This is a genomic window from Pseudomonas tructae (assembly GCF_004214895.1).
In the GTDB taxonomy this organism is placed as follows: Bacteria; Pseudomonadota; Gammaproteobacteria; order Pseudomonadales; family Pseudomonadaceae; genus Aquipseudomonas; species Aquipseudomonas tructae.
The window spans coordinates 4,960,677-5,073,781 of the sequence record NZ_CP035952.1 but is presented as its reverse complement, the minus strand read 5'-3'; the positions used below and the strand labels follow the sequence as shown (position 1 = coordinate 5,073,781).

The 113,105-nt window shown below is 61.5% G+C and carries 103 protein-coding genes, 1 other RNA gene and 4 pseudogenes (2 of these 108 cut by a window edge); 58 read left to right on the top strand and 50 right to left on the bottom strand.

Translation table 11 applies throughout. The features are described 5' to 3' along the window. From EXN22_RS23180 to EXN22_RS23150, 7 genes are all read left to right on the top strand, one after another. Positions 1 to 1,716: the 3' portion of a ligand-gated channel protein gene (locus tag EXN22_RS23180; protein WP_130266249.1), read on the top strand. 252 nt of this gene lie to the left of the window's left edge; only the last 1,716 of its 1,968 coding nucleotides appear in the window; the start codon falls outside the window, past its left edge; its stop codon occupies positions 1,714 to 1,716. 75 nt (positions 1,717 to 1,791) lie between these two features. Next, complete coding sequence (locus tag EXN22_RS23175; RefSeq protein ID WP_130266248.1) at positions 1,792 to 2,097, top strand: DUF3649 domain-containing protein; 306 nt, start codon at positions 1,792 to 1,794, stop codon at positions 2,095 to 2,097. Further along, positions 2,094 to 3,668 carry a PepSY-associated TM helix domain-containing protein gene (locus tag EXN22_RS23170; RefSeq protein WP_130266247.1) on the top strand — a complete coding sequence of 525 codons (1,575 nt, stop codon included), beginning with the start codon at positions 2,094 to 2,096 and terminating at the stop codon, positions 3,666 to 3,668. Before EXN22_RS23175 ends, EXN22_RS23170 begins: the two co-directional genes overlap by 4 nt. Next, positions 3,668 to 3,994 (top strand): DUF3325 domain-containing protein, encoded by a 327-nt coding sequence (locus tag EXN22_RS23165; protein WP_130266246.1) that lies wholly within the window; start codon positions 3,668 to 3,670, stop codon positions 3,992 to 3,994. The genes EXN22_RS23170 and EXN22_RS23165 overlap by 1 nt, the downstream gene beginning before the upstream one ends. Position 3,995: 1 nt before the next feature. Continuing rightward, positions 3,996 to 4,580, top strand: coding sequence for an RNA polymerase sigma factor (locus EXN22_RS23160; protein WP_177414042.1), 585 nt, complete (start codon positions 3,996 to 3,998; stop codon positions 4,578 to 4,580). Then, on the top strand, positions 4,577 to 5,551 hold the full coding sequence (locus tag EXN22_RS23155; protein ID WP_130266245.1) for a FecR family protein: 975 nt from the start codon (positions 4,577 to 4,579) through the stop codon (positions 5,549 to 5,551). The genes EXN22_RS23160 and EXN22_RS23155 overlap by 4 nt, the downstream gene beginning before the upstream one ends. A 102-nt stretch (positions 5,552 to 5,653) precedes the next feature. Further along, positions 5,654 to 8,056, top strand: coding sequence for a TonB-dependent siderophore receptor (locus tag EXN22_RS23150; RefSeq protein ID WP_130266244.1), 2,403 nt, complete (start codon positions 5,654 to 5,656; stop codon positions 8,054 to 8,056). Here the strand turns inward: EXN22_RS23150 and EXN22_RS23145 are convergent. Next, entirely contained in the window at positions 8,053 to 8,928 is an 876-nt protein-coding gene (locus tag EXN22_RS23145; RefSeq protein ID WP_130266243.1) for an AraC family transcriptional regulator, read from the bottom strand. The genes EXN22_RS23150 and EXN22_RS23145 overlap by 4 nt on opposite strands. A gap of 137 nt (positions 8,929 to 9,065) precedes the next feature. Here EXN22_RS23145 and EXN22_RS23140 point away from each other — a divergent pair, with 137 nt between their 5' ends. Further along, on the top strand, positions 9,066 to 9,968 hold the full coding sequence (locus EXN22_RS23140; protein WP_130266242.1) for a DMT family transporter: 903 nt from the start codon (positions 9,066 to 9,068) through the stop codon (positions 9,966 to 9,968). Between the two features lie 66 nt (positions 9,969 to 10,034). Here the strand turns inward: EXN22_RS23140 and EXN22_RS23135 are convergent, their stop codons facing one another. Then, entirely contained in the window at positions 10,035 to 11,006 is a 972-nt protein-coding gene (locus tag EXN22_RS23135; protein WP_130266241.1) for a 2-hydroxyacid dehydrogenase, read from the bottom strand. 72 nt (positions 11,007 to 11,078) lie between these two features. Continuing rightward, positions 11,079 to 12,026 carry a LysR family transcriptional regulator gene (locus EXN22_RS23130; RefSeq protein WP_130266240.1) on the bottom strand — a complete coding sequence of 316 codons (948 nt, stop codon included), beginning with the start codon at positions 12,024 to 12,026 and terminating at the stop codon, positions 11,079 to 11,081. A gap of 186 nt (positions 12,027 to 12,212) precedes the next feature. Between EXN22_RS23130 and EXN22_RS23125 the strand changes: the two genes are divergently transcribed. Genes EXN22_RS23125 through EXN22_RS23110 form a run of 4 tightly spaced genes read left to right on the top strand, consistent with a single transcriptional unit; the run spans position 12,213 to position 16,990 of the window. Next, on the top strand, positions 12,213 to 13,739 hold the full coding sequence (locus EXN22_RS23125; protein ID WP_130266239.1) for an efflux transporter outer membrane subunit: 1,527 nt from the start codon (positions 12,213 to 12,215) through the stop codon (positions 13,737 to 13,739). Continuing rightward, a complete protein-coding gene (locus EXN22_RS23120; protein ID WP_130266238.1) occupies positions 13,736 to 15,922 on the top strand; it encodes an FUSC family protein in 2,187 nt (728 codons plus the stop codon). Before EXN22_RS23125 ends, EXN22_RS23120 begins: the two co-directional genes overlap by 4 nt. Then, a complete protein-coding gene (locus EXN22_RS23115) occupies positions 15,912 to 16,112 on the top strand; it encodes a DUF1656 domain-containing protein (RefSeq protein WP_130266237.1) in 201 nt (66 codons plus the stop codon). The genes EXN22_RS23120 and EXN22_RS23115 overlap by 11 nt, the downstream gene beginning before the upstream one ends. Positions 16,113 to 16,123: 11 nt before the next feature. Further along, a complete protein-coding gene (locus tag EXN22_RS23110; protein ID WP_130266236.1) occupies positions 16,124 to 16,990 on the top strand; it encodes an efflux RND transporter periplasmic adaptor subunit in 867 nt (288 codons plus the stop codon). A gap of 552 nt (positions 16,991 to 17,542) precedes the next feature. Here EXN22_RS23110 and EXN22_RS23105 read toward each other — a convergent pair. Further along, complete coding sequence (locus EXN22_RS23105) at positions 17,543 to 18,319, bottom strand: enoyl-CoA hydratase (protein WP_130266235.1); 777 nt, start codon at positions 18,317 to 18,319, stop codon at positions 17,543 to 17,545. A 43-nt stretch (positions 18,320 to 18,362) separates the two neighbouring features. Continuing rightward, positions 18,363 to 18,815 (bottom strand): universal stress protein, encoded by a 453-nt coding sequence (locus tag EXN22_RS23100; protein WP_130266234.1) that lies wholly within the window; start codon positions 18,813 to 18,815, stop codon positions 18,363 to 18,365. 171 nt (positions 18,816 to 18,986) lie between these two features. Between EXN22_RS23100 and EXN22_RS23095 the strand changes: the two genes are divergently transcribed. The 5 genes from EXN22_RS23095 to EXN22_RS23075 all read left to right on the top strand — a co-directional run bounded on the left by EXN22_RS23095 (position 18,987) and on the right by EXN22_RS23075 (position 25,126). After that, the gene (locus EXN22_RS23095) at positions 18,987 to 19,892 is read left to right on the top strand and encodes a LysR family transcriptional regulator (protein WP_130266233.1); all 906 of its coding nucleotides are present in this window, start codon (positions 18,987 to 18,989) and stop codon (positions 19,890 to 19,892) included. Positions 19,893 to 20,100: 208 nt separating this feature from the next. Continuing rightward, positions 20,101 to 21,663 (top strand): MFS transporter, encoded by a 1,563-nt coding sequence (locus tag EXN22_RS23090; RefSeq protein WP_130266232.1) that lies wholly within the window; start codon positions 20,101 to 20,103, stop codon positions 21,661 to 21,663. A 26-nt stretch (positions 21,664 to 21,689) separates the two neighbouring features. Continuing rightward, the gene (locus tag EXN22_RS23085) at positions 21,690 to 22,766 is read left to right on the top strand and encodes an HlyD family secretion protein (RefSeq protein ID WP_130266231.1); all 1,077 of its coding nucleotides are present in this window, start codon (positions 21,690 to 21,692) and stop codon (positions 22,764 to 22,766) included. Beyond that, the gene (locus tag EXN22_RS23080; RefSeq protein WP_130266230.1) at positions 22,763 to 24,229 is read left to right on the top strand and encodes an efflux transporter outer membrane subunit; all 1,467 of its coding nucleotides are present in this window, start codon (positions 22,763 to 22,765) and stop codon (positions 24,227 to 24,229) included. The genes EXN22_RS23085 and EXN22_RS23080 overlap by 4 nt, the downstream gene beginning before the upstream one ends. 102 nt (positions 24,230 to 24,331) lie before the next feature. Next, the gene (locus tag EXN22_RS23075) at positions 24,332 to 25,126 is read left to right on the top strand and encodes an SDR family NAD(P)-dependent oxidoreductase (protein WP_130266229.1); all 795 of its coding nucleotides are present in this window, start codon (positions 24,332 to 24,334) and stop codon (positions 25,124 to 25,126) included. Between the two features lie 41 nt (positions 25,127 to 25,167). Here EXN22_RS23075 and EXN22_RS23070 read toward each other — a convergent pair whose 3' ends face one another. From EXN22_RS23070 to EXN22_RS23055, 4 genes are all read right to left on the bottom strand, one after another. Beyond that, the gene (locus EXN22_RS23070; RefSeq protein ID WP_130266228.1) at positions 25,168 to 26,859 is read right to left on the bottom strand and encodes an alpha-keto acid decarboxylase family protein; all 1,692 of its coding nucleotides are present in this window, start codon (positions 26,857 to 26,859) and stop codon (positions 25,168 to 25,170) included. A 44-nt stretch (positions 26,860 to 26,903) separates the two neighbouring features. After that, positions 26,904 to 28,217, bottom strand: a complete 1,314-nt coding sequence (paaK, locus tag EXN22_RS23065) for a phenylacetate--CoA ligase PaaK (RefSeq protein ID WP_130266887.1) — start codon at positions 28,215 to 28,217, stop codon at positions 26,904 to 26,906. A 185-nt stretch (positions 28,218 to 28,402) separates the two neighbouring features. Then, complete coding sequence (locus EXN22_RS23060) at positions 28,403 to 29,545, bottom strand: acyl-CoA dehydrogenase family protein (protein WP_130266227.1); 1,143 nt, start codon at positions 29,543 to 29,545, stop codon at positions 28,403 to 28,405. Positions 29,546 to 29,617: 72 nt separating this feature from the next. Then, complete coding sequence (locus EXN22_RS23055) at positions 29,618 to 30,031, bottom strand: acyl-CoA thioesterase (RefSeq protein WP_130266226.1); 414 nt, start codon at positions 30,029 to 30,031, stop codon at positions 29,618 to 29,620. A 465-nt stretch (positions 30,032 to 30,496) separates the two neighbouring features. Between EXN22_RS23055 and EXN22_RS23050 the strand changes: the two genes are divergently transcribed. After that, entirely contained in the window at positions 30,497 to 31,237 is a 741-nt protein-coding gene (locus EXN22_RS23050) for an SDR family NAD(P)-dependent oxidoreductase (protein ID WP_165392254.1), read from the top strand. 39 nt (positions 31,238 to 31,276) lie between these two features. Beyond that, a complete protein-coding gene (locus EXN22_RS23045; RefSeq protein ID WP_130266224.1) occupies positions 31,277 to 32,191 on the top strand; it encodes an HpcH/HpaI aldolase/citrate lyase family protein in 915 nt (304 codons plus the stop codon). Here EXN22_RS23045 and EXN22_RS23040 read toward each other — a convergent pair. The 23 genes and pseudogenes from EXN22_RS23040 to yaaA all read right to left on the bottom strand — a co-directional run bounded on the left by EXN22_RS23040 (position 32,171) and on the right by yaaA (position 58,176). Further along, entirely contained in the window at positions 32,171 to 32,812 is a 642-nt protein-coding gene (locus tag EXN22_RS23040; protein WP_130266223.1) for a TetR/AcrR family transcriptional regulator, read from the bottom strand. The two genes, EXN22_RS23045 and EXN22_RS23040, sit on opposite strands and share 21 nt — an antisense overlap. A gap of 350 nt (positions 32,813 to 33,162) precedes the next feature. Further along, on the bottom strand, positions 33,163 to 33,987 hold the full coding sequence (locus EXN22_RS23035) for an SDR family oxidoreductase (protein WP_130266222.1): 825 nt from the start codon (positions 33,985 to 33,987) through the stop codon (positions 33,163 to 33,165). A gap of 51 nt (positions 33,988 to 34,038) precedes the next feature. Continuing rightward, positions 34,039 to 34,392: a hypothetical protein gene (locus EXN22_RS23030; protein WP_130266221.1), complete on the bottom strand. Its 354-nt coding sequence runs from the start codon at positions 34,390 to 34,392 to the stop codon at positions 34,039 to 34,041. Positions 34,393 to 34,473: 81 nt separating this feature from the next. Continuing rightward, entirely contained in the window at positions 34,474 to 34,938 is a 465-nt protein-coding gene (locus tag EXN22_RS23025; protein ID WP_130266220.1) for a multidrug transporter, read from the bottom strand. A gap of 93 nt (positions 34,939 to 35,031) precedes the next feature. Next, entirely contained in the window at positions 35,032 to 36,273 is a 1,242-nt protein-coding gene (locus EXN22_RS23020; RefSeq protein ID WP_407691985.1) for an OprO/OprP family phosphate-selective porin, read from the bottom strand. A 250-nt stretch (positions 36,274 to 36,523) separates the two neighbouring features. Further along, on the bottom strand, positions 36,524 to 37,474 hold the full coding sequence (locus tag EXN22_RS23015; RefSeq protein WP_165392253.1) for a LysR family transcriptional regulator: 951 nt from the start codon (positions 37,472 to 37,474) through the stop codon (positions 36,524 to 36,526). Positions 37,475 to 37,657: 183 nt separating this feature from the next. Continuing rightward, positions 37,658 to 39,109, bottom strand: coding sequence for a mannose-1-phosphate guanylyltransferase/mannose-6-phosphate isomerase (locus tag EXN22_RS23010; protein ID WP_130266218.1), 1,452 nt, complete (start codon positions 39,107 to 39,109; stop codon positions 37,658 to 37,660). A 33-nt stretch (positions 39,110 to 39,142) separates the two neighbouring features. Continuing rightward, the gene (locus EXN22_RS23005) at positions 39,143 to 39,790 is read right to left on the bottom strand and encodes an alginate O-acetyltransferase AlgF (protein ID WP_130266217.1); all 648 of its coding nucleotides are present in this window, start codon (positions 39,788 to 39,790) and stop codon (positions 39,143 to 39,145) included. Positions 39,791 to 39,803: 13 nt separating this feature from the next. Next, the gene (locus EXN22_RS23000) at positions 39,804 to 40,961 is read right to left on the bottom strand and encodes an alginate O-acetyltransferase (RefSeq protein ID WP_130266216.1); all 1,158 of its coding nucleotides are present in this window, start codon (positions 40,959 to 40,961) and stop codon (positions 39,804 to 39,806) included. An 11-nt stretch (positions 40,962 to 40,972) separates the two neighbouring features. Next, positions 40,973 to 42,427: an MBOAT family O-acyltransferase gene (locus EXN22_RS22995; RefSeq protein ID WP_130266215.1), complete on the bottom strand. Its 1,455-nt coding sequence runs from the start codon at positions 42,425 to 42,427 to the stop codon at positions 40,973 to 40,975. A 125-nt stretch (positions 42,428 to 42,552) separates the two neighbouring features. Beyond that, positions 42,553 to 43,737 carry a mannuronate-specific alginate lyase gene (locus EXN22_RS22990; protein WP_233281663.1) on the bottom strand — a complete coding sequence of 395 codons (1,185 nt, stop codon included), beginning with the start codon at positions 43,735 to 43,737 and terminating at the stop codon, positions 42,553 to 42,555. A gap of 7 nt (positions 43,738 to 43,744) precedes the next feature. After that, entirely contained in the window at positions 43,745 to 45,145 is a 1,401-nt protein-coding gene (locus EXN22_RS22985; protein WP_130266214.1) for an alginate O-acetyltransferase, read from the bottom strand. Positions 45,146 to 45,156: 11 nt separating this feature from the next. Continuing rightward, positions 45,157 to 46,716 carry a mannuronan 5-epimerase AlgG gene (gene algG / locus EXN22_RS22980; protein WP_130266213.1) on the bottom strand — a complete coding sequence of 520 codons (1,560 nt, stop codon included), beginning with the start codon at positions 46,714 to 46,716 and terminating at the stop codon, positions 45,157 to 45,159. 18 nt (positions 46,717 to 46,734) lie between these two features. Beyond that, positions 46,735 to 48,216, bottom strand: a complete 1,482-nt coding sequence (locus tag EXN22_RS22975) for an alginate export family protein (RefSeq protein WP_130266212.1) — start codon at positions 48,214 to 48,216, stop codon at positions 46,735 to 46,737. After that, positions 48,213 to 49,613 (bottom strand): alginate biosynthesis TPR repeat lipoprotein AlgK, encoded by a 1,401-nt coding sequence (gene algK / locus EXN22_RS22970; RefSeq protein ID WP_130266211.1) that lies wholly within the window; start codon positions 49,611 to 49,613, stop codon positions 48,213 to 48,215. Before algK ends, EXN22_RS22975 begins: the two co-directional genes overlap by 4 nt. A 66-nt stretch (positions 49,614 to 49,679) precedes the next feature. Beyond that, positions 49,680 to 50,846: an alginate biosynthesis protein Alg44 gene (locus tag EXN22_RS22965; RefSeq protein ID WP_130266210.1), complete on the bottom strand. Its 1,167-nt coding sequence runs from the start codon at positions 50,844 to 50,846 to the stop codon at positions 49,680 to 49,682. A gap of 37 nt (positions 50,847 to 50,883) precedes the next feature. Beyond that, positions 50,884 to 52,374 carry a mannuronan synthase gene (alg8, locus tag EXN22_RS22960; protein ID WP_177414040.1) on the bottom strand — a complete coding sequence of 497 codons (1,491 nt, stop codon included), beginning with the start codon at positions 52,372 to 52,374 and terminating at the stop codon, positions 50,884 to 50,886. A 56-nt stretch (positions 52,375 to 52,430) separates the two neighbouring features. Continuing rightward, positions 52,431 to 53,747, bottom strand: coding sequence for a nucleotide sugar dehydrogenase (locus tag EXN22_RS22955; RefSeq protein WP_130266208.1), 1,317 nt, complete (start codon positions 53,745 to 53,747; stop codon positions 52,431 to 52,433). Positions 53,748 to 54,607: 860 nt separating this feature from the next. After that, positions 54,608 to 56,055 (bottom strand): annotated as a pseudogene (gene tnpC / locus EXN22_RS22950) (IS66 family transposase). A gap of 18 nt (positions 56,056 to 56,073) precedes the next feature. After that, on the bottom strand, positions 56,074 to 56,271 hold the full coding sequence (gene tnpB / locus EXN22_RS26515) for an IS66 family insertion sequence element accessory protein TnpB (protein ID WP_267903243.1): 198 nt from the start codon (positions 56,269 to 56,271) through the stop codon (positions 56,074 to 56,076). 4 nt (positions 56,272 to 56,275) lie between these two features. Further along, positions 56,276 to 56,434 carry an IS66 family insertion sequence element accessory protein TnpB gene (gene tnpB / locus EXN22_RS26510; protein ID WP_267903242.1) on the bottom strand — a complete coding sequence of 53 codons (159 nt, stop codon included), beginning with the start codon at positions 56,432 to 56,434 and terminating at the stop codon, positions 56,276 to 56,278. 398 nt (positions 56,435 to 56,832) lie between these two features. Next, entirely contained in the window at positions 56,833 to 57,237 is a 405-nt protein-coding gene (locus tag EXN22_RS22940; protein WP_130266207.1) for an NUDIX hydrolase, read from the bottom strand. A 159-nt stretch (positions 57,238 to 57,396) separates the two neighbouring features. Continuing rightward, on the bottom strand, positions 57,397 to 58,176 hold the full coding sequence (gene yaaA / locus EXN22_RS22935) for a peroxide stress protein YaaA (protein WP_130266206.1): 780 nt from the start codon (positions 58,174 to 58,176) through the stop codon (positions 57,397 to 57,399). Between the two features lie 134 nt (positions 58,177 to 58,310). Here yaaA and EXN22_RS22930 point away from each other — a divergent pair, with 134 nt between their 5' ends. Both EXN22_RS22930 and EXN22_RS22925 read left to right on the top strand, forming a co-directional pair. Next, positions 58,311 to 59,435 (top strand): polysaccharide deacetylase family protein, encoded by a 1,125-nt coding sequence (locus tag EXN22_RS22930; RefSeq protein WP_130266205.1) that lies wholly within the window; start codon positions 58,311 to 58,313, stop codon positions 59,433 to 59,435. Positions 59,436 to 60,167: 732 nt separating this feature from the next. Next, complete coding sequence (locus EXN22_RS22925) at positions 60,168 to 60,506, top strand: hypothetical protein (RefSeq protein WP_130266204.1); 339 nt, start codon at positions 60,168 to 60,170, stop codon at positions 60,504 to 60,506. A 480-nt stretch (positions 60,507 to 60,986) separates the two neighbouring features. Here EXN22_RS22925 and EXN22_RS22920 read toward each other — a convergent pair. Further along, a pseudogene (locus tag EXN22_RS22920) lies at positions 60,987 to 61,091 on the bottom strand (IS5/IS1182 family transposase); the annotation flags it as partial. On the opposite strand from EXN22_RS22920, the pseudogene EXN22_RS26460 reads away from it, so the two are divergent. From EXN22_RS26460 to EXN22_RS22890, 6 genes and pseudogenes are all read left to right on the top strand, one after another. Further along, a pseudogene (locus tag EXN22_RS26460) lies at positions 61,091 to 61,231 on the top strand (polysaccharide deacetylase family protein); the annotation flags it as partial. The pseudogenes EXN22_RS22920 and EXN22_RS26460 overlap by 1 nt on opposite strands. Positions 61,232 to 61,570: 339 nt before the next feature. Beyond that, positions 61,571 to 62,965 (top strand): PhoH family protein, encoded by a 1,395-nt coding sequence (locus tag EXN22_RS22910; protein ID WP_130266203.1) that lies wholly within the window; start codon positions 61,571 to 61,573, stop codon positions 62,963 to 62,965. 96 nt (positions 62,966 to 63,061) lie between these two features. After that, positions 63,062 to 63,538, top strand: coding sequence for a cyclic pyranopterin monophosphate synthase MoaC (moaC, locus tag EXN22_RS22905; RefSeq protein ID WP_130266202.1), 477 nt, complete (start codon positions 63,062 to 63,064; stop codon positions 63,536 to 63,538). Then, positions 63,535 to 63,780 carry a molybdopterin converting factor subunit 1 gene (gene moaD, locus EXN22_RS22900; RefSeq protein WP_130266201.1) on the top strand — a complete coding sequence of 82 codons (246 nt, stop codon included), beginning with the start codon at positions 63,535 to 63,537 and terminating at the stop codon, positions 63,778 to 63,780. The genes moaC and moaD overlap by 4 nt, the downstream gene beginning before the upstream one ends. A 1-nt stretch (position 63,781) precedes the next feature. After that, entirely contained in the window at positions 63,782 to 64,228 is a 447-nt protein-coding gene (gene moaE, locus EXN22_RS22895) for a molybdopterin synthase catalytic subunit MoaE (protein ID WP_130266200.1), read from the top strand. A gap of 199 nt (positions 64,229 to 64,427) precedes the next feature. Further along, the gene (locus tag EXN22_RS22890) at positions 64,428 to 65,204 is read left to right on the top strand and encodes an ABC transporter substrate-binding protein (protein ID WP_130266199.1); all 777 of its coding nucleotides are present in this window, start codon (positions 64,428 to 64,430) and stop codon (positions 65,202 to 65,204) included. A 29-nt stretch (positions 65,205 to 65,233) separates the two neighbouring features. Here the strand turns inward: EXN22_RS22890 and EXN22_RS22885 are convergent, their stop codons facing one another. The 5 genes from EXN22_RS22885 to EXN22_RS22865 form a co-directional block, all read right to left on the bottom strand. Further along, positions 65,234 to 65,860 carry a helix-turn-helix transcriptional regulator gene (locus EXN22_RS22885; RefSeq protein ID WP_130266198.1) on the bottom strand — a complete coding sequence of 209 codons (627 nt, stop codon included), beginning with the start codon at positions 65,858 to 65,860 and terminating at the stop codon, positions 65,234 to 65,236. A 74-nt stretch (positions 65,861 to 65,934) separates the two neighbouring features. Then, positions 65,935 to 67,065: an NAD(P)/FAD-dependent oxidoreductase gene (locus EXN22_RS22880; protein WP_130266197.1), complete on the bottom strand. Its 1,131-nt coding sequence runs from the start codon at positions 67,063 to 67,065 to the stop codon at positions 65,935 to 65,937. A gap of 10 nt (positions 67,066 to 67,075) precedes the next feature. Continuing rightward, positions 67,076 to 68,026 (bottom strand): ornithine cyclodeaminase family protein, encoded by a 951-nt coding sequence (locus EXN22_RS22875; protein ID WP_130266196.1) that lies wholly within the window; start codon positions 68,024 to 68,026, stop codon positions 67,076 to 67,078. A 154-nt stretch (positions 68,027 to 68,180) separates the two neighbouring features. Then, the gene (gene rhlB, locus EXN22_RS22870) at positions 68,181 to 69,614 is read right to left on the bottom strand and encodes an ATP-dependent RNA helicase RhlB (RefSeq protein WP_218567656.1); all 1,434 of its coding nucleotides are present in this window, start codon (positions 69,612 to 69,614) and stop codon (positions 68,181 to 68,183) included. A 102-nt stretch (positions 69,615 to 69,716) separates the two neighbouring features. Then, entirely contained in the window at positions 69,717 to 70,373 is a 657-nt protein-coding gene (locus tag EXN22_RS22865) for an alpha/beta hydrolase (RefSeq protein WP_130266194.1), read from the bottom strand. A 335-nt stretch (positions 70,374 to 70,708) separates the two neighbouring features. On the opposite strand from EXN22_RS22865, the gene EXN22_RS22860 reads away from it, so the two are divergent. The 4 genes from EXN22_RS22860 (at position 70,709) to EXN22_RS22845 (ending at position 74,866) form a co-directional block, all read left to right on the top strand. Continuing rightward, entirely contained in the window at positions 70,709 to 71,737 is a 1,029-nt protein-coding gene (locus EXN22_RS22860; protein ID WP_130266193.1) for an amino acid ABC transporter substrate-binding protein, read from the top strand. A gap of 67 nt (positions 71,738 to 71,804) precedes the next feature. After that, a complete protein-coding gene (locus tag EXN22_RS22855) occupies positions 71,805 to 72,983 on the top strand; it encodes an amino acid ABC transporter permease (protein WP_130266192.1) in 1,179 nt (392 codons plus the stop codon). Positions 72,984 to 72,993: 10 nt separating this feature from the next. Further along, on the top strand, positions 72,994 to 74,091 hold the full coding sequence (locus EXN22_RS22850) for an amino acid ABC transporter permease (RefSeq protein ID WP_130266191.1): 1,098 nt from the start codon (positions 72,994 to 72,996) through the stop codon (positions 74,089 to 74,091). Positions 74,092 to 74,101: 10 nt separating this feature from the next. Then, complete coding sequence (locus EXN22_RS22845) at positions 74,102 to 74,866, top strand: amino acid ABC transporter ATP-binding protein (protein ID WP_130266190.1); 765 nt, start codon at positions 74,102 to 74,104, stop codon at positions 74,864 to 74,866. Positions 74,867 to 74,939: 73 nt separating this feature from the next. Here the strand turns inward: EXN22_RS22845 and EXN22_RS22840 are convergent. Next, positions 74,940 to 76,107: pseudogene (locus EXN22_RS22840) on the bottom strand (trypsin-like peptidase domain-containing protein); the annotation flags it as partial. Positions 76,108 to 76,336: 229 nt separating this feature from the next. Here EXN22_RS22840 and EXN22_RS22835 point away from each other — a divergent pair. The 3 genes from EXN22_RS22835 to cysN all read left to right on the top strand — a co-directional run bounded on the left by EXN22_RS22835 (position 76,337) and on the right by cysN (position 80,065). Beyond that, complete coding sequence (locus EXN22_RS22835; protein ID WP_130266189.1) at positions 76,337 to 77,095, top strand: Nif3-like dinuclear metal center hexameric protein; 759 nt, start codon at positions 76,337 to 76,339, stop codon at positions 77,093 to 77,095. 136 nt (positions 77,096 to 77,231) lie between these two features. Continuing rightward, on the top strand, positions 77,232 to 78,149 hold the full coding sequence (cysD, locus tag EXN22_RS22830; RefSeq protein ID WP_038998836.1) for a sulfate adenylyltransferase subunit CysD: 918 nt from the start codon (positions 77,232 to 77,234) through the stop codon (positions 78,147 to 78,149). A gap of 14 nt (positions 78,150 to 78,163) precedes the next feature. After that, positions 78,164 to 80,065 carry a sulfate adenylyltransferase subunit CysN gene (gene cysN, locus EXN22_RS22825; protein ID WP_130266188.1) on the top strand — a complete coding sequence of 634 codons (1,902 nt, stop codon included), beginning with the start codon at positions 78,164 to 78,166 and terminating at the stop codon, positions 80,063 to 80,065. A gap of 169 nt (positions 80,066 to 80,234) precedes the next feature. Here cysN and EXN22_RS22820 read toward each other — a convergent pair whose 3' ends face one another. From EXN22_RS22820 to EXN22_RS22810, 3 genes are all read right to left on the bottom strand, one after another. Next, positions 80,235 to 80,495, bottom strand: coding sequence for a bacteriocin immunity protein (locus tag EXN22_RS22820; RefSeq protein WP_233281662.1), 261 nt, complete (start codon positions 80,493 to 80,495; stop codon positions 80,235 to 80,237). Beyond that, a complete protein-coding gene (locus EXN22_RS22815) occupies positions 80,492 to 80,725 on the bottom strand; it encodes a hypothetical protein (protein WP_130266187.1) in 234 nt (77 codons plus the stop codon). Before EXN22_RS22815 ends, EXN22_RS22820 begins: the two co-directional genes overlap by 4 nt. Positions 80,726 to 80,946: 221 nt before the next feature. After that, positions 80,947 to 81,426 carry an Lrp/AsnC family transcriptional regulator gene (locus EXN22_RS22810; RefSeq protein WP_038998839.1) on the bottom strand — a complete coding sequence of 160 codons (480 nt, stop codon included), beginning with the start codon at positions 81,424 to 81,426 and terminating at the stop codon, positions 80,947 to 80,949. Positions 81,427 to 81,554: 128 nt separating this feature from the next. On the opposite strand from EXN22_RS22810, the gene EXN22_RS22805 reads away from it, so the two are divergent. Next, positions 81,555 to 82,751: a methionine gamma-lyase gene (locus tag EXN22_RS22805; RefSeq protein WP_130266186.1), complete on the top strand. Its 1,197-nt coding sequence runs from the start codon at positions 81,555 to 81,557 to the stop codon at positions 82,749 to 82,751. 37 nt (positions 82,752 to 82,788) lie between these two features. Beyond that, positions 82,789 to 85,485 carry an alpha-ketoglutarate dehydrogenase gene (mdeB, locus tag EXN22_RS22800; protein WP_233281661.1) on the top strand — a complete coding sequence of 899 codons (2,697 nt, stop codon included), beginning with the start codon at positions 82,789 to 82,791 and terminating at the stop codon, positions 85,483 to 85,485. An 87-nt stretch (positions 85,486 to 85,572) separates the two neighbouring features. Here the strand turns inward: mdeB and EXN22_RS22795 are convergent, their stop codons facing one another. Further along, on the bottom strand, positions 85,573 to 86,007 hold the full coding sequence (locus EXN22_RS22795; protein ID WP_038998843.1) for a YhcB family protein: 435 nt from the start codon (positions 86,005 to 86,007) through the stop codon (positions 85,573 to 85,575). Positions 86,008 to 86,145: 138 nt separating this feature from the next. Here EXN22_RS22795 and EXN22_RS22790 point away from each other — a divergent pair, with 138 nt between their 5' ends. From EXN22_RS22790 to zapE, 3 genes are all read left to right on the top strand, one after another. Further along, the gene (locus tag EXN22_RS22790; protein ID WP_130266184.1) at positions 86,146 to 86,778 is read left to right on the top strand and encodes an alpha/beta hydrolase; all 633 of its coding nucleotides are present in this window, start codon (positions 86,146 to 86,148) and stop codon (positions 86,776 to 86,778) included. A gap of 24 nt (positions 86,779 to 86,802) precedes the next feature. After that, on the top strand, positions 86,803 to 88,152 hold the full coding sequence (locus EXN22_RS22785) for a tryptophan--tRNA ligase (protein WP_130266183.1): 1,350 nt from the start codon (positions 86,803 to 86,805) through the stop codon (positions 88,150 to 88,152). Positions 88,153 to 88,234: 82 nt separating this feature from the next. Further along, positions 88,235 to 89,329: a cell division protein ZapE gene (gene zapE / locus EXN22_RS22780; protein WP_130266182.1), complete on the top strand. Its 1,095-nt coding sequence runs from the start codon at positions 88,235 to 88,237 to the stop codon at positions 89,327 to 89,329. 71 nt (positions 89,330 to 89,400) lie between these two features. Here the strand turns inward: zapE and EXN22_RS22775 are convergent, their stop codons facing one another. Both EXN22_RS22775 and EXN22_RS22770 read right to left on the bottom strand, forming a co-directional pair. After that, positions 89,401 to 90,297 carry a GlxA family transcriptional regulator gene (locus EXN22_RS22775; protein WP_165392291.1) on the bottom strand — a complete coding sequence of 299 codons (897 nt, stop codon included), beginning with the start codon at positions 90,295 to 90,297 and terminating at the stop codon, positions 89,401 to 89,403. 216 nt (positions 90,298 to 90,513) lie between these two features. After that, positions 90,514 to 91,554, bottom strand: coding sequence for an NADP(H)-dependent aldo-keto reductase (locus tag EXN22_RS22770; RefSeq protein ID WP_130266181.1), 1,041 nt, complete (start codon positions 91,552 to 91,554; stop codon positions 90,514 to 90,516). Between the two features lie 251 nt (positions 91,555 to 91,805). On the opposite strand from EXN22_RS22770, the gene rplM reads away from it, so the two are divergent. The 7 genes from rplM to EXN22_RS22735 all read left to right on the top strand — a co-directional run bounded on the left by rplM (position 91,806) and on the right by EXN22_RS22735 (position 96,675). Further along, complete coding sequence (gene rplM, locus EXN22_RS22765) at positions 91,806 to 92,234, top strand: 50S ribosomal protein L13 (protein ID WP_130266180.1); 429 nt, start codon at positions 91,806 to 91,808, stop codon at positions 92,232 to 92,234. A gap of 14 nt (positions 92,235 to 92,248) precedes the next feature. Next, on the top strand, positions 92,249 to 92,641 hold the full coding sequence (rpsI, locus tag EXN22_RS22760) for a 30S ribosomal protein S9 (protein ID WP_036996798.1): 393 nt from the start codon (positions 92,249 to 92,251) through the stop codon (positions 92,639 to 92,641). A 263-nt stretch (positions 92,642 to 92,904) separates the two neighbouring features. Continuing rightward, positions 92,905 to 93,498, top strand: coding sequence for a ubiquinol-cytochrome c reductase iron-sulfur subunit (petA, locus tag EXN22_RS22755; RefSeq protein WP_010220763.1), 594 nt, complete (start codon positions 92,905 to 92,907; stop codon positions 93,496 to 93,498). Continuing rightward, positions 93,498 to 94,709, top strand: a complete 1,212-nt coding sequence (locus tag EXN22_RS22750; protein WP_130266179.1) for a cytochrome b — start codon at positions 93,498 to 93,500, stop codon at positions 94,707 to 94,709. The genes petA and EXN22_RS22750 overlap by 1 nt, the downstream gene beginning before the upstream one ends. After that, entirely contained in the window at positions 94,709 to 95,491 is a 783-nt protein-coding gene (locus EXN22_RS22745) for a cytochrome c1 (protein WP_130266178.1), read from the top strand. The genes EXN22_RS22750 and EXN22_RS22745 overlap by 1 nt, the downstream gene beginning before the upstream one ends. Before the next feature lie 117 nt (positions 95,492 to 95,608). Further along, positions 95,609 to 96,226, top strand: coding sequence for a glutathione S-transferase N-terminal domain-containing protein (locus EXN22_RS22740; protein WP_130266177.1), 618 nt, complete (start codon positions 95,609 to 95,611; stop codon positions 96,224 to 96,226). Positions 96,227 to 96,243: 17 nt separating this feature from the next. Next, on the top strand, positions 96,244 to 96,675 hold the full coding sequence (locus EXN22_RS22735; protein WP_130266176.1) for a ClpXP protease specificity-enhancing factor: 432 nt from the start codon (positions 96,244 to 96,246) through the stop codon (positions 96,673 to 96,675). 50 nt (positions 96,676 to 96,725) lie between these two features. On the opposite strand, the gene EXN22_RS22730 is transcribed toward EXN22_RS22735, so the two are convergent. The 5 genes from EXN22_RS22730 to EXN22_RS22710 form a co-directional block, all read right to left on the bottom strand. Next, positions 96,726 to 96,944 (bottom strand): YgdI/YgdR family lipoprotein, encoded by a 219-nt coding sequence (locus EXN22_RS22730; RefSeq protein WP_130266175.1) that lies wholly within the window; start codon positions 96,942 to 96,944, stop codon positions 96,726 to 96,728. Between the two features lie 91 nt (positions 96,945 to 97,035). Beyond that, the gene (locus tag EXN22_RS22725) at positions 97,036 to 97,614 is read right to left on the bottom strand and encodes a BON domain-containing protein (RefSeq protein ID WP_130266174.1); all 579 of its coding nucleotides are present in this window, start codon (positions 97,612 to 97,614) and stop codon (positions 97,036 to 97,038) included. Beyond that, the gene (locus EXN22_RS22720) at positions 97,611 to 98,204 is read right to left on the bottom strand and encodes a phosphoheptose isomerase (RefSeq protein WP_116550244.1); all 594 of its coding nucleotides are present in this window, start codon (positions 98,202 to 98,204) and stop codon (positions 97,611 to 97,613) included. The genes EXN22_RS22725 and EXN22_RS22720 overlap by 4 nt, the downstream gene beginning before the upstream one ends. A 134-nt stretch (positions 98,205 to 98,338) precedes the next feature. Beyond that, complete coding sequence (locus EXN22_RS22715) at positions 98,339 to 98,710, bottom strand: YraN family protein (RefSeq protein WP_130266173.1); 372 nt, start codon at positions 98,708 to 98,710, stop codon at positions 98,339 to 98,341. Then, positions 98,710 to 100,530, bottom strand: a complete 1,821-nt coding sequence (locus EXN22_RS22710) for a penicillin-binding protein activator (protein ID WP_130266172.1) — start codon at positions 100,528 to 100,530, stop codon at positions 98,710 to 98,712. The genes EXN22_RS22715 and EXN22_RS22710 overlap by 1 nt, the downstream gene beginning before the upstream one ends. Positions 100,531 to 100,797: 267 nt before the next feature. Between EXN22_RS22710 and rsmI the strand changes: the two genes are divergently transcribed. From rsmI to murG, 12 genes are all read left to right on the top strand, one after another. Further along, entirely contained in the window at positions 100,798 to 101,592 is a 795-nt protein-coding gene (gene rsmI / locus EXN22_RS22705; protein ID WP_233281746.1) for a 16S rRNA (cytidine(1402)-2'-O)-methyltransferase, read from the top strand. Between the two features lie 67 nt (positions 101,593 to 101,659). Continuing rightward, positions 101,660 to 102,019: RNase P RNA component class A (rnpB, locus tag EXN22_RS22700), an RNA gene on the top strand. A gap of 311 nt (positions 102,020 to 102,330) precedes the next feature. Further along, positions 102,331 to 102,786, top strand: a complete 456-nt coding sequence (mraZ, locus tag EXN22_RS22695; protein WP_010220775.1) for a division/cell wall cluster transcriptional repressor MraZ — start codon at positions 102,331 to 102,333, stop codon at positions 102,784 to 102,786. Next, complete coding sequence (gene rsmH / locus EXN22_RS22690; RefSeq protein WP_165392252.1) at positions 102,783 to 103,730, top strand: 16S rRNA (cytosine(1402)-N(4))-methyltransferase RsmH; 948 nt, start codon at positions 102,783 to 102,785, stop codon at positions 103,728 to 103,730. Before mraZ ends, rsmH begins: the two co-directional genes overlap by 4 nt. Next, positions 103,727 to 104,020 (top strand): cell division protein FtsL, encoded by a 294-nt coding sequence (gene ftsL / locus EXN22_RS22685; protein WP_130266170.1) that lies wholly within the window; start codon positions 103,727 to 103,729, stop codon positions 104,018 to 104,020. Before rsmH ends, ftsL begins: the two co-directional genes overlap by 4 nt. Continuing rightward, a complete protein-coding gene (locus EXN22_RS22680) occupies positions 104,020 to 105,753 on the top strand; it encodes a peptidoglycan D,D-transpeptidase FtsI family protein (protein ID WP_165392290.1) in 1,734 nt (577 codons plus the stop codon). Before ftsL ends, EXN22_RS22680 begins: the two co-directional genes overlap by 1 nt. Further along, positions 105,753 to 107,216 carry a UDP-N-acetylmuramoyl-L-alanyl-D-glutamate--2,6-diaminopimelate ligase gene (locus tag EXN22_RS22675; protein ID WP_130266168.1) on the top strand — a complete coding sequence of 488 codons (1,464 nt, stop codon included), beginning with the start codon at positions 105,753 to 105,755 and terminating at the stop codon, positions 107,214 to 107,216. Before EXN22_RS22680 ends, EXN22_RS22675 begins: the two co-directional genes overlap by 1 nt. Continuing rightward, positions 107,209 to 108,576 carry a UDP-N-acetylmuramoyl-tripeptide--D-alanyl-D-alanine ligase gene (locus EXN22_RS22670; RefSeq protein ID WP_130266167.1) on the top strand — a complete coding sequence of 456 codons (1,368 nt, stop codon included), beginning with the start codon at positions 107,209 to 107,211 and terminating at the stop codon, positions 108,574 to 108,576. The genes EXN22_RS22675 and EXN22_RS22670 overlap by 8 nt, the downstream gene beginning before the upstream one ends. Then, positions 108,576 to 109,658 carry a phospho-N-acetylmuramoyl-pentapeptide-transferase gene (gene mraY, locus EXN22_RS22665; protein ID WP_130266166.1) on the top strand — a complete coding sequence of 361 codons (1,083 nt, stop codon included), beginning with the start codon at positions 108,576 to 108,578 and terminating at the stop codon, positions 109,656 to 109,658. The genes EXN22_RS22670 and mraY overlap by 1 nt, the downstream gene beginning before the upstream one ends. 6 nt (positions 109,659 to 109,664) lie before the next feature. Further along, on the top strand, positions 109,665 to 111,011 hold the full coding sequence (gene murD / locus EXN22_RS22660; protein WP_130266165.1) for a UDP-N-acetylmuramoyl-L-alanine--D-glutamate ligase: 1,347 nt from the start codon (positions 109,665 to 109,667) through the stop codon (positions 111,009 to 111,011). Further along, positions 111,008 to 112,222, top strand: coding sequence for a putative lipid II flippase FtsW (gene ftsW, locus EXN22_RS22655; RefSeq protein ID WP_130266164.1), 1,215 nt, complete (start codon positions 111,008 to 111,010; stop codon positions 112,220 to 112,222). Before murD ends, ftsW begins: the two co-directional genes overlap by 4 nt. Then, positions 112,212 to 113,105: the 5' portion of an undecaprenyldiphospho-muramoylpentapeptide beta-N-acetylglucosaminyltransferase gene (gene murG / locus EXN22_RS22650; RefSeq protein WP_130266163.1), read on the top strand. It continues 186 nt past the right edge of the window; only the first 894 of its 1,080 coding nucleotides appear in the window; the start codon lies at positions 112,212 to 112,214; the stop codon falls past the right edge of the window. The genes ftsW and murG overlap by 11 nt, the downstream gene beginning before the upstream one ends.

The window sequence follows — 113,105 nt, the reverse complement described above, 5'->3', positions numbered from 1 at the left end:
AGCTCCAGCGACATCAGCATTCGCGGCATGGCCTCCAAGTACACCCTGATGCTGGTCGACGGCAAACGCCAGGACTCGCGCGCCACCCGCCCCAACAGCGATGGCGCCGGTATCGAACAGGGCTGGATGCCGCCACTGGAAGCGATCGAGCGCATCGAAGTGGTGCGCGGGCCGATGTCGTCGCTGTACGGCTCCGACGCCATGGGCGGGGTGATCAACATCATCACCCGCAAGGTCACCCCGCAGTGGTACGGCGGCATCCGCACCGAAACGACTTTCCAGGACCGCTCCGACTCGGGCGACTACAACAGCACCAACGCCTTCATCTCCGGGCCGCTGGTCGACAACCTGGTCGGCCTGCAACTGTACGGCCAACGCTCGCGCCGTGACGAAGACCACATCGTCAATGGCTTCAACGAACAGAGCACCGACAGCGCCACGGCCAAGCTGTCGTTCACTCCGGACGAGCACAACGACATCACCCTGGAAGCGGGCAAGTCCGAGCAGGAACGCAATTCGCACAAAGGCCGTTCGGCGAGCCGATCCGACAGCCGCAACGACTACGACCGCACCAACTTCTCGGTGACCCACTCCGGGCGTTGGGACAGCCTCACCAGCGAGAGCTACCTGCAGCGCGAGAAGATCGAGAACCCGGGCCGGCGCATGGAGCTGGAAAACACCGTGCTCAACTCGCAGGTGTCGTTCTTCAGCGATTCGCACATCACCACTTTCGGTGGCCAGTACAAGTACGAAGACCTCAGCGATGAAGGCAACCAACTGGCCTCGGCGGCCAGCGTCAACCAGCTGACCCGCTGGTCCTGGGCGCTGTTTGCCGAAGACGAATGGCGCCTGACCGAGGCCTTCGCCCTGACCGGCGGCCTGCGCATGGACCGTGACGAAAACTACGGCACCCACTGGTCGCCACGCTTGTATGGGGTTTATCACCCGACCGAGCAGTGGACCATCAAGGGCGGTGTCTCCAGTGGTTATCGCTCGCCGGACATCCGTGCGGCGGTGGATGACTGGGGCCAGATCACTGGTGGCGGCGGCGACCCGGCAATCATCGTGGGTAACTCCAGCCTCAAGCCGGAGAAGAGCCTGAGCCAGGAAATCGGTTTCATCTGGGACAACCTCGAAGGTTTCTCCACTGGCCTGACCCTGTTCAATACCGACTTCAAGGACAAGATCACCGAGACCCGCCGTTGCACCGACAGCACCGGCAATGCTTCGGGCCAGTGCCAGATCGGCGGCACCTCGTACAAGTTCATCAGTGACCGGGTCAATGTTGACGAAGCACAGATGCGCGGCGTTGAAGCGACCCTGGACTGGGACATCACCCAGACTGTGTCGCTGGCCACCAACTACACCTTCACCGCCTCCGAGCAGAAGAGTGGCCCGCAAAAGGGCAAGGCCCTGAACCAGATGCCACGGCACATGTTCAACGCCACCCTGGACTGGCAGGCCACTGATCAGCTGGGCACCTGGGCGCGCCTGAACTACCGCGGCAAGACCTCGGACTACCTGGGCCGTACCACCATGTCCGACGGCACGCCGTCGTACACCTTCGTCGACTTCGGCGGCACCTACCGGGTGACCAAGAACGTCAAGCTGCTGGCCGGTGTGTACAACGTCTTCAACAAGGAAGTGGACTACGACAACTACCAGACCGTACTGGACGGTCGTCGCTACACCCTGGGTGTCGACCTGTCGTTCTGATCCGTCTGGCCTGCGGCTTTGCTTGTGAGAATATAAATCATTACTATTGTGCGCTTCTCGTAATGGACCGATGCCATGAAAAGCAAAGCCGCCAGGCTACCCATCAGCTATCGCCTGGCCGTGACCTCCCGCAGCCTGGCTGCCGTGTTCGGTGGTTACCTGCTGGCGGCCATGGCCAGCGTCTGCATCACCCTGCTGTTGCCGGTGCCCCGTGCCGAGGCGGTGATCAGCGGCATGATGCTGTCGTTCCTGTTCTACCTGGTGGCCTTCCTCTGGTGCTTCGCCTGTCGTAGCGCCTGGCAGGCCTGGCTGGGTGTACTGCTGCCAAGCCTGGTGCTGGGTATGATCAACGGACTGGTCTACTGGATGAAAAACCCATGAAAGAGGGCTTTCGCCAGGCCATGGCCTGGCTGCACACCTGGACCGGGCTGATCTTCGGCTGGTTGCTGTTTGCGATTTTCCTGACCGGGACAATGTCCTATTTCAAGGAAGAAATCAGCCATTGGACCCAACCGGAAGTGCCCAGCCGGGCGCTGGATCCGGCGGCGAGCCTGGACCTGGCCCAGCGTTACCTGCAGGAGCACGCGCCGACGGCGGGAAGCTGGTTCATCCAGTTGCCCAACGCCCGGGAACCGGCGCTGAGCGTGAGCTGGCCCAAGGCGGGTGGTGGGCGCCGTGACTTCACCTCCAAGACCCTCGACCCTGCCACCGGCACCGAATTGCAGGCGCGCGAGACCCGTGGCGGCGAGTTCTTCTACCGCTTCCATTTCCAGCTGGAGATGCCTCACCCCTGGGGCCGCTGGCTGTCGACCTTTGCCGCGTTCATCATGCTCCTGGGCCTGGTGACCGGGATCATTACCCACAAGAAGATCTTCAAGGAGTTCTTCACCTTCCGCCCGGGCAAGGGCCAGCGTTCCTGGCTCGATGGGCATAACGCCATTGGCGTGCTGGTGCTGCCGTTTCATCTGATGATCAGCTACAGCAGTCTGGTGATCTTCATGGCCATGGTCATGCCGGCCAGCATCATCGCCAGCTACGGCGACAACACCCGTGGCTTTTTCAACGACCTGTTCGGCGGCCAGAGCCAGGTACAGGCCGCTGGCACCCCGGCGCCGTTGCTGCCCTTGCCGCAGCTGTACGCCAAGGTCCAGGAGCAGGCACCCGGGGCCAATCTTGCGTGGGTCGAGGTGCAGAACCCAGGTGACCAGAACGCCCGGGTACGTTTCGCCCGCCATGCCGGTGACCGCATCGCTCACCAGCGCGGTGGTGGCTGGCTGTTCGACGGGGTTAATGGCACGCTCGAAGGCGGCAGCCAGATCGAGGCCACGCCGGTGCTGATATCAGGTGGTATGTATGGCCTGCACATGGGGATTTTCGCTGGCCCCTGGCTGCGCTGGCTGTACTTCTTCTTCGGCCTGGCCGGCACGGCGGTGATCGGTACTGGCCTGGTGATGTGGCTGGGCAAGCGTCAGCTCAAGCATGCCAAGAGCGGTGTCCAGCCGTTCGAGTTGCGCCTGGTCGAGGTGCTCAATATCGCCAGCATGAGCGGCCTGCTGATCGGCGTGGCGGCGTTCTTCTGGGCCAACCGCCTACTGCCGATCGGCGTTGAAGACCGCGCCGACTGGGAGATCAACAGCTTCTTCCTGCTCTGGGCGTTGTCGCTATTGCACGCCCTGCTGCGCCCCGGCCGGCGGGCCTGGGCCGAGCAACTGGGCCTGGGCGCGCTGATGTGGGCGGCCTTGCCGCTGCTCAACGGCCTGGCCACCGGCCAGGGCTTGAACCACTCGATTGCCGTGGGTGACTGGGCCATGGCCGGTTTCGACCTGACCGCGCTGGCCAGCGGTCTGTTCCTGGCCTGGGCTGCCAGCAAGATGTGGCGGGCGCCGGTGGTTGCGGCCAAGCGTGCGCCCAAAGCTGCGCCCGGCAAGCTGATCGAAAGCGAGGTGAACTGATGCTGGCCATTGCCCTGTTTGGTTTTGCCGGCTTTGCCGCCCTGTGCCTGGCCATGGAAAAACACTACAAGGACCTGCTTGGGCAAAAGCCCGGCGGTGCGCGGCTCAAGGCTTTGCGGGTGGCCGGTTGGCTGCTGCTGACCCTGGCGCTGCTGCTGGCCGTGCGCCACAGCGGTTGGGCCATGGGCCTGGTCGAGCTGTTCGCGGTGCTGATGGCCGGGGTCACCCTCTGGGTGTTTCTCTTGCCTTACCAGCCACGCCTGTTGCTGGGCTTGGCGGCGGCCAGTGTGGTGCTGGCGCCATTGACTGTCCTGGCCTCATTGTAAATTGGTCAACGAGCCGCTCGATCTGCCCGCCGAAGGTGCTAATGACGCCGACGGGGCAAGTGGGCGTGCGCGTTTCGTGCAGGTGTTCCTCGCGCAGCGGGCGCAGATGGAAGCCCTGGTCAGTCGCCGTATCGGCTGCCGGGCGACGGCCTCGGACCTGGTCCAGGAACTGTTCCTGCGCTTCTGGCGCCGCCCGCAGGTCAAGGTCGAGGCGCTCGATACCTACCTGCTGCGCTGTGCCGGTAACATTGCCATCGATCACCTGCGCAGCGAAGGTGCTCGCGAGCGGGTCAACGATAGCCTTCAGCTGGAGGTGGCCGACGATCATGTCAGCGCACCGCACGTAGCACTGGAAGTGAACAGCGACCTGCAGCGCATCGAAGCGGCGCTGCGTGAACTGCCTGAACGTACCCGGCAGATCTTTCTCCTCAACCGTATCCACGGCCGCAAGTACGCCGAGATCGCCAAGGCCATGGGCTTGTCCCAGAGCGCGGTGGAAAAACATATGATGCGCGCCCTGGAGGCGTGCAAGGCGAGTGTTGCGCCGCCGCCAGCCAGCACGCGCAAGCCAGGGAAAGCACCATGAGCGACATCACTGCCGAGCAGCATCAGGCCGCTTTGGGCTGGCTGAGCCGGATCAACGAGCAACCGCAGCTCGCTGAACGCGCCGAGTTCAAGCGCTGGATGCTGGCGCACCCGGCCCATGCCCGCGCTTTTGCCCAGGCCCAGACGCTGTGGCGCCTGAGTGAAACGCCGGCGCGCCGGTTGGCGGCCGAAGATGACCTGGCCCTGCAAGGCTATTTGCGCGCCATGCAGCAACCGGCAGCGGGGCGTACCTGGCGCCGCATTGCCAGTTTCGCTGCCGCCGCTTGCCTGGTGCTGGCCCTGGGCACTGCCGCGGGCTGGCATCCGGCTTACTGGCTGGATGATTTGCAGGCGGATTACGTTACGGCGCCAGGGCAGGTCGAGGAAGTGGTGTTGGCTGACAACTCGCACATGACCCTCGATGCCGGCAGTGCCGTTTCTGTGGACTTCAGCCACGGTGAGCGCCAGGTGACGATCCGCCGGGGCGCGGCGTTCTTTCATGTCACCCACACGGGCGAGCCGTTCGTGGTCGAAGCGGCAAAAGGCGAAACGCGCGTGCTGGGCACTCGCTTCGAGGTGCGCAAGCTCAATGGCGGTGCGCGGGTCACTGTGCTCGATGGCCGGGTGGCGGTGACCGCTGCGCCTGGGCGTTTACAACAGCAGTTGAACGGCGGCCAGCAGGTTGGTTATCGCGACGGCACCGCCAGCGCTGTCGAAGCGGTGGACAGCGAATCGCGCCTGGCCTGGCGCCAGGGCTGGCTCAATTACTACCAGGTGCCGCTGAGCACGGTGATCGATGACCTGGCCCGCTACTACCCAGGGCGCATCATCGTGCTCGACAGCGAGCTGGGCAAACGCAAGGTCAGTGGCAGCTTCCCGGCCAGCCAGCCGCTGGCGGCGCTGGACTCGCTCGGCGCGGTGCTGGGTTTCAAGCGCAATACCTTGCTGGAACGGGTCACGCTGATTCGCTGAAAATATTTTCAAAAAGTGATGAGGTAAGTTCACGCGACAACCGTGTAGTGAGTGAAAGTGCGATTCATTCGCATAAACGTCACTCCTTCACAGGTTATGGTCATGAAGTTCACACCCTCGGCAGCGCGCGGCTTTTCAATCTGGCTCAGTGTCTCGGCGCTGGCCGCAGGTAGCGCGCTACCTCTGGGGGCGGCCGCCGCGCAGCAGGTTTACCTGTTTGCCCAGCCAAGCAAGCCGCTGGTGCAGGCGCTCAATGACTTCAGCCGCCTCACCGGGCAAAGCGTGATCTACACCACCGACCTGCCAGCCATTGAGGCACCGGCGCTCAATGGCAGCCTCAGTGCCGAGCAGGCCCTGCAACAACTGCTGGGCAATTGCGGCCTGGCCTTTCGCCGCGTCGACGCCCGCACCCTGACCCTCGAAACGCTGGATGCCAGCGGTGCGCTCAAGCTCGATGCAACCACGGTCAACTCGCAAGCCGATGCCGATTACAGCTACCAGCCGCCGCAAGGCAGCTCGGTGATGCGCAGCCAGGCAGCGATCATGGAAACGCCCCAGGCGATCAACGTGGTACCGGCCCAGGTACTCAAGGACCAGGCACCGCGTAACCTCGATGATGCCCTGGCCAATGTCAGCGGCGTGACCCAGGGCAACAACTTTGGCGGCACCCAGGACACGGTGATGAAGCGCGGCTTTGGCGACAACCGCGATGGCTCGATCATGCGCGACGGCATGCCTATCGTGCAGGGGCGCAGCCTCAATGCCACCACCGAGCGGGTCGAAGTGCTCAAGGGCCCGGCCTCTTTGCTGTACGGCATCCAGGACCCGGGCGGGGTGATCAACGTGGTCAGCAAACGGCCGCAACTGCAGCGCTACAACGCCTTGAACCTGCGTGGCTCCACCTACGGCAGTGGCAAGAACGGTAGCGGCGGCGGCCTGGACAGTACCGGTGCACTGGGCCAGAGCAACGTCGCCTACCGGCTGGTGCTCGACCATGAAGACGAAGACTACTGGCGCAACTTCGGTACCCACCGCGAATCGCTGGTGGCACCGTCGCTGGCCTGGTTCGGTGAAGACACCCAGGTACTGCTGGCCTACGAGCACCGTGAGTTTCTCTATCCGTTCGATCGCGGCACGGCCATCGACCCGCGCACCAATCACCCGCTGGACATCCCCAGTACCCGCCGCCTGGACGAGCCGTTCAACGACATGCAAGGGCGCTCGGATCTCTACCGCCTGGAGGTCGACCATCAACTCTCGGATGACTGGAAAGCCCACTTCGGCTTCAGTTACAACCGCGAAACCTACGACGCCAGCCAGGTACGGGTGACTGGCGTCAATGCTGCCCGCGGCACCCTGACCCGGAGCATGGACGGCACCCACGGCGCGCTCAGCAGCGACCGTTTCGCCACGGCAAGTCTTGAGGGCAAGGTGCAACTGGCGGGCATGCAGCATGACCTGCTGTTCGGCCTGGATAACGAGTACCGCAAGGTCTACCGCGCCGACCTGATCCGGCAGGGTAGCCTGAGTACCTTCAGTTACCTGAACCCGGTGTATGGCCGCGAAGTCGAGGGCACCAGTGTGCGCGACAGCGACAGTGCGCAAACCGACAAGCTGCGCAGCGATTCGCTGTTCTTCCAGGATTCGATCCACCTCGACGAGCACTGGATCCTGGTTGCCGGCGCGCGCTACCAGATGTACGACCAGCTCGCCGGACGCGGGCGGCCGTTCAAGGCCAACACCAACAACAATGGCCAGGCCTGGGTGCCGCGCCTGGGGCTGGTGTACAAGGTTGACGAGCAGCTGTCGTTCTATGGCAGCTACACCGAATCGTTCAAGCCCAACTCCAGCATCGCCCCGTTGACCGGTGGCCTGGTGCTGGATTCGGGTGTCGAACCGGAGGAGGGTAAATCCTGGGAGCTGGGTGCCAAGCTCGACATGCCGGGGGCACTGACCGGCACCCTGGCGTTGTTCGATATCCGCAAGCGCAATGTGCTGGTGGCCAACTTCGACTCGGCAACCGGCGACACCCTTTACAGCAACGCCGGTGAGGTGCGCTCGCGGGGCGTAGAGCTCGACCTGAGCGGCCAGTTGAGCGAGCACTGGAGCCTGATCGGCAACTATGCCTTTACTGACGCTGAAGTCACTCAAGACCCTGCGCTCGAGGGCAATCGTCTGCAGAACGTGGCGCGCCACAGCGGCGCGTTGTCAGCGGTGTATGACGTGGGCAGCCTGTTCGGTGGCGACCGCCTGCGCCTGGGCGCCGGTGCGCGCTATGTCGGTGAGCGAGCGGGTAACGCCGAAAATGACTTCGAGTTGCCGGGCTACACCGTCGCCGATGCCTTTGCCAGTTACGAAACCCGCCTGGACGAGCACAAGGTGCGCTTGCAGTTGAACGTCAAGAACCTGTTCGACCGCACCTATTACAGCTCGGCGGTGAACCGCAATTTTGTTTCGGTGGGCGATGCGCGCCAGGTCAGCCTGTCCAGCACCCTGGAGTTCTAAACACTGAAAGCTGCCCGGTAGGCACCGGGGCTCGCCCCCAGGGCCTGACGGAAGCGGTTGCTGAAGTGGCTGGCGCTGGCGAAGCCGCAGAGCAGGGCCACGTCACCCAGGGGCAGTTGACCGTGGCGCAGCAGCTGACGCGCCTTGGCCAGGCGTCGGGCCAGCAGGTACTGGTGTGGCGGCAGGCCGAAACTTGTGCGGAACATTCGGGCGAAGTGGTATTCGGAGAGGTTGCACAGCGCCGCCAGTTCGCCCAGGGTCAGCGGCTGATCCAGATGCGCTTCGACATACTCGCTCAGTTGCCGGCGCTGGTAGGCAGCCAGCCCGCCCTTCAAGCGCAGGCCCTGGCGCACGCCGACCTGGCTGAGCACGGCATGGTCGAGAATCTCGTGGGCCAGGCTGCTGGTCAGCAGGCGTTCGGCGGGCTCGTCCCAGTCCAGGGCAATCAGCTGACGAAAGCGCCGGGCCTGCGCGGGGTCGTCGAGAAAGGTCGCTTCCTGCAATTGCAACTCACGGGGTTCACGGTCCAGCAGGCTGATACAACCGAGGGCAAACTGCTCCTGGCTGATGTACAGGTGTGCGAGGCGGATCGAACCGTTGACTACCCAGTGCGAAGCTGAGCCTGCCGGCATGATGCACAGCTTGTCGGGCGCGCCGGTGTGGCCGGGGCGGTCGCGGCGAAAGGTGCCGGTGCCGTCGGCGATGTAACACGACAGGGTGTGGTGGCTGGGAGCCTCGTAGTCGCGGGCGTCATGGCGGTTGTTCCACAGGGCCGCAGCCAGGCCGTCACCCAGGTGCGCGCTGTGCTCCAGGCGGGCATGGGGTGAGTCGTGCATGGCTTTGAAGACTTGCAGTTGGTCCAACGACGTCATGGTTGCTACCTCTGTTGGCCATCCTACTCCGCCAGGTGCGGGCTGACAGCTGCTGGCCGCGCAAAAGCGCAAGAATGTGCAAGTGCCCGCGCAAGCGACGGTTGCACACTGGTGGCCTGGAATCGAGGAGTACCGCCATGAACCTGTCGTTATATCTGCTCACTGTGCTGATCTGGGGCACCACCTGGATTGCCCTGAAGCTGCAACTGGGCGTGGTCGCCATTCCTGTGTCGATCGTTTACCGCTTTGCCCTGGCGGCGCTGGTGCTGTTCGCAATCTTGTTGCTCAGCCGCCGCCTGCAACCGATGAACCGCCGTGGTCACCTGATTTGCCTGGCCCAGGGGCTATGCCTGTTCTGCGTCAACTTCATGTGCTTTCTGACCGCCAGCCAGTGGATTCCCAGCGGCCTGATCGCTGTGGTGTTTTCTACGGCGACCTTGTGGAATGCGCTGAATGCGCGCTTGTTTCTTGGCCAGAAGATTGCCGCCAATGTGTTGGCCGGTGGGGCACTGGGCCTGGCGGGTTTGGGCCTGTTGTTCTGGCCCGAGCTGGCCGGGCATGCGGCCAGCCGCGAAACCATTATCGGCCTGGGCCTGGCCCTGCTCGGAACCCTGTGTTTTTCGGCCGGCAACATGCTCTCCAGCCTGCAACAGAAAGCCGGCTTGCGGCCGCTGACCACCAATGCCTGGGGCATGCTCTATGGCGCCAGCATGCTGGCACTGTACTGCCTGGTCAGCGGTATCCCGTTTGCCATGGAATGGAACACGCGTTACATCGGTTCGCTGTTGTACCTGGTGATCCCGGGCTCGGTGATCGGCTTTACTGCCTACCTGACCCTGGTCGGGCGTATGGGGCCGGAGCGGGCGGCGTATTGCACGGTGCTGTTCCCGTTGGTGGCGCTGAACGTCTCGGCGTTCTACGAGGGCTATCAGTGGACGGCGCCGGCACTGGCGGGCCTGGTGCTGGTGATGCTGGGTAACGTGCTGGTGTTTCGCAAGCCGCGGCCCAAGGTGGTCGAGCCGGTGGTGGCCTTGAGGTAATCATCGCGGGGCAAGCCCGCTCCTACAGTCAGTGGGAGCGGGCTTGCCCCGCGATGGCTGCACCGCCTACTTCCACACCTGCGGATTGACCAGATCCCGCGGCCGTTCCCCTAGCAAGGCGCTGCGCAGGTTGTCGATGGCACGGTTGGCCATGGCCTCGCGGGTTTGTGCGGTGGCTGAGCCCACATGCGGCAAGGTCAGGGCGTTGGGCAACTGGAACAGCGGCGACTGTGCCAGCGGCTCTTTTTCGTACACATCCAGCCCGGCACCGCGAATGGTGCCGGCCTGCAGTGCCTCGACCAGCGCTGCTTCATCCACCACCGGCCCGCGGGAGACGTTGATCAGAAATGCACTGGGTTTCATCAGCTGCAGTTCACGGCGGCTGATCAGGTGTCGGGTCTGCGCCCCCAATGGCACCACCAGGCAGACGAAATCAGCTTCCGCCAGCAGCTCATCGAGGCTGCGGTATTGCGCACCGAGTTCCTGTTCCAGGGCAGGCTTGCGGCTGTTGCCACTGTAGATGACCGGCATGTTGAAGCCAAAGCGCCCGCGCCGGGCAATCGCCGCGCCGATGTTGCCCAGGCCGACGATGCCCAGGGTCTTGCCGTGCACGTCACTGCCAAACTGCGCAGGGCCGACAGTGGTCTGCCATTGGCCGGCCTTGGTCCAGGCATCCAGTTCCGCGACCCGGCGGGCACTGCCCATGAGCAGGGCAAAGCCAAGGTCGGCGGTGCTTTCGGTGAGGACGTCGGGAGTATTGGTCAGGGCGATGCCGCGCTGATTGAAGTAGGCCAGGTCATAGTTGTCGTAACCCACCGAGACGCTGGCAACCACTTGCAGTTTGGCAGCGTTTTCCAGCTGTGCCTGGCCCAGCTTGCGGCCGACGCCGATCAGGCCGCAAGCCTCGGGCAAGGCCTCGTTGAACTGGGCGCTGATGTCGCCGAGCTTGGGGTTGGGCACGATCACGTTGAAGTCTTGCTGCAGGCGTTCGACCATCGCCGGGGTGATACGGCTGAAGGCAAGGACAGTCTTTTTCATCGGCGAAATCTCTGCGGGCGAGGAGAACGAGTAGCACGCTATCATTCTCCACCGCCGCTGTGCAGCAAGATTTCAGGTGGCGAGGCGCAGTTCGTGGGTTTTCAGGTCCGCTTCATGGGCGGCGAGAATGTCCGGCAGCGAGTTGCGCAGGTACTCGACCCAGGTCTTGATCTTGGCATCCAGGTACTGGCGCGACGGGTAGATCGCGTACAGATTCAGTTCCTGCAGGCGGTACTCGGGCATTACCCGTACCAGCGAGCCGTCACGCAACCCCTCGATCGCCGAGTAGATCGGCAGCACGCCTACGCCCATGCCACTGCGGATTGCGGTTTTCATTGCGTCGGCCGAGTTCACCTGGAACGGTGCCTGAGTGATGTTGACCACTTCCTGGCCTTCAGGGCCGTCGAACAGCCATTTTTCCAGCGGGATCACCGGGCTGACCATGCGCAGGCAGGCATGATTGAGCAGGTCGCTGGGCGTGTGGGCGATGCCGTGGCGCTTCACGTAGTCGGGGGAGGCGCAGACGATGCTGTAGGTAATGCCCAGGCGCTGGGAGACAAAGCCCGAGTCCGGCAGCTCGGTGGCCAGCACGATGGACACGTCGTAGCCTTCGTCGAGCAGGTCCGGCACGCGGTTGGCCATGGTCAGGTCGAAGGTCACGTCCGGGTGGGTTTCGCGGTAACGGGCGATGGCATCGATGACAAAGTGCTGACCGACCCCGGTCATCGAGTGCACCTTGAGCTGCCCGGCCGGGCGCGCATGGGCGTCACTGGCCTCGGCTTCGGCTTCCTCGACATAGGTGAGGATCTGTTCGCAGCGCATCAGGTAGCGTTTGCCGGCTTCGGTCAGGGCGATGCGGCGGGTGGTGCGGTTGAGCAGGCGGGTTTGCAGATGGGCTTCAAGATTGGAGACCGCCCGTGACACGTTGGCGGTCGTCGTATCCAGTTGCACAGCAGCGGCAGTGAAGCTGCCGACTTGCGCCACGCAACTAAAAGCACGCATGTTTTGCAGGGTGTCCATGGGTCGCTCTCAAGGTAGACGACAAATTGTGACATGAAGTAACCGGAGCGGTCTTCAGACTAAAGCCTGATTATCGCTGTTTTCGTAACAAAGATTCGCAGTAATGCACGCTTATCGCCAGTGCGCCGGCCCCCTAGAATTGCCTCTCCAAGCGTCATCCACCTTCTATGTCGGGAATTCGCAGCTGTGCCGCGTCGCATCATCAGAGCGCTGAATGCGCTCAGTGCCTGTGCCTTTAGCTTGACCTTGAGCGGCTGTATCGGAACCTGGGGCATTGCCCCGCAAAGCAAGACGCTGCAAGCCAATACCCTGACCACCGACGCGGCAATCCGTGAAGCCGCTCTCGACGCCCACTGGCCCGACCAGCAATGGTGGCGGGCCTATGGCGACCCGCAACTTGATCGCTGGATCGCCCTGGCCGTGCAGGGCAGCCCGACCCTGGCCATGGCCGCCGCGCGGGTGCGTGAGGCCAAGGCCATGGCCGGGGTGGTCGAGTCGGCGGAAAAACTACAGGTCAACGGCCAGTCGACGCTCAAGCGCCACAACTGGCCGGAAGATCAATTCTATGGCCCCGGCGCGTTGTCTGGTGCCAACACCTGGGACAACAATGCCACGCTTGGTTTGAGCTACGCCCTGGACCTCTGGGGCCGCGAGCGCAATGCCAGCGAGCAGGCCGTGGACATGGCCCACATGAGCGCGGCCCAGGCGCGTCAGGCCCAGCTCGAATTGCAGAACAACATCGTCAAGGCCTACATCCAGCTGTCGTTGCACTTTGCCCAGCGCGATATCGTCAAGGCCGAGCTTGCTCAGCAAGAGCAGATCCTGGCCCTGGCTGAGCGGCGTCTGGCCGGCGGTATCGGTACCCATTTCGAAGTCAGCCAGGCGCAGACACCGCTGCCCGAAACCCACCGCCAGCTCGACGCCATGAATGAAGAAATCGCCCTGGCCCGTAACCAGCTGGCAGCCCTGGCCGGCAAAGGTCCGGGGCAGGGTGCGCAGTTGCAGCGCCCGCAACTGGCCCTCGGTACGGCATTGAAGTTGCCCTCGGCCTTGCCTGCCGAACTGGTCGGCCAACGCCCGGACGTGGTCGCCAGCCGCTGGCAGGTCGCAGCCCAGGCCCGCGGTATCGATGTCGCCCATGCCGGCTTCTTCCCCAACGTCGACCTGGTCGGTGGCCTGGGCTTCATGGCCACCGGCGGCGGGCCGCTGGAGTTTCTGACCGGGCGCAAGTTCAACTACAACGTGGGGCCGGCGATCAGCCTGCCGGTGTTCGATGGCGGGCGCCTGCGCTCGCAGCTGGGGGTTGCCTCGGCCGGATACGACATCGCCGTGGCGCGTTACAACCAGACCGTGGTCGAGGCGCTCAAGGGTATTTCCGATCAGTTGATCCGCCGTGAGTCGATGAACGAGCAACAGCACTTTGCCGCCCAATCCGTGGCCTCGGCGCAGAAGACCTATGACATTGCCATGATCGCCTTCCAGCGCGGCCTGACCGATTACCTCAATGTGCTCAATGCGCAGACGCTGTTGTTCCGCCAGCAGCAGATCCAGCAGCAGGTCCAGGCCGCGCGCCTGAGTGCCCATGCCGAGCTGGTCACGGCCCTGGGCGGCGGCCTGGGTGCAGGCTACGATGTGCCGGCTGAGGATAAGCAACAGGCGCCGAAAACCCCGGCAACCCTGGCGATTTTCGATAAGCCGGTTCATGCCCAATGAACGCATTGACCCTGCCGTTTCGCTGGTTGGCCACGCTGGAGTGGCGTCGCGGGTTCTTTGAATGGGTGCGCACCGACGGGGTGACCTGGGTGTATATCTTCAAGGTCCTCAGCGCCGCTTTCCTGACCCTGTGGTTGGCCATGCGCCTGGAACTGCCGCAGCCGCGCACAGCGATGATTACCGTGTTCATCGTCATGCAGCCGCAGAGCGGCCACGTGTTCGCCAAGAGTTTCTACCGGCTGCTGGGCACGCTGGCAGGATCGTCGATGATGGTCGCGCTGATCGCCCTGTTCCCGCAGAACACCGAGCTGTTCCTGCCGAGCCTGGCGATCTGGGTCGGTCTGTGTTCGGCCGGTGCCATGCGCTACCGCAGCTTTCGTGCCTATGGTTTCGTGCTCGCCGGCTACACCGCAGCGATGGTCGGCCTGCCGGCCCTGCAGCACCCTGATGGTGCGTTCATGGCGGCAGTGTGGCGGGTGCTGGAAATCTCCTTGGGGATTCTGGTCTCGACCCTGGTCAGCGCGGCGATTCTGCCGCAGTCGGCCAGTGCCTCGATGCGCAACGCCCTGTACCAGCGCTTTGGCGTGTTCGCCGGTTTCGTCGCCGAGGGCTTGCGTGGTGACAGCCAGCGCGACCGTTTTGAAAGCAGCAACGTGCGCTTTATCGCTGAAGCGGTGGGCCTGGAGAGCCTGCGCAGTGTCACGGCCTTCGAAGACCCGCACATGCGCCGACGCAGCGGTCGGCTGGGGCGGATGAACAGTGAGTTCATGGCCATCACCACCCGCTTCAACGCCTTGCACCAGTTGCTTGAACGCCTGCGTTTGCGCGGGCCGTTGCAGATCGTCACGGCCATCGAGCCTGGGCTCAGCGCCCTGGCCGAGCTGCTCGACGCCTATGCCGGCCGCGGCCTGACCGAGGCGGATGCGGCGCGCCTGGCCGAACAGCTGGCGGCCTATAAGGAAGGTTTGCCGGAACGGGTGCGCCGCTTGCGTGCCGCGTTCGTCGACAGTGGCCCCAGCGATGCCGACTTGCTGGATTTTCATACCGCCTATGAGCTGCTGTACCGATTCGTCGACGACATGCACAACTACGCCCAGACCCACGCCTCGCTGACCGAGCACAACCATGCCCGCGAGCAGTGGGATGAGCCTTATGTGGCGCAGACCAACTGGATGGCCTCGCTGGCGGCCGGCGTACGCGCCGCGTTCATCCTGCTGGTGCTGGGCAGTTTCTGGATCATGACGGCCTGGCCGAGCGGGGCGATGATGACCCTGATCGCAGCGGCCACCGTCGGCCTCTCGGCAGCTACGCCAAACCCCAAGCGCATGTCGTTCCAGATGGCCTGCGGCACCTTGTTCGGCGCCTTTGTCGGCTTCTTCGAAACCTTCTTCGTGTTCCCCTGGATCGACGGTTTCCCATTGCTGTGCCTGGTCCTGGCGCCGGTGTTCGTGCTCGGCGCGTTTCTCGCCTCGCGGCCGGCCTATGCCGGTTACGGGCTGGGCTTGCTGATCTTCTTTGCCACCGGTTCCGTGCCGGACAACCTGACCATCTACAACCCCTACACCTTCATCAACGACTACATTGCGATGGTCATCGGCATGCTGGTCTGCGCCGCTGCCGGGGCGATCATCCTGCCGCCCAACAGCCGCTGGTTGTGGAACCGCTTGGAGCAGGACCTGCGCGCCCAAGTGCTGTACGCGATCAGTGGCCGCCTGCGTGGGCTGGGTTCGAGCTTCGAAAGCCGCACCCGCGACCTGCTGCACCAGGCCTATGGCTTGGCGGTCGGCCAGCCGTTGGTGCAGAGCACCTTGCTGCGCTGGATGTTCGTGGTACTCGAGGTGGGCCACGCGATCATCGAGTTGCGCAAGGAGCAGGCGATATTGCCGGTGCATCCGTGCTACGCCGAATCGCAACCCTGGCGCCAGGCCATCCGGGTCATGGGCCGGGCCCTGGCGCGCCTGTTCATGCAGCCCAGTGCGAGCAACCATGAGCGCGCCCTGGTGGCGGTGGACCATGCCATCAGCCGCGTGCAAGCCACCGACGAGCCGTTCGCCCGTCACTTCGATACCTCAGCCTTGCGCCGGGTGCAGAGCTATCTGCACTTCATCCGCACCTCGTTGCTCGACCCTCAGTCGCCGCTGGCCGATCTGGCCCCGGCCAAAGGACTGCCCCATGCCTCGTGAAATCGCTTTTCATGGCGTCTACATGCCGACCATGACCTTGATGTTCCTGTTCGCCGCCGGCCTTGCCTGGGGCCTGGACCGCTTCATCGCAAGCCATGACGGCTACCGCTTCTTCTGGCACCCGGCGCTGCTGCGCCTGTGCCTGTTCATCTGTTTGTTCGGCGCCATGGCCCTGACTCTCTACCGTTGAGACCTGTGTTGATGAAAAAGTTTTTTAGCCTGATCGCTACCTTGCTGGTGCTGGCCGCTGCCGTGGTGATCGGTCGCCAGCTCTGGATGCATTACATGAATACGCCCTGGACCCGTGACGGGCGGGTGCGCGCCGACATTATCAACGTCGCCGCCGATGTACCGGGCTATGTGGTCGATGTCCCGGTGCGTGACAACCAGTTGGTGAAAAAGGGCGAGGTGCTGCTGCAAATCGACCCTGAGCACTACGAAGTGGCGGTCAGGCAGGCCGAGGCACTGGTGGCCTCACGCAAGGCCACTTGGGAAATGCGTAAGGTCAACGCCCATCGCCGCGCCGACATGGACAACCTGGTGATCTCGCGGGAAAACCGCGACGACGCCAGCAACATTGCCAATTCGGCGTTGGCCGACTACCAACAGGCCCAGGCGCAACTGGCGGCAGCGCAACTGGACCTCAAGCGCACGAAGATCCTGGCCACGGTCGATGGCTACGTGACCAACCTCAACGTTCACCGCGGTGACTACGCACGCACCGGCGAGGCGAAGATGGCGGTGGTCGACAAGGATTCGTTCTGGGTATATGGCTTTTTTGAAGAGACCAAGCTGCCGCGTGTTCGAGTGGGTGACCAGGCTGAGCTGCAGATGATGAGCGGCGAGCGGCTCAAGGGTCATGTCGAAAGTATCTCGCGTGGCATCTACGACCGTGACAACCCGGAAAGCCGCGAGTTGATCGCGGACGTCAACCCGACCTTCAACTGGGTGCGCCTGGCCCAGCGGGTGCCGGTGCGCATTCACATCGACGAAGTGCCGGAGGGTTTTTTGCTGGCGGCGGGGACCACTTGTACGGTGGTGGTCAAGCCTGGCCAGAAAGAGGGGTGAGATTATCGCGGCATTGGTATCGACACATCTCTAGCGAGTCAGCCTATTGGTTCTTGATAGGCGTGCTTATCCAGTTGATGTGGTGAAGCTACCGGCCCCTTCCGCCCTTACGTGAACTGACCCCCTCCATCGGTGCTCCACTCGGCCTACTGAAGTCGCTGCAGATCAAGATCAAGATCAACAGCGCGGTGTGAACACAAATGTGGTGTGCGACCTCAGCCAGCAAGAGCGAAGCGAATTGTGCTGTTGATCTGGCTTTTGATTTTTTCGCGATTTCAGGAGGCCGAGTGGAGCACTGATGGAGGGGGTGGAGGCCCATGGATGGGCCGCAAAGCGCCGAGGGACATGGATGTCCCTTCGGCGCGGCCCCCGGAGTCGGTGCGTAAGGAGGGAACCCGGAGCGCAGCGCAGGGCCGGATGATTGAGCGAGCGGTTTTGCTCACTTTTTCCAAGAAAAAAGTGAGCCGCCGTAAGGGCGGAAGGGGCCGGCAGCCTCGCCACATCAACTGGATAAGCACGCCTATCAAGAGCCAATAGGCTGATTCGTGCTCTTTAGCGGTGCATGAACTGAGGTGCGCGCTTTTCGGCAAACGCCGCCATGCCTTCCTTCTGGTCCTCGATGGCGAAGGTGGAGTGAAACAGACGCCGTTCCTGACGCACGCCTTCGCTCAAGGTGGTCTCGAAGGCGCGGTTGACCGCTTCCTTGGCCATCATGCTGACTGGTCCCGAGTAGCTGGCAATCCGCGCCGCAGTCTGCAGGGCTTCGTCCAGCAGGGCCTGATCGCTGACCCGGCGGCTGACCAGGCCGCAACGCTCGGCCTCTTCGGCGTCCATGGTGCGCCCGGTGAGCACCAGGTCCATGGTCTTGGCCTTGCCGATCGAGTGCGCCAGGCGCTGGCTGCCACCGGCGCCAGGGATGGTGCCGAGTTTGATTTCCGGTTGGCCGAAGCGGGCGCTGTCGGCGGCGATGATCATGTCGCACATCAACGCCAGTTCGCAGCCGCCGCCCAGCGCATAGCCAGCTACTGCGGCGATGCTCGGCTTGCGAAAGCTGGCCATGCGCTCCCAGTTCACAGTCACGAAATCGCTGGTGTAGACATCCATGTAGCTGCGCTCACGCATGGCCTTGATGTCGGCACCGGCGGCGAAGACTTTGTCGCCGCCGGTCAACACCACGGCGCGCACGCCAGGGTCCTGCTCCAGGCGGTCGAGGACGCCGGCCAGTTCAGCCGCCAGTTCGCAGCACAGCGAGTTGAGCACTTCGGGGCGGTTGAGGCGGATCAAGGCAACGGCGCCGATCTGTTCCAGTTGCAGGTAATCGAATTTCATCGGGGGCATCTCGCTCAAGGAATCGGGGGAACAGCAAAAGCGCTCAGGCGTGGCGGGCGTCGACCAGCACCGGGCAGCCGGCCTTGTCGATGACCTTGCTGCTGATCGAGGGATCGAACATGCGGTCCAGCCGCGACAGGTGGCGGTGGCCCATGACGATCAGGTCGCAGTCCAGGCGCCGGGACTCGGCAACGATGGTCGACACCGGGTCACCGTTGACCAGGTTGCCTTCGGTCTGGAAGCCACGACTGCGCAGGTGCTCCAGCGCCTGCTGCATGGTCATGTCGGCCAGTTGCTGCTCATGGCTGGCGGCCGGGTATTCGCTCTGGTCAAAGGCGCTGATGCGGCCATGGTCCTCGGCCAGGGCATAGGCACTGTCGACCGCCAGCAGCACATGCAACTGATGGCGTGCCGGGTCGCAGAACTGGCCAACGGTTTCGAGGATGCCGTGGCTGCGAGGCGAGCCGTCGATGGCGATCAATACCGAGCTATACATGGTGGCGGGGCCTATCCTTAATACAAAGAGCAGGCATTCTTGAAAAACCGTGCGGCGGGGTAAATGGTGCACGACGCAATGACTAGTTGCGTGGGATGCAAGGACCGGAAAACCCGCAGAAACTGGTAAGATTGCAGCGGATTCACTGAAATACTTGAATGGATGCTTACCATGCACTTTCCAGATATGAACTTGCTGGTCGCCTTGGATGCGCTGCTCGATGAGGGCAGTGTGGTCGGTGCTGCCCGCCGCATGAACCTGAGCCCGGCGGCCATGAGCCGCACCCTGACACGCATTCGCCACGCGGTCGGTGACCCCATTCTGGTCCGCGCCGGTCGTGGCCTGGTACCCACGCCCAAGGCCATGGCCCTGCGCAGTCAGGTGCGCAGTGTGGTCGAGCAGGCGGGCCAGGTGTTCAGCTCCAGCGACGAGGTCGATCTGCTGACCCTGGAGCGCTCGTTCAACCTGCGCGCCAACGACGTATTCATCGCCCCGTTCGCTGCGCCCTTGCTCGAAACCATGCGCCAGCAGGCGCCGCGTACGGTGCTGCGCTTCGTGCCCGAAGGCGAGGGAGGGGATGAGGACGACAGCCTGCGTGACGGACGCCTGGACCTGTACATCAGCGCTACCCGCAATCTCGGCCCGGAGATCAAGGTGCAAAGCCTGTTTGCCACCACCTTCGTCGGCCTGGCCCGGGTCGACCACCCGATCTTCAATGATGAGATCACCCCTGAGCGTTTTGCCGGCTACGAGCAGATCAGCGTGTCGCGTCGCGGTCGCGCCACCGGGCCGATCGACACGGCGCTGGCCGGGATGGGCCTGAGCCGGCGAGTGGCATTGATTACCCCAAGCTTCCACTCGGCGATGTTCTCCCTGCCCGATTCCGATCTGCTGCTGCCATTGCCTCAGCACGTGTTGCTCAGCGTCGCGCGGCTGGGGCTGCCGCTGCGTTCGTTCCGCATCCCCATGGCGCTGGAGTCAGTGACCATCATGCAAGCCTGGCACCCGCGTTATGACAATGATCCCGCGCACCGCTGGTTACGCCAGACGCTCAAGGAGTGTTGCAGCAAAGCCTGAGTGTTATCGTCAAGATTGATGCTTTTGGCCACATATATACCCCTGATTTGATAGTTGCGTGCTGCGCAGCATAAAACTGCGAATATGTCAGTTTTCGTCAGTAATCGGCCTCCATAGACTTGCCGGGTACCTCAACTACCCGGAGTCATGAAGCCATGTGCCTGTCCCTGTTTTATCGAGCCTCAGCGCCTGTTCCAGGGGGCAGGCCATGAGTTCGCTGGAGGCCCTGGCGACGCCGGGCGCGGCGGTGCTGGCCCCTGCGCCGACACCTGCCCCGGCCAAGCCTGCTGCGCCCGCAGCGTTCGGCCCGCGCATCGTCATTGGCCTGCTCGGCGTGCTACTGGCGGTGCTGTGCGCCGGCCTCAACGAAATGGTCACGAAAATGGCCCTGGCCGACATTCGTGGCGGCATGCACATCGGCTCCGACGAAGGTTCGTGGCTGGTCGCCCTGTACTCGGCGACCTCGGTGTCGGCCATGGCCTTTGCCCCCTGGTGCTCGGTAACCTTTTCCCTGCGCCGCTTCACCCTCTGCGCCATTGGCGCTTTCGCCCTGCTCGGATTGCTCTGCCCGTTCGCGCCCAACCAGGAAACCCTGATGGTGTTGCGCACGCTGCAGGGCTTTGCCGGCGGTGCCTTGCCGCCGATGCTGATGAGCGTGGCGCTGCGTTTTCTGCCTCCTGGCATCAAGCTCTATGGCCTGGCCGGCTATGCCCTGACCGCCACTTTCGGGCCGAGCCTGGGCCTGCCGCTGGCCGGTTTGTGGACCGAGTTCTTCGGCTGGCAGTGGGCGTTCTGGCAGATCATCGTGCCTTCGCTGCTGGCCATGGCCTGCGTGGCCTGGGGCTTGCCGCAGGACCCGCTGCGCCTGGAGCGCTTCAAGCAATTTGACTGGCGCGGCCTGTTGCTGGGCTTGCCGGCCATTTGCTCGATCGTCATCGGCCTGAGCCAGGGCGATCGCATGGGCTGGTTCAATTCGCCGCTGATCTGCTGGCTGTTGGGCGGTGGCCTGGCGCTGCTGGTGCTGTTCATGATCAACGAATGGTCGCATCCGCTGCCGTTCTTCAAGCTGCAGATGCTCAGCAACCGCAACCTCACCCACGCCCTGATTACCCTGGGTGGCGTGCTGGTGGTGCTGTCGGCGGTGATCATCATCCCGTCCAGCTTCCTCGCCCAGATCCAGGGCTACCGGCCGGTGCAGACCGGCCCGGTGATGCTGCTGGTGGCCTTGCCGCAATTGCTCGCCCTGCCGCTGACCGCAGCGCTGTGCAACATCCGCGCGGTGGACTGCCGCTGGGTTCTGGCCATTGGCCTGGGGATGCTGGCGGTGTCGTGCTTTGGCGGCACGATGATCACCTCGCAGTGGATTCGCGACAACTTCTACGTGCTGCAGTTGTTCCAGATCTTCGGTCAGCCGATGGCGGTGATCCCGTTGCTGATGCTTGCCACCGGCGGCATGACGCCGCAAGACGGCCCGTTCGCCTCGGCCTGGTTCAACACCGTCAAGGGCCTGGCTTCGGTAGTCGCCGCCGGCGTGATCGAGGCGCTGACCACGGTACGCCGGCATTTTCACTCGAACATGCTGGTGGACAACCTGGGCAACTCGCCCTTGGCCGATGCCAGCGCGCCTGGCCTGGCCAAGCGTATTCATGAGCAGGCAGTGGTGCTGACTTCGGCCGACCTCTACCTGTGCATGGCCATGCTGGCCGTGGCTCTGATTTTCCTGATTCCCTTCGTGCCCACCCGGATCTATCCACCTCGTGCGGTGGCATAGCGATCTTGCCAAGAGAGAAAGACGTAATGACCTTAAGTAAAAACCACAAACTGGGCTTGATTGCAGCGGCGCTGCTGGTCGTTGGCGGCGTCGCCTATGGCGCCCTGTCGTCGGTGTTCGGCGCCGGCGGCGTGCAATCGACCAACGATGCCTATGTCTCGGCCGACTACACCGTGGTCGCGCCCAAAGTTGCAGGCTTCATCACGCAGGTGCTGGTGGAGGATAACCAGCGGGTCAAGGCTGGGCAGACGCTGGCCTTGATCGATGATCGTGATTTCCAGGCGGCGCTGGCAGCGGCCGAAGCGCAGTTGCTGATGTCCCGGGCGCAGGCGCAAAACGCCAAGGCAACCCTTGAGCGCCAGGCCTCGCTGATCTCCCAGGCGCAGGCGACCGTCTCGGCCGATGAGGCCGAACTTGCCTTTGCCAACCATGAACTGACGCGCCACAGCCGCCTCGCCGAACAGGGCGCAGGCACCGTGCAGAACGCCCAGCAGGCGCGTAGCCGGGTCGACCAGGCGCGGGCGCGGCTGGCCAACTCCAGTGCCGCACTGGCGGCGGCGCGCAAGCAGATCGATATCCTCACCGCTCAGGTCGAGGCCGCCCGAGGTGGCCTCAAACATGCGGAGGCTGCGCTCGATCGCGCGCGCCTGGACCTGTCCTACACCACCATCGTCGCCCCCATCGACGGAATGGTCGGCGAACGTGCGGTGCGCGTGGGTGCCTACGTCAATCCGGGGGCGCGAATGCTCTCGGTGGTACCTCTGGACCGCGCCTATGTGATCGGCAATTTCCAGGAAACCCAACTGACCAACGTGCAGCCAGGGCAAGTGGTGGAAGTGAGCGTCGACACCTTTGCCGGTGAGCGCCTGCGTGGCCATGTGCAGAGCGTGGCACCGGCCACGGGCCTGACCTTTGCGGCGGTCAAACCGGACAACGCCACCGGTAACTTCACCAAGGTGGTGCAGCGCATTCCGGTGAAGATCGTCTTCGACGCCGACCAGCCCCTGCTCGAGCGCCTGCGTGTCGGCATGTCGGTGGTGGCCAGGATCGATACCCTGAGCAAGGCCAAGGCCGAGGCGGGTAATGAGGTCAGTGTTCGATGAAACTTGCACACACCGTTACCCCCCTCATGCTCGGCGCTACGCTGGCCTTGAGCGCCTGTACCGTCGGCCCGGATTTCGAGGCGCCGAAAAACACCGCGCCCGAAACTTGGCCGCGCCTGCAGGAGCAGCCGGCGCCCAGCCAGCCACAACAGGCACCGCTGGAGGCGCAGTGGTGGCAAACCTTCAATGACCCGCAATTGTCGGCGCTGATCCAGCGTGCGGTGGAGCGCAACCTCGACCTGCAGATCGCCACATCCAGGCTGATGCAGAGCCGCGCGGTGCGTATGAGTATCGCGTCTGACCAGTATCCGGCGGTTGATCTGGATGCTGGCTACAGCCGCGCCCGCAACAGTGCCGAAGGGCTCAACGACCCGTCCGGCAAACGCGGCAAGTCGGCCTTCAACCTGTGGAACGGCGACTTTACTGCGTCCTGGGAGCTGGACCTGTGGGGGCGCGTGCGCCGTGAAGTGGAAGCGGCCGACGCCAGTGTCGAGGTGGCCGAGAACGACCGGCAGGCCGTGCTGCTGTCCTTGCTCGCCGAAACCGCCCGTGACTACATCCAGTTGCGCGCCGTACAAAGCACCCTCGCCGTGGTCCGGGAAAACCTCGATGTCTCCCGGCACAGCTTGCGTCTGTCGCAGATGCGCCTGAACGACGGCGTGGCGACCAACCTTGATGTCGCCCAGGCCGCGGCCCAGGAAGCGTCGATCCAGGCGCGTCTGCCGGCGCTTGAAGATCGTCAGGCACAGTTGATCAACGCCTTGAGCCTGCTGCTGGCCGAGCCGCCGCGCAGCCTGCAGAACGAGCTGCTCAAACCGGTGGAGCTGCCGCGCACCGTGCAACGCTTTGCCATGGGCTTGCCGTCGGAACTGGCTGAGCGCCGTCCGGACATCCGCCAGGCGCAGGCCCAGTTGCATCTGGCCACTGCCAGCATCGGTGTGGCCAAGGCCAACTTCTACCCGAGCATTCGCCTGTCTGGCAGTGCCGGCTTTCAGTCGTTGCAGCTGTCCGATTTTGGTAACTGGGATTCGCGCCGCTTTGCCATCGGGCCGCAGTTGAGCCTGCCGATTTTCGAAGGCGGGCGCCTCAAGGGCGTGCTCAAGTTGCGCGAGGCCCAACAGCAGGAAGCCGCGCTGCAGTACCAGCAAGTGGTGCTGCGCGCCTGGCATGAAATCGATGATGTGCTGCGCTTGTACAACGCCAGTCAGTTGCGCCGTGACTTGCTCGACGAAGCGGTGCGCCAGAGCCGGGTGGCCCTGGAAACCGCGCAGCGCCAGTACGTGGAAGGTGCGGTCGACTTTCTCAACGTGTTGACCGTGCAGGGCACGCTGCTGGCCAACCAGGAACAATGGGTCGAAAGCTCGGCGGCGACCTCGCTGGCCATGGTCGACCTGTACAAATCCCTGGGCGGTGGTTGGCAGTCCTTTGCACCGTCGCTCCAGGCCACTGCTGAACTCCCGTGAGAGCAGCGGTCGAATAACCATGAGGCCGCCGCCAACAGTGCTCCGCGCAGTTGGCGGCGTGTCGTTTGTGGGTTCACATTTCATCCATATAAGGACGCAGGTATGAATATTTCCTTGCACGGCAAACGTGCGATCGTCAGCGGCTCAACCGCCGGTATCGGCTTTGCCATTGCCTTCGGGCTGGCCGAGGCGGGCGCTGAGGTGGTGATCAACGGGCGCAGCAAGGCACGGGTGACCCGCGCCATCGAACAGATCCAGCGCAAACTGCCGGGCGCCCGGGTAACGGGCGTGACTGCCGATCTGGGCACCGCCGAGGGCGCCGAGGCGCTGTTCGCCAAAGTCCCGGACACCGACATTCTGGTCAATAACCTGGGGATCTTCGAACCCAAGGGCTTTTTTGATATCACTGACGACGACTGGCGGCATTTCTTCGAGGTCAACGTGATGAGCGCGGTGCGCCTGTCACGTCACTATGCGCCGGCCATGGCCGAGCGTGAGTGGGGCCGGGTGTTGTTCCTGTCGAGTGAATCGGCGTTGCAGATCCCCACCGAGATGGTCCACTACGGCACCACCAAAACCGCCTTGCTGGCCGTGTCCCGCGGGCTTGCAGAAACCCTGGCCGGTACCGGCGTCACCGTCAACGCGGTGCTGCCGGGGCCGACCCGTTCCGAGGGGGTGGGTGGATTCTTCAGTCAGATGGCCGAAGAGCAAGGTGTGCCGGCCGAACAGCTGGAAGCCAGCTTTATCGCCGAGCACCGTTCAAGCTCGATCATCAAGCGCCTGGCCACGGTCGAGGAGGTCGCAAGCCTGGTGGTCTATCTGGCGTCTCGCCAGGCCAGCGCCACCACCGGTGCGGCCATGCGGGTCGATGGCGGGGTGGTGCGTTCCATCGCCTGATCACTGCGGCCTGGGCGACGCTGCGCGCCCAGGCCTTGACCTCAGCTGGCGATCGCCGCCTGCTCAAGCGGTTGCAGGCCGTAGTCGAACTCGGCGAACAGCCGGGCAAAGCGCTTGAGTGATTCGGGGGCGTCCATGCGCTCCATCACCACCTCGATGAACACCAGGCTGTCGGCGCTTTCAGCTTCGACCAGCGCAGCTTCCAGTTGATCCTCGGTATGCACGGTGAAGTGCCGGGAGCGATCGCGGGTGTCGAGCACCTGCGGCAACTGGGCGTAGCGCCAGGGGTTGATGTCGTTGTAGCTGGAGTTCTCGCCGAGAATCAGGCGCTCGATGGTGTAGCCATCATTGTTGATCAGGAAGATCACCGGCTTGAGCTCATGGGCGAGGATGGTCGACAACTCCTGCACGGTCATCTGCAACGAACCATCGCCAATGAACAGCATCTGCCGCCGCTCGGGCTGCGCCAACAGGCTGCCGAGCAGGGCCGGCAGGGTGTAGCCGATCGAACCCCAGATCGGCTGGGTGATGTAAGTCACCCCGCTGGGCATGCGCAGGCCATTGAGCCCTGCCGAAGAGGTGCCGCTTTCGGCAATGATCAGCTCGCCACCCTTGATCAGGTGCGCCATGCGCTGCCAGAAACGCAGCTGGCTCAGGGGTTGCTCGGGCAGTGCGCGAACGGCCTGTGGGGCACTGAACGGCGGGATCTGCCGGGGCGTGGCGCACAGGGTCGGCGGTTGCTGGATCAGTTTTTCCAGGACCTGGCCCATGCTGACGGCGTTGTAGTGCACTTTGGCGATGGAGGCGGCGTAAGGCTGCAGCTGGATCAGCGCACCGTCCTTGAATTTTTGCGAGAACAGCGCCGTGCTGGTGTCGGTAAAGCGCGCACCGATGCTGATGACGCAGTCGGACTGCTCGATGGCCTCGCGCACGCTCGGCGCCGAGCCTGCACCGGCGTAGGTACCCAGGCACAAAGGATGCGACTCGGCCAGCATGGCCTTGGCCGGTGGCAGGTTGGCGAACGGCAATTCCAGGCGCTCGATCAGCTCCAGTACCCGGCCTGTCAGGCCGAAGCGCTCGACGTCGATGTCCAGCAGCAGCACCGGATTGCGCGCAGCGGCCAGGCGCTGCTGCAGTTGCGTCACGACCTTGTGCAACTGGCCGGGCTCGCTGCGCGATTCGCTCAGTTGCAACGGCGTGTCGGGCACCTCGATGGTCAGGTAGGCCAGGTCCGAAGGCAGTTGCAGATAGACCGGGCGACGTTCGCGAAAGCAGGTCTGCAGTACCCGGTCGATCTCCTGGGCGGCGTTTTCCACGGTGATGCGTGCCTGGGCCACAGTGAACTGGCGCAGGGTGACCATGATGTTGTCGTAGTTGCCGTCGCACAGGGTGTGGTGCATCAGGGCCCGATCGATGATCGCGTGCAGGGGCGGCATGCCGGAAATCATGATCACCGGCACCCGCTCGGCGTAGGCACCGGCGATGCCGTTGAGGGCACTCAGGTCGCCGACCCCGTAGGTGGTCAGCACCGCGCCAAAGCCCTGGGTGCGGGCATAGCCGTCGGCGGCATAGGCGGCATTGAGTTCGTTGCAGTTACCGATGAAGCGCAAGGAGGGCAGGGCTTCGACTTGCTCGAGCAGCGTCAGGTTGTAGTCACCGGGTACGCCGAACAGATGACGGATACCAAATTCCTGCAGGCGACGCAGGAGAAAATCGCCAATGGTCATATCCATGATGGGGCAACCTCGTTAATCCTTGAAGAGGGGGCGGCAGGCGGTTAGCGAGTGCCGCGCAGATCGATGACTTTTCCGGCCTTGCCTTCGGAGCGCTTGAGGGTGTTGCACGGCTGCAGCACGATGCGTGTACTGATGCCGACATGCACCTTGATCTGGTGGCTCAGTTGCTGGCAGGCGGCAAGCTGTTCATCGCTGCTCAAGCGGCTGTGCTCCGGACGCATCTCGACCTGGACGATCAGGGAGTCGAGGTTGCCTTCGCGGCTGACGTGCAGTTCATGCACGGGGCTGAAGATGAACAGCTTGAGCAACTGCTCTTCGATCTGGCTGGGGAATACGTTGACCCCGCGGATGATCAGCATGTCGTCGCTGCGGCCGGTGATCTTGTCCAGCCGGCGCATCGCCCGGCCATTGCCCGGCAGCAGGCGCGTGAGGTCGCGGGTACGGTAGCGCACCATGGGCAGTGCTTCCTTGCTCAGGGTGGTCAGCACCAGTTCGCCGAACTGGCCCTCAGGCAGCACTTCGCCGGTTTCGGGGTTGATGATTTCCGGGTAGAAGTGATCTTCCCATAGGGTTGGCCCGTCCTTGGTGTCCAGGTGCTCCATGGCCACACCCGGGCCCATGACTTCTGACAGCCCATAGATGTCCAGGGCCTGGATGCCCAGGCGCTGCTCCAGTTCGACACGCATCTGCTGGCCCCAGGGCTCGGCACCGAAGATTCCGACCCGAAGGGCCAAATCGTGCGGGTTGATGCCCTGGCGCTCGATCTCTTCGGCGATGTTGAGCATGTAGGACGGGGTCACCATGATGATGTCCGGCTGGAAGTCCTTGAGCAATTGCACCTGGCGTGCGGTCTGCCCGCCGGACATCGGGATCACCGTGCAACCAAGTTTCTCGGCGCCGTAGTGGGCACCCAGGCCGCCGGTGAACAGGCCGTAGCCATAGGCAATGTGGATACGGTCGCCTTGCTTGCCGCCTGCGGCACGGATCGAGCGGGCGACCAGCGACGACCAGACGTCGATGTCGTTACGGGTATAGCCGACCACGGTCGGTTTGCCGGTGGTGCCACTGGAGGCATGCAGGCGCGAGACCTGGTCCATGGGCACGGCAAACAGGCCAAAGGGGTAGTGGTCGCGCAGGTCGGCCTTACTGGTCAGCGGAAAGCGCGCCAGGTCTTCAAGCTGATTGAGGTCATAGGGGTGCACGTCGAGCGCATGGAACTGCTCACGGTACCAGGGCACGTTGTTGTAGGCATGGGCCAGGCTCTGGCGCAGGCGCTGCAACTGGTGGTGGCGCAGCTCATCGAGGCTGGCCTGTTCAAGACGGTCGTCGACGGGCTGGGCAAAGGCTGCAGGCATCTGGGCGACGGGGGTTCTGTGCAGGGGTATGGACTTGATAGGCATCCGAGCTGCTCTCTTCAAAGATGGGCGGAGTAAAGGCAGGCAGAATCCCGCCGCCGTGCCACACCAGGCCCAAAGGTGTGGCCTGGCGTGGTGGCAGGGGTTGCGAAAAAAAGGGCTTGCGGGCTGCTGGCTCGACCGCTTCAGGCGGCCTGTGTCAGGCGTAGCAGCTGATTGAAGATGTTCTTCTGGTGCATCTCTTCAGTACCGCCGACGCTGGCGAACCCCAGCGCGTCCTTGACCAGGTTGGCAACGTCGCCTTCGTGGTAACCCAGGCTGCCATACAGCTTGAGCAGACTGATGGCGCTGTTGATGAAGTCCTGGGCGGCGCCGAGCTTGGCGATCGAGCAGCTCATCAAAGCCTGGGGATGGTCATTGAGCAGTTGGTCCAGCGCTGCGTAGACCATCCAGCGATTGCGCTCCATGCCCATGACCAGGTCCACCAGGCGCTTCTGCACGTATTGGTGATTGTCGATGGTGCTGTTGAAACTTTGCCGTTGAGCGGCGTACTGCATGGCTTCGTCGAGGAACGGCGTCGGCAGGTTGGCCGCCACCAGGCCGTAGTACAGGCGCCCCAGGGAGATGATCTTGATCAGTTGCTGCAGGCCGCGACCGGGTTGGCCAAGCACTTGCGAGGCGGGGATCGCCAGGTTGTCGAAGTACAGCGGGCCGGTCGGCAGGTGCTTGTTGCCCAGCTTGTCGTCGGGCTCGCCGCGGGTCAGGCCCGGGGTATCCTTGTCGATCATGACCAGGGCGATGTTGGCCTTGGCGTCGGTGTCGAGCTTGGTCACGATCAGCATGAAATCGGCCACTGGCGCGTGGGCGATGTTGAACTTGCTGCCGTTGAGGCGGTAGCCATCGCCAACCGGGGTCAGCAGGCTGTGGATGCTGCGCACATCGGTGCCGGTGCCAGGTTCGGCAATCCCGGTGGCACTCAGGGCACCGTTGAGGATTGCAGTCAGGTAACGGTCTTTCTGTTCATCGCTGCCATACAGCATCAGCGCACGCACCATGCCGGCCTGGGCAATCACCGACAACAGCAGCTCCGGGGTGCGGATCGACGAGGCCAGCCCTTCCAGTGCGGCGGTAAACCCCCACCAGTCCTCGCCCAGGCCACCGTGGCTGGCAGGAATCACTAATTGCCACAGCCCGGCGTCGCACAGGCGTTGCCAGCCGTAATGGTCGAAACCGGGCGTTGCAGTCTTGCGGGCGGTGGCCAGCTCGGCACCGATTTCCCGATATTTCACCAGCAACGCGTGTTGCTGTGGAGTCCAGGAGAGTTTCATCGCTAGATTACCTTTGCAGTCTGTTCGCCGGCCGCACGGCGCCCGGCGAAACCATCATCCTTGAGCGGTTGCTCAGCCTTCCTGGAACGCCAGGACCTGGTCTTTGAACGCTTGCGGTACAGGCACGGTGGACTGTTTGTCGTAGTCGAACATGACGTGATAGGACTTGGCCTTGGCGACCACTTCGCGGCTGTCGTCCTGACGGCGCATGGTGTGTTCGATTTCAAAGCTCTTGGTGCCGAACTTGACGACTTCGCTGGTGACGACCAGGGTTTCGCCGTACATGGCTTGCTTGATGTAGTCGCACTCGCTGCGAACCATGATGTGCGGAAGCTTTTCGCTTTTTGGCAGTTTCAGCAGATCGTGCATGTAGCAGAGGTAGGCGTGCTGCATGTAGTCATAGTAAATCGGGCTGCTGACATGACCCATGGAGTCGGTGTCGCGGTATTTGATTTCAATGACGGTGTCGAAACCCTTGTTGCTCATCGTGAACATCCTTTTATTGATTTGGGAGGAGATCAATTGCAATAAAGTTGAAACATTGTTTGCTGGCGAAGTGCGCCATAAAACAACGTTTCAATTTGTTTCTCATCCTAGGCAAGTTGCTTTGTTATGGCTACTCGCATTCAAATAGCTGAGCGCCGTGCTGCGCTATTTCGCGGTGAAGGCCAGGAAATACGCGGCGTTACGGGGTTTAAAATGAACGTTATGGTTCGTTATGAAGGGCTGCGTCGATTTGCCGCGATGAAAATAATGAGGATTTGCAAGTTACTCGCATTTCGTCGCGCACAACGAGTCATGCGCTCCATTATTTAGCGATTTTTTTAAATGCGAGTTAATGTACTGATGAAATCGGATTTGCCGTTGCGCAGGCACAGTTTAGAAGGCGAGTAGTTGTTGTGCCAACATTCTTTTAGCATGTCATTGTTTGCTAAATGGAGTGTTGTTGATATGTCAGATAAAACCAGGGTCGCCGTGGTGACCGGCGCCGCCAGCGGCATCGGTGCGGCAACGGCGCGACAACTGGCTGGCGAGGGCTACCGGGTTGTCTGCCTGGACCTTGATGGCGCCGGATTGGCCAGGACGTTGGCGGCGATGGGGCCCCAGCATCTGAGTTTTACCCTGGACCTGTGCGACGAGCAGGCGCTGATCACCGCGTTCGCCGAGGTCGAACAGTCTCTGGGGCGTGTCGATGTACTGGCAACCTGTGCCGGCGTTGTCGATACCGCGCCTTTTGATCAGTTGAGCGTTGCGCGCTTGCGTCAACTGCTGGATATCAACCTGATCGGTACCTTCGCGGTGGTGCAGCAGGCGGTTCGTCTCATGCTCTCAGGGGGACGCATCTGCACCGTGGCCAGTGTCGCCGGGATTCGCGGCGGCGGGTTGGCCGGGACCTTGGGCTATGCCACCAGCAAGGGCGCCGTCATCACCATGAGCAAAGGCCTGGCTCGTGAGCTTGGCCCGCGCGGCATCAATGTCAATTGCGTCGCCCCGGCAGTGATCCGCACGCCGATGCTCGATGACACCACGCGCACCAGCGGCAAGCTCGAACAGTTGCACGGCATGACCGCCTTGCGCCGCGAGGGCAGCGCCGAGGAAGCGGCCGAGGTCATCTGCTGGTTGCTTTCAGGCAAGGCTTCGTTCGTCAGTGGCACCACCATCGCTGTCGATGGCGGTCTGGCCATGCTTTAACTGCTTCGCCCTTTTCTCATTTTCATACAGGACGTAATCATGGCTGTTTCCAAGGACAATCCCCTGGCGCTTTGCCGTACCTTCTTCTTCATTCCGGGCGCCGACGAAGCGGCGCTGCTTGATGCGCTCAACGGTGGCGGTGACGTACTGGTCCAGGAACTGGAGGACTTCACGCCGCCTTCACGCCGCGCCGAAGCCCGGGCGCTATCGGTGCGTATCATGCAGCACTGGCGTGAATGCGGGCGCATCAGTTCGGTGCGCATCAACCCGTTCGAAACCTGTGGCCATGAAGACCTCGACGCGGTGATGGCAGCGCGTCCGCAAGTGGTGATGATGTCCAAGGTCGAAGCCTGCGAGCAGATGATCGAACTGGACAGGCAGATCACCCGTCTGGAGGCTCACTACGGCATCGAAGCCGGGTCCACCCTGATCGTGCCGAACATCGAAACCGCGCTGGGCGTGGTGCGGGCCATCGAGATTGCCCATTCCAGCCCGCGCATCAAGGCGATGCTGGTGGCCACTGAAGACATGGTCGCAGACCTTGGGGCCGGTCGCAGTCGCGCCGGTACCGAGTTGTATTACCCACGTTCGCGGTTCCTCCTGGAGTGCGCGGCGGCGGGAGTGCTGGCCATCGACTCGCCTTACACCTTTGCCGATGACGCTGGAGCCGAGGCAGATATGCAGTTTGCCCGTTCCATTGGCTATCAGGCCAAAGGGGTGGTCAACCCGGCCCATGTTGCCGTTGCCAATCGCTACCTGACGCCGACAGCGGCTGAAGCAGAGCTGGCGCGGCGGCAGATCGAGGCGTTCGAGCAGGCGGCCAGTACGGGCAGCGTGCGCGCCGAAGTCGATGGCCTGGTGGTGGAAGTGCCTAGCTACCTGCAATCACGACGCCTGGTGGAGCGCTATCAGCAGTTGCAACAGGTGCAGGCTTCACGCGGCGGGCATGCTTGAACGTGCCAGGGCACTGGTGGCGCTGCCGCGCAGATAGGCATGTTGGTTGAACCCGGTGTCAGGGGTTGAGCACAACAGGCCAATCACCGAACAGGAGATGGCTTGCTCGATCTGCATCTGGCTGATTTGTGGCGCATCGAGAATGTAAGCCTTGACCATCGAGGTGATCATCTGCGCCGTCAGCCAGGCGGCTGCCTGCAGGCTGGAGTGGGCCAATTGGTGACTCCAGCGCTGCAGCAGGCACTCGATGGACTCAGAGATCCGCGCCTTGTACTGGTGTTCGCTCGATTCATTGCTGAGGAAGGCGAAGTCCTTGTCGAGCAGGCGGTGCAACTGCGGTTCCTGCAGATGCAATTGCAGAAGGGCGCGGACCAGCAGTTTGATATGGGCTTGCAGGTCGGCCACTTCATACTGGCCGGCGACATCGAGGATCACCCGGTTCATGGACAGGGCATGACGCTCATAGAGCGCCGCGATCAATGAGTCTTTGTTGGGAAAGTACTGGTACACCGAGCCGACGCTGACGCCGGCGCGTTGTGCCACCAGGTTAGTGTTGGTGCCCGCGTAGCCGTGCTTGACCACGATCTTGGCGGTGGTCTTGAGGATGGTCTCGACCATCATCCTCGAGCGTGCTTGTGTGGGTATCTTGCGAGGAAGTTGAGCTTGTTTCACGAATGACTCCAGAATTTACCTGATTGCATTTGTGAGAAAGACTGCCAGCCAGACCACGGGGCTCCGACCCTGGAGGTTTTTCCCTGATTGCCTTTGAAGCGGCTGTGTTGCGCTGCCCGAAAATGGGCACGCAAGCCCGATCTCAAAGGGCGGGCGCAGGCACAGGTGGCTGGCGCAGCCGTTCAAATGCGATAGGGATTCTTCGCCTTGGCGGCGCTTTGGAAAATGCTCTGGCGTGCACTTTATAGTTAGCGATAGGGTCAGCTATCGCTAAGGCTCGTCCCCTGAAACCGGGAAGATCAGAGTGTGCTGTTGAGGCCGAAACGTTTTTTCAGGACGTTTTCCAGCAAGGTTCTGGGCAGCCATCTAGCCATCCACGGCAACACCCGGCTGCCATTGCCCAGGCGTACCAGAGCAGTGGACGGACGTTGTTGCACGGCATCGAGCACGCCGCGGGCAAACTCGGCCGCCGGGGTTGGCCGTTCCTGGGAGGTGCGGGCACGGGCCCGAATAGATTCGCGCAATGGCCACCAGGGTGAGTGCTCCTCGATCAGCTGTTCGGCTTCGCGGCCGGCGTTGTTGGCGAATTGTGAGGCGATTGCCCCGGGCTGCACTTCCATGACCCGCACACCGAACGGCGCCAACTCCAGGCGCAAGGCATCGCTCAGGGCGTGCACGGCGGCCTTGGAGGCGCAGTAGGCACCGGCGAACGGCGTGACCAGTACCCCGGAGACACTGCCGATGTTCACCACCAGGCCTTTTTTCTGGCGCAGAGCGGGAAACAGCGCACGGGTGACACCGACAATGGCGAACACATTGGTCTCGAACTGCCGGCGCATGGCGTCGGTGCCACCGTCGAGCAGCGGGCCCATGGCGCCGTAACCGGCGTTGTTGATCAGTACATCGAGGCCTTGGCCGTTCTGTTCCAGCTCGCCGGCCAGCTGCGCCAGCGCTGCCTGGTCAGTGACGTCCAGTTGCCTGGCCATAAAGCCGCTGGCCGCCAGGCGCTGGACGTCCTCGGCCTTGCGCGCCGTGGCCCAGACCTCGAAACCCGCGTTTTTGAAAACCTCGGCCAGGGCCAGGCCGATACCGCTGGAGCAACCGGTGATCAAGACATTCGGCATGCTGTACTGTCCTTGAGCTGCTGAGGGGGGGCAGCCTGCGATCATACGCTTTCAATGAGCAGGGAAAATACCTTCCAGCGCTTTTCGCAATTGCTCGACACTGGCACCGGTGGCCAGCAACTGAAGGCTTCCTTGGCAGTCGAATAGCAGTTGAGTGGGGATGACGTTAACCTCGGGGGACAGCGACAGCTCCTGAAAGGTATGGAAAGTCGAGAGGTAGAAGTCGACCTTGTCTCGATAGCCGTTGTCAGCCAGGGCCTTGAGGTTGTCCTTGCCGGCCGTGCAGGCTGGACAGCTGTCCTCATGGACCATGATGACCACAGGTTTGGCTAGCGGCTGCTGGTTTTTCAGGCACCACACCACCTTGGCAAACTCGTCCTGCACTGTATCGGATGTATCGATCATGGCGTGCCTCAATGCTAAGTGTCCGGGGCACTATTCAACGCTTTTGGCCGGGCGGCGTAACCTGACAGAAATACCAGGTGTTCAGTCGGCGAAGCTGCCTTGCAGGTGCTCGGCACGGTAGTCGACGCTTTGTGGCCGATAGCCGGAACGCAGCGGCGGCAACGGCAGGCACTCCTGCCAGCTGGCGCCCGGTTGTAGCTCGCCCGGGCCGCGGTAGCGCGGGGCGGCGTAGGTATTTTCGGCAAGGTTCACGGTGTCGCCGGGAGCATAGGCGGCGACCCGCCAGCGCAGTTCCACCAAGGGCACTGTGTTGCCGTTGTTGATGTGCACCTGCAAGGGACGGTCGGCCGGGCATTGCTCGGGGGCGTAGGTCAGGCGCAGTTCAAGGCGGGCCAGTTGGCTGGCCTCGCGGTTGTCCAGCCAGACCACCCACAACGCCACCAGGCCCAGGCCGAACAGTGCGGCCAGGGAGATCGGCAGGGCCTTGGCCGGGTAGCGCAACAGCAGGACCAGCCAGGTGAGGATCAGGGCAGCGCCGATTATCATGGGAAAATTCCGATAGAGCTTGAACCTTAATCCTAGCGTCAAACAGATCCCCGCCCAAGTGCGTGGCGGGAACCTGCATCAGGTGCTGACGCTTCAGAAGGTGTATTGCAGGCGCATCGCGATGCCAGAGCCGCTGTCGTCGCCAACCTGGTTGGCCAGGTTGTCGGTACGGGCGGACACATAATCGGCCGACACCTTTACCGCCTCATTGGCATACCAGTTGACCCCGAGGGTGTGTGTCTGACCTTTGGCGTTACCTTCCCGGGCCAGGTTGTTGTCTTCGACGGTCAAGCTGTCATAGCGGTAGAACAGCTCCCAGGCGCCTATTGTCTGATTCTCCGGCTTGATTGCATCGAACGCCGCGCCGTCTAGCCTGTATTGGCGGGCTTCGCCAGTCAGGGTATAGGCGACCTGGCCGTAGTAGCCAGAGGCATTGACGTCACTCGCCGCCCTGTCGGCTTTCAGCGTACGCCGCAGGTACTCGGCCTGTAGTGACAACGGACCATGGGCCCAGGCGCCCTCTAGCCCCCAGACGTTGTCATTGCGCCACAACCCGGGCTGGGCACTGGCGCCACCGAACAGCGGGCGATTGCCATTGGTGCCAGCGTCGTTGCCGCCTTCGGTGTCGACGCCACGGATGCCCAGGCGTGAGCGGATACGGGTGTCGACGGCGCTGTCCTGCAGATCGCGGTAGGCAAATTGTGCGCCCAGGTGGAGGACGTTGCCGCTGCTGTTCCAGGGGGCGAATACAGTCCTCAGGTTGTAGCGCTTGACGCTGTCGCCATTGCTGTCGTTGTTGTTTTCGTTGAACAGGCTTGCCGAGACGAACGCCAGGTTGTTCAGCACGCTGCGTGCCTGGATGCCCAGGCCAAGGTTGTCGCCGGTCCAGCTCACGGCGTCATAGCTGAGGTTGCGCTCCATGGCGGTGACCCATTTCGAGCTGGTCGCCTTCTCCAGGCCAAAGTCGGTGTAGAAGCGTCCCAGGCGCAGGTCGAGCAGGTCGAAACCGGTGTAGGTCAGGCTCGCCTGGTCGAAGTAGCCGCTGCTGGCATTGCCGACATTGCGCGAGAGGTCGTAGTTGACCTGGTATTTCCAGTCGCTGTACAGGCGGCCGCCAAACTCGAGGTAGGCACGCCTGAGGTACGCGGCATCGGCGCTGTTGCCATTGTTGGTGTAGATACCGTCGAACTGAGAGTAGTCGGCCTGGACGCGACCGCCGAGTTTGAAACTGAAGGCCTTGTCGACGGTCGCAAGCTCCAGGCCGCCACGGGTCTTGACCATCAAATCGGGGCCATCGGTCGTGACGATTCCTGCCTGCGACAGGGAAGTAAGCATTAGCCCGGTAGAACAGACGGCAGCACGAAACCCCAGTACGAAATACTGTTTTGATACGTTCATGAAAACCTTCTGGCTCAAGTTGTAAGTTGGCGTTATAGGTATTGCGGGTGAACTGAGCCGGCGCCGGTAGAGCAAATGATTTTATAGTTGAGGCAGGTATTCAAGCTTCGAAATCAATATTTCAGAATTGTGACAGCTACACGGCGTTATGTTCGGAGCGTGTGTGGCTGCCCAGAGCGGCAAAAACTCAGGCGAGCCAATCGCGGCGCTCGGCGAAAAGCAGGTTTATATAGCTGGCCAGACAGGTGACATCGGCGTCGGACTGATTGTCAGCATGAATCGACAGCAGGACCTGTTGCTGCATGGTTTCGTTGAACAGGTCAGGTATGGGCAATAGCGTGCGGTCCAGATGGCGGATGTAGTTGGGCAGTAATCCAATGCCTGCGCCACCCTTGATCAGGTGGAAGGCCAGGCCCGGGGCGCGGATGTAAGTAACGCCTGAGCGGCGTCGGTCGATCAGCTGATTCCAGGGCGCAAACGCGGCACTGTCCTGGTACTGCTCCAGCTGGATGAGGCGAAAGTCATCCAGGCGCTCAAGGGACAGTGGGCGAGTCGCCTCACGGGCATAGCGCATGGCGACGAAGGGCTGGTAGCGGATGATCACGGGGGGATTGAGTGGTTGCAGGCAATGCCTGGGCTGGGGGATCTGTGCGCCGGGGCTGGTCGTCCAGAGTGCCAGGTCCAGGTCCTGATGCGGCAAGTATTGGGCTGACTGCAGCGGGATGATGTCCAGGCAGCGTCGGGCATTTTCCCGGGTAAACGTGATCAGGGTGCGGACGAGCATGTCGTGCAGCAGGGTGTCGTCAATACCGATCCGCAGTGGCCGTCGGTTGTCGCCGACGTCGGAGCATTCTTTCGAGCGGGTTCTCAGTTGCTGGTGCAGGTCCCTCCCTGCCTGGGTCAGTACCAACTGGTTATCGCGATACAGCAGCAACGTCACCCCCAGGTTGTCCTCGAGCACTTCCAGTTTGCGGCGTAACAATGCAGGTTGGAGATTAAGAGATCGCGCAGCCTGTTTGAAGGAAGAACAACGTACGGTTGTAAGAAAACAGTCGACCAGTAGACGGTCTTCAAAAATGCAGTAGGGTACGGACGTATCTTGTCTGTAAGTTGACGTGTAGGAAGTTTCTTTATTCACTGGGATACTCCACTTGGTGCCTTTGATTTAGTTGTCGTATTGCGTTCACGATAACCAATCAGGCACAAGCAGAGGGCTACATTTCCAAATTGTAATTTTAACTTTATCTTAGTGTTTTCTATTCATTCAAGTGGGCAGGCCTGCTGCGCAAGCGGGGCGCAGCAAGCCGGTCGTGCTCCGAGGTTACTGGGCGATGGTCTTGATCGAGATCCCGCGCTCGATTGGCGTCGAGCGTCCGTAGACATCTTCAAAGCGCTCGATATCGTCTTCGCCCAGGTAGCTGCCCGATTGCACCTCGATGATCTCCAGCGGGATCTTGCCCGGGTTGCGCAGGCGGTGCACCGAGGCGATCGGAATGTAGGTGGACTGGTTTTCGGTGAGCAGGAAGACGTTCTCGTCGCAGGTCACCTCGGCGGTGCCGGACACCACGATCCAGTGCTCGGCGCGGTGGTGGTGCATCTGCAGCGACAGGCTGGCGCCAGGCTTGACGGTGATGTGCTTGACCTGGAAACGCCCGCCCATGTCCACCGAGTCGTAGGAGCCCCACGGCCGGTACACTTCGCAGTGGTTCTGGGTTTCGCTGCGGCCTTGCTCGTTGAGGGTGTTGACCAGTTGCTTGACGCCCTGAACCTTGTCCTTGTGGGCAATCATCATGGCGTCCTTGGTCTCGACCACCACGATGTTCTCAAGGCCGATCACCGACACCAGTTTGCCGTTGCCGTGGATCATGCAGTTGTGGCTGTCCTGGACCACCACGTCCCCCTTGGTCACGTTGCCGTTGTGGTCCTTTTCATGCACATCCCACAGCGACGACCAGCAACCGACATCGCTCCAGCCCGCCGACAGCGGCACCACGCAGGCACGCTGGGTCTTTTCCATCACCGCGTAGTCAATGGAGTTGTCCGGGCAGCAGGCGAAGGTGGCGTCGTCGATGCTCAGGTTGTCGCCGTCTTCGGCGCTGCGCTCCAGGGTCAGCAGGCAGGTGTCGTAGATGTCGGCATCGTGCTTTTTCAGCTCCTCGAGGAAGCGGCTGGCGCGGAACAGGAACATGCCGCTGTTCCAGAAATAGCCACCGGTGCGGACGAACTCGGCCGCACGTTTTTCGTCCGGCTTCTCGACGAACTGCGCCACCCGGCTGACGCCTTCGGGCAGCAGCACGTCCTGGCTCGACTTGATATAGCCATAACCGGTCTCCGGCTTGGTCGCCGGTACGCCGAACAGCACCATCTCGCCGCGCTCGGCGGCCACCGTAGCCAGGGCCAGGGCCCGTTGCAGGGCTTTCTGGTCGTCGATCACATGGTCGGCCGGGAGCACCAGCATCAGCTCGTCACGGCCTTCGTTGACCAGCTTCATGGCGGTCAGCGCGACCGCCGGTGCGGTATTGCGACCGAAGGGTTCCATGAGGATGCCCTGGGTTTGCAGTTTGAGGCTTTGCAGCTGCTCGTTGACGATGAACTTGTGGTCCTTGTTGCAGACCACGATGGGCGCGTCCATGCCGTCGAACACCAGGCGCTCGATTGTCTGCTGGAACAGGGTGTGTTCACCGGTCAGGGCCAGGAACTGCTTGGGGAATTGCTTGCGCGACAGGGGCCACAGACGCGAACCGCTACCACCGGACAGAATGACTGGAATCATGGGTGTTCTCCAAAAATAGAAATAGGCAGGTGGTTAACGGGTGGATACCGGGCGCTTGACCCAGACCGGCGACAGGCTGCTGCCCGAACCGGTCACGTACAGCACGGCTGCTTCGCCGCGCTCCAGCGCCACAGGCTTGAGATCGCTGACTTTCTTGTCGCCTTGATACAGCGCCAGGCTGACCTTGACCGGGTTGATCTCTCGCTCGCCATGGGTCTTGGCGGCGACTGGCTTGACCACTTCGGTCTTGCCGTCGGCGGTCTTCAGGGTCAGGGCCTGGTCACTGAGGTTCTGTACCCGTACCAGGGATTTCTGCTTGTTCTTGAACGGCGGCTCCTCGACCAGCTGCGCCTGGCCCGCGCTGTTGTTGACCAGGGTGTAGTAGTGATCGGCGGCGAGCTTGACCGGCAGGCTGTGGCTGCCGAGCTTGGCGCTGTAGTCGCCCTGGGGCATGAAGCTGAAGTCACTGCTGCCCAGGGCGGCCACCCCGTCGATCCGGGTGTTGCCGATGCTTGCGCTCACAGGCTGGGCGCTTGCGTTATAGATGCGTACGAAGGTCGAGCCTTTCGGCGCGCTTGGGCCGTACAGTGCGGCATCGGCGCCAGCGAAGGCCTGAAGGGACAGCAGGCTCATGCTGGCGGTCAGGACTAGAGTTTTGGCAATACGGTACTGGGTGGTCATGTGCGTTACCTCTTCAGTTTTCCGTCCGACGGGACGACAGGGCCAGGTCTTGATTGGCATTGCGGGTTTTTTTCAGCTGCGCGATCCACTGCGGATCGAACGCGCTGAGGTCGTTCTTCATTGGCAGATAACGTTCCGGGAACTCCCAGATCAGCAGCTGTGGCGCGCTGTTCTTGAAGGCATCGGTTTGCAGGTACTTGAGCATCGGCAGCAGCGGGCCATGACCGTCTTCGGCGTAATTGACCACGTCGCTGCGCAGCGCTTGCTGCAGGGCACCGAGGAAGTTCCAGTTGGGGTTGGCGCTGTAGCTGGTGCCGATCAGCGCCACGGGGATTTGCGTGTCGGCGAACAGTGCCTCGCCGTTTTCACCTTCAGTCTGGGCCGGGCGGGTGCTGCGTTTTTGCAGGGTGTCCGGCGGCGGCAGCAAGTTGCTGAACAGTGGGTCGAGCGGCAGGAAGTTGGTCAGGTCGCCCTTGTACGGTGCGCTCTGGCGCTGTTCGGTGATGAACTGCTGTGGCGCGCCGTTGAGCAGGGTCTGGCGTGCCACGGCGGCGGCCAGGTGCTGGGCCGCCACTTCGGCGCCCATGGGCGTCCAGTGGCTGTCGGTACGCAAGAACACCTGGCCACGGGCCTTGGCGTCCTGCAGCGGCGCCAGCAGGTCGGGGGCGAACACGCCGACCTGGCGGGCCTGGGCGTGGAACTCGTTGTACAGGTCGGTGTGCAGGCTGGCCGGGGTCTGTGCACCGAGGTACTCCGGGTACAGCCGCGCCTTGGCCGGGACAATCGCCAGTACCAGTTGCACACCACGTTGTTGCAGGGTGTCGCGTACGCCGCGAATCAGCGCCAGGTTTTCCTGTTCGAACTGGTCGCTGTTGGCTACCGGCTTGAATTCCTCGTCACTGAACAGCCAGTGCTCGCGGCCCAGAACCACGCCCGGTCGGCCTTCGTTGAACAGCTTGAAATCCAGCGCCGCCCACAGGTTGGTGCCGATGCGCTTGAGCGGGAACTGCTCGTCGTAGTGGGTCTCGGCGGCCTTGGCCAGCTTGCCGTCGAGGGCGGTCATCTGCGCGCTGCGCTGGAAGCTGCCCAGGCCGCCCAGCGACCACAGGCCCAGGCCCAGCAACAGGGCGAGGAACAGCAGCGAATAGAGTTTGCGTAATGATCGGGTCATGGTCGGCTCGCTCAGAACTGGAAGTAGAGGAACGGCGAGTAGCTTTGCGCCGAGAGCTTGAGGATCGAGGCGACGAACAGCAGCAGCACCAGCGTGCGGGTGACGTACAGGCCCCAGTCCAGGCTCAGGCTGCCGTCGGCATGCACTGCCACCGGGCTGGCTTTTTGTGGTTTGGCATTGCGATAGAAGTCGCGCAGGCCGAAGTACGCCAGGGTCGCGTAGGCCACCAGTAGGGTGGCCACTTGCAGGCCGGTGAGGCTGGCGCGGTTGAGCTCCGACAGCTGCCAGTCACCGAAGCTGAACATGGCGCCGTACATGCGCGCGGCAACGTCGAGGTTTTCGGCGCGGAAGATCACCCAGCCAACCACCACCAGCAGGAAGGTGAAGGCCCATTTCACCGGGTTGAAGCGCTGCGCATTGGTGTCCAGGCCCAGCGCCCGCTCGATGGCCAGCCACATGCCGTGCCAGGCACCCCAGATGATGTAGGTGAAGTTGGCGCCGTGCCACAGGCCGCCCAGCAGCATGGTCAGGAACAGGTTGCGGTAGGTGGCGAAGGTGCCGCCGCGGTTGCCGCCCAGGGTGATGTACAGGTAGTCGCGCAGCCAGGTCGACAGGCTGATGTGCCAGCGTCGCCAGAACTCGGTGATCGACTGGCTGATGTACGGCTGCTTGAAGTTTTCCATGAAGCGAAAACCCATCATCAGGCCCAGGCCGATGGCCATGTCGCTGTAACCGGAAAAGTCGAAGTACAGCTGTGCGGTGTAGGCCAGGGCGCCGAGCCAGGCGTCGCCGGTGCTCGGGTTCTGCAGGGCGAAGCAATGGTCGGCGACTACCGCCAGGGTGTCGGCGATGAACACCTTCTTGATGAAGCCCTGCATGAAGCGGGTGCAGCCTTCGGAGAACTTGTCGAGGGTGTGGGTGCGGTGGTTGAACTGGTCGGCCAGGTCCTTGAAACGCAGCACGGGGCCGGCGATCAGGTGCGGGAAGATCGCCACGAAGGCGGCGAAGTCGATCAGGTTGCGCGTCGCCGGGGTGTCGCCGCGGTACACGTCGATGATGTAGCTGATCGACTCGAAGATGTAGAACGAGATACCGATCGGCAGCAGCACGTGGGTGAGGATGAACGGCTCAAGCCCGAACGAGGTCATGATCGCGTTGAGGCTGTCGACGCCAAAGTTGGCGTACTTGAAGTAGCCGAGAATGCCCAGGTCGACCACGACCCCGAGCAGCAACCAGCGCTGGGCCGGTTTGCTGCGCACGCCGGCGGCGCCGACCTTCAGGCCGATCCAGTAGTTCCACAGGGTGACCCCGGCGAACAGGGCGAGGAAGTCCACTCGCCACCAGGCATAGAACACATAGCTGGCCAGCAGCAACAGGGCGTTGCGATAGCGTTGCCCGCTCAGGTAGTACAAGCCGAGAAAGATCGGCAGGAACAGGAACAGGAACACGTTGGATGAGAACACCATCCCGATCTCTCCTTGTCGTTATCAACCGGGGCAGCAGCCCCCCAAACCCCCCATGCCGGAACGCGGGAGGCAGTGTTTGAAGCATCGCGGGGCAAGCCCGCTCCCACAGGTACGGCGTCAGCCAATCACTTTTTCTGTTCGGCCTGCGGGTCATAGACCCGGGTCAGGTCGCCGCCCAGGCGAAAGCTCTTGAACGGCTGCATGTCGTGTTTGCGCTCGAGCACATCGCTGTTGCAGCGGTAGAGGCTGCACCAGGGTTCGAGCCAGGCGTATTTGCTGTCGATCTTCAGCTCGTCCATATCTTGCTTCTCGCCGTTCCTGGCCTTGAACGGGCTCGGGTCTTTCGAGCCCGACAGCACTCGGTCGCCCAGGCGTTTGAGCGCGCCATTGTTTTCCGGGCGCACATCGACGCCGTTGGCCTGGGCGAAGCTTGCGATCATCGCCAGCGGCGGCAGGGCATAGTTGTGGTAGGCCAGGGCGCGTTGCTTGCGCTTGAGCTCGTTGGGCAAAAAGCCTTGGGCGTCGACCTGGTTGGCGGCCACGCGGTACTCCTTGATCGACCAGTCGAACAGGTCGCGGCGGTCGGTCGCGACAGCGGTGGCCATCACCGACCAGGCCGCCCAGTAGGCGTGGTTGTTGATCTTCTCAAGCGGCAAGCCGCTCCAGTCCTTGACCACCTGGTCGGCCAGGCGCCCGAACCATTTCTCGATCAGTTCGGCCTGTTGTTGATGCGCGGCCAGCGGCTGGGCGTTGGAGAACTTCAGGTGCAGCCAGGCCGAGCTCAGGCTGCCCAGCGCCCATTTGCGCATGGACTTGCCGGTATGGTTGTAGTCGGTGGACATCAGCGCATCGGCGCGGGCCCAACTGCCCAGCCACTGCAAGGTGCAATCGAGCTGCTGCGGGCGGCCGTCGCGCATGTACTGCATGACCTGTTTGCTGACTCCGCGCTCAAGGGCGGTGATGCTCGCGGTTGCATTGCGAAAGGCCTTTTCCGAGTCCTTGTTCAAGGTTGCCCGGGCCTGGTCCGAGCCTTCGTACTTGCTGCGAAACTGCAGCTTGTCGGTGTAGGGCTTGGGGGTGGCTTGGCAGGTGACGTCACTGTCGCCGGTCTTGAGTTTCTCGATCCCGGCGTAATAGCCCTGCGGGGGCACCAGCCCGGCGGCGTGCACGGCCGGGCCGAACAGGGCCAGGGCCAGCGCAAGTAGCGTTAGGCTACCTCTGTGGGAGTGGTGCCCCGCGATAGCAATACCGGCCTCTTCGCGGGGCAAGCCCGCTCCCACGGTAGTGGGGGTTTTGCTGAACTTTTTCATACGCGCCTCAGGTTCGTTTGCAGAGGGTGGCCCGGACTTTCTGGCTGCCGCTTTGCGGCCCCTGGACTTCGACGGCGAGCAGGGTCTGGGCAGCCCAGTCCTCATCCTCGCGCAGCTCGAAGGCAAAGCGGCCGTCGGTGTCGGCGGTTTCCGGCTTCTCGATCTTCAGGTCTTCGTGACGGCCGTTCATGTACCAGAGGGTGGCTTGCAGGGTCTTCACCGAGGTGTCCTCGAACTGAATATCCAGTTGGTGGCGGCCATTGGTCAGGTCCTTGATCACGCCGTTACGGCCGTTGACCATCAGCTCGTTCTTGCCCGGCTTGAGTGCAGTGCTGGCGCTCATCTGTGCCGGCTTGCCCTGGCAGCCGTTGTCGACCAGGGCGAGCATCTGCCGCCAGATGGTTTCCTGGTCCAGGCGGTACAGCGGCGAGAATTCCCAGATGAGGATCTTCGGCGGGTTCTTCTGGAAGTCCTCGCTGCCCAGGTACTGGATCATCGAGCCTTCCAGGCCGCCGCCAGGGAAGGCGACGTTGAGCACGTCGGCGCCGATGTACTGCTCGAGAAAACCCGAGAAGTTGTAGTTCTTGCCGCTGTGGCTAGTGCCGACCAGGGTGATCTGCGGGTTACCGCTATCACCGAACAGGTCATCGCTGCCGCTCTCGCCCTTGGGCTGGGTGACGAACTGGTCCATGTACTGCACCGCGTAGCTGGTGCCGCACAGTTGCCCGGCAACGTTGTGCAGGGTGCCGGTCTTGCCCATGCGCCCGGACTTATGGCTTTCGAACTCGCGCTTGGGTACCTCGGCAAAGGCCGGCATCTTGTGCACGCTGGCAGCGACGATCTTCGCCGCGCGCTCGGCGCCGTACGGGGTCCAGTGCTGATCGCCGCGGAAGTAGAAATCCTTGCCCTGGTCGGCGGCGGCCAGTTGCTCGTTGGTCAGCGGCGACAGGTCGGGCACGGTGTAGCCCATCTTGCCAAAGCGCCCGAGCATGCCCTGGTAGTTCTGCAGCGCCTTGGCGTAGTTGAACGCGGCCTTGTCGGCCGGCTTGAGCATGTTGCGGTTTACCAGGCCACGGGTCGGCTGGTAGACGATCACCAGCTCCACGCCCTTGGCCTTGAAGGCGTCATGCAACTGCTGCAGGCGGCGGTAGCCGGCCGGGGTGGTGTTGAACTCGGTGCGCAGGTCTTCGCGGGTACGGAACAGCCAGTCGCCCTGGGCTTGCACCAGGGTGGTGAAGTTCTGCTGGTAGCGGGTGGTGTAGCGGCTGGCGTCGTGGGCCTCCGGGCAGAGCTGGCAGCACGGTTCGGCGGTGAAGCTCGGTGCCTGCACGGTATCGGCGTTGGCGCCGTTGCTGATGGCCAGCAAGGTGGCGCTTACGCCCAGGAGTTTGATCAGGTGTGGGGTCATGTCGGGCGTCCTCATTCGGCCATTTCGGTCTGGCGTTCGACCGGGTCGATCAATACGGCTTTCTGCTGGCGCACCATCAGGTCGAGAATCTCGTCCTGACGCTCACCCAGTACCCCGGAAAAACTGATGCCGCTGGCTTTGCTCGGGGCCAGCATCGACACCCGGTACAGCTCCACGCTCAGCGGCGAGTCGATCGACAGCGGGCCGCTGCCGTTGGCCGCCAGCTCACCGCCGACGACGATCAGCGAAACCTTGGTGTCGAACGGGTCGAGGGCGATATCGCGATCGGTTTCGGAAAGGTCCTTGATGTGCCCGTAGACGCCGACCAGGCCGTTGGCCATGGCGATGTTCTCGTACAGGCGGATGTTCACGCTGTTGCGCACGCGAATGCCGTGGCGACGGTTGCTGATCAGCTTGTTGCCCCAGATCAGGTTGTCGCCGCTTTCGTACAGGGTGATACCGTCGGTGTGATTGCGGTAGATCTCGTTGTAGGCGATCAGGTTGTTGACGCTGTTACGGTCGATGACCACGCCCGAGAGCTTGTTGTCGTAGCTCTTGTTGTTGATGATCCAGCTGTCGTTGACCTCACGCGAAACGATGATGCCGTGCTTCTTCTTGGTCCCGTAAACGGTGTTGCCGGCGATGATCAAACGGTGCGAACGGTCGTGGGGGTCGATGCCGTAGACAATGTTGTCGCGGTAGGTGCTGTCCTTGATCACGAAGTCGCTGGTTTCATAGCAGTAGAAGCCGTACCACATGTCGCTGAATTCGGAGCCGATGATCCAGCCGGTGGGTTCTGCACGGCCCATCTGCTTGGCCATGTTCGGTGTGTACTGGGAGATGCTCACGCCGTAGGACTTGCTCTTGGCGTAGCCGAAGCTGGCCATTTTGCTGTTGACGATGTAGGTCTGGGTGCCGCCCCAGGACAACAGGAACGGGCGGAACTCCTTGGGCGAACGGAAGGTCGCCGGGCCGTTGTCCTTCTCGCGCCAGCCGGTTACCCGGGTGTCACTGACGAACAGCTTGCCGTCGTTGACGATGAACGCGCCGCCTTCCTGGGACAGGCGCAGTTCCTTGACCTTGGCGTCGATCTCCAGCACGCCCTTTGCCCCGACCACGATCGGCAGGCGCGCCAGGTACACCCCCGGTGCGGTTTCGCTCAGGTACTGTTTGGGCACGTGCTTGGCCAGTTGCGTGAAATCAACATGGCCATCGTCGATGAAAATTGCCTGGGGAATGCCGTGCTGACGGGCTACCCATTCGGCCATCTTGTTGTCGCCGCCGATGAACTCCTTGAGCGCGGTTTCTTGCAGCATACGGCGGACCGAGACCTTGCCTTTGTGCTGGCGGTCGATCTTTTTCTGTACCGCTTGCGCGGTGTAGCCGGACAGGTCCGGCAGGGTTGGCGCCGGGATCTGCAGCGGCTCGATTGGCGCGCTGCTGACGGTGTAAGTCTTGGCCTGCTGCAGCCCTTTGGCCATCGGCGCCTGGCCGTTGGCCAGGGCGATGCTGCTGGCCAGCAGCAAGGTACCGGCCAGCAAGCTGTGCAGAGGGTTCGATTGAAGGCTCATATCACTGCACTCCAGGCATCAGAAACGCCAGACCACGTCGACGAAGGCGCGGTGCATGTAGGAGTCTGCTTCCTTGCCGTAAGCATCGCCTGGTTTGAACACGCCACCGCGAAAGCGCACCAGCGCCGATGGCTCGTCGATCGACTTGCTCAAGGCGGCCGGTAACAGGCCCTGTTTGAAGTATTTGGTAACCACCAGGTCCATCTCCTGGCCGAGGTCTTTCTCGCCCTGGATCAGCGGCCGGTTGATGCCGTTGTCCTCGACCACGGCATTGATGCCGCTGCTGCCGATGTTCTGCTCGCCATCGACGCGCCAGAACTTGTGGTAGATCAGGCTGGCGTCGTAGTCATCGCGCAACTGCCAGGAGGTGAACAGGGTTGCTGCCTGCAGGTTGCCCAGCTCGCCTCGGAAGGCCTCGCCAAAACGGTGGACCCGCGAGCGGGTGCCGGTGAAGTTCGAGCGGTTGCTCTCAAGGCCGGTCTGCTCGTAGTTGCCTGAACCGTCGCTGCCACCGCCGCCACTGCCGCGGGCATAGGCGGCGCCGACCTGCCAGTTGGGGTCCAGGCGCAGGCGGATACCCAGGTCGCTGGCCCAGGCATTGACGTCGCCGCTCTGCTTGCCGCTGGCCACTTGCTCGCCATTGACCGTGGTGGTGTTGAGGCTGTCGCGATCGCCGGTCAGCCAGGTCAGGCTGCCCCAGTAGTTGACTCGGTTCTGGTTGCGCCAGTTGTAGGCGTCGCTGTTGGCTTCCAGGCCCAGCCAGGTCAGGTCGCCGGTGCGGGTCTTGTCCAGGGCATCGACGCTTTCGCCGGGATTCTTCAGCTTGCCGTCGTCATGGGTGTGGTGGGCGCGCAGGCCGACCCAGTGACCGGGCGTCCACTGGGTGGCAACGTCACCGTAGATGTGCAGGCGGTCTTTGTCTTGCGGAGCCAGTTCGGTGAGGTCGGTGCGGTACTCGCTGAAGCGCTCGGCCACGCCGAGGTTGGCGCGCAGCAGGGTGGTGTCGAAGGTCCAGTTCAGCGCTTCGATATTGGTGTCACGCCACATGCCGTCGTCGTTGCGCAGGCGTTGGCGGCCAAAGCGCAGTTGCTCGCCGGGGTAGGCGGTCAGGCCGCTGTAGCCAACCCAGAATTCGCGCATGGCCAGGTAGCTTTTGTCCGCTTCGCGGCCATGGGCACGACCATTGTCGGACTCGGCCTCATCGCCGGACTGGCGCAGGGTGTCGGTCTCGATGATATCGGTGGCCGCTACCGCCTGGCCCATGGCGAAGGCGCTCCAGTTGCCGCGCTCGCCATAGACCCAGGGGCGCAGGTCCAGGCCCAGGCCGTTGACGTCGCCGCCGGAGCGGGTACCCAGGTCACGGTCGTCTTCGGATTGGCCGGTGATCTTCACATCCAGGCCGAAGTTCTTCTCAGCGGTCATCGCCGCCAGGGTCGGGCACGACCAGAGCACGGCAAAGCCCAGGCCTAAACCGGCCTTCATCCACGGATTGAGTGTCATAGGGAGTTCTCGCCTTGTTCGGGTTGCGCTTGAGCCTGCAGGGCCAGGGCGTCACGGGCCTGGCGCTCTTGTTGCAGCAGGCGCTGGCCTTGGGCCTTTTGCGTCGGGTTGAGTTGCTGGTCGAGCTGGGCGGCCAGCTCACGCGATTGATCGCTGGGGTTGGCTTGCGCCAGTTGGCTGAACACCCAGGCATTCACCAGGTCCTGGCGGATGCCGTGGCCTTCGCTGAACAACTGGGCCAGGGCATAGTCGGCGCTGAGCTGGCCACCGCGGGCGGCGTTGAGCAAATGATCGACAGCCTTTTGCGGGTCGACGCTACCCAGGTAGCCGCGCCGGTACAGCTGGCCCAGGTAGTAGTGGGCGCTGACTTCGCCGGCGTTGGCGGCGCTGAGCAGGTGGGTTTGAGCCTTCTGCGCATCGACCGGTACGGTTTTGCCTTCGTAGTACAGGCGGCCCAGCAGCAGCTCGGCGCGCGGTTGTTCGGCGGCGCGGCCCTTGTCGATGTAGGCCATCAGCTGGTCGGTGTCGCCCAGCTCGGGGAAGTCGTAGAGCAACTGCGCCAGGCTGACCCAGGAGCCTGGATTGACCGGCGCCACCTGCTCAAGCATGGCCTGGGCGGTTTTCTCGTCGGTCTGGCCTAGGCTGCGGTCGGCCAGCACGCGCGCGACGCTATCGACCCGGGTGGCGGGGATCGCACCGCGCTGGTAGGCGCTTTTGACTTGCTCGATCAGCGCCGCCTGTTGCTCGGGTTGGGCGCGTTTCTGGTAGACGGTGGCCAGCTCCACGTAGCAGATATCAGTGCTGGTCAGCGCCGCCTTGCAGATGCGCTCGACCTCGTCCAGGTGCTGGTCGTAAGTGTCCTGGGTGCGGTACAGCAGGATCTGCGCCAGGCCGGCTTCCGGGTAGCCAGCGGCGCGCCATGTGTCGATCTGTTGTTGGGCATTGGTGCCGGGGAAGCTCTGCGGGTGTTGCAGGTAGAGCATCGCCAGCGGGATCAGGGTGTTGCCCTCGCCATTGGCGAAGGCTTTGTTCAGCAGGGCTTCGGCTTCCTGGCGCTCAGCTTCGCTGGCGTCCGGCTTGGCCGCCAGCAAGCGACCGAGGCGGGCCTGGGCGCGGGGAGAGATATCGGCGGCGGCGCGGTAGGTGGCTTCGGCTTGCTTGAGCTTGGCCGGATCCCGGGTGTCCACCTGGATATCGGCCAGGCCCACCTGGGCTTCGCTGTAACCGAGGTCGGCGAGCTGGCGGTAATTCTGCTCGGCCAGGGCAGTGTCACCGCGCTTGAGGGCTTCGTTGGCCAGGCGCTGGTCGGGCAGGCCGGCGCAACCGGCCAGGCTGATGGCCAGGACCAGACCCAGAAGGGCGCCGCTGTGGGAGCGGGCTTGCCCCGCGATAGCCATTGCGGCCCCTTCGCGGGGCAAGCCCGCTCCCACAGGGTAATTGACAAGCGTCATTGGCAGATCCTCTTAGAGCCCACGGGCCACGGCTTTGTCGATCAGCCAGTCCAGCGACGGGCCACGATTGCTGTCCACCGCCACCGGGCGGCCGGCCAGTTCGCTGGGCAGCGACTCGTCCGGCTTGATCTGTACGCGGATGTCCGAGGACAGGTCTTCGCTGTTCAGGCTGGTGCTGCTGACGATCTGCCCGGTGCGGGCCTGCTCTTCGCCGGCGACGGTGAAGTGCACGCGTGAGCCGGGTTTGACATCATCGAACTGGCGATAGCTGAAGCGCGCCTCGACGGTAGGGATGGTGGTGCGCGGTACCAGCTGGAAGATCACCTGGCCCTTGCTCGCGTACTGGCCGTCATCCACCAGTTGGCGGGCGACCACGCAATCGCAGGGGCTGGTCAGGGTGCCGCTCATCTGCTTGCCGAACAGCTCCTCGACCTTGGCTGGCTCCAATTGCTGGTCATCCAGATGGCCCTTGAGCATGTCCAGCATGCTGGTGCTGAACGAGGCCAATGGCGCGCCCTTGGCTACCTGGCCGCCGCTTTCCACCAAGCCTTGCACGGTGCCGTCACGCGGCATGCTGACGTTGCTGGTCGGCACGCTGACCACCCCGGCCTGGGCATGGCTGACGAAGTACAGGCCGTACACCGACTTGGCGATAAAACCGAACGCGGCCACGCCGACCACGAACACGCCGAGGCTGAAGGTCACGGCGCGCAGTCGACCGAATGCGCTCATGCCGCCGTTGGCATCTTTGTGCTTGCGCGCCTTGGTGAAGTTGTCGCGCTGCAGGGTGCTGAGCACGTCGCCGATGGTGATCAGCTCGCCGGACAAGTGCGAGGTGATGATGTGGCGCAGGGTGGCGATATCACGTGGTTCAAGGTTCTGGAACTGCACGCCGGTGCGGCCGCTTGCGGGTTCGAAAGAGCGCACCTGGATCTCGATGTCCATGGCCAGGCCGAGCTTGTCGACGGTGAACTGCAGGCGCCCGCGCAGCACTTCGCCGACTTTCAGCGGCTGCTTGGCGTGGAAGCTCAGACCGCCGGCAGAGAGGTCGTCGACCTTCACTTCCAGAGTCTCGCGGTTCTCCCCCAGGTAGCGCAGCTTGGCCGGGATGCGCACCCGGGCGTGCTGGCGCTGGGCTTCGGATTCATGCACGACATTGACGTTCACGGCGGTATTCATGGCGATTTGTTCCTGTTTAATCTGATCGGCTTGCGGCTCACACGACCATGAACAGCACAGCAACGAAGATGCTGGCCGCCGAGAAGGTCATGGTCCGGGAAGACCAGGTGTTGAACCATTGTTGAAAGCTGGCGAGGTCGCGTTTGAGGGCAGTGGGCTGGCGGGTCCAGGACTGCCGGTCGAGGCGGAAGAACACGTAGATCTTCATGATCGCGCCGACGATCTGGTTGTAATAAAGAATCAGCGGGTAGGCCGGGCCGATGGTGTGGCCCGAGCACAGCAGCATCAGGGTCAGGATCAACCGGGTGATACCGATCCACAGCAGGTACACCAGGAGGAACGCCGGGCCGAACTTGATACTGGCGATGACTGCGACCGTCAGCCCAAGCAGGCTGGTCCACATCGACACGCGCTGGTCGAACAGCACCACGCTGGTGAACAGGCCGAGGCGGCGGATGCCCAGGCCCAGGGCCCGTGAGTTCTGCCGCAGGTTGTTGCCGTACCAGCGGTACATCAGTTTGCGGCTGGCCTTGATGAAGCTTTTTTCCGGTGGATGCTCGACCGTGTTGATCGCCGCATCCGGCACGTAGAAGGTGTCGTAACCCAGGCGCATCAGGCTGAACCAGCTCGACTTGTCGTCGCCGGTGAGGAACTTGAAGCGGCCCAGGCGCCAGTGCTGCAGCGAGTCGTTCTCGACGTCTTTGATGAACTCGGGGTTGGTCACCACGGCGGCGCGGAACACCGACATGCGCCCGGTCATGGTCAGCACGCGCTTGGACAGGGCCATCGAGCACATGTTGATGTGGCGCTGGGCGAAGCGCAGCTTGTGCCACTCGCTCATGATGTAGCCGCCACGCACTTCACAGAATTCGTTGGTGGTCAGGCCGCCGACATTGCCGAACAGCTTGAACCAGGGCACGGTCTTGCGGACCACGCCTTCGCCGAGCACGGTGTCGCCATCGATCACCGCGACCACGGCGTTTTCATCCGGCAGGTGGCGGGAGATAGCCCGAAAGCCATAGGCCAGGCCGTCGCGCTTGCCGGTCCCGGCGATGCGTACGAAGTCGAGGGTCACACGCGCCGGCGGGTTGTACTTTTCCCACAGGCTTTTCACTAGCAGTTCGTCGGACATTTCCACCAGCGAACAGACCACAGTGGTCGGGTAGCCGCAGTCGATCGCCTCGCGGATCACCGAGCTGTAGACCTGGGCGGTGGTCAGGGCATCGATGCGAAAACTGGTGACCATCAGGTACACGTGGGAGGGGTCGGCCGCGCTACCGAGCTTGCGCACCTTGCGCCGCAGGTAGGGGTAGACCAGGTAGAGGAACAGCATGCCGCGCACAAAGTGCGTGGCACCCATGGAATAGCGCCAGATACCGACGGCGCCGACCAGGAAAATGAAGTCCTTCGAGTCGGGGTCGAAAATGGAGTTGGGCAAGGCCAGGGCGATCAACATGAGCAGGCTCACGTAGAACAGCCAACCGGCGACCTGTAACAGGCCGTGCTTGAGCCTTTGCATGTTCTGCATCCGTATCCAGTAGGGGGAGGTGGTGCGCGGAGCCCGAAGGCCCCGCGCCTGCCGGCTTACCAGCAGATACCTTCGGTGCGGCTGGCCGGGGAAGTGGCCTTGCTCATGAAACCGACCAGGTCGATAACCTGCTTGCCTTCAGGGGCTTGCTGGGCCAGGGCGCGGAACTTCTCGTCGCGGTTGCCCAGCACGATCACCTCGGCGTGGTTGATGACCTGCTCGAAGTCGGCATTGAGCAGTGACGACACGTGAGGGATCTTCGACTCGATGTAGTCCTTGTTGGCGCCGTTGACCCGCGCATACTCGACGTTGCTGTCGTAGATGTTCAGCTCGTAGCCTTTGCCGATCAGGCGTTCGGCCAGCTCCACCAGCGGGCTTTCGCGCAGGTCGTCGGTGCCGGCCTTGAAGCTCAGGCCGAGCAGAGCGATCTTGCGCTTGTCGTGGCTTTCGATGATGTCGAAGGCGTTCTGCACCTGCGATTCGTTACTGGCCATCAAGGAGTTGAGCAGCGGCGCTTTCACGTCCAGGCTGCCGGCGCGATACGTCAGGGCGCGGACATCCTTGGGCAGGCACGAGCCGCCGAAGGCAAACCCTGGGCGCATGTAGTACTGCGACAGGTTCAGGGCCTTGTCCTGGCAGACCACGTCCATCACCTCGCGGCCATCGACACCGACCGCCTTGGCGATGTTGCCGATCTCGTTGGCGAAGGTGACCTTGGTGGCATGCCAGACGTTGCAGGTGTACTTGATCATCTCGGCCACTTCGATGTCCTTGCGGATGATCGGCGCGTCGAGTTCTTCGTACAGCGATTGCAGAAGGTCGCCACTGGTCTTGTCCAGCTCGCCGATGACGGTCATGGGCGGTTGGTCGTAGTCCTTGATCGCGGTGCTTTCGCGCAGGAACTCCGGGTTGACTGCCACGCCGAAGTCGACGCCGGCCTTTTTCCCCGAGCAGTCTTCGAGGATCGGGATCACCACGTTCTTCACCGTGCCCGGCAATACGGTGCTGCGCACCACGACGGTGTGGCGGCTGGATTTTTCCCGTAGCACGAAGCCGATTTCGCGGCACACCGACTCGATGTACTCAAGGCCCAGGTCGCCGTTCTTCTTGCTCGGCGTGCCGACGCAGATCATCGACAGGTCGCTGTCGCGGATCGCCGCGGCAAAATCGGTGGTGCCACGCAGGCGGCCATTGTCGATACCCTGTTGCAGCAAGGCTTCGAGGCCCGGTTCGACAATTGGCGATTTGCCTTGGTTGATCAGGTCGATCTTGGTGGTGGAGACATCGACGCCAATCACTTCATGGCCACGTGCCGACAGGCAGCCCGCACAGACTGCACCCACATAACCCAAACCAAAGATGCTGATACGCATCGCATTCACCTCATGTGTTTATCTTGCCGGCTCAATAACAAGAGCCAGACCGGGTTGATTAACCAGCAGTTATCGGGCACACGGTGGCCTGGCAAAAAGAGCTCACTTCACCGTGTGCAGGCATATAAATATCAAGTGCAAAAGTATCTGCAATTAAAGTTGGCAGCCAAAGGCCAATAATTATGGGCGTGCCCTGTTATGCAGCCGTCTTTATTGCAGGTCGGTTGTCCGGCACTGCAGTGCTTGTTCTTTCAAGTGAATAAAATCCTTTGAAATCAACCACAAGGACGATTTGTAGGGCGCGTTTCTCCTGGGTTTAACCGAAGGTCGGGCGACCGACGCTCAAGTCAAAGTTATCGGGGTGCACAAACGCTGTACGCTCCAATTCGCGGTGTAGGTCATCTCTCACATAACGTTCAAGAATCGTTACGGGTGGTATGAGCGATGGCTGAGGGGATAAGTTCCGGGGCAGGTTCAGCGCTGGTGAAAGATTTTTTAATATTTTATCTGCTGGCCATACTTTCACTTTGATAGCACTTGGCAGTTTCGTCCCTATTTATAAAGGACGAACTCGGGGAGGGATGTTTTTATGCCAGTACTTGAATATTTTTTTCGAAATTCGTCAAAAAATTTCGAACGGGCTTATGGCGTTTGGCGATAAAGCTGGATTGACGGTTTTTTGGCGTCATAATTATGGTGAATTAATCGCGGGGCAAGCCCGCTCCCACAAGAGGGCAGTCCACTCTGTGGGAGCGGGCTTGCCCCGCGATTGCGGTTACTCGTCAGGATGATCGCGCAGGAACACCAGGTTATCCGTAAGCGATCCATAAACCCCACCTAACCAACGAAGGGCAGCACACTTAGCCGTGTATTTGAGGTATGCAATTCCACTGCAGTAGTGCTTCGTAGTCTTCCACTGAGGACGCCTGCGGCAGGCGTTCCAGTGCGTGGCGCAGCCACGCTTAGGGTTCTTGGCCGTTTCTACCAAGCTGTAAAGTTGTGCGCTGGCAGTGGCACCTTTGGGCGTGTCACTGAACAACCAGTTCTTTCTCCCGATGACAAACGGGCGGATCGCACGCTCGGCTGCGTTGTTTTCGATCGGCAAGTAGCCATGCTCGACGTAGCGTTCCAATTTGCTCCAGTTGCTGGCCAGGTAGCCAATGGCCTTGCCCAAGGCATTCTGCGTCGTAACCTGAGGATGCGTTTTCTCTACCCAGTTTTTCAGCTGAGTCAGCAATGGCAGGCTGCGCTCCATGCGGGCAGCCTTACGATCTTCGTCGTCACTGTCCTTCAAGTCGTGCTCGACGCCATAGAGCTTATTGATCAGGTTCAACGCGATGTCAGCGCGTCCTGTTTTGCCCTTGGGCTGTACTTTCTGCGCTTCGACGAACTTGCGCCGCGCATGCGCCCAGCAGCCCAACCGCTCCACGCCGTTCTGTGCGGCCAGTGCGTTGTAACCGGCGTAGTCGTCGGTCATGACATAACCGCGATAGCCATCCAGCAGGTGCGTCGGCACCTCCTGCGCTCGGCTGGTGGCGTAGTCGAAAAGGATCACCGGGCGATCTGGTGGGCCACCGGTTTGTACCCACATCCAAGATTGGCTGCTGGGCTCACGACCAGGCTCTTTCAACACCTGCACACGTATTTCATCACAGTGGATGATCCGACTGTTCAAAAGGCTTTCACGCATTAGATTCAGCAGTGGCTGAAAGTGCTCGCTGCATTGAATCACCCAGCGTGCCAGGGTTTGGCGCGGGATATCGATACCGTGGCGCCCCGCCACTTTTTCGAAGCGGTGAAGCGGCAAGCCGTCTACGTATTTGGTGGTCAGCAGCATGGCCAGCACACTCGGGCTGGCCATGCTTTTCTCGATCATTTGGGCGGGCTTGTCCGCCGTTACGGGCGCTGACTCGCAGTTCCGGCAGCCGTACACCTTGCGAACATGTTTGATGACGCGAATCTGCATCGGGACGATTTCAAGCTGTTCGCTGACTTCTTCACCGATAGCATGTTTGCGGCAGCCGCAAGCGCAGGTCAGTTCATGCTCGGGCAGCTCGTGGGCAACTTCGAAACGCGGCAAATCAGCCGGCAGCGGTTTGCGCTTGCCACGGCGTTTGGTCGGCGCAACGACTTCTTCGCCGCCAGCCTCATCCAAGGGTTCGGCCAGGCTTTCCGCTTCGTCGAAGAGTGGCAATTGTGGTGTCGCCGCATCGCCTGTCTGCTCGGTCTTGCGCCCGTTGATCATCTGCTCAAGCAGTTGCTTGAGCAGAACAGGATCGTCAGGGAGGTTTTCGGGCATGGAAATCATGCCGCGGAATATACCGAATCAGGCGACGTATCGAGGCGTCAAAACCTGATGCGGACGGTTGCGCCAGAGGTCGAAGCCATCGAGCAGCCAGTTCAGTTCCTGAACGGTCAGGACAATGGCGACGTCAGTCGGATCGGGTGAGGTTTTGAACCGTTCGGAGTCCAGGCGCTTGAGCCACAGGCCGAAACCGTTGCGCTCCCAATACAGGATCTTCACGCGGTTAGTGCGGCTTGATGAGGAAGACGAAAAGCACCGGGTCGAACACCGCGACCTTGATATCGCGTTCGACCAGTGCGGCCAGGCCATCGATGGATTTTCGAAAGTCGACAGGCTTGGGATAGAGGTACACTTTTTCGAATTTGGCGTCGGGTCGCATCATGGTCGGCGAGCTCCAGAAAGAAATCGGGAGCACAGCATCGGGGATCAGGTAAGCGCTTTGAATGTGGGGTTCATGGAGCACTTACTTTCAAGCTCGTTTAGTTTGGTTTTGCTGTTGTAGTGTAGACCCCATGGCGGAGTTGTAGTGCTGATGCCATGTTTGGATATCCAACGCCCGAAACTTACCGCGAAACAACTGCCGAGTAAATAGGCGTAGCTCACCTCCGGGCTTAGTGTGGGAAAGTTTTTACAATTTGAGGTTGGATTATACGTCGCGATTATTTGCAGCGCTGACTAGTGGGCGTTAATCATTGGTTTTTTCTTGCATGGATATCATGCTTTAATGTAGTAAGTGTTAAATCGGTAATGCTATGCCTTAAGTTACCTGAATGTTCTGACTCAAAATTTTCGACTTACAACGCTATTGATATATTTTAAGCAGTCGTTTATTCGGATGGATTGTACAGTGCTCAGATGGTCGATTGAGAAATAGCGCCATTCAGAATGTTCTTCACTTAGTTTAATTTTTTTCGTGTCTACAACGGTGCAGTGAAATATAAAGGCGTGTGAGTTGTAGTGTTTATGAAAGTAAACACCGGTTAGTAACGGGGAGAAGATTTCGATACCAATTTCTTCGAGGCATTCTCTCTTTAAGGCTTCGTGTATGGTTTCTCCAGGCTCCAGCGCACCTCCCGGAAGACCCCAAGAGCAATCTCCGTAAGTCGCTTTGAGCATCAGTACCTCATTGGACTGATTGAAAATTACTGCGTGGGAGCTCAGCCGGAATGTGTCGTTGAAAGCCATCAACTTTACCCTTGGAGATTTGATCCGTACGGCATGGGAAGGCTAGTTTGCCGAGGTTAATCGGCAAGACTGATGTTGTGTGCGTTTGTGTCTCAGGTGTCCGCTACACCAACCTCCAAGTTGGCTAAGGAGGTTAGCCTTCCGTTCAATGGAATTAGCTTACACGTCCGGATGATCGCGCAGGAACACCAGGTTATCCGCCTTCGACAGCTCGGCGCTGTAGTAGTAGCCCTGCACATCGAACTGCTTGAGCTGCTCGGGATCGTTGATGCGTTCCTGGATCACGAAGCGGCTCATCATGCCCCGGGCCTTCTTGGCGTAGAAGCTGATGATCTTGTACTGGCCGTTCTTGAAGTCGCGAAATTCGGTATTGATCACTCGGGCTTTGAGGGCGCTGCGCTTGACCGCGCTGAAGTACTCGTTGCTGGCCAGATTCAGCAGCAGGTCGTCGCCCTGGTCGGCCAGCGCCTGGTTCAGCCACTCGCTGATGCGCGTGCCCCAGAACGCGTACAGGTCCTTTCCACGGGCATTGGCCAGCTTGGTGCCCATCTCCAGGCGGTACGGTTGCATCAGGTCCAACGGGCGCAACAGGCCGTACAGGCCCGAGAGCATGCGCAGGTGCTCCTGGGCATAGCTGAAGTCGTCTTCGCCCAGGGTTTGTGCGTCGAGCCCAGTGTACACATCACCCTTGAACGCCAGCAGCGCCTGCTTGGCGTTGTCCGGGGTGAAGGCCGGGGTCCAGCTGCCGAAACGCGCGGCATTGAGCCCGGCCAGCTTGTCGGACAGGTGCATCAGCTCGCTGATTTGCGCCGGTGATAGCTCACGCAGTTGCACGATCAGTTCCTGGGAGTCGTCCAGGTACTGGGGCTGGGTGTAGCGCTGGGTCACCGGCGGGGTGTCGTAGTCGAGGGTTTTGGCGGGGGAAATCACCGTCAGCATCAGGTCGGCTCCTTGGTTCGTGGCGCCGATTCTACGGGGCGGGGGCGGCGATCTCCAGCTATCAAGGCAATAGCCACAGACCATCCCGATACTTGGCGCTATAGTGCGCGGCGAGGAAAACGGAGAGCCCGAACGTGCGTATTGCCCTTCTCTTACTGGCTGGTTTGTTCAGCCTCACTGCCCAGGCCGCGCCAGCGCCGGCCGCCACTTTGGATCGCAGCCACTGGCCGGAACAGCTCGACAGCCCGGCGCTGTTCGATGTCGCTTCGCGCGCCGAGATCCTTGGCTTTGCCCGGGTCCTGGGTGAAAGCGAAGCGCTCGACCAGGGCGCCCTGGCGGCGCGGCTGAACCTGCGCCAGGTCAATCTGCTGTCGGTCAATTCGCTGCGCCAGCGCCTGTGGCAGCGCTTGTGGCGCAACTATGACCTGGCCCAGAAGAGCTGCGAACAGGATGCGTCGTTCTGTTACGCCATTGACGACCTGGCTGATTTTCGCAAGCAGACGGCAACCTTCGAGGTCACCGCCGATTCGTTTTACGCCGGCTGGGCCGAGCCAGGCCGGACCTTCCATGAGCGTTACCTGGATGAATTGCTGCGCAAGGCCGCGCTGTTCCCGCAGACCTCCAGCGAGATCGAGCGCTTTTCCGACCTGGAACGCAATGGCGACGAGCTCAATGACCGGCTGTTCATGCTGACCTTCGACGGCGGCCCGTCATTGGTGGGCGGCAGTACTGATAGCCTGACCGAGTTCCTGCGTCGGCAAAGACTCGGCGCGACCTTCTTTGTACTTGGTAACAGTTTGCAGAATCGGCGCGACAAGACTTCGCTGGCGGACCTGCGCGAGCTCTACAAAGGCCAGTGCGTGGGCCTGCAGGGTTGGCAGTATCGCTCTCACGGGCAATGGCAAGGCTGGCAGGACTCGGTCGTGCGTAGCCAGGCACGGGTGCAAGGCGACTTGCCGCAGCAGTATGTAGGGTTGTTCAGGCCGCCTTATGGGCAGCGGCGTGCCGACAGTCAGGCGTTCTTTGCCAGCCAGCACCTGCAGGTGGTGTTGTGGGATATCGATGCCCAGGATCAGGGGGCGCTCAGCAGCGAACAGTCGGCGCAGCGGGTGCTGACTCTGATGCTGTTGTGGCGCAAGGGGCTGATCCAGCTGCACGACAGCCAGCCGAAGGCGCAGGCGGTGGTGACCTGGTTGCTGAACAATACGGCGCAGAGTGGGATTGGTTGGGCTAATTGTAGGATGTTAGATACCCAGTGATTCGATATGCACCGATTTACTATTGAGTAAGACAGGGTTCTTATTTTGGTGGTAGTTATAAAAATCCTTGGAATACATGAGGTTAAATGATTCGTCATCTGTTAGGGCTTTCTGTGAAATAATTGATGGTTATGAGTTGGCGGAGATTTCTTTAAATTTCTTGGGAAATTTCTTATATAAGAATAAGCATGAAAAAATATGAAATATATTTTTCGTGGATGTGCGGGAAGTGCTTCGCTAAGTTGTCGATATAAAATTCATGTCGAGCGTCAAATGGTAAAATTAAATCTGGAAGCGCTGAGAACTAGGTCGTATTGATTGAGCAGGCGTTGTTTTCGATATCTTAATTTCCTGCTTGCGTGGTCAGTGCGCAATTTTACGCAGCACGCTGAGCTGTTCTATCGAGTCGTATTGAACCTTCGAACAAGTTATTTTTCAGTGCGCGAAGTCAAATAATCTCTCCAAATGGGGATTGGAGGGGAGGGAAGTTCATGAGGATTCATGATGATGATTGCTTTCGGGTCAGTTAAAGAATTTTTGGCAGTTGGCGCATTGACGATGGTAGTGTATTTTATCGTCTACGCACTGCTTTGGTTGGTTTGCAAATTTCAGAGAAAGAAATTTAGACTTGGGTTCATGGTGTTCGGCTTGATGGTCTCGTTTTCTATTGTGTTGGGGAATTATATACAGCGGTACTTTTTATTTGATTTTTAGCGATGGAAGGAGAAGCAAGTGCGTGAGCTTTCGATAGAGGATATTAAACTTGTTGCAGGTTCAGTTGGGCCAGCCGGCGCAGCTATTGGTGCGGCCAGCGCGGCGACTGGTTATATCGGATATGCGGCAGGCTCTGGCTCAGGCAGTTTGGCTGGCTTGGCGGGAGCCGTTGTCACAGGTGCCGTAGGTGGTTTTATGGCCGGCCCTATGGGCGCAACTGCTATGCAAACTGCAGCCGGAGCCGTTCTCGGTTCTCAGGCGTCATTTTATGGAGGTATGGCAGGTGGACTGATCGAACGAGGGGTTAACGAAGCAGGGACTAATTATAATGATTGTGCCGGGACTGACTATCAATAAGAAATAGAAGTTAAAGTGAGGGTCCTCATGCAGAGGGGGATTTTGCCGGTTTCAAGTTTCGGTGGGGCGTTCAGCGTCATGGGGCGTTAGTGCTTGCAAGAATTTAATGCATGAAGCTGGAGTTAGGGTTTTGCGCGACAATTATATAAGGGGTTGTCAGGCAAGGAAGCCTCTTCTTGTTAAAGGTGGCAGTTGTGGTGGTGTGAATTAACTCTGTTGGCACCCCGATGTTGCGAGTAATGATGTTGAATTGACGTTTAATGGTGTCGCGCCGAAAGAAAAGTATGTTGAGCGCTTTTTGGAACGGGTGCTTGCTGGTCAATGTTGATTAGGTCAGTAGCGTGGGAGTGTTTGAGAAAAGGAAGAGCTCTTGTCTTTAAGGAAACTCCGAGCAAGTTGCTCAGCGAGCAGCACTGAACAGCATCTTGCCCCAGGTCGGCGCACCTCTCCCGCAGCGGTCAATAATTGCCGGCGCGCCATTCACAGATCCGATAGCGCAAATAACATGGTCAGTTGCGCCGTATTCTTGGCCAAGCCACGGAAGCGGGTCTTCACATAGCCAAATTGGCGCTTGATCACCCGAAATGCTGCTCTGGCGACGCGGGGTGATCCAGTTTCATGACGCCCAACCCAAGGCACAGGAGGCAGTGGCCTGGTTGCTCAAGCGCACGTCGCAGACGAGGATAGGGTGGGAAGATTACCGGCGTTTTGCCGGAAAAAGCTGAAGTGCCGACAGGAAAGGCCGCTCAGCAAAAAACAGTTACATGCATTTTACAGGGCCTGATTTATAACTGTAGCGGTGCTTTGCCCCTGCGCCAAGGGCAAATTGTCTTGTCGAAAAATAAACTTCAAAAAAACGTAAAAACGCTTTTTTCGGTCATGGGTTTTGCGGTATTACGAAGACAGACCGCCGAACCCTGCAGCACAGGTGGCGTCCTACGGCCCACTCTTTGTTCGCAGCTCCCTACCCGTAACGACGCGGACCAGGGGAGAACCGGCGGCCACTTCGCGGCGCAGCACCGCCCAGGTATTGCGTCGTCTGGCTCCCACAAAGGTGACCGAGTATGGATGATCAAGGACGCAGCACTTCCTCCAACCAGCCAATCCTTTATGTGCTCGATACCAATGTACTGATTCACGATCCAAACGCGCTGCTGAACTTCGAGGAGCACCATGTCGCCATCCCGATGACGGTGCTGGAGGAGCTCGACAAACTCAAGACCGGCAAGCACACGATTGCCGCCGAATGTCGCCAGGCCATCCGCCTGATTGATCAGACCCTGGGCGACGCTTCACCTGCCGATGTCGAGCAGGGCGTGCCGATCCAGCGTGGCAAGAGCGGCCCCAAGGGCTTGCTGTCGATTCTGATGAGCGCGCGCAACGAGCCTAACCGCCTGCTGCCGGAAAACCTCAACGACAACATCATCATCAACCAGTTGCTGGAGCTGCGCACCCGGCGCAAGGAACTGGACGTGGTGCTGGTGACCAAAGACATCAACATGCGCCTCAAGGCCCGCGCCTGTGGAATCGCGGCCGAGGACTACAGCACCGACCAACTGGTTGATGACGTTTCCCTGCTGTCCAAGGGCTATCACAGCGTCACCGGCTCGTTCTGGGACCGCGTCAGCAAGGTCGAGACCCGTCAGGAACGCGGCCGCACCTGGCATCGTGTGCAGATGACCGACAACCTGCCGGCCGTACACATCAACGAGTTCATCATCGACGAACAGGGCTTCGTCGGCTGGATCAAGGGCATCAAGGATGGCGAACTGGTGCTCCTGGACCTGCACCAGGAGCCGTTGCTGCACCAGGAAGCCTGGGGCCTCAAGCCTCGCGACATCCACCAGAGCCTGGCGCTGTTCGCCTTGCTCGACCCGGACATTCACCTGGTCAACCTGACCGGCGCCGCCGGTTCCGGCAAAACCATCCTGGCCCTGGCTGCCGCCATCGAGCAAACCATGGTCAGCAAGCGCTACCGACGCATCATCGCCACCCGCAGCGTGCAGGGGCTGGACCAGGAGATCGGCTTCCTGCCGGGTACCGAAGCAGAGAAAATGGAGCCTTGGCTGGGGGCGATCACCGACAACCTCGAAGCCTTGCACATGGATGACGAAAACACCCATGGCAGTGTCGAGTACATCCTTGAGCGGGTGCCGCTGCAGTTCAAGTCGCTGAACTACATTCGTGGCCGCAGTTTCCAGCAGAGCCTGATCCTGATCGATGAATGCCAGAACCTCACCCCGCACCAGATGAAAACCATCATCACCCGTGCCGGTGCCGGTTCCAAGGTGATCTGCCTGGGTAACCTGGCGCAGATCGACACCCCTTACCTGTCCGCGACCAGCTCGGGCCTTACCTACCTGACCGAGCGCTTCAAGGACTTCCCCAACGGCGTGCACATTACCTTGCAGGGCGTACCGCGCTCGATTCTGGCCGAGTACGCCGAATCCCATCTGTAACCTCCAGGCACCGGGCGGTTCAGCCGCCCGGTTTTTTTCGCTTCGAAGAGCTGACCCCAGGGTTTACACTCTTTGCTCCTGAACAGGAGGAAAGCTGTGCTGACTCATCTCGATTCCCAAGGTCGTGCCAACATGGTCGACGTCACCGAAAAGGCTGTGACATCGCGTGAGGCCGTTGCCGAAGCACGGGTGCGCATGCTCCCGCAAACCCTGCAGATGATCGTTGAAGGCGAACACCCCAAGGGTGACGTGTTCGCCGTGGCGCGCATCGCCGGCATCCAGGCGGCGAAGAAGACCAGCGACCTGATCCCGTTGTGTCACCCGTTGCTGCTGACCAGCGTCAAGGTCGAGCTCAGCGCCGAAGGCAACGACACCGTCCATATCATCGCCCGCTGCAAGCTGGCCGGGCAGACCGGCGTGGAAATGGAAGCCCTGACCGCTGCCAGCGTCGCGGCCCTGACGATCTATGACATGTGCAAGGCGGTCGATCGCGGCATGATCATCGACGGCGTGCGGGTGCTGGAGAAACTTGGCGGCAAGAGCGGCCACTACCAGGCGGATGAAGTCAAATGAGCATCAAGGTGATGTATTTCGCCCGTTACCGGGAGGTTCTGGGTATCGATGCCGAAAAGCTCGACGGTTCGTTCGCGACCCTGGATGACCTGCGCAAAGCGTTGGTGGCCAAAGGTGGCAAGCATGAGGTGCTCAGCGAGCAGAACCTGATGTGCGCGCGCAACGAAGAGCTGTGCAAGCTCGATGAGCCACTCGCAGACGGTGACGAAGTGGCCTTCTTCCCGCCTGTCACCGGAGGCTGAGATGAGCGTTCGAGTCCAGAGCCAAGCTTTTGATCCGGGTGTCGAAGTCAACGCCATGCACGCGGCCAATGTCGGTGTGGGCGCGGTGGTGGGCTTTGTTGGCTATGTGCGCGACTTCAATGATGGCCAGGACGTGGCGGGGATGTTCCTTGAGCATTACCCGGGCATGACCGAAAAGGCCCTGGCCAAGATCGTGGCCGAAGCCGAGCAGCGCTGGCCGTTGCTCAAGGTCGAAGTGCTGCACCGTATCGGTAGCCTTGAGCCCGGCGAGCCGATCGTCTTCGTCGGTGTCGCCAGTGCCCATCGCCAGGCGGCGTTCGACGCCTGCAATTTCATCATGGATTACCTCAAGACCCGCGCACCGTTCTGGAAGAAGGAACAGACCGGCGATGGCCCGCGCTGGGTCGAGGGCAAGCAGAGTGATGAAGAGGCTGCCGGGCGCTGGTAACCCCTGATCGCGGGGCAAGCCGCTCCCACACACATCCTGTGGGAGCGGGCTTGCCCCGCGAAGCTTTTGCGTGTTGAGTTTTCGTACAGAAAAGTCCAGTATGGAATTATAAGTACTATTTGATTCCAGGCCGACCCTTGCCTGCCCCATCCCCTCTGTCTTGCAACACACCTCCAACAACGAGCGAGAGAGATCCGTCATGAACAAGTTCACCCTGATCAGCGGTCTGGCCATGAGTCTGTTGGCCAGCAGCAGTCTGTTCGCCGCGCAAGAGACCTTGCGCATCGGCATCGAAGCCGCCTACCCACCCTTTGCCTCGAAGAATGACAAAGGCGAAATCGTCGGGTTCGACTACGACATCGGCAATGCCCTGTGCGCGCAGATGCAGGTCAAGTGTGAATGGAAAGAGGTCGAGTTCGACGGGCTGATCCCGTCGCTGAAAGTGAAGAAGATCGACGCTGCACTGTCGTCGATGACCATCAGCGAAGAGCGCAAGAAGTCCGTGGACTTCACCCACAAGTACTATTTCACCTCATCGCGCCTGGTGATGAAAAAGGGTGCGCAGGTCGATGACCAGTACCAGAGCCTCAAGGGCAAGACGGTGGGCGTGCAGCGCGCGACCACCACTGATCGCTATGCCACCGAAGTGTTCGAGCCCAAGGGCATCACGGTCAAGCGCTATAGCAACAACGAAGAGATCTACATGGACCTGGCATCAGGACGTGTTGATGCGATTTTTGCCGACACCATCCCGCTGGAAGACTTTCTGTCCATGCCGCGTGGCGCGGGCTATGCCTTCACCGGTCCTGAGCTGAAAGATCCGAAATACGTCGGTGAAGGTGCCGGGATCGCCGTGCGCAAGGGCAACGGCGAGCTGGTCAGCAAGCTCAACCAGGCCATCGATGACCTGCGCGCCAATGGCGAGTACCAGAAGATCCAGGCCAAGTACTTCAAGTCGGACATCTACGGCGACTGACCGCCACCTCACTCAAGGCCTGAGCGTCATCAGGCCTTGAGTTCCTTCAGGTGCTTGTACACCGTCGCCCGTCCCATCCCCAGCACATTGGCCACATAGTTGGCCGCACTCTTGCCCTTGAACGCGCCCTCGGCGTGCAGGGCCAGTACCAGCTCGCGCTTGTGGTCGCGGCTGAGCAGGTTGAGGCTCAGTTGGCGCTGGCGCAGCCAGCTGTTGAGGAAGGTGTTGATACGTTCCTGCCAGTCATCGCGAAACAGCGCGTCGGGTTGCGGGATCAGCTTGCTCGGCGAGAGGAACAGGTCCAATGCCGCCTTGGCGTTCTCGAACAGGGAAATGTTCAGGTTGATGCACAGCAGCGCCAGCGGCTTGCCGGCCGGGTCGCGCAGTACGGTGCTCAGCGAGCGGATCTTCTGACCGTCCCAGTTGAGCTTTTCGTACGGGCCGATATTGGTCTCGTCGGTGCCTTCCTCGAACATGTCCTCCAGGGCCGCATCGTCGCCAATCTCGCGCTTGGACAGGTTGTTGGCGATGTAGTCGATCTTCTGGCTGCGCAAATCGTGCAGCACCACTTCGGCGTGGGGGAAGAACAAGGTGGCGATGGCGTCGGCGATGGCCCGGTAGTTGTGCAGGGCGGGATCGGCGTGGGGTGTGGGCATTGGGGCAGGCTCCAGGCGGTGTCAGCGCCCTTGGCAAAAGGGCGCTGGGAGTGTGCCGCAATCGCGGCCGGGCGTCATCCTTGCAAGCGGCGCGGCGACAGCATTGCGGCATTCAGGCCAAAGCTCTTGAGCGCTTCGGGCAGGTCCTGGCCACGGACCAGGGCGGCGCTCGCCTGACCCATGGCCGGCGAAGTCTGGATGCCGTAGCCGCCTTGCGCGGCAACCCAGAACAGCCCCGGCACCTGCGGGTCGAAGCCGGCTACCAGGTCGCCATCAGCAACGAAGCTGCGCAACCCGGCCCAGGTGCGGGTCGGTCGGCGAATGCTCAGGGTGGTGGCTTCTTCGATCTGGTAGATGCCCATGGCAATGTCCAGTTCTTCGGCTTGCACGTCATGGGGCTCGACTGGGTCGGCATTGGCCGGTGAGCCGAGCAGCATGCCGGCGTCGGGCTTCATGTAGAACGACTCGTCGAGGCTGACCAGCATGGGCCAGGCATGACTGTCGACGCCTTCTGGGCCGGCGAAGATGAACGCCGCGCGACGTTTTGGCTGCAGGCCCAGCGGCTGAGCACCGGCCAGTACACCGATCTGGTCGGCCCAGGCCCCGGCGGCGTTTATCAGCACCGGGGCTGTGAACGTGCCACAGCTGGTTTGCACCTGCCAGAGGCCGTCGGCGGCGCGGCTTAGTTGCTGTACTTCGCAATTGCTGTGCACTTCACCCTGCTGGCGACGAATGCCACGCAGGTAGCCCTGGTGCAGGGCGTCGGTGTCGATGTCGCTGGCACTGGGGTCGTACAGGGCGCCATGCACCTTGTCGCGGCGCAGCACCGGCAGGCGCGCGCAGGCCTGTTCGGCGCTGAGCAGTTCGACTTCCGGCACACAGGCCTTGGCGCTCTGGTACTGGCGCTGCAGTTCCTCAGGGTCGCCATTGAGGTCGACGGTCATTTCCCCGCGCGGGCTGAGCAGCGGGTGCTCGGCAAAGCCCGCTGGCGGCTGGTCGAAAAACGCGCGGCTGGCCAGGGTCAGCGCGCGTACCTGTGGCGTGCCATAGGCCGCGGTGTACAGCGCGGCCGAGCGGCCAGTGGAGTGGTAACCCGGCTGCGCTTCGCGCTCGAGCAGCAGCACCCGGCCATGGCCGGCCAGCCAGAAACCGGTGGAGGCACCGGCAATGCCGGCGCCGATAATGATGAAGTCAGCGTGATGCATGTGGGGGTCCTCAGTCGGCGCGTTGCAGGCGGTACAGGGCGTTGGCCAGGGCGATGTCTTCCAGCCCCAGACCGATGGAGCGGAAGAAGGCGTGGCGCCGGTAGCTCGGTTCTTGCGCGGCACCGCTGATCAATTGCGCGAGATCGCCGACGATCGCTTCGGGTTGCCAGCCGTGTTGCTCGGCAGCGATGCGCATCTCGCCGGCGCTGCCCGGGGTGGTTACCCGGTAGTCGCAGTAGACGTCCATTTCGCTCAAGGTCGCTGGCGGCACTTCATGGGCGCGCAGCGCATTGGTGCTGATCGAGGTGATCAGCGCAGGTTTGCTCAACTGGCGCGGGTCGAGCACCGGGCTGGCCGAGGAGGTGCACAACAGGATCACGTCAGCATCGAGCACTGCTTGTTCCAGGCTGTCGCTCAGCACCAGGCGCGGATCGAGATCGCTCAGGGCCTGGCGCTGCTCGGCGGATTGCTCGCTCAGGCTTGGCGAGTACAGGCGGATGTCCTGCCAGGGGCGCAGGCTGCGGGCGTAATGCAGGTGCGCACGGGCAATCGGGCCGCTGCCGATCAGGGTCAGGCGGCGGGCGTCAGCGGCTGCCAGGGCATCGACGGCGACGGCGGTTGTGGCGGCGGTGCGTGCGGTGGTCAGCTCACCGGCATCGCACAGGAGCAAGGGCTGGCCGCTGTCCATGGACATCAGCAGGGTCCAGGCGGTGACCAGCGGGCCCTGGGCGCGGACGATGTAGGGCGAGGTCTTGACCCCGTATACACGCTGTTCGGCCAGTACGCCGCCGTAGTTGATGAAGTCGCCCTGGCCCGCAGGGAACTCCACCAGTTGCTGGGGCGGTTGCACCGCTTGCCCGGCTGCCAGGTCACGGAACAGGTTGCGCAGGATCTGCGGGACATCCACCTGGGCGAGCAGTTGACGAGCGTGCTGTTGATCGATGACGAGAGGCGCAGACATGCGAAGCTCCAAATGAACTATTTTGTCTATTATGGACTTTTAGTTTATTTGGGCAATATGGATAAGTGTAAATGCATCGCGGGGCAAGCTCGCTCCCACAGGATTGGTTGATCCTCTGTGGGAGCGGGCTTGCCCCGCGATGGTGTTACAGCGATCAGTGATGCTTGCGCGGTACCGACTTGAGCAACTCGGTCGGCGGCATTTCGCAGCTGATCTTGCGTCCCAGCAGCTCTTCGATGGCTGGCAACTGGTAGGAGTCATCCTCACCGGCAAAGCTGATCGACACGCCGCTGGTACCGGCACGGCCCGTACGGCCAATGCGGTGCACGTAGTCGTCCGGATCTTCAGGCAGGGTGAAGTTGATCACGTGGCTGATGCCGTCGATGTGGATGCCGCGACCCGCCACGTCGGTGGCCACCAGCACGGTGATGCGCCCTTCGCGGAAGTTTTCCAGGGTCTTGATCCGCTTGTGCTGCGGCACGTCGCCCGACAGTTGGGCGGCGTTGACGCCGTCGCGCACCAGCCGTTCCTCGATGCGCCGCACCTCGTCCTTGCGGTTGGCAAAGACCATCACCCGTTCCCACTTGTTCTCGGTCACCAGGTTGTACAGCAGCTTGTATTTGTCGCTGCCGGCCACGGCATAGACGTGCTGTTCGACGGTTTCGCTGGCGACGTTCTCCGGCTCGATCTCGACGATCGCAGGGTCCGTGGTCCACTGCTTGGCCAGGTTCATCACATCTTCAGTGAAGGTTGCCGAGAACAGCAGGGTCTGGCGTTCGCTCTTGGGCGGGGTCTGGCGGATGATCTGCCGCACCTGGGGGATGAAGCCCATGTCGAGCATGCGGTCGGCTTCGTCCAGTACCAATACTTCGACCATGTCCAGGTGTGCTTCACCGCGCTGGTTGAAGTCCAGCAGGCGGCCCGGGGTGGCGACCAGGATGTCGCAATGACGGGCTTCGAGGGCCTTGAGCTGCTTGTCGAAGTCCATGCCGCCGACGAAGGTCATGACGTTGAGGCCGGTGTACTTGGTCAGCGCGGCGGCGTCCTTGGCAATCTGCACTACCAGTTCGCGGGTCGGCGCGATGATCAGTGCCCGTGGCTCGCCCATGTAGCGTTCTTTGGGCGGCGGGGTCTGCTGCAGTTGGGTGATGATCGAAATCAGGAAGGCTGCGGTCTTGCCGGTACCGGTCTGGGCCCGGCCGATGGCGTCTTTACCACGCAGGGTGTAACCCAGGACCTGGCCCTGGATCGGCGTGCAGTAAGGAAAGCCCAGGTCGTGGATCGCATGCATCAGCTCGGGCGAGAGCTTGAAGTCATGGAAACGGGTCTTGCCTTCCTGCGGCTCGACCACGAAGTCTTCCAGCTTCCAGGTGGAGGCGGCGGGTTTTGGCTTGCGCTCACGGCGTGGCTTGGCCTCGGCCGGCTTCTCGGCACGGACCGGGGCAGGGGTTGCGGCCTCAGTCTTGAGCGGTGCCGACGGGGCAGGGGCCTGGGCGGCTACGGGCGGCTGCGTCGCGGCGGCAGCGGTTTCGGTGGCGAGTTGCTCAACCTCGCTCTTGCCGAACATCTTCTTGAGTGCTTTGAGCACGGTCATCTCATCAATTGGTTAAGGAATGTACGCCGGGCAGTGTAATGCAAGATTCGGGCGCGGCGTAGTGGATTGCACTGACAACTACAGGGAACTGTTCTTTTAACGCAGGCGTTTGGCCAGCCACGCGCCGATATCGTTGATTTCCTCAGGTAGCACCGCGTGTTCCATCGGGTATTCCTGCCTCTCGACGCTTACGCCCCAGTGTTTGAGGTGCTCAAAGGCAGTACGGCCCATCGCCGGCAATACCACGGGGTCATAGACGCCATGCAGGCACAGGGCCGGGGTGCGTTGCTGACAGGCGGTCAGTTCAACGCTGTCGCTGAAGGTCGGTGCGTAGGTCGAGAGGGCGATTACCCCACCCAATGCTTCTTGCCACTTTATATAGGCAGTGTGCAGCACCACCGCGCCACCTTGGGAGAAGCCGGCGAGGAAGATGCGTGCCAGATCGATGCCTTTTGCCTGCTCCGCCTTGATCAGCGCGATCACTTGGTCGGCTGAGGCTTCCAGCTGATCCTGGTCGATGGCCCGCGCCGGGGTCATGGCCTTGATGTCGTACCAGCTGGGCATTTCGTAACCACCGTTGATGGTCACCGGCCGGGTTGGCGCCTGGGGCATGACGAAGCGGGTGGTCAGCAATACTTCCTGCAGGGCTTCGGCGACCGGCATGAAGTCGTAACGGTCGGCCCCAAGGCCGTGCAACCAGATCACACAGGCATCAGCGGTTTTTTGTGGTTCAAGAATCAGCGGGTGAGTCATGACTGCTCCGAAAGTGTGCGCGCGCTCTTGTTTGCGTGCATGAAATGAAGGCGCGTCGGGTAAATCCGGGAAAAACCTGTCGCAACGCTGCAAGTTTTCCTATTGACGTGAACTGAAACGCTTTAGCCCTCCAGTGTGGTACGCGCTTTGCTATGTATCTTCTGATGCGAGGTTACACGTTTTGGACGGTAACACCCGTTAGCGGTCCCCAAGGCTGTCACAGAACAGCGCATTGCGCCAATTGACCCAAAAACAAGCCAACACGGGTCGGATGCGCCTCATAAGGGTGCGGTGCAATCCCGGCTCACACAACAAGAGCAAAACTGGAGGTTTGAATGAAGATGTTGAAATCCACACTGGCAGTGGTTACCGCTGCGACCGCGTTGGGTATCAGCGGTTTCGCACAGGCAGGTGCGACCCTGGACGCAGTACAGAAGAAGGGATTCGTTCAATGTGGCGTCAGTGACGGTTTGCCGGGCTTCTCGGTGCCGGATGCCAAGGGCAACATCGTCGGTATCGACGCCGACGTCTGCCGCGCGGTAGCCGCTGCGGTGTTCGGTGACGCCAAGAAGGTCAAGTTCAGCCAGCTCAACGCCAAGGAGCGTTTCACCGCGCTGCAGTCCGGTGAAGTCGACGTGCTGTCGCGCAACACCACCTGGACCAGCTCCCGTGACGCCGGCATGGGCCTGGTGTTCGCCGGTGTTACCTATTACGACGGCATCGGTTTCCTGGTCAACAAGAAGCTGGGCGTTTCCAGTGCCAAGGAACTGGATGGCGCAACCATCTGCATCCAGGCCGGTACCACCACCGAGCTCAACGTTTCCGACTACTTCCGAGCCAATGGCCTGAAGTACACCCCGATCACCTTCGACACCTCCGACGAGAGCGCCAAGTCGCTGGAATCCGGCCGTTGCGACGTGCTGACCTCCGACAAGTCGCAGCTCTACGCACAGCGCTCCAAGCTGGCCGCCCCGACCGACTACGTGGTACTGCCGGAGACTATCTCCAAAGAGCCACTGGGCCCGGTGGTGCGCAAAGGCGATGAAGAGTGGTTCAGCATCGTCAAGTGGACCCTGTTCGCCATGCTCAACGCCGAAGAGATGGGCATCACCTCGAAGAACGTCGAAGCCGAAGCCAAGGCCACCAAGAACCCTGACGTGGGCCGCATGCTCGGCGCCGACGGCGAGTACGGCAAAGACCTGAAGCTGCCGAAGGACTGGGTGGTGCAGATCGTCAAGCAGGTCGGCAACTACGGCGAAGTCTTCGAGAAAAACCTGGGCAAGCAAACCCCACTGCAAATCGACCGCGGTCTGAACGCCCTGTGGAACAACGGCGGCATCCAGTACGCGCCACCGGTGCGCTGACGGTTGCGGCCTGCGGCGGCCATTCGCCGCTGCAGGCTGTTCGGTTCCCTTCCTTGCGGGGCATTACATGCAAAATAATATCGGCGCACCCAAGGGACTATCCCTGAGCGATCCACGTGTGCGTGCGTGGCTGTTCCAGATCCTTACCATCGCTTTCGTGGTCGGGCTAGGCTGGTACCTGTTTCACAACACCCAGACCAACCTGCAGCACCGCGGGATCACCTCGGGCTTCGACTTCCTCGAACGCAGTGCCGGCTTCGGCATCGCCCAGCACCTGATTCCCTATACCGAGCAGGACAGTTATGCGCGGGTGTTCGTCATTGGCCTGCTCAACACCCTGCTGGTGACCTTCATCGGCATCATCCTGGCGACCCTGCTGGGCTTCATCATCGGTGTGGCCCGACTGTCACCGAACTGGATGATCAGCAAGCTGGCCACGGTGTATGTCGAGACTTTCCGTAACATTCCGCCGCTGTTGCAGATCCTGTTCTGGTACTTCGCGGTGTTCCTGACCCTGCCGGGACCGCGGGGCAGCATCAATCTCAACGACACCTTCTTTATCAGCAACCGGGGTCTGAACATGCCCGGTGCGTCCATGGCTGAAGGATTCTGGCCGTTCGTCGTCAGCCTGGTGCTGGCCATCATCGCCATTGTGCTGATGGTGCGCCTGGCCAACCGGCGCTTTGAGGCCACCGGCGAGCCGTTCCACAAATTCTGGGTCGGCCTGTTCCTGTTCTTTGGCATTCCGGCCCTGTGCGTGCTGCTGTTCGGCGCGCCGGTGCAGTGGGAAATGCCGCAGCTCAAGGGCTTCAACTTCGTCGGCGGTTGGGTGCTGATCCCCGAGTTGTTGGCCCTGACCCTGGCGCTGACCATCTACACCGCCGCCTTTATCGCCGAGATCGTGCGTTCGGGCATCCGCTCGGTCAGTTACGGCCAGACCGAAGCAGCCCGCTCCCTGGGCCTGCGCGAAGGGCCGACGCTGCGCAAGGTGATCATTCCCCAGGCGCTGCGGGTGATCATTCCGCCGCTGACCAGCCAGTACCTGAACCTGGCGAAGAACTCTTCGCTGGCAGCCGGTATCGGCTACCCGGAAATGGTCTCGTTGTTCGCCGGTACCGTGCTCAACCAGACCGGCCAGGCCATCGAGGTGATTGCCATCACCATGAGCGTCTATCTGGCCATCAGCATCAGCATTTCGTTGCTGATGAACTGGTACAACAAGCGCATTGCGCTGATCGAGCGGTGAGGACAAGCGCATGAGTACCCATGTTTTCAAACCTGATATGCCGCCACCGGTCAAAGCCGTCGGCGTTGTCGCCTGGATGCGTGCCAACCTGTTCTCCAGCTGGCTCAACACCCTGCTGACGCTGTTTGCCGTGTACCTGGTGTGGCTGATCGTGCCGCCGCTGTTGCAGTGGTCGATCTTCGATGCCAACTGGGTCGGCACCACCCGCGCCGATTGCACCAAGGATGGCGCCTGCTGGGTGTTCATCCAGCAGCGCTTCGGCCAGTTCATGTACGGCTATTACCCAAGCGAACTGCGCTGGCGCGTCGACCTCACCGTGTGGCTCGCGGTGATTGGCGCCGCGCCGCTGTTCATCTCGCGTTTCCCGCGCAAGGCGATCTACGGCCTGGGCTTTCTGGTGCTGTACCCGATCATCGCCTACACCCTGTTGCATGGCGGTTACCTGGGCCTGGCCACGGTACCGACCAACCAGTGGGGCGGGCTGATGCTGACCCTGGTGATCGCCACCGTGGGCATCGTCGGCGCCTTGCCGCTGGGGATTTTGCTGGCGCTGGGGCGGCGTTCGAACATGCCGGCGGTGAAGGTGGTCTGCGTGACCTTCATCGAGTTCTGGCGCGGCGTGCCGCTGATTACCGTGCTGTTCATGTCCTCGGTGATGTTGCCGCTGTTCCTGCCTGAAGGCATGAGCTTCGACAAGCTGCTGCGGGCCATGATCGGGGTGATCCTGTTCCAGTCGGCGTACATCGCCGAGGTGGTGCGCGGTGGCCTGCAGGCCATTCCCAAGGGCCAGTACGAAGCCGCTGCGGCCATGGGCCTGGGCTACTGGCGCTCGATGTGCCTGGTGATTCTGCCGCAAGCGCTGAAGCTGGTGATCCCCGGCATCGTCAACACCTTCATTGCCCTGTTCAAGGACACAAGCCTTGTGATCATCATCGGCCTGTTCGACCTGCTCAACAGCGTCAAGCAGGCCGCTGCCGACCCGACCTGGCTGGGCATGGCGACCGAGGGCTATGTATTCGCCGCCCTGGTTTTCTGGATTTTCTGTTTCGGTATGTCCCGCTACTCCATGCATCTGGAGCGCAAGCTGGACACAGGCCACAAGCGTTAGGAGTGTTCCCATGAGTGAAGCGATCAAACAGTCTGTGAGCCCTGAAGGCATTATTCAGATGCAGGGCGTGAACAAGTGGTACGGCCAGTTCCACGTACTCAAGGACATCAACCTGAACGTGCGCCAGGGCGAGCGCATCGTGCTGTGCGGGCCTTCGGGTTCGGGCAAGTCGACCACCATCCGCTGCCTCAACCGCCTGGAAGAACACCAGCAGGGGCGGATCGTCGTCGATGGTGTGGAGCTGACCAACGACCTCAAGCAGATCGAAGCGATCCGCCGTGAAGTCGGCATGGTGTTCCAGCATTTCAACCTGTTCCCGCACCTGACCATTCTGCAGAACTGCACCCTGGCGCCGATGTGGGTACGCAAAATGCCCAAGCGCAAGGCCGAGGAAATAGCCATGCACTACCTTGAGCGCGTGCGTATTCCGGAGCAGGCCAACAAGTTCCCCGGGCAGCTTTCCGGTGGTCAGCAGCAACGGGTGGCGATTGCCCGGGCGCTGTGCATGAAACCGAAGATCATGTTGTTCGACGAGCCGACTTCAGCACTGGACCCGGAGATGGTCAAGGAAGTGCTCGATACCATGGTTGGCCTGGCGGAAGACGGCATGACCATGCTCTGCGTGACCCACGAGATGGGCTTTGCCCGCACCGTGGCGAACCGGGTGATCTTCATGGACAAAGGCGAGATTGTGGAGCAGGCGGCGCCGGACGACTTCTTCGACCGGCCGCAGAATGATCGGACCAAGCTGTTCTTGAGCCAGATTCTGCACTGATACCATCGCGGGGCAAGCCCGCTCCCACAGGTACAGCAGTTTCCCTGTGGGAGCGGGCTTGCCCCGCGATGTATTTCAGGCCGTCAGTTTTCTTCTTTGGCCGCCGGTGCCGGCGGTGGACGCAAGCCGATCTCGGCAGTCAGCTTGAGCTCCTTGCCATTGCGCATGACCTGGATCGCTACCTTGTCGTTGGGTTTGATCCGCGCCACCTGGTTCATCGAACGGCGGCCATCGCCCGCCGGTTCGCCATTGATGCTCAGGATCACGTCACCCAGTTCCAGGCCGGCTTTCTGCGCCGGGCCATCACGGAAAATCCCCGCCACGACGATACCCGGACGCCCCTGCATGCCGAACGACTCGGCCAGTTCCTGGCTCAGCGGCTGCACCTCGATACCCAACCAGCCACGAATCACCTGCCCGTGCTCGATGATCGACTTCATCACTTCCAGCGCCAGCTTGGTCGGAATGGCAAAGCCGATGCCCTGCGAGCCGCCGGACTTGGAGAAGATCGCGGTGTTGATGCCGGTCAGGTTGCCGTTGGCGTCGACCAGCGCACCACCGGAGTTGCCCGGGTTGATGGCGGCGTCGGTCTGGATGAAGTCTTCGTAGTTGTTCAGGCCCAGCTGGTTACGCCCGGTGGCGCTGATGATGCCCATGGTCACGGTCTGGCCGACGCCGAAGGGGTTGCCGATGGCCAGGGCGACATCGCCGATATGGATGTTGTCCGAGCGGCCGATGGTGATCGAAGGCAGGTTCTTCAGGTCGATCTTGAGTACCGCAAGGTCAGTTTCCGGGTCGCTGCCGATCACCCGTGCCAGGGTTTCGCGGCCGTCCTTGAGCGCCACCACGATCTGGTCGGCGCCGGAGGTCACGTGGTTGTTGGTCAGCAGATAGCCTTCGGGGCTCATGATCACGGCCGAACCCAGGCTCGACTCCCAACGGCGCTGCTTGGGCAGGTTGTCACCGAAGAAACGGCGGAACTGCGGGTCTTCGAACAGCGGGTGAGCGGTCTTGTTGACCACCTTGGTGGTGTACAGGTTTGCCACTGCCGGTGCGGCGATGCTCACGGCGTCGGCATAGGACACCGGCCCCTGCATGATCCGCGTGGTTTGCGGGGCCTGTTGCAGGTTGACGTCCTGGCTGGGCAGGCCGACCCATTGCGGGAAGCGCTGGATGACCAGCAGGGCGATCAGCACGCCGACCAGCAGCGGCCAGCCAAAATAACGCAAAGCCTTGAACATTGAACGAATCCTGGGAGTTGGCAGAGGGCCGCAAACAGCTGGGGGCGTGAACGCGCGCGATCATACTGCGCTCGGGCTTGTGCAGGAACTGTTAAATCGTCACCAAAGCCAACAACCGATACCCCCGGGCAACTGCCGTCGGTTTCCCCAAACCCGGCGACGGCCCATAATGGCGCTCATTATACGGGGCCTTGGGCCGCGCTGAACTGCGAAATTGAGGAGTCTTTCCATGGCTGTTGCCCTGAGTACCCTGGTCGAGGAAGCCGAACGCTACCTCGGCAGCGCCAAAATCCAGGACTACTGCCCCAACGGCCTGCAGGTCGAGGGGCGCCCGCAGGTGACCCGCATCGTTAGCGGCGTCACCGCAAGCCAGGCTTTGCTCGACGCCGCCGTCGAGGCCAACGCCGACCTGGTGCTGGTGCACCATGGCTACTTCTGGAAGGGCGAAAACCCGTGCATCACCGGCATGAAGCAGCGCCGGCTGAAGACTTTGCTGAAAAACGATCTGAGCCTGTTGTCCTATCACCTGCCGCTGGACCTGCACCCGGAAGTGGGCAACAACGTGCAACTGGCACGGCAGCTCGACATCACCGTTGAAGGCCCGCTGGACCCACAGAACCCGCGGGTCGTTGGCCTGGTCGGGTCGTTGGCCGAGCCGATGTCGGCGCGGGATTTTGCCCGCAAGGTGCAGGAGGTGATGGGCCGCGAGCCGCTGCTGATCGAAGGTGAGCAGATCATCCGCCGGGTTGGCTGGTGCACAGGCGGCGGCCAGGGTTACATCGACCAGGCGATTACCGCCGGTGTCGACCTGTACTTGAGTGGCGAGGCCTCCGAGCAGACCTTCCATAGCGCCCGCGAAAACGGCATCAGTTTCATTGCCGCCGGCCACCATGCCACCGAGCGTTACGGGGTGCAGGCGCTGGGTGATTACCTGGCCCGGCGCTTTGCCCTGGAGCACCTGTTCATCGACTGCCCGAACCCGATCTGAAACTAAAACGGCAGGGCATATTCTTATACTGTTTCGTTCTAGTTGGCCGTCTAAATAGAATTGGGCGCTGTGATACAGTGGCTCGCTCGAACACGGCCCGCTGGCCGTCCATAAGATCGTATTTCCGTGAGTAGCCATGGTCGACAAACTGACGCACTTGAAACAGTTGGAGGCGGAAAGCATCCACATCATTCGTGAGGTGGCCGCCGAGTTCGATAACCCGGTGATGCTGTACTCGATTGGCAAGGACTCGGCCGTGATGCTGCACCTGGCGCGCAAAGCCTTCTTCCCGGGCAAGCTGCCGTTCCCGGTGATGCACGTCGACACCCAGTGGAAATTCCAGGAGATGTACAGCTTCCGCGACAAGATGGTCGAGGAAATGGGCCTGGAGCTGATTACTCACGTCAACCCTGATGGCGTCGCCCAGGGCATCAACCCGTTCACCCACGGCAGTGCCAAGCACACCGACATCATGAAGACCGAAGGCCTCAAGCAGGCCCTCGACAAGTACGGCTTCGATGCTGCCTTTGGTGGCGCGCGCCGCGACGAAGAGAAGTCGCGGGCCAAGGAGCGGGTCTATTCGTTCCGCGACAGCAAGCACCGCTGGGACCCGAAGAATCAGCGCCCCGAGTTGTGGAACGTCTACAACGGCAAGGTCAACAAGGGCGAATCGATTCGCGTGTTCCCGCTGTCGAACTGGACCGAGCTGGATATCTGGCAGTACATCTACCTTGAAGGCATCCCGATCGTGCCGCTGTACTTCGCCGCCGAACGCGAAGTCATCGAGAAGAACGGCACCCTGATCATGATCGACGACGCGCGCATCCTCGAGCACCTCTCGGAGGAAGAAAAGGCCCGCATCGTCAAGAAGAAGGTGCGTTTCCGTACCCTTGGCTGCTACCCGTTGACGGGCGCGGTGGAGTCGGAGGCCGAGAGCCTCACCGACATCATTCAGGAAATGCTCCTGACGCGCACTTCCGAGCGCCAGGGCCGGGTCATCGATCATGATGGCGCAGGCTCCATGGAAGACAAAAAACGTCAGGGCTATTTCTAAGTTAGGGTCTCTTCATGTCGCACCAATCTGATCTGATCAGCGAGGATATCCTCGCTTACCTGGCCCAGCACGAACGCAAAGAACTGCTGCGCTTCCTCACCTGCGGTAACGTCGACGACGGCAAGAGCACCCTGATCGGGCGCCTGCTGCACGACTCGAAGATGATCTATGAAGACCATCTGGAAGCCATTACCCGCGACTCGAAGAAAGTCGGCACCACCGGTGACGACATCGACCTGGCGTTGCTGGTAGATGGCCTGCAGGCCGAGCGTGAGCAGGGCATCACCATCGATGTGGCTTACCGCTACTTTTCCACCGCCAAGCGCAAGTTCATCATCGCCGACACTCCGGGCCACGAGCAGTACACCCGCAACATGGCCACCGGTGCTTCGACCTGCGATCTGGCGATCATCCTCGTCGATGCCCGCTACGGCGTGCAGACCCAGACCCGTCGGCACAGCTACATTGCCTCGTTGCTGGGCATCAAGCACATCGTCGTCGCGGTCAACAAGATGGACCTCAAAGGCTTCGACGAAGGCGTGTTCGAGAGCATCAAGGCCGACTACCTGAAGTTTGCCGAAGCCATCAACATGGCTCCGAGCAGCCTGCACTTTGTGCCGATGTCGGCGCTCAAGGGCGACAACGTGGTCAACCGCAGCGAGCGTTCGCCGTGGTACACGGGCCCGGCGCTGATGGAAATCCTCGAAACCGTCGAAGTCGCGGCCGACCGCAACTTCACCGACCTGCGTTTCCCGGTGCAGTACGTCAACCGCCCGAACCTGAACTTCCGTGGTTTTGCCGGCACCCTGGCCAGCGGTGTGGTGCACAAGGGCGATGAAGTCGTTGTGCTGCCGTCGGGCAAGAGCAGCCGGGTCAAGTCTATCGTCACCTTCGAAGGTGAGCTGGAAAACGCCGGCCCCGGTCAGGCCGTGACCCTGACCATGGAAGACGAGATCGACATCTCCCGTGGCGACCTGCTGGTGCACGCCGACAACGTACCGCAGGTGGCCGACCAGTTCGACGCCATGCTGGTATGGATGGCCGAAGAGCCGATGCTGCCGGGCAAGAAATACGACATCAAGCGCGCCACCAGCTACGTGCCGGGCTCGATTGCCAGCATCGCCCACAAGGTCGATGTGAATACCCTGGAGCAGGGCACGGCCAGTTCTTTGCAACTGAACGAGATCGGCAAGGTCAAGGTCAGCCTCGACGCCCCGATCGCCCTGGACGGCTATGACAGCAACCGCACCACCGGTGCGTTCATCGTCATTGACCGCCTGACCAACGGCACCGTTGGCGCTGGCATGATCATCGCGCCACCGGTTGTGCCCCATGGCACCGTCGGCCAGCATGGTAAACTGGCGCACGTCGCCACCGAAGAACGTGCCCTGCGCTTCGGCCAGCAGCCGGCCACCGTGCTGTTCAGCGGCCTTTCGGGCGCGGGCAAGAGCACCCTGGCCTATGCCGTCGAGCGCAAGCTGTTCGACATGGGCCGAGCGGTGTACGTGCTCGATGGTCAGAACCTGCGCCACGACCTGAACAAGGGCTTGCCGCAAGACCGTGCCGGGCGTACCGAGAACTGGCGTCGTGCCGCGCACGTTGCGCGTCAGTTCAACGAAGCAGGCCTGCTGACCTTGGCTGCCTTCGTCGCCCCGGACGCCGAAGGCCGTGAACAGGCCAAGGCGCTGATCGGCAAGGAGCGTTTGCTCACTGTCTACGTCCAGGCTTCGCCTTTGGCGTGCCGCGAGCGCGACCCCCAGGGCCTGTATGCCGCTGCCGGCGACAACATCCCGGGCGAAAGCTTCCCGTATGACGTACCGCTGGATGCTGACCTGGTGATCGACACCCAGAACCTCAGCCTGGAAGACGGCGTCAAGCAGGTGCTGGAGTTGCTGCGCAAGCGTGGCGCGATCTAGGCATTGCCTGTAAACAGAAAATCCCACCTCGGTGGGGTTTTTTGTGGGCCTCAACACCACCCTCACAGGCCATGGCACGTTGCAACAAATGTGGGAGCGGGCTTGACCCGCGATGCGCCGCGCGGGCGACGCTCGATCTCGAGGGCGCTGTGCCGCGGTGGCGCCCGACTCAACCCTCTTTCAATCCAGCCCGGCCGTTAGCCGCTCGCCATCCCACGATCTGCTGAATAATCTGCCCTGGCGTCTGGGCGTTACCATCGGCCGGATAAAAAATCAGATCTGACCCTTCAGGATGCTCCGTCACTGCGATGAAATGCTCAAGCAAGGTGTCCTGGTAAAACTCGGAACCGGCGGCTTCGATGATTTCCTTGAGCAGACATTCGAACTCGGTTGCCGTGTACTCAGCAAAGTTGCCCTTGAGTAACATCATTGCAGGTCACCATAGAGGCTGATGCATTGTTTGGGCGTCAGGATTCGCAGGTTGTCCATGTCGTTCATCTCGCCACCTTCGCGCGTCGGCATGATATGACGCATTTCATAGGACCGGCGGTTTTTGACGGTCTCTGAAAAAGGCGCTCGGGGTGGATAGCCTTTCTGCATGCGGGCCAGGTTCGGTTTGGAGAGTGGATAGGTGAAATGTGCAGCCGTGCTTACTGTCATTCAGAACGCCCCTTGTATGGAAGTTATGCACCGGTGAAATGCTTCCTGGTGCGCCTCCAGAACAGGATGCGGATTTGTGGGCAGTGATGTCTGTCGTGTTAGGTAGCTGCTTAAGTCAGGACTTTCTTATCAGCGAGAAATTTTCTTCCTACATGGTGCAGATTTTCGAGTGGAGTATCGCGGGGCCGGTCGAATTGTCCCGCGATCATGACTGATCAAATTCAGATGTGCTTTTCCGACACCGGAATCACCCGCTTTTCCTTCACGGCCTTGAACGAGAAACTCGAGTAGATCTCCTTCACCCCCGGCAAGGTCTGCAGCACCTCCCGGGCAAACTCACCGAACGATTCCAGGTCCCGCGCGAGGATTTCCAGGAGGAAGTCATAGCGCCCGGAGATGTTGTGGCAGGCGACGATTTCGGGGATTTCCATCAGTCGCTGCTCGAAGGCGCGGGCCATTTCCTTGGTGTGCGAATCCATCATGATGCTGACAAAAGCGGTTACACCAAAACCGAGGGATTTGGGCGAAAGGATGGCCTGGTAGCCGGTGATGTAGCCGGATTCTTCCAGCAATTTGATGCGTCGCCAGCACGGCGAGGTGGTCAGCGATACCTGATCGGCCAGTTCGGACACGGTCAGCCGGGCGTTGTCCTGCAGCGCCGCGAGCAATGCACGGTCGGTCCGATCGATGGTTGTAGGCATGTTTTACCCTCCCTGGTCTGAAATTGTTGTTTTTATGTCAATAACCCTCCGCGAGGGAGGTCATATTTGGAAAAAATTCAGCACCTCAGTGGCATAAGCTTATAACAAACCACTAGAGGCTGTTTGCCATGAGCGGCTCCAACAATAATTCAGGTTTTGCCACCCGCGCTATCCACCACGGTTATGACCCACTGGAGCACAACGGTGCCTTGGTGCCGCCGGTCTATCAGACCGCCACCTTTGCCTTTCCTACGGTCGAGTACGGCGCGGCCTGCTTTGCCGGAGAACAGGCCGGACACTTCTATAGCCGAATTTCCAACCCCACCCTGGCCCTGCTCGAACAACGCATGGCTTCACTGGAAGGTGGCGAGGCCGGGCTGGCCCTGGCATCGGGAATGGGGGCGATCACTGCCACGCTCTGGACCCTGCTGCGCCCAGGCGATGAAGTGCTGGTGGGGCGGACCCTGTATGGCTGCACCTTCGCCTTTTTGCACCATGGCATCGGTGAGTTCGGGGTCAAGGTCCGGCATGTCGACATGAGCGATGTACAGGCGGTCGCTGCGGCGATCAGTGACAACACCCGGGTGATCTATTTCGAAACCCCGGCCAACCCCAATATGCAGATGGCCGATATCGCAGCAGTGGCCACGCTTGCCCATCAGCACGGCATCAGCGTGGTGGTCGACAACACCTATTGCACCCCTTATTTGCAGCGGCCGCTGGAATTGGGTGCTGACCTGGTGGTGCACTCGGCGACCAAGTACCTCAGCGGCCATGGTGATATCACTGCCGGCCTGGTGGTAGGGCGCAAGGCCCTGGTAGACAGGATTCGCCTGGAAGGCCTGAAGGACATGACCGGTGCGGTGATGTCGCCCCACGACGCCGCCTTGTTGATGCGCGGGATGAAAACCCTGACCCTGCGCATGGAGCGCCACTGCAGCAACGCGCAAACAATCGCTGAATACCTTGAGCAGCAGCCGGAAGTTGAACTGATCAATTACCCCGGCCTGCCAGGGTTTGCTCAGTACGAATTGGCCAAACGGCAGATGCGCATGCCGGGCGGAATGATCGCTTTTGAACTCAAGGGTGGCATCGCCGCCGGTCGGCGTTTCATGAACGCCCTGCAGCTGTTCAGCCGGGCCGTCAGCCTTGGTGATGCCGAATCCCTGGCCCAGCACCCGGCCAGCATGACCCACTCCAGCTATACCCCGGAGGAGCGTGCGCAGTACGGCATTTCTGAAGGGCTGGTGCGGCTGTCGGTGGGCCTTGAGGATATCGACGACCTGCTGGCGGATATTCAACAGGCGCTCAAGGCCTGCGCCTGAACCTTTCACGGACGAGGTCAATGCAATGGTGGCAATGATGAACCTTGTGCCTGGCGAAGGTGTGCCGCGGCGCCTGGGCGATCAGCAGCTCGACAGCGACCCGGGGGAAACCGCCGAGTGGCTGGAGGCGCTGGAGTCGACCCTGCTGCACTGTGGCCCTGAACGTGCGCGGTTTTTGCTGGAGCAGTTGCAGGCCCATGCCCGCGAGCTGGGCCTGGAACACAGTGCCCAGGCCTTTTCGGCCTATCGCAACAGCTTGTCGGTGGAACAGCAGGGCGCCTACCCGGGCGATCTTGAACTCGATGAACGAATTACCAGCATTTTGCGCTGGAACGCCCTGGCCATGGTAATGCGGGCCAACCACGCCTATGGCGACCTGGGTGGGCATATCGCCAGTTATGCCTCGGCGGCAGAGATTTTCGAAGTTGGTTTTCAGCATTTTTTTCGCGGCGAGGCTGGCGGTGAGCAACGTACCGCGGACCTGGTATTTTTCCAGCCACATTCGGCACCGGGCATTTACGCCCGTGCCTTTCTTGAAGGCCGGCTGAGCGAAGAGCAACTGGCCAGCTACCGTCAGGAGGTTGCAGGCAACGGCCTGTGCTCCTATCCGCATCCGTGGCTGATGCCCGACTTCTGGCAGTTTCCCACCGGCTCCATGGGTATCGGGCCAATCAATGCCATCTACCAGGCGAGGTTCATGCGCTACTTGCACAACCGCCGGTTGCTCGACACCAGCGTGCGGCACGTCTGGGGCGTGTTTGGCGATGGCGAGATGGACGAGCCGGAATCGATTGCCGGACTGACCCTGGCCGCCCGCGAGCAACTGGATAACCTGACCTTCGTGGTCAACTGCAACCTGCAGCGCCTGGACGGCCCGGTGCGTGGCAATGGCCAGATCATCCAGGAACTGGAGGCGCTGTTCAGTGGTGCGGGCTGGAACGTGATCAAGGTGCTGTGGGGTTCTGAGTGGGACGCGCTGTTTGCCCGCGACACCGAGCATGTCCTGCTGCGCCAGCTGGCGGCGACACCTGACGGCCAGTTCCAGAACCTCGGGGCCAAGGATGGTGCCTACAACCTCGAGCACTTTTTCAATCAACAGCCGGCCTTGCAAAAGCTGGTCGAGCACATGAGTTCAGCCGAGATCAACGCGCTCAAGCGCGGCGGCCATGATTTTCGCAAACTGTACGCCGCCTTCGCCGCCGCCAAGGCCTGCAAGGGCCGGCCGACGGTGATTCTGGCCAAGACTAAAAAAGGTTATGGCATGAGCGCCGCCGGTGAATCGCGAATGACCGCGCATCAGGCCAAGAAACTCGATGTACAGGCTTTGCTGGCGTTTCGTGACCGCTTTCATTTGCCGTTGTCGGATGTTCAGGTCGAGCAGTTGCAGTTCTATCGCCCTGCTGACGACAGCGCGGAAATGCGCTACTTGCGTGAGCGCCGCGCCGCTCTGGGTGGGCCGCTGCCTGCACGGCGCAGCGATGTGTGCCCGGTGCCGGTACCTGCATTGGAGGCCATGGGCGGCTTCGCCCTGCAGGCCGACGGCAAGGAAATGTCCACCACCATGGCCGCCGTGCGCATGCTCGGTGCCTGGCTCAAAGCGCCGCAGTTAGGGCCTCGTGTGGTGCCGATCGTGGCGGATGAAGCGCGCACCTTTGGCATGGCCAGCCTGTTCCGCCAGATCGGCATCTATTCGCCCCAGGGGCAGTGTTATGAACCGGAAGATGCGGGGTCGCTGCTGTCCTACAAGGAGGCGGCCGATGGCCAACTGCTAGAGGAAGGTATCACCGAGGCGGGGGCGATTTCTTCCTGGGTGGCGGCGGCAACCTCTTATGCCGTGCATGGCGAGCCGATGCTGCCGGTGTACATCTATTACTCGATGTTCGGTTTCCAGCGCGTTGGCGACCTGATCTGGGCCGCCGCCGATCAGCGGGCCCGTGGCCTGCTGTTGGGGGCAACGGCCGGTCGTACCACGCTGGGTGGGGAAGGCCTGCAGCATCAGGATGGCTCAAGTTTGGTGATGGCCTCGATGGTGCCTAACTGCCGCGCCTGGGAGCCTTGTTTTGCCGGTGAGTTGGCGGTGATCCTCGAGTATGCGGCGCGGCGCATGCTCACTGAGCAGCGCGATGAATTCCATTACGTCGCGGTGATGAACGAAAACTATCCACAACCGTCCCTGCCAGCGCAGGTGCATGAAGAGGTTTTACGCGGCATGTACCGTTATGTCGAACAGCAGGTATCTGGCGCTCAGGGGCGGGTACGCCTGCTGGGCTCCGGGGCGATCCTGCGCGAAGTCATCGCCGCCAGTGAATTGCTGGCCAGCGACTGGCAGGTTGCCAGTGAAGTGTTCAGCGTCACCAGTTTCAGCGAACTGGCGCGGGAGGCGCGGGATGTTGACCGCAGTAGCCGGCTGGGGCAGGGCAGTGGCGATCTCAGCCACGTGCAGCGCTGCCTTGATGGTGATGCGCCGGTGATTGCCGCGACCGACTATGTGCGGGCCTGGCCGCAACTGATTGCCGAATACGTGCAAGCGCCTTATGTGACGCTGGGTACTGATGGTTTTGGCCGCAGTGATACCCGCCAGCAGTTGCGGCGCTTCTTCGAGGTCGATCGCTTCAGTATTGTGCTGGCCAGTTTGCACAGCCTGGTGCGCCAGGGTGGGGTGCAGCGGCGGGTGCTGGATGAGGCGCGGCAGAAGTATGGGCACGGGGGGGCAGATGCACCCTGGAATTGCTGAGGTTTTGCTGGCCTCATCGCGGGGCAAGCCCGCTCCTACAACCGCAGCCACAATAAAAAACCCCGCCAGTTGGCGAGGTTTGTGTTTTCAGCGCTTGAGCCCGTAGTGCTCATCGAGCATGCCCGGTGCGTTGGGCGCTTTGGGGGCGTAGTCGCGTGGCACCTCGGTGTCCTTGGGTGGGGTCAGGCGATCACGCGCTGGCTGCACGGCTTCGGAGTGCAGGGCGGCCAGCAGGCGCTGACGGGTGAGTTCGTCCAGGGCCAGGCGGTTGGCGCCTTCAGCCAGATGATCCTGGACGTCCTGGTAACTCTGGGTCAGTTTCTTGACCAGCGCAGCCGTACTGTTGAAGTGAGTAACCACCTCATTCTGGTAGCTGTCGAAACGTTCCTGGATATCGTCCAGCTGACGCTGGGTGCTGCTCGGCGCAGCGTTGGGCAGCAGGCGGGCGACCAGGAAACCAACGACGACACCCACGACGAGGGCCAGGGTCGGCAACAACCAAACTAAGAGCGAGAGTTCCACGAGTCCTTCCTCTATAAACGGCTTTGCTTTACGTTAACGGCTCGGACCTGCGCTGTATACCGCGAACCATCGCAAATATCTCAGACAGAATCATTCAGCTAGACGAGTCGACCCTTCCCCAGGTCACGGAGTTTATCCTTGCTTATCCGCGAAACCCCCGTATTCATCGATGGCCCGGTCGGCCAACTGGAAGCCTTGTACCTCGATGTCGCCGACGCCCGTGGCGTCGTGCTGCTGTGCCACCCCAACCCGGTACAAGGTGGCACCATGATGAACAAGGTGGTGTCGATGCTGCAGCGCACCGCCCGCGATGCGGGCTACATCACCCTGCGTTTCAACTACCGTGGCGTTGGTCAGAGCGCCGGCAGCCACGATATGGGCAGCGGTGAAGTGGACGATGCCCAGGCGGCGGCCAACTGGTTGCTGGAAAAGCACCCGCAGTTGCCACTGACCCTGATGGGCTTCTCCTTCGGCGGCTTTGTCGCTGCCAGCCTCGGCGGACGCCTGGAAGCCCAAAGTATCAACCTCAAGCACCTGTTCATGGTCGCCCCGGCGGTGATGCGCCTGGGCGACAACCCCTTGCCGCAGTACGGCGAACTGACCGTCATCCAGCCAGAAACCGACGAAGTGATCGATCCGCAGATCGTCTACGATTGGTCCGACGCACTGTCACGCCCCCATGACCTGCTGAAAGTGGCAGAATGCGGACACTTTTTCCATGGCAAGCTCACCGACCTCAAGGAACTGGTGCTGCCGCGCCTTTCGAACTGATACAAGCCTGATAAGCGATTACCCATGACTACGCGCATCCTTACCGGTATCACCACCACGGGCACGCCTCACCTGGGCAACTACGCCGGTGCCATCCGCCCGGCGATCCTCGCCAGCCGTGAGCCGGGTGTCGACTCGTTCTACTTCCTGGCCGACTACCACGCCCTGATCAAATGCGATGACCCGCAGCGCATTCAGCGCTCGCGCCTGGAAATCGCCGCGACCTGGCTGGCCGGTGGCCTGGACCCGGAACGGGTGACTTTCTATCGCCAGTCCGACATCCCGGAAATCCCCGAACTGACCTGGCTGCTGACCTGTGTCGCGGCCAAGGGCCTGCTCAACCGTGCGCACGCCTACAAGGCCTCGGTGGACAAGAATGTCGAGAACGGTGAAGACCCGGATGCCGGTATCAGCATGGGCCTGTACAGCTACCCGGTACTGATGGCTGCCGATATCCTGATGTTCAATGCCAACAAGGTGCCGGTCGGTCGCGACCAGATCCAGCACGTGGAGATGGCCCGCGATATCGGCCAGCGCTTCAACCACCTGTTCGGCCAGGGCAAGGAATTCTTCGCCATGCCCGAAGCGCTGATCGAGGAAAGCGTGGCCACCCTGCCGGGCCTGGACGGGCGCAAAATGTCCAAGAGCTACGACAACACCATCCCGTTGTTCACCAGCGCCAAGGATATGAAGGATGCCATCTCGCGCATCGTCACTGACTCCCGCGCCCCGGGCGAAGCCAAGGATCCGGACAACGCGCACCTGTTCACCTTGTTCCAGGCCTTTGCCACCGCTGCCCAGGCTGATGAATTCCGTAGCGAACTGCTCCAGGGGCTGGGCTGGGGCGAAGCCAAACAGCGCCTGTTCCAGTTGCTCGATGGCCAGTTGAGCGAGCCACGCGAGCGTTATCACCAGTTGATCAGCCGCCCGGCCGACCTTGAGGACATCCTCCTGGCCGGTGCGCAAAAAGCCCGCAAGGTGGCTACGCCGTTCCTTGAGGAACTGCGTGAGGCGGTGGGCCTGCGTTCGTTCCGCAGCGTCGAGCAGGGCACTGCCCAGGTCAAGAAAAAGGCAGCCAAGACGGCGCGCTTCGTCAGCTTCCGTGAAGATGACGGCAGCTTCCGCTTCCGCCTGCTGGCCGCCGATGGCGAGCAACTGCTGTTGTCGCGCAACTTCGCCGACGGCAAGACCGCCGGTGCGGTGAGCAAGCAACTGCAACTGGGCGGCGATCTCGACGTGCGTCACGAAGGCCTGGGCTTCAGCCTGTGGCTGGAAGGCGAGTGCGTCGGTGACGGCCCGCAGTTTGCCGATGGCGCTGCCCGTGACGCGGCAATCGAATCCCTGCGTGCGGCCCTGGTGCCCCAGCAGGACTGAACGGCTTATCGGAAGTCTGATTGCCATTATCCCGGGCCGTCGCTACAGTGACGGCCCGTTTTTGTTACCTTGCTAACGAATTATGACGCCCCTAGAACGATATCAAGCAGATCTCAAACGCCCTGAATTCTTCCATGACGCCGCGCAAGAAACGGCTGTGCGTCATCTGCAGCGCCTGTACGACGATCTGATCGCGGCGCAGAACAGCAAGCCGGGCGTGTTCGGCAAGCTGTTCGGCAAGAAGGACCAGGCACCGGTCAAGGGCTTGTACTTCTGGGGTGGGGTAGGCCGCGGCAAGACCTACCTGGTCGATACCTTCTTCGAAGCGCTACCGTTCAAGCAGAAGTCGCGTACGCACTTCCACCGCTTCATGAAGCGCGTCCATGAGGAAATGAAAACCCTCAAGGGCGAGAAGAACCCGCTGACCATCATCGCCAAGCGCTTCTCCGAAGAGGCGCGGGTGATCTGCTTTGACGAGTTCTTCGTCTCCGACATCACCGACGCGATGATCCTCGGCACCCTGATGGAGGAGTTGTTCAAGAACGGCGTGACCCTGGTGGCCACCTCCAACATCGTGCCCGACGGCCTGTACAAGGACGGCTTGCAGCGTGCGCGCTTCTTGCCGGCGATTGCCCTGATCAAGCAGAACACCGAGATCGTCAACGTCGACAGCGGCGTCGACTATCGCCTGCGCCACCTGGAGCAGGCCGAGCTGTTCCACTTCCCGCTCGACGAAGCCGCCCACGAAAGCCTGCGCAAGAGCTTCCGTGCACTGACGCCGGAATGCACCCAGGCGGTCGAGAACGACGTGCTGGTGATCGAGAACCGCGAGATTCGCGCGCTGCGTACCTGCGACGACGTCGCCTGGTTCGAGTTCCGCGAACTGTGCGACGGTCCGCGCAGCCAGAACGACTACATCGAATTGGGCAAGATTTTCCATGCCGTGCTGCTTAGCGACGTCGAGCAGATGAGTGTGGCGACCGACGACATCGCCCGTCGCTTCATCAACATGGTCGACGAATTCTATGACCGCAACGTCAAGTTGATCATCTCGGCCGAGGTCGAGCTCAAGGACCTGTACACCGGTGGTCGTTTGACCTTCGAGTTCCAGCGTACCCTGAGCCGCTTGCTGGAGATGCAGTCCCACGAATTCCTGTCGCGGGCGCACAAGCCCTAATCGGCGGCGCCTTCATCGCGGGGCAAGCCCGCTCCCACCGTGGGAGCGGGCTTGCCCCGCGATGAGGCCTTTCAGGCCTCCTGCATGAACTGCTGCCGATACTGATTCGGCGACAACTCCGTGTGCTGCCTGAACAAGCGGGCAAAGAAACTCGCATCGTCATAACCCACTTCATAGCTGATGGTCTTGATGCTCTTGCGCGTGCCCGACAGCAAGCCCTTGGCGGTTTCGATGCGCAGTCGTTGCAGGTAATGCAGCGGCTTGTCGCCGGTGGCGCTCTGGAAGCGGCGCATGAAGTTACGGATGCTCATGCCATGGTTGCGGGCGACATCCTCGAAGCGGAACTTGTCGGCAAAATGCTCTTCGAGCCAGTGCTGGATCTGCAGGATGATCAGGTCCTGGTGCAGCTTCTGCCCGCCAAAGCCCATGCGCCCCGGCGTGTAGTTGCGCTGCACTTCGTAGAGGATGTCGCGGGCCACTGCTTGCGCCACATTGGCTCCGCAGAAGCGCTCGATCAGGTAGATGTACAGGTCGCAGGCCGAGGTGGTACCGCCGGCGCAGTAGAGGTTGTCGGCGTCGGTCAGGTGCTTGTCCTGGTTGAGGCTGACTTTGGGGAAGCGCTCTTGGAACTGGCTGAAGAAGCGCCAGTAGGTGGTCGCCTCCTTGCCATCGAGCAGCCCGGCTTCGGCCAGCCAGAACACGCCGCTGGCTTCACCGCAGAGCACTGCGCCGCGGGCGTGCTGCTCACGTAGCCAAGGCAGCACTTGCGGGTAGCGCTGACACAGGGCGTCGAAATCGTCCCAGAAGGCCGGCAGGATGATGATGTCGGCCTGCTCCAGGCCACTGTCGACCGGCAGCATCACGTCGCTGAAGCTGCGCACCGGCTGGCCGTCAGGGCTCACCAGGCGGGTTTCGAACATCGGTTGCAGGCCCAGGCCCAATTGCTTGCTGTAGCGCAGGCTGGCCAGGTGGAAGAAATCCTTGGCCTGCATCAGGGTCGATGCGAAGACATTGTCGATGGCCAGGATGCTGACGCGCCGCAAGGACGCCGTGGGTTGGGTAAACATCATTTTCTTTATTCTTATAGGGTAGAGTGGTCAATCACCGGCTGGATCGTCTTATTTTTTGGCGATTGTGTCTACCCTCGGTTTTGAGGGCGCGGGGCAAGCCCGCTCCCACAGCTCCTATGGCGCGGGGTTGGGCTGTTCCTGATGGATGGCCTCGATGCCCGCCAGCAGCTCATCGCTGAGCTTGAGGTCGACGCTGGCCAGGTTGCTGTCCAGTTGCTCAAGGGTGGTGGCGCCGATGATGTTGCTGGTCACGAACGGTTGACGGGTGACGAAGGCCAGGGCCATCTGCGCCGGGTCCAGGCCGTGGTCGCGGGCCAGCTTCACGTAGCGGCTGCAAGCAGCCACGGTTTGCGGGTTGGAGTAGCGCGAGAAGCGGTTGAACAGGGTCAGGCGGCCTGCGGCCGGGCGCGCGCCGTTCTCGTATTTACCCGAGAGCATGCCAAAAGCCAGGGGCGAGTAGGCCAGCAGGCCGCACTGTTCGCGGATGGCGATTTCCGCCAGGCCCACCTCGAAGCTGCGGTTGAGCAGGTTGTAGGGGTTCTGGATCGATACCGCGCGGCTCCAGCCACGGCTTTCGGCCAGTTGCAGGAACTTCATGGTGCCCCACGGGGTTTCGTTGGACAGGCCGATGTGGCGGATCTTGCCGGCCTTGACCTGCTCGTCGAGTACTTCGAGGGTTTCTTCCAGTGGGGTGAACAGGTCCTGCGGCGCGTGCTGGTAGCCCAGCTTGCCGAAGAAATTGGTGCTGCGCTCGGGCCAGTGCAACTGGTACAGGTCGATCCAGTCGGTCTGCAGGCGCTTGAGGCTGTCGTCGAGGGCGGCCACGATGTGCTGGCGGTTGTGCTTGAGCAGGCCGTCGCGAATATGGTTGATACCGTTGCCGGGGCCGGCGACCTTGCTGGCCAGGATCCAGTCGGCGCGATCGCCGCGCTGGCCAAACCAGTTGCCGATGATTCGCTCGGTGGCGGCGTAGGTTTCCGGGCGGGGAGGGACGGGGTACATCTCGGCGGTATCGATGAAGTTGATCCCGGCGGCCTTGGCCCGTTCGATCTGGGCGAAGGCCTGCGCCTGGTCGTTCTGCTCGCCCCAGGTCATGCTGCCCAGGCACAGGGCGCTGACATTGAGGTCGGTTCGGCCCAGCTGGCGATAGTCCATGCGGCGGCTTCCTGAGTAAAAGAAGCATAAAAGCAGGTTGAATTTTTTTTCGCAATCTGGATAATTCAGCCCCTCTCGGTGTGGTGGGAGTGATGCCCCGCTCACAGAAGAACCCTGCCGAATATTGGACGCGCTGACCCGAGCCCCCGATAGCGTCCGTGTGCGGCTGTGTCCTTGACTTGTCAAGGTGCGCACTATCCAGTAAGATCTGCCGTCTTATTTTCGCTGGGCGGCCCCTGAGGCTATAAAGAATGAAAACTTTTACTGCTAAACCGGAAACAGTAAAGCGCGACTGGTTCGTCGTTGATGCTGCTGGCAAGACCCTGGGTCGTCTGGCCACTGAGATCGCGAGCCGTCTGCGTGGCAAGCACAAGCCAGAGTACACTCCTCACGTTGACACCGGCGACTACATCGTCGTCATCAACGCCGAGCAGATCCGTGTCACTGGTGCCAAGACTTCGGACAAAATTTACTACTCCCACTCCGGCTTCCCGGGCGGTATCAAGGAAATCAACTTCGAGAAGTTGATCGCCAAGGCCCCAGAGCGCGTGATCGAGACCGCGGTTAAAGGCATGCTGCCTAAGAACCCACTGGGTCGCGACATGTACCGTAAGCTGAAAGTCTATGCGGGCGCTACTCACCCTCATACTGCTCAGCAGCCCCAAGAACTGAAGATTTAACGGAATAGTTCATTATGTCGGCGACTCAAAATTACGGCACTGGCCGTCGCAAGACCGCAACCGCTCGCGTTTTCCTGCGTCCAGGTACCGGTAACATCTCCATCAACAACCGTTCTCTGGACGTGTTCTTCGGTCGTGAAACCGCGCGCATGGTAGTACGCCAGCCGCTGGAACTGACCGAGACCACCGAAAAGTTCGACATCTACGTCACCGTTATCGGTGGTGGTGTCAGCGGCCAGGCCGGTGCGATCCGTCACGGTATCACCCGTGCACTGATGGACTACGACGAAACCCTGCGTGGCGCTCTGCGTCGTGCTGGCTACGTCACCCGCGACGCTCGTGAAGTTGAGCGTAAGAAAGTGGGTCTGCGTAAAGCACGTAAGCGTCCTCAGTACTCCAAGCGTTAATTTCGCTTCGGCGTTCAAAAAAAGCCCGGTTCCTGGTGGAACCGGGCTTTTTTTATGTCTTGAATAACTATGCTGTTGTTTACTGTGACAACTTGCCGCATAGACGCAAGTCAAGAGTTACAAGGGATAGCGGGGTGGCACTAGGCTAATCACCTTGTCAGAGAAGGGTCTTTTCATTACCATGCGGCAAATTTTTAGCGGTTCAGAAATTACTTAGTAGATGCCTGTTGCAACAGGCCATAAAGCTGATGGGAGAGGACTGAATGAGCAATGACGGCGTCAATGCAGGCCGGCGTCGCTTCCTCGTAGCAGCCACATCCGTGGTGGGTGCTGCAGGAGCGGTGGGGGCTGCGGTCCCGTTCGTAGGGTCATGGTTTCCCAGTGCCAAGGCGAAAGCCGCTGGTGCACCGGTGAAGGTCAATATCGCCAAGGTAGAGCCTGGTCAGCAGATGATTGCTGAATGGCGCGGCCAACCGGTGTTCATCGTCCGTCGTACCGAAGAGATCCTCGGTAACCTCAAGAAGATTACCGGCGACCTCTCCGACCCCGAGTCCAAGGCTTCGGTGCAGCCGACCTACGTCGATCCGTCGAACCGCTCGATCAAGCCGGAGATTCTCGTGCTGGTCGGTCTGTGCACCCACCTGGGCTGTTCGCCGACCTTCCGCCCGGAAGTGGCACCTGTCGACCTGGGTCCGAAGTGGGTCGGTGGCTATTTCTGCCCGTGCCACGGTTCCCACTACGACCTGGCTGGCCGCGTCTACAAATCGCAGCCGGCACCGCTCAATCTGCCAGTGCCGCCGCACTCTTATGAGTCGGACGACATCATCGTCGTCGGCGTCGATCAGGAGAACGCGTGATGAGTAAGTTAATGGATTGGGTTGACGCCCGCTTCCCCGCGACCAAGATGTGGGAAGACCATCTCAGCAAGTACTACGCCCCGAAGAACTTCAACTTCTTCTACTTTTTCGGCTCCCTGGCCCTGCTGGTGCTGGTCAACCAGATCGTCACCGGTGTGTGGCTGACCATGAGCTTCACCCCTTCGGCCGAAGAGGCGTTCGCCTCGGTCGAATACATCATGCGTGACGTCGAATACGGCTGGATCCTGCGCTACCTGCACTCCACCGGGGCTTCGGCATTCTTCATCGTCGTTTACCTGCACATGTTCCGTGGCCTGCTGTACGGCTCGTACCAGAAGCCTCGCGAGCTGGTCTGGGTGTTCGGCATGCTGATCTACCTGGCGCTGATGGCTGAAGCCTTCATGGGTTACCTGCTGCCGTGGGGCCAGATGTCCTACTGGGGTGCCCAGGTGATCATCTCGCTGTTCGGTGCCATTCCGGTGATCGGCGACGACCTGACCCAGTGGATCCGCGGTGACTACCTGATCTCCGGCATCACCCTGAACCGCTTCTTCGCCCTGCACGTGGTGGCCCTGCCGATCGTCATCCTCGGCCTGGTGGTGCTGCACATCCTGGCGCTGCACGAGGTGGGTTCGAACAACCCTGATGGCGTCGACATCAAGAAGCACAAAGACGAAAACGGCGTGCCGCTGGATGGCATCGCGTTCCACCCGTACTACACCGTGAAGGATATCGTCGGCGTCGTCGTGTTCCTCTTCGTGTTCTGTGCAATCGTGTTCTTCTTCCCGGAAATGGGCGGTTACTTCCTGGAAAAACCGAACTTCGAACAGGCCAACGCCTTCAAGACCCCTGAGCACATTGCCCCGGTCTGGTACTTCACACCGTTCTACGCAATCTTGCGGGCGGTGCCAGACAAACTCCTGGGTGTCATTGCCATGGGTGCTGCGATTGCCGTGCTGTTCGTCCTGCCGTGGCTGGACCGTAGTCCGGTCAAGTCCATGCGCTACAAGGGCTGGATGAGCAAGAGCTGGCTGGTGGTGTTCTGCATCTCGTTCGTGATCCTGGGTGTGCTCGGCGTTCTGGCGCCAACCCCGGGTCGGACCTTGCTCTCGCAGGTATGCACCTTCCTGTATTTCGCCTACTTCATTCTGATGCCGTTCTACACCAGGCTCGAGAAGACCAAACCGGTTCCGGAAAGGGTGACTGGCTGATGAAAAAGCTATTTGCAGTAATGATCATGGCACTGATGCCAACGCTGGCCTTCGCCGCTTCCGAGCATGGCCCGGTGCTGGACAAGGTGGATATCGATCTGACCGACAAGGCTGCCATGCAGGACGGCGCCCGCACCTTCGCAAACTATTGCATGGGTTGCCACAGCGCCAAGTTCCAGCGTTACGAGCGGGTTGCCGATGACCTGGGTATTCCTCACGAGCTGATGCTCGAGAAGCTGGTGTTCACAGGCGCCAAGATTGGCGATCACATGAAGATCGGCATGAAACCGGACGATGCCAAGACCTGGTTCGGTGCAGCGCCACCTGATCTGACCCTGGTTGCCCGTGTACGCGGTACCGACTGGCTGTACAGCTATCTGCGCAGCTTCTATGAGGACAAGTCGCGTCCGTACGGAGTGAACAACAAGGTTTTCCCGAACGTGGGCATGCCTAACGTGCTGGTTGGCCTGCAAGGCAACCAGGTGATTGGCTGCAAGCAAGTGCAGACTGTGGTCGATGGCAAGAAGCAATACGACCCGCTGACCGGCTCGCCGTTGACCCATGAAGCGTGCGACCAGCTGACCGTGGAGCCGAAATCCGGTACCCTGACGCCAGAGCAGTTCGACGAGAAGGTCAAGAACCTGGTGACCTTCCTGGCCTACTCGGCCAACCCGGTCAAACTGGAAAGCCAGCGCATCGGTACTTATGTGCTGCTGTACCTGGCCTTCTTCTTCGTATTCGCTTACCTGCTCAAGCGCGAATACTGGAAGGACGTGCACTGATCACGCAGTAGTTTCTGGTAGTTGAACGCGCCCTGGGGCGCCTCTGGATCACAGGGGTGCCTCCAGGGCGCGTTTGCATTTGCAGCTTTTATAAATTCATACGCGAGGAGGACCACTATGGGCGTGACCAACCGGTTAGCCTGCTACTCCGACCCCGCTGACCATTATTCTCATCGGGTGCGCATCGTTCTCGCCGAGAAGGGTGTCAGTGTCGAGATCATCAATGTCGATCCTGGTCGCCTGCCGCCCAAGCTGGTTGAAGTGAACCCCTATGGCAGCGTACCAACCCTGGTCGATCGCGACCTGGCGTTGTACGAGTCGACCGTGGTGATGGAATACCTCGATGAACGTTATCCGCATCCGCCGCTGTTGCCGGTGTATCCGGTGGCACGGGCCAACAGCCGCTTGCTGATTCACCGAATCCAGCGTGACTGGTGTGCGCTGGTGGACCTGATCCTTGATCCGCGTAGCAAGGAGCCCGCGCGCGTCCAGGCGCGCAAGGAATTGCGCGAGAGCCTGACCGGGGTGTCGCCGTTGTTTGCCGACAAGCCTTGTTTCCTCAGTGAGGAGCAAAGTCTGGTCGATTGTTGTCTATTGCCCATACTCTGGCGTTTGCCGTTGTTGGGTATCGAACTGCCGCGGCCGGCCAAGCCGTTGCTCGATTACATGGAGCGACAGTTTGCCCGCGAAGCCTTCCAGGCAAGCCTGTCCGCTGCTGAACGTGAAATGCGCTAGGTTTTAAGGAGCTGTCGATGAACTCCAGTCGCCCCTATCTGGTCCGCGCCCTCTATGAGTGGATCGTGGACAACGACTGCACGCCACATATGCTGGTCAATGCCGAATACCCGGCCGTGCAAGTACCCCAGAGCTTCGCCAGTGACGGTCAGATCGTCCTGAACATCTCACCCAGTGCCGTACGTCACCTGCACATGGATAACGACGCTGTGAGCTTCGAGGGCCGCTTTGGCGGCGTTGCTCACACCCTGTTTGTGCCGGCCGGTGCGATTCTGGGTATTTATGCCCGGGAGAACGGCCAGGGCATGGTCTTTGAGCTCGAGCCGCCGCTGCTCGACGATGAAGACGAAGAAGAGGATGAGACCGTTGAGCCGGATGACGACGGTCCACCGGCCGGTGGCCAGCCGCCACGACCTAGCGGGCGTCCAAGCCTGAAGGTGGTCAAGTAACGAAAAAGGCGATCCGCAGGGATCGCCTTTTTTGTGTCTGCCGGCCTGGATTACAGGTCAGTGATGGTGCGCACCTGGTCCTTGTTGACCTTGATCAGCTTGCCGTCGAGTTGCTTGAACTCGTAGAAGCCGGCGGCGCGATCGTAGCGAGGCGCGTCGACGGCCTGGAATTCACGGCCGTCGTTGAGGGTAATCTGGCTTGGGGTGGAGCAGCCGGCCAGGGTGGCGAAGGCGCCAATCAGCAGGGTTGGCAGCAGGCCGTTTTTCATGGTGATTCCTTGGCGATGATCGCGGGGCAAGCCCGCTCCCACTGTGTAGGAGCGGCGATGCGGCGATCCGATTTGCCCCGCGATAGGTTTATTAGTCGATGTATTCGAACAGTTTGACGATCTTCTGCACGCCCGACACGCTCTGCACCAGGTTGGTGGCGCGGCTGGCTTCCTGCTGGGTCAGCAGGCCGAGCATGTAGACGATGCCGTTCTCGGTGATCACCTTGATGCGCGAGCCGGGGATGTTGCTGTCGGTGAGCATCTGGGTCTTGATCTTGGTGGTCAACCAGGCGTCGTTGTTGCGCGCCAGGAGCGAGGAGGGCGGCAGCACCTGCAGTTCGTTGTGCACTTTCTTCACGCGTTGAACCTGGCCGGCGGCCTGTTCGGCGAGGCTCTTGAGGTCGGCGCGCGGGGTTTGCCCGGCGAGCAGGACGATACCGTTGAAGCTGCTGACAACGATGTGCGAGTTCTTGTCCAGGTCAGGGTTGGCCTTGGCGACATTCACCGAAACCTTGGTCTCGATCAGCGAGTCATCGATCTTGCTGCCGAAGGTGCGGGTGCCGCGGTCGTCCTCGATCGGCTTGTCGCGGCTGGCGGTGATTATCGAGCTGCAACCGGTGAGGCTCAGGCACAGGGTCAGGGCCAGCAGGCCGAGGCGGTTAGGGGTCATTCTTCACTCCCGAACAGTTGGCTGTCGATCAGGTCGCAGAGGCAGTGGATCGACAGCAGGTGGACTTCCTGGATACGTGCGGTGACGTTGGCCGGAACACGAATTTCGACGTCTTCTGGCAGCAGCAGCGAGGCCATGCCGCCACCATCGCGTCCGGTCAGAGCTACGACAATCATTTCGCGATCATGTGCGGCCTGGATCGCTTGAATAATGTTCGCCGAGTTACCGCTGGTCGAAATCGCCAGTAGCACGTCGCCGGGCTGGCCCAGGGCGCGGATCTGCTTGGAGAAGATTTCGTTGTAGCTGTAGTCGTTGGCGATCGAGGTGATGGTCGAGCTGTCGGTGGTCAGGGCGATGGCCGGCAGGCTCGGGCGTTCGCGCTCGAAACGGTTGAGCAGTTCGGAAGAGAAGTGCTGGGCATCGCCGGCCGAGCCGCCGTTGCCGCAGGCAAGCATCTTGCCCTCGTTGAGCAGCGCATTGACCATGACCTGACTGGCTTGCTCGATGTGTGGTGCAAGGACTTCCATCGCCTGTTGCTTGGTGTTGATGCTGGCCTGAAAAAGCTGGCGAATTCGGGATTGCATGTCCATCAGTGTGACCTTAAGTAGGGCGGCTGGCCGGGCGCGTCGGGAGTATACAAAAAAGGTCCCGGCACATGACTGTGCAGCCCGTGAAGCAAAGAGCAAAAAAGTTGTAGGGGTAATGGGGCGTGGCTATTGCGGGTTCAGCACTCGAAGGCGTTTTTCAGCCAGTCCAGTGGCGGGCCCGAATGGCCTCTGCCTTGCAAGGCGATGACATCGAAACGGCAGGGGTGGTTGGCCCAGCGTGGTTCCTTTTGCAGAAAAGACTCGGCGGCAAGCACCAGTTTGTCCTGCTTGCGCCCGTCGATACTGGCGAGCGCACCGCCAAAGTCCGCGTGCAGCCGGTAGCGGACTTCGACGAATACTACTGTATCGCTGTCGAGCATGACCAGATCAAGCTCGCCGCGTTTGCATCGCCAGTTCTGCGCCAGCAGTTGCAGGCCTTGCCCTTGAAGGTATTCAAGGGCTTGCCGTTCGGCGGCCTGGCCGGCCTGCTTGCGCGAACTGTCGGGCATTAGCGTGGGGTATCGGGCAGGCGCTTGATCTGGCCGCCGGAGAACTCGGCCCAGGGCAGTTGCCGCTCGATGCGCTGGTTTTCGTTCATGCTCAGGCTGCCGGACAGGCCGTCGATGCGGTTCTCAGGCAGTGCGCGCAACTGGCCCAGGCGCGGCGCCAGGCTGAAGGCGTCGATACCCATGGCGTACAGGCGGCCCAGGCTGCCAGCGGCTTGCGGCCATTGGCGCTCGACCTGCTGGCGCAGTGGGTTGCCGCTGTCGAGCAGCCATGGGGTGTCGCAAAAGCGCACGCCGTTCATGTCGTTGTACTGGTTGACGTCGCCACTGGCGCTGTACACGTGCGAGGTGGCGTACACCGGTACGTCGCCGGCGTACTGGAAGTTCAGGGTCGGCTTGATCTGCTGGCCTTGCTGCGGGGTGGCGGCGAGGAAGATGAAGTCGATGTCCTGGCGACGCGAAGGCTGGGCCGATACGGCGCCGCCCACGGTGTTTTGCAGGCTCTTGGCGCGGCCTTCGCTCTGGCGCAACTGGAACAGGTCGGCGATCTGCTGGGCCAAGGCGACCGGCTGATCGATGTGCTGGGCAGCCAGCAGGGTACCGCCGTTGGCTTCCCAGTCCTGGCGGAAAGCCTTGAGCACGCGGTCGCCCCATTCGCCTTTCGGTACCAGGGCCACGGCGCGCACCTTGCCGTCGGCGCGGGCCCGGCGCGAGACTTCGCGAGCTTCGTCTTCAGCGGCGAGGCCAAACTGGTACAGCTGTTCGGGGCCTTTCTGGCCTGCATCGCTGTAGTTCAGGGCCAGGGTGGTGATGGGTAGTTGCGGGTAGGCGGCGAGTTTTTTCACCAGTGGTTTTTCCAGCGGGCCAACCACCAGTTGCACGCCCGAGGCCTGGGCCTGGCGGTAGAAGTCGTCCAGCGAGGTCAGGCGCGAGCTGTCGAAGACTTCGATGGTCGGCGGCTTTTGACCGGCTTGCTGGGCCTGGAAGTGGGCGGCCATGAAGCCGTCGCGCAGGGCGCGAGCGACACCGGCCAGTTGGCCTTCCTGGGGCAGCAGCAGAGCAATCTTGGTCAGCGGCTGGCTGGTCAGCTCCATCAGCTTGATCAGCGAGGGTGGCAACTGCGCTGCAGCCGGATGATCGGCATGCTGGGCACGCCAGGCATCGATGGCAGCCTGTTGCTGTTCGACGGTGCCGGCGCCTTTTACCGCCAAGGCCAGGCTGGCCCAGCCGGCCATGGTGTCGGTGCCAGCGCTCAGGGCCTTGAGCTGCTCGCGCGGGGTGGCGGCAACCAGGTTCCAGATCGCGTCATTGTTGGCGTTGGCGGCCTCGCCCTTGAGCAGCGGCGTCAGTTGGGCGCGCTCCTGGGCTGCGGCCAGCGGCTGGCCGTTGGCTTCGAGCACGGCGGCATGCACGCTGCGGGTGCGCACCTGCTGGTCGTCCGGCAGCTCGTTGAGGCGCGCCAGGCTCGGGTGGCTCATGGCGGTCAGGGCCATTTTCGGCTGGTTGCGGCTCATCGCCAGTTCTGCCGCCAGGGTGCTGGCGAAGATCTGCTGGGCCGGTTTGAGTTGCTCCAGCGGCACTTGCTCGAGGATGCGCGCAGCGCGGGCATTGTCCTTTTGCTTGTAGGCCATGTCGGCGGCGCTCAGGCGCAGCAAGGCGGCCTGCTCCGGCGTCTTGCTGGTGGTGGCCTGTTCAAGCAGTTGCTCGATGCTGGCATCCGGTGTGCGCGGCAGTTCGCCGAGGCTCGACGAGGGCGAGCTGGCGCAGGCTGCCAGCAGGGCGGCGAGGCAAAGGGCTGTGAACAGCCGCAGGCAAGCGATCATGTAAGGGTCCTGTTACTCGATCAAATTAACTGGCAATTGTACCCAAGCGCTGGCCGGGGCGCGATCTTGCTGGCGTTAATCCTTCAATATAGGTCGTGCGGCGCGGCTTTGTGGCGTCTCTGGTTGCCCAATGTTGCCAGGTCTCGGGCTACAATGGCGCTTTGATCATGACGACAGGTGTGTGCAGTGACTGATGTTCCAGGGGCTTCCCAAACCACTTCCGGCACGCTTTATGTGGTGGCCACGCCGATCGGCAACCTGGATGACATGAGTGCCCGGGCTTTGAAAGTGCTCGGCGACGTGGCGCTGATCGCCGCCGAGGACACCCGTCATTCCATTCGTCTGTTGCAACATTTTGGCATCAATACACCGCTGGCTGCGTGCCACGAGCATAACGAGCGCGATGAGGGCAGCCGCTTTCTCACCCGGCTGTTGGCCGGGGATAACATCGCGCTGATCTCCGACGCCGGCACACCGCTGATTTCCGATCCTGGCTATCATCTGGTGCGCCAGGCCCGTGCCGCAGGCGTTGCGGTGGTGCCGGTGCCGGGCGCCTGCGCCTTGATCGCGGCGTTGTCGGCCGCCGGCCTGCCGTCGGACCGCTTCATATTCGAAGGTTTCCTGCCGGCCAAAGCTGTAGGGCGTCGTGCACGCCTGAGTCAGGTAAAGGAAGAGCCGCGTACGCTTATCTTCTACGAAGCACCGCACAGGATTCTTGAATGTCTGCAGGATATGGAAGAGGTGTTCGGTGGCGAGCGGCCGGCGCTGCTGGCTCGTGAGCTGACCAAGACTTTCGAAACCCTCAAGGGGTTGCCGTTGGCGCAGTTGCGGGCCTTCGTCGAGGCTGATAGTAACCAGCAGCGTGGTGAGTGTGTGGTGCTGGTGGCGGGCTACAGCGCGCCAGAGGACGAGCAGGCGGTGAGCAGCGAGGCCATGCGTATCCTTGATCTGCTGCTGGCGGAGATGCCGCTCAAGCGAGCCGCTGCCTTGGCTGCGGAAATCACTGGGGTGCGCAAGAACCTGCTGTACCAGGCGGCACTGGAAAAACAGAAAGACCACTGATGCTATAGTGCTATTATCTGTTTTAGCGCTTGTTCTTGGAGCCCGCTACCGTTAACCTTTGCAGCGGAGAGTCGATTGGACAGTCGCTGCCTTCTATTGTTCCGCAATAGAGGGGGGAGGAAAGTCCGGGCTCCATAGGGCGGAGTGCCAGGTAATGCCTGGGGGGCGTGAGCCTACGGAAAGTGCCACAGAAAATAACCGCCTAAGCACTTCGGTGCCGGTAAGGGTGAAAAGGTGCGGTAAGAGCGCACCGCACGACTGGTAACAGTTCGTGGCTAGGTAAACCCCACTCGGAGCAAGACCAAATAGGGTTCCATATGGCGCGGCCCGCGTTGGAACCGGGTAGGTTGCTAAAGGCGTCCAGTGATGGCCGTCGTAGAGGAATGACTGTCCTCGACAGAACCCGGCTTACAGATCGACTCTCCACCTTTTCCCTCCTTCTGCTTGAATCGATAGCAGATGAGCCTTCGTAATACCGAAAAATTCTTACTCTTAATAAATTACTTTAACTTCGCTCGCTATCCGTATGAGTGGGTTTGAGTTTTTTCGTCAAAATCCCTTCCGGATTGTCCTTGTATCCTCTCTGTGTGCGCTAAATCTCCGATCTGTAAGGGATTTCCTTATAAGCGTGCCTTGACGGTGTGGTAGGCGGATTCCTATAGTGTGCGCAAGTGGCAGAAAGTGGCACGAAGTGGGTTTTCTGACACAAAAACGCTAACATTGTGGGGAATCGCAGCCGTGTTCCGCGGAGCCAACGCCATCAACCTCGACGCCAAGGGTCGTCTCGCCATGCCGAGCCGGTACCGTGACGAGCTCGATTCGCGTAGTTCCGGGCAGTTGATCGTGACCATCGATGCGGTTGATCCCTGTTTATGTGTATATCCCCTCGATGAGTGGGAGCTGATTGAAGCCAAGTTGCGCGCGTTGCCGTCATTGCGTGAAGAGAACCGTCGCCTGCAGCGTTTGCTGATCGGCAATGCGGTGGATCTGGAGCTTGATGGCAGTGGGCGTTTCCTGGTGCCGCCGCGTTTGCGCGAGTACGCCAAGCTCGACAAGAAGGCAATGCTGGTGGGGCAACTGAACAAATTTCAGCTGTGGGACGAGGATGCCTGGAACGCGGTTTCGGCAGCCGACCTTGCAGCTATCCAACAACCGGGCGCCATGCCTGATGAACTGCGTGATTTGATCCTGTGACTATAGATAGCGGCTTTAACCACATCACCGTACTGCTTGACGAAGCCGTCGAGGCTCTCGCCGTACGCGCCGATGGCTGCTATCTGGATGGCACCTTCGGTCGCGGCGGGCATAGCCGCTTGATCCTCAGCAAGCTCGGGCCGCAGGGCAGGTTGCTGGGTTTTGACAAAGATCCTCAAGCGATTGCCACCGGGCAAGCGCTGGCGGCCGAAGACGGCCGCTTTGTCATTGTGCAGCGCAGTTTTGCCGAGCTGGGCGCCGAAGCGCTCGAGCGCGGTATCAACGGCAAGGTCAACGGCATTCTGCTCGATCTTGGCGTCTCTTCGCCCCAACTCGATGACCCGGAGCGCGGCTTCAGTTTCATGAACGATGGCCCGCTGGACATGCGCATGGACCCAAGCCGGGGTGTCAGTGCCGCGCAGTTCATCGCCACCGCGTCAGCCGAAGAGATTGCGCGGGTATTCAAGGAATATGGCGAAGAGCGTTTTGCCAAACGGATGGCCAACGCCGTGGTTGCACGTCGAGAAATCCAGCCGTTCGAACGCACCGCCGACCTTGCCGAAGTGCTCAAGGTCGCCAATCCGGCCTGGGAGAAGGGCAAGAACCCGGCTACCCGTGCGTTCCAGGGCCTGCGTATTCACGTCAACAACGAACTGGGTGATCTTGAGGCCGGCCTTGAGGCTGCGCTCGAAGCGCTGGAAGTCGGCGGGCGCCTGGTGGTGATCAGCTTCCACTCCCTGGAAGATCGCATCGTCAAGCTGTTCATGCGCAAGCTGGTCAAGGGCGAGGCTGACAATCTACCGCGCAATCTGCCGGTCCAGCACAAGCATTTCGAGCCGAAGATCAAGGTCCACGGCAAGGCCCAGTTCGCCTCCGAGGCCGAGCTCAAGGCCAACCCACGTTCGCGTAGCGCGGTCATGCGCGTCGCCGAGAAGCTGCGGTGAGCCGCTTGTTCGCCAAGCCTTTGCCAGGCGGAAGCTTCCTGATGCTTCTGCTGTTTGTTGCCGTGCTCGTTTCCTCGGTGGCGGTGTCCTACAGCGCGCACTGGAACCGTCAGTTGCTCAACACCTTGTTCGGCGAGCTCAGCGAACGCGACAAGGCGCAGGCCGAATGGGGCCGGTTGATTCTTGAACAGAGCACCTGGACCGCCCATAGCCGCATCGAGAGCCTCGCCAGCGAACAGCTGAAGATGCGTATCCCTGCGGCCGACGAAGTACGGATGGTGGCGCCATGATGAAGCTTGAAGGCGCCCTCTACCCGTGGCGGTTTCGCGTGGTCATTGCCTTGCTGGCCGTGATGGTCGGCGCGATTGCCTGGCGCATCATCGACCTGCAGGTGGTCGACCGTGCCTTCCTCAAGGGCCAGGGCGACGCCCGCAGCCTGCGGCATATTCCTATTCCTGCGCACCGCGGGCTGATCACCGACCGTAACGGCGAACCGCTGGCGGTCAGTACCCCGGTGACCACCCTGTGGGCCAACCCGAAAGAAATGCAGGCGGCCAAAGACCGCTGGCCGGCCCTGGCTGCCGCGCTCAAGCAGGATCCGCAGCAACTGTCGGCGCGCCTGGAGCAGCAGGCCAGCAAGGAGTTCATTTATCTGGTCCGCGGCCTGACCCCGGAACAGGGCCAGGTGGTGCTCGACCTCAAGGTTCCCGGTGTCTATGGCATCGAGGAATTTCGTCGTTTCTACCCGGCCGGCGATGTCGCCGCGCACATGGTTGGTTTTACCGACCTCGACGACCATGGTCGCGAAGGGGTGGAGCTGGCCTACGATGAGTGGCTGGCCGGCGTGCCCGGCAAGCGACAGGTGATCAAGGACCGGCGCGGCCGGCTGATCAAGGACATCCAGGTAACCAAAAACGCCAAGGCCGGAAAGACCTTGGCGTTGTCGATCGACCTGCGCCTGCAATACCTGGCGACCCGCGAACTGCGCAACGCCATTGCCGAGCAGGAAGCCAAGGCCGGCAGCCTGGTGATCCTCGACGTCAAGACTGGCGAAGTGTTGGCCATGGTCAACCAGCCGACCTACAACCCCAACAACCGTCGCAGCATGTTCCCGGCAGCCATGCGCAACCGGGCGATCATCGACGTGTTCGAGCCCGGCTCGACGGTCAAGCCGCTGTCCATGAGTGCGGCCCTGCAAAGCGGGCGCTGGAAGCCGACCGACAAGGTCGAGGTTTATCCGGGCACCTTGCAGTTGGGCCGTTACACCATTCGCGACGTGTCCAAGAGCGAAGGTCCGATCCTTGACCTGACCGGCATTCTGATCAACTCCAGTAACGTCGGCATGAGCAAGATCGCCTTCGATATCGGTGGCGAGTCGATCTACCGGGTGATGTCCCAGTTGGGGCTGGGCCAATATACTGGCCTGGGCTTCCCGGGCGAGCGCGTCGGCAACCTGCCGAACCACCGTGAATGGCGCAAGGCCGAGACGGCTACGCTGTCCTACGGCTACGGCCTGTCGGTCACCGCTTTGCAACTGGTGCATGCCTACGCGGCGCTGGCCAACGACGGCAAGATGGTGCCGCTGAGCATCCTCAAGGTCGACAAGACGCCGGAGTCCACCCAGGTGGTGCCCAAGGAAGTCGCCGAGACCATCCAGGGCATGGTCCAGCAGGTTATTGAAGCGCCGCGCGGGGTGTTCCGTGCCCAGGTGCCGTTCTATCACGTGGGCGGCAAGTCGGGTACGGCGCGTAAAGCCACTATCGGTTCCAAGGGCTACACCGAAAACTCGTACCGTTCGCTGTTTGCCGGCTTCGGGCCGATGAGCGACCCGCGTTATGCCGTGGTCGTGGTCATTGATGAACCGAGCAAGGGCGGCTACTTCGGCGGCCTGGTCTCGGCGCCGGTGTTCAGCAAGGTGATGTCCGGTACGTTGCGTCTGATGAACATTCCGCCGGACAACCTGCCGCCGGCAACTCCACCGCAGCAGGTCAATGCTGCGCCCGCCAAAGGAGGGCGTGGTTGATGACAATGCCATTGAGCAAGCTTTTTACCCAGGCCAGCAGCGATCCGTCGATTCGCGAGTTGACCCTGGACAGCCGTAATGTACGTCCGGGCGACCTGTTTCTGGCGGTCCCTGGTGCACAGGTTGACGGTCGCGAACACATTGCCGATGCGCTCAAGCGCGGCGCGGCCGCTGTGGCCTATGAAGTGCAGGGCGCGACCGTGCTGCCGATTACCAGTGTGCCGTTGATTCCGGTCAAAGGCCTGATTGCGCAGTTGTCGGATATTGCCGGGCGCTTTTATGGCGAGCCGAGCCGTCAGCTGGATCTGGTGGGAGTCACCGGCACCAACGGCAAGACCAGTGTGACTCAACTGGTGGCCCAGGCCCTGGACAAACTCGGTCAGCGCTGCGGCCTGATCGGCACCCTGGGCACCGGTTTCTATGGTGAGTTGCAAAGCGGCCGCTTGACCACGCCAGATCCGATTGCCGTGCAGGCGACCCTCAATGACCTGAAGAAGGGCGGAGCGAAAGCCGTCGCCATGGAGGTCTCTTCCCATGCCCTGGATCAGGGCCGGGTTGCGGCGTTGGAATTCGATATCGCGGTGATGACCAACCTGTCCCGCGATCACCTGGATTACCACGGCAGCATGCAGGCCTACGAAGGCGCCAAGGCGCGCCTGTTCGCCTGGCCGAACCTGCGCTGCCGGGTGGTCAACCTGGATGATGACTTCGGCCGCCGCCTGGCGGGTGAGCATGCCGAGTCGCGTCTGATCAGCTACAGCCTCAAAGACAGCAGCGCTTCGTTGTACTGCCGTGAAGCGCATTTTGACGACGATGGCGTGCGCGCGGTGATCGTCACCGCTCAGGGCGAGCGTACCCTGCGCAGCCGCCTGCTTGGTCGCTTCAACTTGAGCAACATGCTGGCCGCAGTCGGTACCCTGATGGCGCTGGACTACGCGCTGGATGAAATTCTTGCCGTCACTCCTGCGCTGGAAGGCCCGATTGGCCGTATGCAGCGCCTGGGTGGTGGCAGCAAACCATTGGTAGTGGTCGATTACGCCCACACGCCCGATGCCCTGGAGCAAGTGTTGCAGGCGCTGCGCCCGCATGCCAAAGGCCAGTTATTGTGCCTGTTTGGCTGCGGCGGCGACCGCGATCGCGGCAAGCGTCCATTGATGGCCGAAGTGGCCGAGCGCCTGGCTGACCGTGTACTGGTCACCGACGACAACCCGCGTACTGAAGATCCACAGCAAATCTTCGCCGATATTCGTCCGGGCTTTGCCAGGGTTGATGCCGTCGAGTTCGTTGCCGGTCGCGGCGCTGCCATTGCGCAGCTGATTGCCGGTGCTGGCGTGGATGATGTCATCGTTCTGGCCGGCAAAGGGCATGAGGACTATCAGGAAATCAACGGCGAGCGCCATGACTTTTCCGACCTGGTCGAAGCCGAGAAAGCTCTCGCCGCGTGGGAGGCCCCGCATGCTTAAGCCATTGTCACTCAGTCAGCTGATTGCCCCCCTGCAGGGCCGCCTGCCTGGCCAGGACGCAACCTTCAATGGCGTCAGCATCGACAGCCGTGCAATCACTGCCGGGCAGTTGTTCGTTGCCCTGGCCGGGCCGCGTTTTGACGGTCACGATTACCTGGACGACGTTGCTGCCAAGGGCGCCGTCGCTGCCCTGGTGCAACGCGAAGTGCCGGGCAGCAACCTGCCGCAGCTGGTGGTCGCCGATACCCGCCTGGCCCTGGGCCAGTTGGGCGCCCTGAACCGCGCCGCGTTCGACAAGCCGGTCGCAGCCATCACCGGCTCCAGCGGCAAGACCACGGTCAAGGAAATGCTCGCCAGCATCCTCGCCACTCGTGGCCCGGTACTGATGACGCGCGGCAATCTGAACAATGATCTCGGCGCGCCTCTGACCCTGCTCGAACTGGCACCGCAACACACCGCAGCAGTCATCGAGCTGGGCGCCAACCATGTCGGCGAAATCGCCTACACCGTCGGCTTGACCACGCCACAGGTAGCGCTGATCAACAATGCCGGCACCGCTCATGTCGGCGAGTTCGGCGGGCCGCAGAAGATTGTCGAAGCCAAGGGCGAGATCCTCGAAGGTCTGGGGCAGGATGGCGTGGCCGTATTGAACCTTGATGACAAGGCCTTCGGCATCTGGAAACAGCGCGCTGGCAGTCACCGGGTGCTGACGTTCGCCCTGAGCAACGCCGCTGCGGACTTTTACGCCGGCAACATCGCCCAGGACGAGCGCGGTTGCCCAGCGTTCGACCTGCACAGCCCGTTGGGTACAGGCCGTGTCCAGCTCAACCTGCTCGGCACCCACAACGTTGCCAATGCATTGGCCGCCGCCGCTGCCGCCCATGCCTTTGGTCTGACGCTGGACGGCATCGTCCAGGGCCTCGATGCCGTGCAACCGGTCAAGGGCCGCACGGTGGTGCAGATGGCGCCCAGCGGCGTGCGGGTAATTGATGACACTTACAATGCAAACCCCACCTCCATGTGCGCCGCCGTTGATATACTCGCCGGCTTTTCCGGCCGCACCGTCCTGGTGCTCGGGGATATCGGCGAATTGGGCCAGTGGGCTGAGGAAGGGCATCGGCAGGTAGGCGAGTACGCCAAAGACAAGGTTTCGGCGCTCTATGCAGTGGGCAGCAACATGGCCCATGCGGTAGCAGCGTTCGGCACCAATGCCCGACATTTCGCTAATCAAGCTGACCTGATCGACGCCGTTCGCGCCGAGCAGGCCATCAATACCACTATTTTGATCAAGGGTTCGCGCAGCGCTGCGATGGAGAACGTCGTGGTGGCTTTGTGCGGTTCCAGCGGGGAGAAACATTAATGCTGCTGCTGCTGGCTGAGTATCTGCAACAGTTCTACAAAGGCTTCGCGGTCTTTCAGTACCTGTCCCTGCGCGGGATTCTGGGTGTACTGACCGCGTTGTCGCTGGCCCTGTGGCTGGGCCCATGGATGATCCGTACCCTGCAGATTCGCCAGATCGGCCAAGCGGTCCGCAATGATGGCCCGCAATCGCACCTGTCCAAGTCCGGCACCCCGACCATGGGTGGTGCGCTGATTCTTTCTGCCATCGGCATCAGCACCTTGCTGTGGGCCGACCTGAGCAACCGTTATGTCTGGGTGGTGCTGATCGTCACCCTGCTGTTCGGCGCCATCGGCTGGGTCGATGACTACCGCAAGGTAATCGAGAAGAACTCGCGCGGCCTGCCTAGCCGCTGGAAGTATTTCTGGCAATCGGTGTTTGGTCTGGGCGCTGCAATCTTCCTGTACATGACCGCCCCGACCAGCGTCGAAACCACCCTGATCGTGCCGATGCTCAAGGATGTCACCATTCCTTTGGGCATCGGTTTCGTGGTCCTGACCTATTTCGTCATCGTCGGTTCCAGTAACGCGGTGAACCTCACCGACGGCCTCGATGGCCTGGCGATCATGCCGACTGTCATGGTCGGCGGCGCCCTGGGCATCTTCTGCTACCTGTCGGGTAACGTGAAATTCGCCGAATACCTGCTGATCCCTTACGTCCCGGGCGCGGGTGAGCTGATCGTGTTCTGCGGCGCGCTGATCGGTGCCGGCCTGGGCTTCTTGTGGTTCAACACCTACCCGGCCCAGGTGTTCATGGGCGACGTCGGTGCCCTGGCACTGGGCGCTGCACTGGGCACCATCGCCGTGATCGTGCGCCAGGAAATCGTCCTGTTCATCATGGGCGGTGTGTTCGTCATGGAGACCTTGTCGGTGGTGATCCAGGTGGCTTCGTTCAAGCTGACCGGCAAGCGCGTATTTCGCATGGCGCCGATCCACCACCACTTTGAACTCAAGGGTTGGCCCGAGCCTCGGGTGATCGTCCGCTTCTGGATCATCACCGTGATTTTGGTGCTGATCGGCCTTGCCACCCTGAAACTGAGGTAGAAACGCGTGTCCTTGATCGCTTCTGACCACTTCCGCATCGTTGTCGGCCTCGGCAAGAGCGGCATGTCCCTGGTTCGCTTCCTGGCGAACCGGGGCGTTGCCTTTGCGGTCGCCGACACCCGTGAGAACCCGCCGGAACTGGACACCCTGCGTCGTGATTTCCCGCAGGTGGAAGTGCGCTGTGGCGAGCTGGACGTGGAGTTCCTCTGCCGTGCCGACGAGCTGTATGTCAGCCCCGGCCTGGCCCTGGCTACCCCGGCCCTGCAGCAGGCCGCGGCCCGTGGCGTGAAGCTGTCGGGCGACATCGAGCTATTCGCCCGCAACGCCCGGGCGCCGATCATTGCCATCAGCGGTTCCAACGCAAAAAGCACGGTCACCACCCTGGTCGGTGAAATGGCTGCGGCGGCAGGCAAGCGTGTGGCGGTCGGCGGCAACCTCGGTACTCCGGCGCTGGACCTGCTCAGTGACGACATCGAGTTGTACGTGATGGAGCTGTCGAGTTTTCAGCTGGAAACCACTGACCAGCTCAATGCCGAAGTGGCCACTGTGCTCAATGTCAGCGAAGACCACATGGACCGTTACAGCGGCCTGCCGGCCTATCACCTGGCCAAACACCGGATCTTCCGGGGTGCTCGCCAGGTGGTGGTCAACCGCCAGGACGCCCTGAGCCGGCCGTTGCTGTCCGAGGGCCAGCCGGTCTGGACCTTCGGGCTGAACGCTCCCGACTTCAAGGCCTTCGGTCTGCGTGAAGAGGATGGCGAGAAGTACCTGGCCTTCGAATTTCAGCAACTGATGCCGGTGCGCGAGCTGAAGATTCGCGGTGCCCATAACCAGTCCAACGCGCTGGCGGCCCTGGCCCTGGGCCACGCTGTCGGCCTGCCGATGGATGCCATGCTGTCCAGCCTGCGCACCTTCTCGGGCCTGGCACACCGTTGCCAGTGGCTTCGTGAACGCAACGGGGTGAATTGGTACGACGACTCCAAAGCGACCAACGTCGGCGCCGCCCTAGCGGCCATTGAAGGCCTTGGCGCAGACATCGACGGCAAGCTGGTATTGGTCGCCGGTGGCGATGGCAAAGGTGCCGATTTCGCCGCGCTCAAGGCTCCGGTTGCGGCCAATTGCCGTGCTGTGGTGCTGCTTGGCCGTGATGCCGAGCGCCTGGCCGAGACCTTCGGCGACAGCGTGCCGCTGATCCGCGTCAAAACCCTTGAGGAGGCTGTTCTGGCCTGCGCCGAACAGGCCCAGCCTGGCGACGCCGTGTTGCTGTCGCCGGCGTGCGCGAGCCTGGACATGTTCAAGAACTTCGAAGAGCGTGGGCGCCTGTTCGCCCAAGCCGTAGGAGGGCTGGCATGATCTTCGGCATCATCAAGCCTTATCCATCGCCGCTGATCAGCGGTCGCGGCATCGACCTGGATTTCGCCATGCTCGCCGGTTGCCTGGCGCTGTTGGGCATTGGCCTGGTGATGATCACCTCGGCGTCCTCGGAAGTGGCCGCGGCGCAGTCGGGCAACCCGCTGTATCACATGTTCCGCCACCTGGTGTACGTGGCCATCGGCATCTTTGCCTGCATCGTCACCATGATGGTGCCGATCGCCACTTGGCAGAAGATGGGCTTCACCATGCTGGTTGGCGCCTTCGCGCTGCTGGTGCTGGTGCTGGTACCGGGCATCGGCCGCGAGGTGAACGGTTCGATGCGCTGGATCGGCTTCAGTTTCTTCAACGTCCAGCCCTCGGAAATCGCCAAGGTCTTCGTGGTCATCTATCTGGCCGGTTACCTGGTGCGTCGCCAGCGCGAAGTGCGTGAAAGCTGGATGGGCTTCTTCAAGCCGTTCATCGTCCTGCTGCCGATGGCCGGCCTGCTGCTGATGGAGCCGGACTTCGGTGCCACGGTAGTGATGATGGGCGCGGCGGCGGCGATGCTGTTCCTCGGCGGCGTCGGCTTGTTCCGCTTCAGTCTGATGGTGGTGCTGGCGGTGGCGGCGGTGTTCGTCCTGGTTCAGGCCCAGCCTTACCGGATGGCGCGACTGATCACCTTTACCGACCCCTGGTCGGATCAGTTCGGCTCCGGTTACCAGTTGACCCAGGCGCTGATCGCCTTCGGTCGCGGCGAGTGGCTCGGCGTTGGCCTGGGCAACAGCGTGCAGAAGCAGTTCTACCTGCCTGAAGCGCACACCGACTTCGTTTTCTCGGTGCTGGCGGAAGAGCTCGGCGTAGTCGGTTCGCTGGTCACCGTGGCGCTGTTCGTGTTCGTCACCGTGCGCGCGCTGTACATCGGCCTTTGGGCAGAAAAAGCCAAACAGTTCTTTGCCGCCTACATGGCCTTCGGCTTGGCGTTCCTGTGGATCGGTCAGTTTTTGATCAATATCGGTGTGAACGTCGGTCTACTGCCGACCAAGGGCCTGACCCTGCCGTTCCTCAGCTACGGCGGCAGCTCCCTGGTGATCTGCTGTGCCTGTGTCGGTTTGCTACTGCGCATCGAATGGGAGAGCCGTACGCACTTGGGCAGTGAAGAACACGAATTCGATGAAAGCGATTTTGCCGAGGAGCCGAATCATGGCCGTTAACGGCAAGAACGTACTGATCATGGCGGGCGGCACCGGGGGCCACGTGTTCCCGGCACTGGCCTGCGCCCGTGAGTTCCAGGCGCGTGGTTACAGCGTGCACTGGCTGGGCACCCCGCGCGGTATCGAGAATGAACTGGTGCCCCAGGCTGGCCTGTCGTTGCACTTGATCCAGGTCACCGGCCTGCGTGGCAAGGGCAAGCTGTCGCTGCTCAAGGCGCCATTCACCCTGGTCAAGGCGGTGTTGCAGGCGCGGCGGATCATTGGTCAGCTCAAGCCGGTGTGCGTGGTCGGCTTTGGTGGTTACGTGACCGGCCCCGGTGGCGTCGCTGCGCGGCTGTGCGGCGTGCCGGTAGTGATTCACGAGCAGAACGCCCGCGCCGGTACCGCCAATCGGCTACTGGTGCCCTTGGCTGGCCGAGTCTGCGAAGCTTTCCCCGACACCTTCACGGCGTCGGACAAACTGCGCACCACCGGTAACCCGGTGCGCAGCGAGCTGTTCATGGACACTCCGCGTGAGCCTCTGGGCGTGCGCAAACCCCGTTTGCTGGTGCTCGGCGGAAGCCTGGGCGCCGAGCCTTTGAACAAATTGCTGCCTCTGGCCCTGGCCCAGGTGGCTGAGGACATTCGTCCCGAGGTTTTCCACCAGGCCGGCAAGCAGCATGACCAGATTACCGCCGAGCGTTATCGCCAGGCCGGTGTCGAGGCTCAGGTAGAGCCGTTCATCAAGGACATGGCCCAAGCCTATGGCTGGGCTGACCTGGTGGTCTGCCGCGCAGGTGCGCTGACGGTCAGCGAGCTGGCTGCGGCCGGCTTGCCGTCGATGTTGGTGCCTTTGCCCCATGCCATCGACGACCACCAGACCCACAACGCCCATTATCTGGCC

Coding starts and splice junctions, on each gene's coding strand:
- EXN22_RS23095 (WP_130266233.1), top strand. CDS start 18,987: ATGCACTTTCCAGATATGAACTTGCTGGTCGCCTTGGATGCGCTGCTC.
- EXN22_RS22850 (WP_130266191.1), top strand. CDS start 72,994: ATGAGTACCCATGTTTTCAAACCTGATATGCCGCCACCGGTCAAAGCC.
- EXN22_RS23075 (WP_130266229.1), top strand. CDS start 24,332: ATGAATATTTCCTTGCACGGCAAACGTGCGATCGTCAGCGGCTCAACC.
- ftsW (WP_130266164.1), top strand. CDS start 111,008: ATGATCTTCGGCATCATCAAGCCTTATCCATCGCCGCTGATCAGCGGT.
- EXN22_RS23110 (WP_130266236.1), top strand. CDS start 16,124: ATGAAAAAGTTTTTTAGCCTGATCGCTACCTTGCTGGTGCTGGCCGCT.
- yaaA (WP_130266206.1), bottom strand. CDS start 58,176: ATGCTGACGGTGATTTCCCCCGCCAAAACCCTCGACTACGACACCCCG.
- EXN22_RS23050 (WP_165392254.1), top strand. CDS start 30,497: ATGTCAGATAAAACCAGGGTCGCCGTGGTGACCGGCGCCGCCAGCGGC.
- EXN22_RS22990 (WP_233281663.1), bottom strand. CDS start 43,737: ATGAAAAAGTTCAGCAAAACCCCCACTACCGTGGGAGCGGGCTTGCCC.
- EXN22_RS22985 (WP_130266214.1), bottom strand. CDS start 45,145: ATGACCCCACACCTGATCAAACTCCTGGGCGTAAGCGCCACCTTGCTG.
- cysD (WP_038998836.1), top strand. CDS start 77,232: ATGGTCGACAAACTGACGCACTTGAAACAGTTGGAGGCGGAAAGCATC.
- EXN22_RS23030 (WP_130266221.1), bottom strand. CDS start 34,392: ATGATCGATACATCCGATACAGTGCAGGACGAGTTTGCCAAGGTGGTG.
- EXN22_RS22875 (WP_130266196.1), bottom strand. CDS start 68,026: ATGTCTGCGCCTCTCGTCATCGATCAACAGCACGCTCGTCAACTGCTC.
- EXN22_RS22955 (WP_130266208.1), bottom strand. CDS start 53,747: ATGCGTATCAGCATCTTTGGTTTGGGTTATGTGGGTGCAGTCTGTGCG.
- EXN22_RS22675 (WP_130266168.1), top strand. CDS start 105,753: ATGACAATGCCATTGAGCAAGCTTTTTACCCAGGCCAGCAGCGATCCG.
- mdeB (WP_233281661.1), top strand. CDS start 82,789: ATGAACCTTGTGCCTGGCGAAGGTGTGCCGCGGCGCCTGGGCGATCAG.
- EXN22_RS22845 (WP_130266190.1), top strand. CDS start 74,102: ATGAGTGAAGCGATCAAACAGTCTGTGAGCCCTGAAGGCATTATTCAG.
- EXN22_RS22885 (WP_130266198.1), bottom strand. CDS start 65,860: ATGCCCACACCCCACGCCGATCCCGCCCTGCACAACTACCGGGCCATC.
- EXN22_RS23055 (WP_130266226.1), bottom strand. CDS start 30,031: ATGAGCAACAAGGGTTTCGACACCGTCATTGAAATCAAATACCGCGAC.
- EXN22_RS23085 (WP_130266231.1), top strand. CDS start 21,690: ATGACCTTAAGTAAAAACCACAAACTGGGCTTGATTGCAGCGGCGCTG.
- EXN22_RS22740 (WP_130266177.1), top strand. CDS start 95,609: ATGGGCGTGACCAACCGGTTAGCCTGCTACTCCGACCCCGCTGACCAT.
- EXN22_RS22855 (WP_130266192.1), top strand. CDS start 71,805: ATGCAAAATAATATCGGCGCACCCAAGGGACTATCCCTGAGCGATCCA.
- EXN22_RS23165 (WP_130266246.1), top strand. CDS start 3,668: ATGCTGGCCATTGCCCTGTTTGGTTTTGCCGGCTTTGCCGCCCTGTGC.
- algG (WP_130266213.1), bottom strand. CDS start 46,716: ATGAGCCTTCAATCGAACCCTCTGCACAGCTTGCTGGCCGGTACCTTG.
- EXN22_RS23040 (WP_130266223.1), bottom strand. CDS start 32,812: ATGATGGTCGAGACCATCCTCAAGACCACCGCCAAGATCGTGGTCAAG.
- rsmI (WP_233281746.1), top strand. CDS start 100,798: ATGAGTGCCCGGGCTTTGAAAGTGCTCGGCGACGTGGCGCTGATCGCC.
- EXN22_RS23175 (WP_130266248.1), top strand. CDS start 1,792: ATGAAAAGCAAAGCCGCCAGGCTACCCATCAGCTATCGCCTGGCCGTG.
- EXN22_RS22735 (WP_130266176.1), top strand. CDS start 96,244: ATGAACTCCAGTCGCCCCTATCTGGTCCGCGCCCTCTATGAGTGGATC.
- EXN22_RS22720 (WP_116550244.1), bottom strand. CDS start 98,204: ATGGACATGCAATCCCGAATTCGCCAGCTTTTTCAGGCCAGCATCAAC.
- EXN22_RS22810 (WP_038998839.1), bottom strand. CDS start 81,426: ATGCCTACAACCATCGATCGGACCGACCGTGCATTGCTCGCGGCGCTG.
- EXN22_RS23035 (WP_130266222.1), bottom strand. CDS start 33,987: ATGCCGAATGTCTTGATCACCGGTTGCTCCAGCGGTATCGGCCTGGCC.
- EXN22_RS22910 (WP_130266203.1), top strand. CDS start 61,571: ATGGATGATCAAGGACGCAGCACTTCCTCCAACCAGCCAATCCTTTAT.
- rplM (WP_130266180.1), top strand. CDS start 91,806: ATGAAAACTTTTACTGCTAAACCGGAAACAGTAAAGCGCGACTGGTTC.
- EXN22_RS23010 (WP_130266218.1), bottom strand. CDS start 39,109: ATGATTCCAGTCATTCTGTCCGGTGGTAGCGGTTCGCGTCTGTGGCCC.
- EXN22_RS23115 (WP_130266237.1), top strand. CDS start 15,912: ATGCCTCGTGAAATCGCTTTTCATGGCGTCTACATGCCGACCATGACC.
- EXN22_RS22680 (WP_165392290.1), top strand. CDS start 104,020: ATGAAGCTTGAAGGCGCCCTCTACCCGTGGCGGTTTCGCGTGGTCATT.
- EXN22_RS22865 (WP_130266194.1), bottom strand. CDS start 70,373: ATGACTCACCCGCTGATTCTTGAACCACAAAAAACCGCTGATGCCTGT.
- EXN22_RS23060 (WP_130266227.1), bottom strand. CDS start 29,545: ATGAAACTCTCCTGGACTCCACAGCAACACGCGTTGCTGGTGAAATAT.
- EXN22_RS23120 (WP_130266238.1), top strand. CDS start 13,736: ATGAACGCATTGACCCTGCCGTTTCGCTGGTTGGCCACGCTGGAGTGG.
- EXN22_RS22815 (WP_130266187.1), bottom strand. CDS start 80,725: ATGACAGTAAGCACGGCTGCACATTTCACCTATCCACTCTCCAAACCG.
- EXN22_RS23100 (WP_130266234.1), bottom strand. CDS start 18,815: ATGTATAGCTCGGTATTGATCGCCATCGACGGCTCGCCTCGCAGCCAC.
- EXN22_RS22805 (WP_130266186.1), top strand. CDS start 81,555: ATGAGCGGCTCCAACAATAATTCAGGTTTTGCCACCCGCGCTATCCAC.
- EXN22_RS22880 (WP_130266197.1), bottom strand. CDS start 67,065: ATGCATCACGCTGACTTCATCATTATCGGCGCCGGCATTGCCGGTGCC.
- EXN22_RS22745 (WP_130266178.1), top strand. CDS start 94,709: ATGAAAAAGCTATTTGCAGTAATGATCATGGCACTGATGCCAACGCTG.
- EXN22_RS23105 (WP_130266235.1), bottom strand. CDS start 18,319: ATGAAATTCGATTACCTGCAACTGGAACAGATCGGCGCCGTTGCCTTG.
- EXN22_RS23070 (WP_130266228.1), bottom strand. CDS start 26,859: ATGGATATGACCATTGGCGATTTTCTCCTGCGTCGCCTGCAGGAATTT.
- EXN22_RS23090 (WP_130266232.1), top strand. CDS start 20,101: ATGAGTTCGCTGGAGGCCCTGGCGACGCCGGGCGCGGCGGTGCTGGCC.
- EXN22_RS22715 (WP_130266173.1), bottom strand. CDS start 98,710: ATGCCCGACAGTTCGCGCAAGCAGGCCGGCCAGGCCGCCGAACGGCAA.
- EXN22_RS23080 (WP_130266230.1), top strand. CDS start 22,763: ATGAAACTTGCACACACCGTTACCCCCCTCATGCTCGGCGCTACGCTG.
- EXN22_RS22730 (WP_130266175.1), bottom strand. CDS start 96,944: ATGAAAAACGGCCTGCTGCCAACCCTGCTGATTGGCGCCTTCGCCACC.
- EXN22_RS22975 (WP_130266212.1), bottom strand. CDS start 48,216: ATGACACTCAATCCGTGGATGAAGGCCGGTTTAGGCCTGGGCTTTGCC.
- EXN22_RS22750 (WP_130266179.1), top strand. CDS start 93,498: ATGAGTAAGTTAATGGATTGGGTTGACGCCCGCTTCCCCGCGACCAAG.
- paaK (WP_130266887.1), bottom strand. CDS start 28,217: ATGCCTGCAGCCTTTGCCCAGCCCGTCGACGACCGTCTTGAACAGGCC.
- EXN22_RS23025 (WP_130266220.1), bottom strand. CDS start 34,938: ATGATAATCGGCGCTGCCCTGATCCTCACCTGGCTGGTCCTGCTGTTG.
- EXN22_RS22890 (WP_130266199.1), top strand. CDS start 64,428: ATGAACAAGTTCACCCTGATCAGCGGTCTGGCCATGAGTCTGTTGGCC.
- tnpB (WP_267903242.1), bottom strand. CDS start 56,434: ATGATGCGACCCGACGCCAAATTCGAAAAAGTGTACCTCTATCCCAAG.
- EXN22_RS22835 (WP_130266189.1), top strand. CDS start 76,337: ATGGCTGTTGCCCTGAGTACCCTGGTCGAGGAAGCCGAACGCTACCTC.
- EXN22_RS22670 (WP_130266167.1), top strand. CDS start 107,209: ATGCTTAAGCCATTGTCACTCAGTCAGCTGATTGCCCCCCTGCAGGGC.
- EXN22_RS23145 (WP_130266243.1), bottom strand. CDS start 8,928: ATGACGTCGTTGGACCAACTGCAAGTCTTCAAAGCCATGCACGACTCA.
- EXN22_RS23000 (WP_130266216.1), bottom strand. CDS start 40,961: ATGACCCGATCATTACGCAAACTCTATTCGCTGCTGTTCCTCGCCCTG.
- EXN22_RS22770 (WP_130266181.1), bottom strand. CDS start 91,554: ATGGACTATCGCCAGCTGGGCCGAACCGACCTCAATGTCAGCGCCCTG.
- rpsI (WP_036996798.1), top strand. CDS start 92,249: ATGTCGGCGACTCAAAATTACGGCACTGGCCGTCGCAAGACCGCAACC.
- alg8 (WP_177414040.1), bottom strand. CDS start 52,374: ATGCAGAACATGCAAAGGCTCAAGCACGGCCTGTTACAGGTCGCCGGT.
- algK (WP_130266211.1), bottom strand. CDS start 49,613: ATGGCTATCGCGGGGCAAGCCCGCTCCCACAGCGGCGCCCTTCTGGGT.
- EXN22_RS22820 (WP_233281662.1), bottom strand. CDS start 80,495: ATGATGTTACTCAAGGGCAACTTTGCTGAGTACACGGCAACCGAGTTC.
- EXN22_RS22965 (WP_130266210.1), bottom strand. CDS start 50,846: ATGAATACCGCCGTGAACGTCAATGTCGTGCATGAATCCGAAGCCCAG.
- EXN22_RS23020 (WP_407691985.1), bottom strand. CDS start 36,273: ATGCTTACTTCCCTGTCGCAGGCAGGAATCGTCACGACCGATGGCCCC.
- EXN22_RS23005 (WP_130266217.1), bottom strand. CDS start 39,790: ATGACCACCCAGTACCGTATTGCCAAAACTCTAGTCCTGACCGCCAGC.
- cysN (WP_130266188.1), top strand. CDS start 78,164: ATGTCGCACCAATCTGATCTGATCAGCGAGGATATCCTCGCTTACCTG.
- EXN22_RS23150 (WP_130266244.1), top strand. CDS start 5,654: ATGAAGTTCACACCCTCGGCAGCGCGCGGCTTTTCAATCTGGCTCAGT.
- EXN22_RS23135 (WP_130266241.1), bottom strand. CDS start 11,006: ATGAAAAAGACTGTCCTTGCCTTCAGCCGTATCACCCCGGCGATGGTC.
- moaD (WP_130266201.1), top strand. CDS start 63,535: ATGAGCATCAAGGTGATGTATTTCGCCCGTTACCGGGAGGTTCTGGGT.
- zapE (WP_130266182.1), top strand. CDS start 88,235: ATGACGCCCCTAGAACGATATCAAGCAGATCTCAAACGCCCTGAATTC.
- EXN22_RS23155 (WP_130266245.1), top strand. CDS start 4,577: ATGAGCGACATCACTGCCGAGCAGCATCAGGCCGCTTTGGGCTGGCTG.
- EXN22_RS22710 (WP_130266172.1), bottom strand. CDS start 100,530: ATGATCGCTTGCCTGCGGCTGTTCACAGCCCTTTGCCTCGCCGCCCTG.
- EXN22_RS22725 (WP_130266174.1), bottom strand. CDS start 97,614: ATGACCCCTAACCGCCTCGGCCTGCTGGCCCTGACCCTGTGCCTGAGC.
- EXN22_RS22785 (WP_130266183.1), top strand. CDS start 86,803: ATGACTACGCGCATCCTTACCGGTATCACCACCACGGGCACGCCTCAC.
- EXN22_RS22940 (WP_130266207.1), bottom strand. CDS start 57,237: ATGGCTTTCAACGACACATTCCGGCTGAGCTCCCACGCAGTAATTTTC.
- EXN22_RS23045 (WP_130266224.1), top strand. CDS start 31,277: ATGGCTGTTTCCAAGGACAATCCCCTGGCGCTTTGCCGTACCTTCTTC.
- petA (WP_010220763.1), top strand. CDS start 92,905: ATGAGCAATGACGGCGTCAATGCAGGCCGGCGTCGCTTCCTCGTAGCA.
- EXN22_RS22860 (WP_130266193.1), top strand. CDS start 70,709: ATGAAGATGTTGAAATCCACACTGGCAGTGGTTACCGCTGCGACCGCG.
- EXN22_RS23140 (WP_130266242.1), top strand. CDS start 9,066: ATGAACCTGTCGTTATATCTGCTCACTGTGCTGATCTGGGGCACCACC.
- EXN22_RS22995 (WP_130266215.1), bottom strand. CDS start 42,427: ATGGTGTTCTCATCCAACGTGTTCCTGTTCCTGTTCCTGCCGATCTTT.
- EXN22_RS23170 (WP_130266247.1), top strand. CDS start 2,094: ATGAAAGAGGGCTTTCGCCAGGCCATGGCCTGGCTGCACACCTGGACC.
- mraY (WP_130266166.1), top strand. CDS start 108,576: ATGCTGCTGCTGCTGGCTGAGTATCTGCAACAGTTCTACAAAGGCTTC.
- moaE (WP_130266200.1), top strand. CDS start 63,782: ATGAGCGTTCGAGTCCAGAGCCAAGCTTTTGATCCGGGTGTCGAAGTC.
- EXN22_RS23130 (WP_130266240.1), bottom strand. CDS start 12,026: ATGGACACCCTGCAAAACATGCGTGCTTTTAGTTGCGTGGCGCAAGTC.